The sequence below is a fragment of the Mesorhizobium sp. WSM4898 genome, from assembly GCF_029625845.1.
Lineage (GTDB): Bacteria > Pseudomonadota > Alphaproteobacteria > Rhizobiales > Rhizobiaceae > Mesorhizobium.
Map to the genome: position 1 here is coordinate 172610 of NZ_JARTVQ010000005.1, position 91548 is coordinate 264157.

General features: G+C 59.2%; 79 protein-coding genes and 1 pseudogene (1 of these 80 running past the window's edge). 25 read left to right on the forward strand and 55 right to left on the reverse strand.

Features of this window, described 5'->3' with window-relative positions:
• The 8 genes from P9228_RS22495 to P9228_RS22530 all read left to right on the forward strand — a co-directional run.
• On the forward strand, positions 1–3392 hold the 3' portion of the coding sequence (locus P9228_RS22495; RefSeq protein WP_278055702.1) for a strawberry notch family protein. The gene continues 1105 nt to the left of window position 1, outside the view; only the last 3392 of its 4497 coding nucleotides appear in the window; its start codon lies off the left edge, out of view; the stop codon is at positions 3390–3392.
• A gap of 11 nt (positions 3393–3403) precedes the next feature.
• Positions 3404–4447 carry a toprim domain-containing protein gene (locus P9228_RS22500; protein WP_278055704.1) on the forward strand — a complete coding sequence of 348 codons (1044 nt, stop codon included), beginning with the start codon at positions 3404–3406 and terminating at the stop codon, positions 4445–4447.
• A gap of 246 nt (positions 4448–4693) precedes the next feature.
• Positions 4694–5635: a DUF2493 domain-containing protein gene (locus P9228_RS22505; protein WP_278055706.1), complete on the forward strand. Its 942-nt coding sequence runs from the start codon at positions 4694–4696 to the stop codon at positions 5633–5635.
• A 63-nt stretch (positions 5636–5698) separates the two neighbouring features.
• Positions 5699–5959, forward strand: a complete 261-nt coding sequence (locus tag P9228_RS22510) for a type II toxin-antitoxin system prevent-host-death family antitoxin (protein ID WP_278055708.1) — start codon at positions 5699–5701, stop codon at positions 5957–5959.
• Complete coding sequence (locus P9228_RS22515) at positions 5946–6368, forward strand: hypothetical protein (protein ID WP_278055855.1); 423 nt, start codon at positions 5946–5948, stop codon at positions 6366–6368. The genes P9228_RS22510 and P9228_RS22515 overlap by 14 nt, the downstream gene beginning before the upstream one ends.
• Positions 6369–6641: 273 nt before the next feature.
• Positions 6642–7175 (forward strand): hypothetical protein, encoded by a 534-nt coding sequence (locus P9228_RS22520; protein WP_278055710.1) that lies wholly within the window; start codon positions 6642–6644, stop codon positions 7173–7175.
• 713 nt (positions 7176–7888) lie between these two features.
• Positions 7889–8212, forward strand: a complete 324-nt coding sequence (locus tag P9228_RS22525) for a DUF736 family protein (protein WP_006205585.1) — start codon at positions 7889–7891, stop codon at positions 8210–8212.
• Between the two features lie 56 nt (positions 8213–8268).
• On the forward strand, positions 8269–8607 hold the full coding sequence (locus tag P9228_RS22530) for a hypothetical protein (protein WP_278055711.1): 339 nt from the start codon (positions 8269–8271) through the stop codon (positions 8605–8607).
• 117 nt (positions 8608–8724) lie between these two features.
• Here P9228_RS22530 and P9228_RS22535 read toward each other — a convergent pair whose 3' ends face one another.
• Positions 8725–9132 (reverse strand): hypothetical protein, encoded by a 408-nt coding sequence (locus tag P9228_RS22535; protein ID WP_278055712.1) that lies wholly within the window; start codon positions 9130–9132, stop codon positions 8725–8727.
• Positions 9129–9854: a ParA family protein gene (locus P9228_RS22540; RefSeq protein WP_347404008.1), complete on the reverse strand. Its 726-nt coding sequence runs from the start codon at positions 9852–9854 to the stop codon at positions 9129–9131. Before P9228_RS22540 ends, P9228_RS22535 begins: the two co-directional genes overlap by 4 nt.
• Positions 9855–10306: 452 nt before the next feature.
• Here P9228_RS22540 and P9228_RS22545 point away from each other — a divergent pair, with 452 nt between their 5' ends.
• Both P9228_RS22545 and P9228_RS22550 read left to right on the forward strand, forming a co-directional pair.
• Complete coding sequence (locus tag P9228_RS22545) at positions 10307–10714, forward strand: hypothetical protein (protein ID WP_278055714.1); 408 nt, start codon at positions 10307–10309, stop codon at positions 10712–10714.
• Positions 10711–12948, forward strand: a complete 2238-nt coding sequence (locus P9228_RS22550; protein ID WP_278055715.1) for a relaxase/mobilization nuclease domain-containing protein — start codon at positions 10711–10713, stop codon at positions 12946–12948. Before P9228_RS22545 ends, P9228_RS22550 begins: the two co-directional genes overlap by 4 nt.
• A 161-nt stretch (positions 12949–13109) precedes the next feature.
• On the opposite strand, the gene P9228_RS22555 is transcribed toward P9228_RS22550, so the two are convergent.
• The 13 genes from P9228_RS22555 to P9228_RS22615 form a co-directional block, all read right to left on the reverse strand.
• Positions 13110–17822, reverse strand: coding sequence for a hypothetical protein (locus P9228_RS22555; RefSeq protein ID WP_278055716.1), 4713 nt, complete (start codon positions 17820–17822; stop codon positions 13110–13112).
• Positions 17823–18187: 365 nt separating this feature from the next.
• A complete protein-coding gene (locus tag P9228_RS22560; RefSeq protein WP_278055718.1) occupies positions 18188–20338 on the reverse strand; it encodes a type IV secretory system conjugative DNA transfer family protein in 2151 nt (716 codons plus the stop codon).
• Between the two features lie 12 nt (positions 20339–20350).
• A complete protein-coding gene (gene virB11 / locus P9228_RS22565; RefSeq protein WP_278055720.1) occupies positions 20351–21376 on the reverse strand; it encodes a P-type DNA transfer ATPase VirB11 in 1026 nt (341 codons plus the stop codon).
• Positions 21373–22836, reverse strand: a complete 1464-nt coding sequence (gene virB10 / locus P9228_RS22570; RefSeq protein ID WP_278055721.1) for a type IV secretion system protein VirB10 — start codon at positions 22834–22836, stop codon at positions 21373–21375. The genes virB11 and virB10 overlap by 4 nt, the downstream gene beginning before the upstream one ends.
• A complete protein-coding gene (locus P9228_RS22575) occupies positions 22836–23633 on the reverse strand; it encodes a TrbG/VirB9 family P-type conjugative transfer protein (RefSeq protein WP_278055722.1) in 798 nt (265 codons plus the stop codon). Before P9228_RS22575 ends, virB10 begins: the two co-directional genes overlap by 1 nt.
• Positions 23630–24337, reverse strand: a complete 708-nt coding sequence (locus P9228_RS22580; RefSeq protein ID WP_278055723.1) for a type IV secretion system protein — start codon at positions 24335–24337, stop codon at positions 23630–23632. Before P9228_RS22580 ends, P9228_RS22575 begins: the two co-directional genes overlap by 4 nt.
• A gap of 79 nt (positions 24338–24416) precedes the next feature.
• Positions 24417–25460 carry a type IV secretion system protein gene (locus P9228_RS22585; RefSeq protein ID WP_278055725.1) on the reverse strand — a complete coding sequence of 348 codons (1044 nt, stop codon included), beginning with the start codon at positions 25458–25460 and terminating at the stop codon, positions 24417–24419.
• A gap of 183 nt (positions 25461–25643) precedes the next feature.
• A complete protein-coding gene (locus P9228_RS22590) occupies positions 25644–26369 on the reverse strand; it encodes a type IV secretion system protein (RefSeq protein WP_278055727.1) in 726 nt (241 codons plus the stop codon).
• Positions 26370–26387: 18 nt separating this feature from the next.
• Positions 26388–27545: a lytic transglycosylase domain-containing protein gene (locus P9228_RS22595; protein ID WP_278055728.1), complete on the reverse strand. Its 1158-nt coding sequence runs from the start codon at positions 27543–27545 to the stop codon at positions 26388–26390.
• Positions 27529–29931 carry a VirB4 family type IV secretion system protein gene (locus P9228_RS22600; protein ID WP_278055729.1) on the reverse strand — a complete coding sequence of 801 codons (2403 nt, stop codon included), beginning with the start codon at positions 29929–29931 and terminating at the stop codon, positions 27529–27531. Before P9228_RS22600 ends, P9228_RS22595 begins: the two co-directional genes overlap by 17 nt.
• Positions 29928–30221: a VirB3 family type IV secretion system protein gene (locus P9228_RS22605; protein ID WP_023720449.1), complete on the reverse strand. Its 294-nt coding sequence runs from the start codon at positions 30219–30221 to the stop codon at positions 29928–29930. The genes P9228_RS22600 and P9228_RS22605 overlap by 4 nt, the downstream gene beginning before the upstream one ends.
• 3 nt (positions 30222–30224) lie before the next feature.
• On the reverse strand, positions 30225–30539 hold the full coding sequence (locus P9228_RS22610; protein ID WP_278055733.1) for a TrbC/VirB2 family protein: 315 nt from the start codon (positions 30537–30539) through the stop codon (positions 30225–30227).
• A 12-nt stretch (positions 30540–30551) separates the two neighbouring features.
• Positions 30552–31160 (reverse strand): transglycosylase SLT domain-containing protein, encoded by a 609-nt coding sequence (locus P9228_RS22615; protein WP_278055734.1) that lies wholly within the window; start codon positions 31158–31160, stop codon positions 30552–30554.
• Positions 31161–31292: 132 nt separating this feature from the next.
• Here P9228_RS22615 and P9228_RS22620 point away from each other — a divergent pair, with 132 nt between their 5' ends.
• From P9228_RS22620 to P9228_RS22630, 3 genes are read left to right on the forward strand one after another with little or no spacing between them, the layout of a single operon-like run.
• Positions 31293–31895, forward strand: a complete 603-nt coding sequence (locus tag P9228_RS22620; protein WP_278055735.1) for a hypothetical protein — start codon at positions 31293–31295, stop codon at positions 31893–31895.
• Positions 31892–32440: a thermonuclease family protein gene (locus tag P9228_RS22625; protein ID WP_278055736.1), complete on the forward strand. Its 549-nt coding sequence runs from the start codon at positions 31892–31894 to the stop codon at positions 32438–32440. Before P9228_RS22620 ends, P9228_RS22625 begins: the two co-directional genes overlap by 4 nt.
• Positions 32437–32601 carry a hypothetical protein gene (locus tag P9228_RS22630; RefSeq protein ID WP_278055737.1) on the forward strand — a complete coding sequence of 55 codons (165 nt, stop codon included), beginning with the start codon at positions 32437–32439 and terminating at the stop codon, positions 32599–32601. Before P9228_RS22625 ends, P9228_RS22630 begins: the two co-directional genes overlap by 4 nt.
• On the opposite strand, the gene P9228_RS22635 is transcribed toward P9228_RS22630, so the two are convergent.
• A complete protein-coding gene (locus P9228_RS22635) occupies positions 32598–32942 on the reverse strand; it encodes a hypothetical protein (RefSeq protein WP_278055738.1) in 345 nt (114 codons plus the stop codon). The two genes, P9228_RS22630 and P9228_RS22635, sit on opposite strands and share 4 nt — an antisense overlap.
• A 304-nt stretch (positions 32943–33246) precedes the next feature.
• Between P9228_RS22635 and P9228_RS22640 the strand changes: the two genes are divergently transcribed.
• Positions 33247–34860, forward strand: coding sequence for a hypothetical protein (locus P9228_RS22640; protein WP_278055856.1), 1614 nt, complete (start codon positions 33247–33249; stop codon positions 34858–34860).
• Positions 34850–35875, forward strand: a complete 1026-nt coding sequence (locus tag P9228_RS22645; protein WP_278055739.1) for an alpha/beta hydrolase family protein — start codon at positions 34850–34852, stop codon at positions 35873–35875. The genes P9228_RS22640 and P9228_RS22645 overlap by 11 nt, the downstream gene beginning before the upstream one ends.
• Before the next feature lie 46 nt (positions 35876–35921).
• Here the strand turns inward: P9228_RS22645 and P9228_RS22650 are convergent, their stop codons facing one another.
• Positions 35922–36086 carry a hypothetical protein gene (locus tag P9228_RS22650; protein WP_278055740.1) on the reverse strand — a complete coding sequence of 55 codons (165 nt, stop codon included), beginning with the start codon at positions 36084–36086 and terminating at the stop codon, positions 35922–35924.
• A 185-nt stretch (positions 36087–36271) separates the two neighbouring features.
• On the reverse strand, positions 36272–36799 hold the full coding sequence (locus tag P9228_RS22655) for a helix-turn-helix transcriptional regulator (RefSeq protein ID WP_278055741.1): 528 nt from the start codon (positions 36797–36799) through the stop codon (positions 36272–36274).
• 96 nt (positions 36800–36895) lie between these two features.
• Between P9228_RS22655 and P9228_RS22660 the strand changes: the two genes are divergently transcribed.
• The 3 genes from P9228_RS22660 (at position 36896) to P9228_RS22670 (ending at position 38863) form a co-directional block, all read left to right on the forward strand.
• Entirely contained in the window at positions 36896–37498 is a 603-nt protein-coding gene (locus P9228_RS22660) for a hypothetical protein (protein WP_278055743.1), read from the forward strand.
• A 55-nt stretch (positions 37499–37553) separates the two neighbouring features.
• A complete protein-coding gene (locus P9228_RS22665) occupies positions 37554–38012 on the forward strand; it encodes a hypothetical protein (protein ID WP_278055745.1) in 459 nt (152 codons plus the stop codon).
• Between the two features lie 482 nt (positions 38013–38494).
• The gene (locus P9228_RS22670; protein WP_278055747.1) at positions 38495–38863 is read left to right on the forward strand and encodes a cupin domain-containing protein; all 369 of its coding nucleotides are present in this window, start codon (positions 38495–38497) and stop codon (positions 38861–38863) included.
• Positions 38864–38963: 100 nt separating this feature from the next.
• On the opposite strand, the gene P9228_RS22675 is transcribed toward P9228_RS22670, so the two are convergent.
• The 18 genes from P9228_RS22675 to P9228_RS22760 all read right to left on the reverse strand — a co-directional run bounded on the left by P9228_RS22675 (position 38964) and on the right by P9228_RS22760 (position 60133).
• A complete protein-coding gene (locus P9228_RS22675; protein WP_278055748.1) occupies positions 38964–40025 on the reverse strand; it encodes a GTP-binding protein in 1062 nt (353 codons plus the stop codon).
• A gap of 20 nt (positions 40026–40045) precedes the next feature.
• Entirely contained in the window at positions 40046–41704 is a 1659-nt protein-coding gene (locus P9228_RS22680) for an amidohydrolase (RefSeq protein WP_278055750.1), read from the reverse strand.
• Positions 41705–41786: 82 nt separating this feature from the next.
• Positions 41787–43112, reverse strand: coding sequence for a branched-chain amino acid ABC transporter permease (locus tag P9228_RS22685; protein ID WP_278055751.1), 1326 nt, complete (start codon positions 43110–43112; stop codon positions 41787–41789).
• Positions 43109–44113: a branched-chain amino acid ABC transporter permease gene (locus P9228_RS22690; protein WP_278055753.1), complete on the reverse strand. Its 1005-nt coding sequence runs from the start codon at positions 44111–44113 to the stop codon at positions 43109–43111. Before P9228_RS22690 ends, P9228_RS22685 begins: the two co-directional genes overlap by 4 nt.
• A gap of 2 nt (positions 44114–44115) precedes the next feature.
• A complete protein-coding gene (locus tag P9228_RS22695) occupies positions 44116–44820 on the reverse strand; it encodes an ABC transporter ATP-binding protein (RefSeq protein WP_278055754.1) in 705 nt (234 codons plus the stop codon).
• On the reverse strand, positions 44817–45614 hold the full coding sequence (locus tag P9228_RS22700; protein WP_278055756.1) for an ABC transporter ATP-binding protein: 798 nt from the start codon (positions 45612–45614) through the stop codon (positions 44817–44819). The genes P9228_RS22695 and P9228_RS22700 overlap by 4 nt, the downstream gene beginning before the upstream one ends.
• A gap of 66 nt (positions 45615–45680) precedes the next feature.
• Positions 45681–46874, reverse strand: coding sequence for an ABC transporter substrate-binding protein (locus P9228_RS22705; RefSeq protein WP_278055758.1), 1194 nt, complete (start codon positions 46872–46874; stop codon positions 45681–45683).
• Between the two features lie 302 nt (positions 46875–47176).
• Positions 47177–47902 (reverse strand): SDR family oxidoreductase, encoded by a 726-nt coding sequence (locus P9228_RS22710; protein ID WP_278055858.1) that lies wholly within the window; start codon positions 47900–47902, stop codon positions 47177–47179.
• Between the two features lie 476 nt (positions 47903–48378).
• The gene (locus tag P9228_RS22715) at positions 48379–50352 is read right to left on the reverse strand and encodes an FAD-dependent oxidoreductase (RefSeq protein ID WP_278055760.1); all 1974 of its coding nucleotides are present in this window, start codon (positions 50350–50352) and stop codon (positions 48379–48381) included.
• A gap of 606 nt (positions 50353–50958) precedes the next feature.
• Entirely contained in the window at positions 50959–52077 is a 1119-nt protein-coding gene (locus P9228_RS22720; protein ID WP_278055761.1) for a branched-chain amino acid ABC transporter substrate-binding protein, read from the reverse strand.
• 31 nt (positions 52078–52108) lie between these two features.
• Positions 52109–53287 carry an ArgE/DapE family deacylase gene (locus tag P9228_RS22725; protein WP_278055762.1) on the reverse strand — a complete coding sequence of 393 codons (1179 nt, stop codon included), beginning with the start codon at positions 53285–53287 and terminating at the stop codon, positions 52109–52111.
• A 239-nt stretch (positions 53288–53526) separates the two neighbouring features.
• Positions 53527–55860: a xanthine dehydrogenase family protein molybdopterin-binding subunit gene (locus P9228_RS22730; protein ID WP_347404320.1), complete on the reverse strand. Its 2334-nt coding sequence runs from the start codon at positions 55858–55860 to the stop codon at positions 53527–53529.
• Positions 55776–56267 (reverse strand): (2Fe-2S)-binding protein, encoded by a 492-nt coding sequence (locus tag P9228_RS22735; protein ID WP_278055765.1) that lies wholly within the window; start codon positions 56265–56267, stop codon positions 55776–55778. Before P9228_RS22735 ends, P9228_RS22730 begins: the two co-directional genes overlap by 85 nt.
• Entirely contained in the window at positions 56264–57139 is an 876-nt protein-coding gene (locus tag P9228_RS22740; RefSeq protein WP_278055767.1) for a xanthine dehydrogenase family protein subunit M, read from the reverse strand. Before P9228_RS22740 ends, P9228_RS22735 begins: the two co-directional genes overlap by 4 nt.
• A gap of 143 nt (positions 57140–57282) precedes the next feature.
• Complete coding sequence (locus P9228_RS22745) at positions 57283–57633, reverse strand: RidA family protein (protein ID WP_278055768.1); 351 nt, start codon at positions 57631–57633, stop codon at positions 57283–57285.
• A gap of 225 nt (positions 57634–57858) precedes the next feature.
• A complete protein-coding gene (locus tag P9228_RS22750) occupies positions 57859–59118 on the reverse strand; it encodes an FAD-binding oxidoreductase (protein WP_278055770.1) in 1260 nt (419 codons plus the stop codon).
• Entirely contained in the window at positions 59115–59612 is a 498-nt protein-coding gene (locus P9228_RS22755; protein WP_278055771.1) for a type II 3-dehydroquinate dehydratase, read from the reverse strand. Before P9228_RS22755 ends, P9228_RS22750 begins: the two co-directional genes overlap by 4 nt.
• A 23-nt stretch (positions 59613–59635) precedes the next feature.
• Complete coding sequence (locus P9228_RS22760; protein WP_278055773.1) at positions 59636–60133, reverse strand: type II 3-dehydroquinate dehydratase; 498 nt, start codon at positions 60131–60133, stop codon at positions 59636–59638.
• Positions 60134–60302: 169 nt separating this feature from the next.
• On the opposite strand from P9228_RS22760, the gene P9228_RS22765 reads away from it, so the two are divergent.
• From P9228_RS22765 to P9228_RS22775, 3 genes and pseudogenes are all read left to right on the forward strand, one after another.
• A complete protein-coding gene (locus P9228_RS22765) occupies positions 60303–60713 on the forward strand; it encodes a hypothetical protein (protein ID WP_278055774.1) in 411 nt (136 codons plus the stop codon).
• Between the two features lie 116 nt (positions 60714–60829).
• A pseudogene (locus P9228_RS22770) lies at positions 60830–62194 on the forward strand (NAD-dependent succinate-semialdehyde dehydrogenase); the annotation flags it as partial.
• Between the two features lie 30 nt (positions 62195–62224).
• The gene (locus P9228_RS22775; protein ID WP_278055777.1) at positions 62225–62905 is read left to right on the forward strand and encodes an aspartate/glutamate racemase family protein; all 681 of its coding nucleotides are present in this window, start codon (positions 62225–62227) and stop codon (positions 62903–62905) included.
• Positions 62906–62944: 39 nt separating this feature from the next.
• Here the strand turns inward: P9228_RS22775 and P9228_RS22780 are convergent, their stop codons facing one another.
• Complete coding sequence (locus P9228_RS22780) at positions 62945–63619, reverse strand: GntR family transcriptional regulator (protein ID WP_278055779.1); 675 nt, start codon at positions 63617–63619, stop codon at positions 62945–62947.
• Between the two features lie 98 nt (positions 63620–63717).
• Between P9228_RS22780 and P9228_RS22785 the strand changes: the two genes are divergently transcribed.
• The gene (locus tag P9228_RS22785; protein WP_278055780.1) at positions 63718–64356 is read left to right on the forward strand and encodes an amino acid synthesis family protein; all 639 of its coding nucleotides are present in this window, start codon (positions 63718–63720) and stop codon (positions 64354–64356) included.
• A 7-nt stretch (positions 64357–64363) separates the two neighbouring features.
• Complete coding sequence (locus tag P9228_RS22790; protein WP_278055782.1) at positions 64364–65560, forward strand: amidohydrolase family protein; 1197 nt, start codon at positions 64364–64366, stop codon at positions 65558–65560.
• A 1083-nt stretch (positions 65561–66643) separates the two neighbouring features.
• Here P9228_RS22790 and P9228_RS22795 read toward each other — a convergent pair.
• From P9228_RS22795 to P9228_RS22880, 18 genes are all read right to left on the reverse strand, one after another.
• On the reverse strand, positions 66644–67762 hold the full coding sequence (locus P9228_RS22795) for a branched-chain amino acid ABC transporter substrate-binding protein (protein ID WP_278055783.1): 1119 nt from the start codon (positions 67760–67762) through the stop codon (positions 66644–66646).
• 557 nt (positions 67763–68319) lie between these two features.
• Positions 68320–68664, reverse strand: a complete 345-nt coding sequence (locus tag P9228_RS22800) for a DUF6867 family protein (protein ID WP_278055784.1) — start codon at positions 68662–68664, stop codon at positions 68320–68322.
• Positions 68665–68679: 15 nt separating this feature from the next.
• Positions 68680–69408, reverse strand: a complete 729-nt coding sequence (locus P9228_RS22805) for an ABC transporter ATP-binding protein (protein WP_278055785.1) — start codon at positions 69406–69408, stop codon at positions 68680–68682.
• Positions 69408–70475 carry an ABC transporter ATP-binding protein gene (locus tag P9228_RS22810; RefSeq protein WP_278055788.1) on the reverse strand — a complete coding sequence of 356 codons (1068 nt, stop codon included), beginning with the start codon at positions 70473–70475 and terminating at the stop codon, positions 69408–69410. The genes P9228_RS22805 and P9228_RS22810 overlap by 1 nt, the downstream gene beginning before the upstream one ends.
• 29 nt (positions 70476–70504) lie before the next feature.
• Positions 70505–71893, reverse strand: a complete 1389-nt coding sequence (livM, locus tag P9228_RS22815) for a high-affinity branched-chain amino acid ABC transporter permease LivM (RefSeq protein WP_278055790.1) — start codon at positions 71891–71893, stop codon at positions 70505–70507.
• Positions 71894–71903: 10 nt separating this feature from the next.
• Positions 71904–72809, reverse strand: coding sequence for a branched-chain amino acid ABC transporter permease LivH (locus tag P9228_RS22820; RefSeq protein WP_278055792.1), 906 nt, complete (start codon positions 72807–72809; stop codon positions 71904–71906).
• Between the two features lie 513 nt (positions 72810–73322).
• Positions 73323–74207 (reverse strand): carbohydrate ABC transporter permease, encoded by an 885-nt coding sequence (locus tag P9228_RS22825; RefSeq protein WP_278055794.1) that lies wholly within the window; start codon positions 74205–74207, stop codon positions 73323–73325.
• A gap of 20 nt (positions 74208–74227) precedes the next feature.
• Positions 74228–75160: a sugar ABC transporter permease gene (locus tag P9228_RS22830; protein WP_278055796.1), complete on the reverse strand. Its 933-nt coding sequence runs from the start codon at positions 75158–75160 to the stop codon at positions 74228–74230.
• 39 nt (positions 75161–75199) lie between these two features.
• Complete coding sequence (locus tag P9228_RS22835; protein WP_278055798.1) at positions 75200–76573, reverse strand: extracellular solute-binding protein; 1374 nt, start codon at positions 76571–76573, stop codon at positions 75200–75202.
• Between the two features lie 10 nt (positions 76574–76583).
• Positions 76584–77753 carry an ABC transporter ATP-binding protein gene (locus P9228_RS22840; RefSeq protein WP_278055800.1) on the reverse strand — a complete coding sequence of 390 codons (1170 nt, stop codon included), beginning with the start codon at positions 77751–77753 and terminating at the stop codon, positions 76584–76586.
• Positions 77754–78146: 393 nt separating this feature from the next.
• Positions 78147–80336 (reverse strand): N,N-dimethylformamidase beta subunit family domain-containing protein, encoded by a 2190-nt coding sequence (locus tag P9228_RS22845; RefSeq protein WP_278055802.1) that lies wholly within the window; start codon positions 80334–80336, stop codon positions 78147–78149.
• Positions 80337–80391: 55 nt separating this feature from the next.
• A complete protein-coding gene (locus P9228_RS22850) occupies positions 80392–81573 on the reverse strand; it encodes an extracellular solute-binding protein (protein ID WP_278055803.1) in 1182 nt (393 codons plus the stop codon).
• Positions 81574–81682: 109 nt separating this feature from the next.
• Positions 81683–83068 carry an aminotransferase gene (locus tag P9228_RS22855; RefSeq protein ID WP_278055805.1) on the reverse strand — a complete coding sequence of 462 codons (1386 nt, stop codon included), beginning with the start codon at positions 83066–83068 and terminating at the stop codon, positions 81683–81685.
• A gap of 39 nt (positions 83069–83107) precedes the next feature.
• Positions 83108–84685, reverse strand: coding sequence for an aminomethyl-transferring glycine dehydrogenase subunit GcvPB (gcvPB, locus tag P9228_RS22860; protein ID WP_278055860.1), 1578 nt, complete (start codon positions 84683–84685; stop codon positions 83108–83110).
• Positions 84685–86172 (reverse strand): aminomethyl-transferring glycine dehydrogenase subunit GcvPA, encoded by a 1488-nt coding sequence (gene gcvPA, locus P9228_RS22865; RefSeq protein WP_278055807.1) that lies wholly within the window; start codon positions 86170–86172, stop codon positions 84685–84687. The genes gcvPB and gcvPA overlap by 1 nt, the downstream gene beginning before the upstream one ends.
• Before the next feature lie 29 nt (positions 86173–86201).
• Positions 86202–87341: an ATP-NAD kinase family protein gene (locus P9228_RS22870; protein ID WP_278055809.1), complete on the reverse strand. Its 1140-nt coding sequence runs from the start codon at positions 87339–87341 to the stop codon at positions 86202–86204.
• 24 nt (positions 87342–87365) lie between these two features.
• Complete coding sequence (locus P9228_RS22875; protein WP_278055811.1) at positions 87366–88139, reverse strand: SDR family NAD(P)-dependent oxidoreductase; 774 nt, start codon at positions 88137–88139, stop codon at positions 87366–87368.
• 3 nt (positions 88140–88142) lie between these two features.
• On the reverse strand, positions 88143–89363 hold the full coding sequence (locus tag P9228_RS22880; RefSeq protein WP_278055813.1) for an aminotransferase class I/II-fold pyridoxal phosphate-dependent enzyme: 1221 nt from the start codon (positions 89361–89363) through the stop codon (positions 88143–88145).
• Between the two features lie 235 nt (positions 89364–89598).
• Between P9228_RS22880 and P9228_RS22885 the strand changes: the two genes are divergently transcribed.
• Together P9228_RS22885 and P9228_RS22890 are read left to right on the forward strand one after the other, a co-directional pair.
• Positions 89599–90801: a Xaa-Pro peptidase family protein gene (locus P9228_RS22885; RefSeq protein WP_278055815.1), complete on the forward strand. Its 1203-nt coding sequence runs from the start codon at positions 89599–89601 to the stop codon at positions 90799–90801.
• Positions 90802–90819: 18 nt separating this feature from the next.
• Positions 90820–91548, forward strand: a 729-nt coding sequence (locus P9228_RS22890; protein WP_278055817.1) for an IclR family transcriptional regulator, incomplete at its 3' end; no start/stop codon positions are given.

The following is a 91548-nucleotide window of genomic DNA, read 5'->3' on the forward strand; positions in this document are numbered from 1 at the left end:
CCGCGGCAAGAGCCGCACCGATCGCCGCGGTCGGGACAGCCGCGCGGGTCATTCGACCAGCAGCCCGTCAGGTCGCCCGGGAAAAGCCCACCCGGCCCGGCCTAGCAAGCACGCCTGCCGCTCCGCTTGCCTATGAGCTGCGCGATTGGATGCCGGAGGAGGGCGGCCGGCTCACCGACGCGATCTACGAACCCTATGCGCTCCAGTCGATCGAGATTCCCCGCGCCAAGCCGCATCCGACACCGCTGGTCCAGTCGGCCGCCATGGCCGCGGTCGCGCCGCCGAAGCCGTCTTACCGGCCGCTTCTCCCTGACGCGACGATCGACGATGGCCTGCTGTCGGACGCCCAGCTCGAAAGCGTGATCTATGCCGGCGAGGCGCATAGCGGCCATCTCGCCGGCGCCTGGACGGTCGATGAGACCTTTGACGTCGTCTCAGCCGCGCCCGAAGGTGCAGAGGCCGCGGTCCGCTTCCGGCGTGGATGGTTTTTGGGCGACGGAACCGGTTGCGGCAAGGGGCGCCAGGTCGCCGGCATCATCCTCGACAACTGGCTGCAGGGCCGTCGCCGCGCGATCTGGATTTCCAAGTCGGACAAGCTGCTCGAAGATGCTCAGCGCGACTGGGCAGCGCTTGGCCAGGAAAAACTCCTCGTCCAGCCGCTCTCGCGCTATCGGCAGGGGACGTCAATTCGTCTTGCCGAAGGCATCCTGTTCACGACCTACGCGACCCTGCGCTCCCAGGAACGCGAGGGCAAGAAATCCCGCATCGCCCAGATCCTCGACTGGGTCGGCCAAGAGGCGGGGAGCGCCGAAGGCGCGACGGGGACCAGGAAAGCTTTCGATGGCGTCATCGTTTTTGACGAGGCCCACGCCATGGCCAATGCCGCCGGCGGCAAAAGCGAACGCGGCGACGTCTCACCCTCGCAGCAGGGCAAAGCAGGCCTGCGCCTGCAGCATGCGCTGCCCGACGCTCGCGTCGTCTATGTCTCGGCCACCGGTGCGACGGCCGTCGAGAATCTTGCCTATGCGCAACGGCTCGGCATTTGGGGCAGCGATGATTTTCCGTTCGCCAACCGCGCTGAGTTCGTCGCGGCGATCGAGGACGGCGGCGTCGCGGCCATGGAGGTGCTGGCACGCGATCTCAAATCCCTCGGCCTCTATACGGCGCGCTCGCTCTCCTATGACGGTGTCGAATACAATCTACTCGAGCACGCGCTGACCGAGGAACAGATCCGCATCTACAACGCCTATGCAGATGCGTTCCAGGTGATCCACAACAACCTGACCGCCGCGCTCGAGGCGGCCAACATCACCAGCGATTCCGGTACGCTGAACCGCAACGCCAAGGCCGCGGCGCGCTCGGCCTTCGAGAGCACCAAGCAGCGCTTCTTCAGCCACCTCATCACCTCGATGATGACGCCGACGCTGATCGGTGCGATCGGACAGGACCTTGCCGGTGGCCACTCGGCCGTGGTGCAGATCGTATCGACCGGCGAGGCGCTGATGGAGCGCCGGCTTGCAGAAATCCCAACCGAGGAATGGTCGGACCTCCACGTCGACGTCACGCCACGCGAATATGTCGGCGGGTATTTGATGCACTCTTTCCCGACCCAGTTGTTTGAGGAATATTCGGACGCCGAAGGGAATGTTTATTCGCGGCCGGTGCATGACGCGGACGGCAATCCCGTCCAATGCCGCGAAGCGGTTCGCCGACGCGACGACATGATCGAGAGGGTCGCGTTGTTGCCGCCGGTCGGCAGTGCGCTCGACCAGATCATCCACCATTTCGGCACCGAGGCCGTCGCCGAGGTGACCGGCCGCTCGCGGCGCATCGTCAAAAAGACCGGCGGCGATGGCATGGACCGGCTCGCCGTTGAGAACCGTCCGGGCTCGGCCAACCTCGCCGAGACCCAGAGTTTTATGGACGACGACAAGCGCGTGCTGATCTTTTCGGATGCCGGCGGCACCGGCCGTTCTTACCATGCCGATCTCGGCGCGAAGAACCAGAGGCTGCGCAAGCATTATTTGCTCGAGGCCGGCTGGCGCGCCGACAATGCCATCCAGGGGCTCGGCCGGACGCATCGCACAAATCAGAAGCAACCGCCGCTGTTCCGGCCGATGGCCGCTAATGTGAAGGCGGGAAAACGCTTTCTGTCGACCATCGCGCGACGGCTCGACACGCTCGGCGCGATCACACGCGGCCAGCGCCAGACCGGCGGGGCAGGGCTCTTCCGTGCAGAAGACAATCTCGAAAGCCCCTACGCGCGGGCCGCACTTCGCCAATTCTATATGCTGCTCCACCAGGGCAGGATCGAAGGTTGTTCTCTTTCTACATTCGAGACCGTCACCGGCCTTTCGCTGACCACCGACGAAGGCGGCCTGCGTGACGAGCTGCCGCCGATCACGACCTGGCTCAACCGGCTGCTGGCACTGCGCATCGAGACCCAGAATTTCTTGTTCGAAGTGTTCGAGCAGCTGATGGCGGGAAAAATAGAAGGCGCGATCGCCGCCGGCAATTACGACAAGGGGCTGGAGACGATCACGGCGGAGAGCATCATCGTCACCGACAGGCGCACAGTCTACACGCATCCGGTCTCGGGCGCGCAGTCGCATGTGCTGACCGTTGCTCGTAAGGACCGTGTCAGGCCGCTCGGGCTTATCGATGCGCTGGCCATTGCCCGGGCGGAGCCGCAAGGGGTCCTGCTCGTCAACACGCGGTCGAACCGCGCCGCAATCCAGCTTCCGACGGCGAGCCTTATGCTCGACGACGGCACCGTCGAGCATCGGATGCGTCTGCTTCGTCCGACCGACGAGCTGCGCTTCGGCCTGAACGCCCTTGCCGAAACCCATTGGCAGCCCACCGACCGAAAGCTGTTTTGCGAGTTCTGGCAGGCCGAAGTCGCCGCCGTCTCGGAGTTCACTACCAGCACCTTTCACATCGTGACGGGTCTGCTGTTGCCGATCTGGCGGCGCCTGCCGGACCATGATTGCCAGGTCTACCGCATCCAGACCGATGCCGGCGAGCGCATCATCGGCCGTCACATAGCGCCGACGCTGGTCGCGACCATGTTCCGAAATCTGGGCCTCGACGACGTGCCGAGGCTCGCGCCGGAAGATGCCTGGACCGGGCTTGTTGAAGGCCGAGTCGGACTGCAACTTGCCGACGGCCTGATCCTGCGCCGCAGCCGGGTCATGAACGACTACCGTGTCGAGTTGGTCGGCTTCAACGAAGCCATCGTCCCCCGGCTGAAGACGCTGGGGCTGATCTCCGAAATCATCTCCTGGAAGCTGAGGCTGTTCATTCCGACAGCCGCGCAAGGCTCGGTCATCCTCGCCTCGCTGCTCGACCGCCATGCGATCGTAGGGGTCACCGCTCGTACCGCAGCGGCTTGAAGGAGGCGGTCATGGCCGGCTCAGCTTCCGAGCTGGCACGCCGCCTTGGTGAACATGCCGAGGCGGTGTGCCGCGAGTATCTTTCCAATGGCCATCGCTCCGGCAATCACTGGATGGTCGGCGATGTCCGCAACACGCGCGGCCGCTCAATGCATGTGCGGCTGAAGGCCAACGCGAAGGGCCCGGCCGGTCGATGGGTCGACGAGGCGACGTCCGAATTTGGCGATCTGCTCGATGTCATCCGAGAAAGCTGCGGCCTCGTCGACTTCCGCAAAGTCGCGGACGAAGCACGTCGCTTCCTCGCCATGCCGCTGCCACCGCCGCAAAGCCATGGCGCCGAGCGTCAACCCGCCGCGGCCCGCGGCTCGCCCGATGCCGCGCGTCGCCTTTTCGCCATGTCGCGGCCGATCGCCGGCACGCTCGCGGAACGCTATCTCGTTGGCCGTGGCATTCTGCTCTCCGCCCATGAGCGCGCCCTGCGTTTCCATCCCGGCTGCTACTATCGAGATCTCACTACCGGCGAGACGCAGACGCTGCCTGCGCTGATCGCCGCTGTCACCAGCCTCGACGGGCGCATCACCGGCCTGCAGCGCACCTGGCTCGACCCGGCGGGCAACGGCAAGGCGCAGCTCGCCGATCCCCGCCGCTCGCTCGGGGATCTCCTGGGCAACGCCATTTGGCTTGGCCACCAGCCCGAGGAGCCTGTTCCCGTCATGGCCGCCGGCGAGGGGTTTGAGACGATGGCCTCGCTCAGGACGGTGATGCCGGCCTTGCCGGTGGCCGCCGCCACCTCCGCCAATCACCTCGCCGGCCTGACGTTCCCGCCAGGCTGCCGCCGCCTCTACATCGCGGCCGACGCGGACGCCGCCGGGCGCCAAGGCATCTACCGTCTCAGCCAGCGCGCCGGCGAGGCCGGGATTCTCGCTCTGGCGCTGCGGCCGCAGCTTGGCGATTTCAACGACGATCTGCGCCATCTCGGCCCGGCCCACCTCGCGGCATGGCTCAGCGGTCAGCTCGACCCCGAGGATGCGCGTCTGTTCCTGCCATCAAGATGAGCGGTACGGGTAGTTAGGCGTGGAGGGCAGCGTCACCGGAAGACCCGCCGGCCTGGCAGCTGTTCGCCGGAGAGGCCGCGCCCGCGGCCTGCCCGAGAGGCGACCCCTGCCACGTCCCCGTCACGGCCGCAACGGCTGCGCCGTCCTCCGCTCGCGCTTCGGCCTTCGGTGCGGCCGCGCCCGGGGCGCGGCCGGGATGCGCTGTCAGGCCGCGATGGGCGCGGCCACAGCCGACGGAGACACGCCATGACCTACGAACTTCCTTTCGACGCCGCCTACGAGCCCTACCACGCCTCCTCGCCGACCGACCGCGTCATCCTCGAACTGCAGATGTACGGCCACCGTCCGCATCAGGACGAGCCCGATCCTCGCCCGCTGCCGGACGGCGAGGTGATCCGGGGTGGCCTCGCCGGGATCGTCGAGATCTTCGCCGGCATGCTCGGCGACACCAGGCTCGAACCCGACCTCGACGATCTGCTCTGGTCCTTCGCAAATGTCTTCCACCGCGCGGCTGAGCGCGTCGCCCGCAGCCTCGACCGCAACGAGGAGGCGCAGCGCACCAGCCAGCAGGAGCAGGACGGCTCGGAAGTGAAGTCCGTCGAACTCGAACGGCTCACCGCCGAGGGCATCACCTACATCGAGCGCCGCAACGTGCTCGAAATCATGCGCGACGAGGCAGCCGACCTTTACGAGGCGCAAACCGGATCGGCATGGCGGCCGCGCACGGGTTCCAAGGTATCCCACCAGGCGATGACGGCGGCGGTGATCGACTCTAGAGACTTCCTCGCCGCGCGGCGCCACGCCGAAACCGAGGTACTGGTCCCTGCCGGCACCAAGATCGCCTTCGCCGGCGGCCTCGACTGCAACGAACAGGACCGGATCTGGGACGCGCTCGACAAGGCCCGTGAGAAGCATCCCGACATGGTGCTGCTCCATGGCGGCAGCCCGCGCGGCGCCGAGCGCATCGCCGCCTGCTGGGCCGAGAACCGCAAGGTCACGCAGATCGCCTTCAAACCGGACTGGAACCGACACGCCAAGGCGGCCCCGTTCCGCCGCAACGATCTGCTGCTGTCGGTGGTGCCCTACGGCCTGATCGTTTTTCCCGGCTCCGGCATCACCGAGAACCTTGCAGACAAGGCGCGTCGGCTCGGCATCCCGGTCTGGCGGTTCGCGGAGGGCGGCGCGTGAGCGCCGTTTTCTTGCAAATCCAGAAAATCTGGATATTATGGAGACCGATCAAGGAGTCCAGCCATGCGTCAGTTCACGACGGGGGATCTCAACAAGCAGGTTGGCGACGTCACCGACGTTGCCAGCCGCGAACCGGTTATTCTCACCAAGCACCGAAAGCCCCGGTTCGTTTTGATGAGTTACGAGCACTACGAACGGATGCGTGCCGGCGCCGACCCCCGCCGCGCATACCGCGTCTCCGAGATGCCGGATGAACACGCGGGACTCTTCGCCGCCGAGATCGACCGACTGGCGCGCGGGGAGGGATACGATGACGAGCGGTAGATTCCTGCCCGGTCAAGTAATCTCCTACCCGTATCTTTGGGCATGGCAACAAGAGCGCGGCGAAACGGAAGGCCGCAAGAGCCGGCCGACCTGCGTGGTCATCGCTGTCCGCGGCGCTAGCGACGGTCTGACCCATCTGGCGCTCCTGGCGATAACCACCCAACCACCGCCCGCCGATCGGGTCGCATTGGAGGTCTCCGCCATCGAATGTCGCCGCGCCGGTTTGACCGATCTCAAACGCTGCTGGATCGTGGTTGACGAATATAACTACGATATTGCCGAACGCTCCTGGTACATCGGACCCGACGGGAATACGCTCGGTCGGTTCAGCAAGGCATTCATGATGAAGATCGCGGCCGCCTTCATTGAAGCGCGCAGCGAGGGGCGCCGCGTCAGCCGTCTGGACTAACGTTCTCTTTTCGCGGCCATGTGCCCGATCTAGGACGTGAGCTCTGGCTGGCCGACAAAGGCCACTAGCACTCGCTCCAGGCGCGTAGCGCCTCTGGCAGCTGCAGCGTCCGGGCGCGCCGGCCTGCGGCCGGCCGGGCTCTCGTCGCGGCGTCCCGCCGCTTCCCGAGCCGGCTTTGCCGTCTCGGCCTTCGGTGACGATCCCTCGCGCAAGGCCAGGGGGAGAGGGCGGCCGGCGCGGAGCGGGGGCCGCGGGAGAGAAGGGAAAGTCACGATGTCGATGATATTCATAGGTGGATCACGCGAGATATTCGAGCTGCCGGAACCTGCCATCGCTCGCATCGGCGCAATCGTTGCTGCCGAACACGGCGTGCTGGTTGGCGACGCGTCGGGAGCCGATGCCGAGGCGCAGGGCCTGCTTGCGGGCTACAAGTACGAGCATGTCGGGGTCTTCCATGCCGGCAAGGAACCCCGCAACAATCTGGGCGACTGGTCCGCCTACCATGTTCCTTCTCCTGAAGGAGTTCACGAGCACTTGTTCCACGCCGCCAAGGACCGGGAGATGGCGCGGCGCGCCGACTTTGGCATGATGGTCTGGGACGGCGCATCACCCGGCACGGCCGTCAACATGCTTCGGCTCGCCATCGCGAACAAGCCGTGCGTCATTTACGATCTGGCCAGAGGGAGCATGGCGATCACGTACAATGTGGAAGACTGGTGCGCGATGCTCCGCCATGCTGGTCCGGATATTCGCCGCCAAGCCGAAGCCCGCATGACGCCGGAGGAGCGTCTAGCGTTGCCAGGATGATGGATGCGGTTCCTGCCGACAGCCTGGCGGGTTCAATCCGATACGTTGATCCGGCCCCGCGCGGCCCACTCCACTTTATGAACGGCCGGAGCCGGCCCCTTTCGAAACCGGTCCACGCGCAGAGCCGCGGGGCGTTGCGCGGATGATCATCTTGATCCGTCTCGCCTCTGAAGCGGGTGCAAGCGTGCCGAACAACATCCTGGCTTGCCGGGTCATCCAACCTGACTGCGCGGTATCGTCCCCCGAGGGGCGTAAAGGCCGCTGCCAGCCGGCCCCGATCTCGAAACCGCTATGCCGCCATACCGAACACGCAAGGCGGTCACGCGCTGGGCTAACTGTTCGATGTGTTGGCAATGCCGACGATATGACCCGAGAGGCTGCAGCATGTTCCTGCGATCCGGCAGCATTGCGTCGGCGGTCTAGCAATGGCGGCCTGAGTTCTTTTCCTTCGGTCGCATCCGGGGCCATTCCCGTTTCATGTCGCCTTTGTAGACGACCGCCTGCTTTGTGCGGTCAACCCCCGTTGGGGGTACACTCGGCGAATATTCAGGAAAATTCGATTTCTGTTTTTAACCGCGGGCAGGCGAAGGGCCTGCTCGCTATTTTTCGGCAAATAGAATTTTCCAGAATTTTCGCCGAGATGACCGCAGCAGGACGGCCCTCTCCTTTGGCGCCATCGGGAATGGTCCCGATGCAACCGAAGGAGAACTACCATGGCCACCACGATCGCAAACCTCACCACCAAGGCCGACGGCTCGATGGAAGGCGTCTTCGCCACGCTCCGGGTCAACGCCCCGATCACCCTGATCCCGAACACCAACAAGTCGCGCGAGGACGCGCCCGACTACCGGATCGTCAACAAGCGCACGGGCTTCGAGATCGGAGCCGGCTGGCACCGCATCTCCCAGCGTTCGGGCGAGGAATACCTCTCGGTCAAGCTGGAAGCCCCCGAGATCGGCGTCATCTTCGGCAATCTCGCTCCCGCCCCGGGTGGCGAGGAAAACAAGAAGGTCATCCTCTGGAACAACCCCCAGTGAGCATCGGTGGCCGGCCTCGCAAGGGGCCGGCTCCCCACCGGCAAAAGGAGGTTGCAATGAGCCGCTACACCATCACTGTCACTGGCACCGTCACCGGACAGAGCCGCTCGGATCCAGACGCTGTCATCGGCTACGATCCACCGCTTCGGACCTACTTCCTGCAAGCATTCCTGCACGAAGAAACCGACGAGCCCGGTCTTTGGTTCGGCACCCACGATCGCGCCTTCGATACGCTTGAGGATCTTCGCCGCGCAGCCATCTCACACGGCTACGACTTCACGCCGTCGCCCAAACTGGCCGCAAAGCTGGTCGACGACAAAGCGGTAGCCAGCCGGCGTCCGGCGCGGGACACAATTCTCGGCCAGGTGCTGAAACACCTCAATCAACCCAAGTAGGCAAAACGTCTCAGAGCCCGCGACGGAGTGTTCCGTCGCGGGCCCTTTTTTTGTGGGTCGCAAAAGAGCCACGAACATCACCGGCTACAGCAAGAGACAGCGACTCCAAACCGCCGATTATTCCTTCGGCAGTTTGTGCTTATGAATGCGGATATAGTCCTGCACGGCCTTGCGCAGCAGTTCGGTCATGCTGTGCCCATTGCTGATCGCCAGCAGCTTGAACTGCCGCTGCTCCACGGCCGTCAAATAGTAGCCGCAGCGGATCATCTCCTCCTCGCGAATCTTCTTTCCGGCGATGGGATCCTTTTTCTGGCCCTGCCGCAGCAGCTTGCGGAAATCGGGCCCGACTGCCGGGGACGGCTTTGTCGTTTTCTGGATCTGTGGCGCAGCCTGCTCCCTGGTCCCTGATGTCTCGGCCTTCGGCGGGATGAACATGCTCGGCAGCGCGGGCGGTTGCGTGGAGATCGCCTTCATCATACGGGCTTTCTTGTCGTCACCGGGTTTCGGCGTGGTTTCTTCACTCATGCCGCGTTCCTTGTGGCTTCGATGAAGGTTTGCAGAAGGTCGTCGAAGACCCCTTCGCTCTCGGCAATCGCCTTCGCGTCAGGCACCTCGGGGCTGTAAAGGGTCTGCCCGGTCTGAAGGTCGCGGTAGGCAACGCGATTGTGCAGGACGTGTTCTGCAATGGGCGTGCCGTTGGCCTGGATGATGGCGCGCAGTTCGGTCAGGGCTCGCGCCCTGCCATCGATGATTGTCTGCTTCGTCAGCACGAATATCGCTGGCAGCGGTCTACCCCGGCTCTCGACCGCCAGCGGGATGTAGTGGTCGGTGATCTGGATGGCGGCGGTCACATCGTCGAGGGCAAAATAGACCGGCACGACGACAATGTCGGCAGCGAAGAGCCCGGCCATGAGGTTGTCATTTGTCGTGCCTTCCGTATCGATCAAGACGACAGAGCGTTCCCCGTTGTGGATGGCTGCTGCGTCGAGGATTTCCTGCGGCGTCATCGCGCTCACCATCTGCAGCTTGTCAGGACGATTGCCAGCTTCGCCCAGCATCTGGAACCAGCGGTTCATGTTCTGCCGCCGGTCGCCGTCGATAAGAGTGACCGAATACCCCCGATGCAGCGCGACGGATGCAAGGGTGCGCAGCATCGTCGATTTGCCAGTGCCGCCCTTTGGGATCGCAGCGGAGATGATCATAGGAGGCTTCCTTCCGGCGTTGTCTCCTTGTTCCCATGTTAACATGGGAACAAGTCATCATGGACATATGGACCAATGTCACGGTCGAAACATGGTGACATTGTCGACGGGGAATACTGGTTTGGCAACCCACGCGCGCATCGATAAGGGCTCGCCTAAAGGTGCAGTTTCTGCGCAGCTGCTGTTTTCAGCGAAGAAGGCGTCCAGCCGGGCTAATCCGACTGCGGATTTTCGACTACGCTTTCGGGCTGCGCATCAGGGCACTTGTTTCCTTGTTAACATGGAAACAAGTCTTCAACGCATCATAGGCACATCGCATCAATACACGATGGGAACATTTCGTCGCCCGCGCCTCTCACCAACTGCGCTGGTGAGAAAACGCGCCCCGTAATTTCATGCCTCTTGCGTTCTCTTGGCAGGATAGCCTATTTTGTGACACACACAAAATAGGCGGCGCGGCCCTGGCGGACCTTAGCGCCCGCAAGCGGGCTTGAGAGATGGATGCAGACGTCCAGAAAGCGGCGGTCAAGAGCGCGTCACGACGCTACGGCGAGGTGACGCACATCCGGTTTTCGGCTGCCGAGCTGGCCCGCCTCAAAGCCATTGCGGGGCGGGAGGGCGTCACCGTCAGTGAGGTCGTCCGGCGTCTGGTGCGGGCAGAGGTCGGGCATCTGCCTATCGCGTCAGAGGCGTTGCGGCCGGCGATCGTGGACATGACCGATCAGCTGCGGCGTGTCGGCCTCAATTTCAATCAGGCCGTGCGCGCCATGAACGACGGCCGTGTCGCCCATGATGAGGATCTTGAGCAGGCGCTGATCGCGGTGGGCGAGCTCGTGAGGCAGTTTCGCGAGGAACTGAAAACGATGACCGTCGAGTCTCGCAAGGCGAGGGAGGCCAGGCCATGAGCGGTCGTCTTGCTGGCTACGCGGCCGAAATCGAACGCTATCTTCTAGGCGAGTCCGCCGTGAAGCGCGAGGACCTGGACGACGACAAGCCCGGGACGAGCGCCCGACGCGAGGCTGGTGAATTCCAGGCGATGAAGAGTCGTGAGCGGGCCGGTGGCGCTGGCCGCCTCGGGCAAGGACAAGCCGGCTCGACGGTAGGTGGGCGCAGGAGCGCCCCTCGTTCTTCGCCGGGATTAACAGGAGTGGCGGGGAGCTCCGTCTCCAGCGCTGCACCGAAGTCCACTGCTGCTGCGAGCTCGCCCAAGGCCGCTAGCGCGCCGATCATGATCTATGGCGCCACGCTCGCCGGTTTCCGGCCGGAAGAGGAGGAGGAAGACTGGAAGCGGCGCGGCGGCGGCGGCGGCCGTGGCGCTGGCCGCTCTGGCGGTACAGGACGAGCGGCGCGGGCGGGCTATCAGGCGCTCGCCGTGGCGGCACGGGCAGGCTATGCGGCGGGCGCGCAGCCCGCTGTGTTTAAGGTCATGCCCAATCCTCCGTCTACCAAGGAAGCCGCCGCGCGGCTGCTCAATTACATCGGGAAGCGCGAGGACGAAAAAGGCGAGAAACACGACATTGAGATTTTCGATGAGGATGGGCAGGTTCTCGCGACAGGTGCCGCACGAAAGGCGTTCCTGGAAACGTTTTGCGAGACGTTCGAACCGCCGCTGGAAAATACCAATTTTCTGGAGGTTCGTTTCGAGCTCGCCAGCGAGGTTGCCGATGGCGCCCTGAGCGAGGCGCTGAACAAGGCCTTCGGTGCAAAACCGTTCATCTATGCGCATGATGGACAGACGGTGCAGGTTTATGCACACACCGATGAGCGGGCAGGACCTATTGCGAGGGTGCTTGCCGGTGGTCGGGATAATTCGCGCAGCAAGGCCCTCGACAAGATCGAGGCGCGTTTGTCTGAAGCCATGGGCGCGGCGGGGGTGGCAGCCAAGGCAGCGGTGACGGCGGCGGTCAGCCGTGAAGCCAAGGCGAAATATTTCCTGCAGAAGTTTATCCGTACCCACAGCCATGTCCGCTATGCAAATGGCGAACCCGTGCCTGGGGTGAAGAATTCCACGACGGCGGCGGCTTCGGTCTATGAACAATGGCGCCCGCAGTTTTCGGGGCGCGAGCGCCGCAATGCCTATCACCTGCTTTTCTCGGCAAGAGCCGGTACCGATGCCAACGCCGTCATGGCCGCGGCGCGCGCCGTACTCGAGGAGCGCGCGCCAGGATACAAGTTCGTCCTGGCGCATCACAAGGACACCAAGCACGTCCATATCCACGCGATGGTGCAGGCACGATCAGCCGACGGCGAACGCCTGAAATTCTACAAGCCGGATCTCGCATCCTGGCGCGAGACCTTTGCGGAAAAAGCGCGCGAGAACGGCATTGCGATGGTGGCGACGCGGCGGATGGATCATGCGATGACGCGGCCGTTCACGAAGGAGCATGCTGGAGCCTATAGCCGCGCACAGAGCGATCCGCGTTACCAGGTGAGCGCCAGGACGATCGAGCGAGTGGAGGCCAAGCGGCAACGCCGTTTGGACGGGCAATCCCTTGTCGTAAACGGCGATGCAATCGTTGCCGCATGGCAAAAGACTGTGACGACGATGCGGACCGCGGGGATAGTCGGTCAGGCTCTCATGGCAGCGGAGTCGATCGGCAGCAGTTTTCTGCGATTGCGTCGCGATCGAACAGTGGAGGGGCAGACAGGTCCTATGGGTCGCGGAGCTGATCAATCGGGGCAGAAGTCTTTCCTGTCCCATCCCGGTATGAGAGAATTGAATGCACTGATAGGAGATTTGAACATGGCGCAAACCCCCTTGGAAATGCGGCGTCAGATGGCCCGTGTCAATCAGGCTCTGGACAACATGCGCCAGACGCTGCCGCCGGCGCATCAGCAACAGTTCGAACAGTATCGTGAAGAGGTGAACGACAAGATGCACGACCGTCTCGCGCGGCTGCAATTCGAGCGGCAGCAGCAGCGTCGTGGTGGTGCCGGCGAGCCGATCCCCGAGCGTGAGGCGCGAGGGCGCGACCTTCCAACGCGGGCCGATCCCCGCGAGCCGGAGGAGCCGCGCACAGGCACCGACCAGGAGAAGGTGAGAGCCAAGCGAAAAGACGCCAACAAACAGAAGGCGCGGCAGCCGGAAGACCAGGACCGTAAGACCCAGCGCTCGAATGATAACGATTACGAGCGTTGAGTAAGGGCCGACCCAGCGTCCTCCCGCGGAGGTAGGTCTGCGACGCATTCGCCATACAATGATCAGGAATGACAGCAATGCGCCGCATGTCGGGCGTTGAGGCGCGCTCTCTCGATGCATGTAAACGAACATCGTTAAAGATCGAACGGAACTTCCCGCGCCTACCGTTCGTGCGGCTTAGTAATTTCATCCATGCCATGTAGCTCAAGCATCAGCATCTGATCGATCACGTCGAGCAAACGCCTGCGCAATGCAGGGTCGTTTTCCGAAGCTGCGTATTCCGCTTTGATTAGGTCTTTTAGCTGGTGGATATCCATATCTCTTCGCTTCGCCTCTTCGCCGCCAGCCTTTAGGTCGACTATGACTCTCTCCGCAGCGGCAACTACCAAGCCAGCGACATTGCATTGTGCATCTTCCAGCGCGTGCAAGAAGGCAAATGAGTCGTTCTCGAATGCGTTGCTCGTTACATATGCTTGAGCAAGTCCCATAAACGTCGCGAACCTCCCGGGAGGGATGGAGCGAAACACCTCGGACGCCTCGTTCCGCACCTTCGGATCGTCATCATCGAAGTAGCGCAGAAGGTTTCCGACAGCCCGATCCCGATAGGTGGCTTCCACTACAGAGTGAGAGGCAATGTCGGACGCTAGCCGCCTCGCATCCAGCGATGACTGTTCGAGCGAATCCGCCAGAGCGACGTAGCTGGCATCATTGTAGCTGGCGCGTGCAATGTGCCATGTCGCAACCAGCCGCATGTCCGCATTTCCAAATGTGAGCAACGTGGAAAGCAGCCGCCTGCCGATCGCGGGAACTTGATGGACGATGTAAGGTAGCAGATTGGTTGCCGGGTGCGTCATCAAGGGAGACAGCCACACGGGGTCGGGCGACGAGCGTCTGGCAACAGCGTTGGTTGCGACCTGAGTGGCGGCGGCAAGCATCCTAGCGGCAGCGGGTGGCAACCATGATGGCGGGAATTGCAGCTTCGCTATGGCGCTCGCGGCGAAGCTGGGCCGCTGTGCATCAGGCGTAACCAGCTTTTCCAGAAGGGCCGCACATCGGCTCTTATCCTCGTTGAACATCGGGGTGAGCGGGCGCGGCATGCAACAACGCACGCTGATCTGCGCTTCGTTGGCAATGCGGTCTTCAAGCAGCGACCATGCATCCCGACGCCGCTCCGGAACATTCCAAAGAACCGCTGACAGCGCCTCCAAGGCCCAACCGCGAGCCCCGTTGAGGCCGCGCATATGCAACTTGCCGCCTCGGTTAAGAAGATCTTCGATCGACACCATTTCCCGGTCGGCATGGTTGGTATCGACATCGACATTGTCCGCGGCCTCCCCATGGAGGATGTACCAGACCAAGACTTCCCAGCATGATTGCGATCTGCCCAGTTCGGGATGGCGCTCGAACAGCCGGGCGATACCGTCACCATAAGGCTTGCCTTCGCGAGCATGAGCATCGAGCACCGCCGCTTGCAACGGCTCCAATGCAACGGATTCCGCTTCGGCTAGTCCCCAAAGAAGCTGTTGCACATAAGCAGGATTCGCGTCGGCGGGGATGCGCAGTTGCAGGCGGGCGAATCGTTCCGGGTTTTCTTTCGCGAGTTGCTGCAACACGTATGCGAGCTGCCGCGCGCCGCCGGTGGCCGAGCCGTTTCCGTAGTGCCGCTCTTCGTCACTGTGATGGCCACGCATAGCCGACAGCCATTGCTCATCGGTCATATAGACGGCATTGTCTTTGGCAATCGGCGACTCAATCGCGTAGGCCTCGACATGCGAAGGCTCTACAACCTTCTCGCCACGGAATTTTCGCCGCAGTTCATCCAACCGAACCGCCGCTATGGGGCTAAGCAAATCCCGCCCGACGGTTTCGAGTATACAGAACTGCTTGTAGCCTGACCATCTCAACTGACCGACGATATTCTTGGGCTGTGTCCATATCGTCTCCCGCTCTCCGGCTTTGTGCTCCTGTGCGGCTTTGACGGCGAAATCCAACTCCGGCTGGTATGCGAGGATCGTCTGTTCTACTGCGGTGCGTTCCGGATCCGCTAAATAGGGAAGCGCCGCCTTCGCCGCGTCGGCAAATGAGCGCCAATCCGCGCCCGTCCATCCCGCCTCGAAAACTATAGGAAACGCGAGCAAAGGCAGCAGCTCGTTCGCCAGGACCCGCGGATTCGCGGCGATGGTCTCAAGATACAGATGGGCCGCAGCCTCGTGGCTTTGCGGATCGATACGGCGGAGTATCAGTCGGGCCTGCTCGGGATTGTCACCGGCCACCTTTTGCAGGGCGGCACGCACCAACTGCAAATACTGGTCGCTTCCGAAATTGTGGCCGGAGTAGGCGCGATGGCGAAAACTGGAATCGTATTCGCCCGCGCCCACCTTTAGGGCAATCCGCTGAAATGTTTTCGCTAGCGCGTCTATCGACCCATCGAGCAGCGCCAGAGGCGACTTCTTTGCCAATTCGCCGAGTGAGTGCAGGTCGATATCCTGTATTTCGTCCCGGTCGAACGGTGCGCCATCTGGGTGTTCGTCAAACCATGCGTCGAAGTAGGCCTTTAGTATCGCTGCTGCGCCGTCGCTGCTTCTTCCGGCGGTCCACGTGGCGATCAGAAGCTCGCGACGAAAATTTCCCTTCCGCTCGAACAAACCGGGCGGACGGGAATGAACGACGCGCGTACATAGATCGATCAGCGCCTGATCCGATCCCTGACGGCGCACATAGCCGAACCAGTCCAGAAGTTGAGCACCTTTGTTTCGATCACCGTTCCACCATGCGTCCAGCAACTGCGCGATAGGCTGTGGCCGAGCACCGGCTATATTTGAGAGCCACCAGAGAATGGCCTTTTTGCGGGTTTCAACTGTGCTGCTGAGCTGCGCAGCCAGCCAGCCATTTTGATTGAGCACGTCGAACCAACCTGCCGTTCCCTGAATGGCGGTGCGGACCAGCAAAGGAATCGGTTGGGATGATACGTCGAGTTTAAGTATGAGGTCGCGTTCCTGCTCGGTGGGCGAAGCAAGAGCTGCCAGCCATTGGGCGACGGCGATCTTGATATGGAAGCGCACATCGCCCGAGGCAATGACTTGAGCGAGTTCGCGGACGTAGCGCACATAATCGCTTTGGCGCATGTGTTCGAGAATCTGGCGCACCTGTGTTCTCCGGAACAAATGCTGTTCGGTCGAGGCCAGCAGATCCAGCAGGCTTTGCTGCCGCGCAGAAAATGCACGCGCGAAGACATAGTCGAAGAAGCTTTCATGGAAAAAATTCAATGTGCCGCGCGAGCGGATCACGAGATGTTCTGACGTCAGAATCTCGACTGCTCGGGAGAATCCGTCGAGTACGGTGTGAGGAGCATCTAACCGTTGCCGTGCGCTCATCCAATCGGCGAGTGTCGTGAGCGGGGCCATCAGTGCCCAACTGACTTGATCGCGGTTCTGAGTGATCAATCGCTCCTTCCGCTGCAGGAGTTTCGCGAAAAGGTCGTTGCGATTGCCGAACTGGGTATCGCCATCGATTGCTATTTCGGCGAAGACCGCCAAGTTAAGAGGAAGCCTCAAGAGCTCCTTCTGGCTGGCATCGAGGGTATCCGGACCTACGCCAAGGCTGGCGACCACCGGCGCAACGTCAGTGCTCCAGTCGAGGAGCGGTACATCGACCTGCGCCACATCGTTGGACTGCTTTAGCTGTTTGATCCGCTCGTCGCTCTCAATGTCGAAAGAGCGGCACACCAGGACGATCCGCACCGACGCGTAGCGCCGGGCCTCTTCGACCATCCCCAAGACGGCGTTTTTTGCCGCGCCGTTTCGACCTGATACCTCGCTGACGGCGTCGATCTGGTCGATGAGCAGAACCGTCCGATCGTCGGGAGACAGACCTTTTAGCACCGTAACCGGACTATCTTCACGATCGAGAAGTGTGCGGCCGAAATCCCGCGGTGATCGGCAGTCGAGATTCTGATCGATGCGAAGGGCCAGATGAAGAATGCCGGCATCGGTCAGCTTTTCGAGAATGTCACGTGCAACACCGGATTTGCCGGATCCCGCGACGCCGCTCAGCAAGATTACACTTGGGCCAGCCTGGCTACCCAGCAGGGACATGACCTCGTCTCCATAGGTCCGGGCGACGACATGCCCGTGCGCGCCAAACGGCGCATAGCTGTCCAAATAGGCCTTGGTCTCGTCAGCCAGCGTTTGGCGCAAGGTCGGATCGAGCGACCATTCCTTGATCCGCAACTTGGCGACAGCGGCCATGTCCGCGCGAATGGTCTCCGTCGTCAGAACTCTATTAAGCCTCGCTTCGAGGTATCCTCTGAGAGCCGGATACACCTCTGTCGGCGCGCAATCGAACAAGAGGGCACCGAACGTTTCGATGGAAGAGGTAATCTCGGCCTCTGGCACAACCCGGAAATCACAGCGGCGAAGCCAACCGAAAGCCACATCGGGTGTGACCCCGACAGTCGTGTGAAAGCTCTTGAAATTGTCTTGCGATCCTTTCGGCAACGCGCCGTCGAACTCGACGAAATCGCTGGCGTAGGAGGCTTTGCTGGCAAGGTCGAGTAGCTCCGCTGGCGGGCTTTGCGAAACGAAAACGCAGCGGTCACGATCATTTGCTCCGAGCCTGTCCGCAAAGGCAGAAAGCACGCCCTCCCGCTCAAGCGCGCGGATGGTCCAATTCTGACCTGGGGCGTTGATCTTGGTCTGGTGCCAGGCGATATGGGGCCCATAGTCGACGGCGAACTCGAAGCCTTTGAATGCGTCGCTGATGCCTTCGAGACGGATGGAACGCGCCTTGGCATTGAGAACGTCAAGTAATTGACGAACAGCCCATCGCGCTTCGTAGGCATTGCCAAATTTATCTGCGATCCCGCCCCCGAACACCTAACCCCCCACAAGCTATGCCATCACGGAATCGGCTGTATTCCTGAATAGGGCATGCGGCCTCGTTCCTGTCGTGTTCTATTTCTGGAATTCTTGAACTGCAATGTTGAAGAGGCAGCCTGCCTGATCAAGCAGACCAAAACGACAACTTACCGCCCATCGCTTTCCAAAACCGGACCGTCCGGACACGGCCCCAAAGCCGCCAGGCGGAAACGCACTTGAGATGAACTCTGTCGCTTCCTAGAACTTCTGGCGAACTATGCTTGGTGCCCGGCGCGAAGCGCGTGGCAATGTGCGCCGTCGCCATGGCTTGTGCGACAAGGTCACGATAGACAGCGACCTCTCCGCCGCATCGGAATCCTGGCCTACCCATCGACTACATCAGGCAAAGTATCTTCCACGACGCCCAGATTTCGATCGAAAGTCTCGGTATCGGATGCGTTGGCGCGCAGGGACCGCACCTTGTTCAGGATCGCCGCAACCGCTGCTTCCTTGTCGGGCGCGATGCGTGTCGTCACCGCTTTGGCCGCCAAAGCGGAAAAATCTATGGCGGCATTAGCCGGTGCGGCTGCAGCGTCGGTTGCTTTCAGCCGCCCTTTTACGATTGCGCGTCGGCCCTGTGGCGGAGCCATACGGCCGGCCTTGGCGGCGAATGTCGCGCCGTGCCGAAGGCGCATTTGCAAGAGGCCCGATCGGTACGCTGGTGCTGTCGGCACAATCGGCGGGAGCGCAGGAGGTGGAACCGCCGCAGTGGAATTCAACGCAGGGCTTTTCGTGCGCGAAACGTCGCTAGAGGCGGGCAGGGGCATGAACGCGCGTCTGGCGAGCTGGCCGTCGGCGAAATAGAAATTTCGCGTGCCAAGGATCGGTAACTCGCCACGTGGCAATATGATGACCTTGTGCTTGTCGAGCGTGCGGATTTCATCCGGCCGCATCAGGGGCCGCCGCACCTCCTTGCGGTGCTCCGAGCGCGTGTAATAAGTGTCGAACAACGTTGCCTTGGTGCGTGTCACGTCCTTTTGCACGTCTGACGTTTCGCCGAGCTGCTCGGAAACGTATCGCAGATCGTCCGCATCCTGCGCACCGAAAAAGATCTGCACGCGAGCGGCGTTGATGAGGGTCTTGCGCCCTTCCTGGCGATAGATCTCGTCTACAGCCTTCAGCGACTGCACAAAAAACCACATCGAAACGCCGTTGCCGCCGAGCACGCTCGCCATTTCGGTTACATTCTCGAGCTTGCCGAGGTTCTGGAACTCGTCGAGCAGCACGAGCACCGGATGCTCGTCCGGACGGGGCAGGGTTTCCGACATGAAGTTCATCAGCTGCGTGATCAGGACATTGAACAGCGGTCCAAGCGACGTGATCTGCTCACGGCGCACGTCGAGATAAAGAGAAATTCGATCACGCTTGAGCCTGCGAATATCGAACGTGCTGCGGGACGTAGCTCGCATCAAGCGCTCGTTGAGAAAAGGGGCCATGCCGGTGCGTACGCCGGCGTAAATTCCGGAAAACTGCCGCTCGGACATCTCGAAATACGGCAGCAGGGTTTGCAGCGTAAAATGCGAGCATTCGCGGCGGCGTTCCTCGCGCAGCGAGCCGATGAATTCCAGGAGCGGCTGCTCGGCACCGTTCATGATCTCAAGGATTTTGGCGAAGGTCTTCTTCTCGTTCAGGATTGCAGGCGATTCCATGACGAACGATGCTATGCCGGTAAAAAGCAGGCGGGCGTCGTTCACCCAATATGGATCTGCGTTGGACGGCGGGCGCGGAAATAGCGCCGCAGCGATATTGCGAAGGTCGATGTCGCGCTGGGCGGAATCCAGCGAAATGAAGTCCATCGGATTGTAGCATGCGGTATTGCCGTCTGGATCAGCCGGCGCAAAACGCACCACGCGGCTAATGGTGGAACGGTAGCCGGCGGTCGCCGCATAGGTCTCGCCCCGCAGGTCGAGAACGACGAGCGAATGCGGCCAGGTCAAGGCGTTCGGGATGATAAGGGAGCTCCCTTTGCCGGAGCGCGGCGGCCCTATGACGAAGCCGCCGACATCATCGCCATCAATCCACAATTTCTTGCCGCCGATCAGCCGGCGCTGGGTCAAACGGATCTTGCCGGATCGCTGATCGCGGCCGGGCGACAAGATTTCGGCAAGCCTGCCGCCGGCCCGCCCGACGAAGACGCCGCCAGCTTTCGTCAGGCCGCGTTTTGATACGTCGTTCATAGACATAAAGCGAGAGTCGTTGCGCTTTCTCGGGCGCATGAGAAACAGGCCGACCAGTGGTAAGAAAAACCCTGCTGCTCCCGCGGCAACGGCATATTGGACCCGGCTAAAATTCCTGGCCATCGTATCCGCCCAGGCCTGGCGAACGACCGGCAGGGGATTGGCGTTCAGCTGGTCGAACAGGACGTGGGAGCCAGTCCGGTACCAATCCGTCGCGGCATAGGCGACCGTGAAGACCAGGACGCCCAGGGCCATCGCCATGAGCACCATGAAAATTGCTGTTGCGATTTTCTGCATGGATGGGCCCCGCTAGATCGTCTCCGCCTTGGTGAACTTGATCTCGCTGATGCCGCGCCGTCCGCCTTCGGTGCGGACCATCTGGACGACCACTGGAATGACTTCGCGCAGATAGTCGAGAATTTCGCTTCGTGAGAGGCCCGAACTGCCCTGCATGACCATCAGAGCCAGCCGCTCATAGGCGGACCGGGCGGAATTGGCATGAACGGTGGTGAGCGAACCCGGATGGCCGGTGTTGATCGCCTGGAGGAACGCGAAGGTTTCAGCGCCGCGCAACTCGCCCAATAGCAGACGGTCGGGCCTCATGCGAAGGGAGGCTTCGAGCAGCTGTTGGGCGGAGACTTTGGCAAGGCCCTGGTCGCCCTTCGAGGCTATCAGGGTGACGTTGTTGGGAGCCGGCAGCCTCAGTTCGCGGGTATCTTCAATCGTGATGATCCGTTCGTGAGCCGGGATCTCTTTCAGGAGCGCATTTAGAAACGTCGTCTTGCCCGTGGATGTCCCGCCTGAAACGACAATCGAGACACGATTGCGCACCGCATATTGCAGGAAGTCTATCGGCGACGTGTCGTGCAACATGTCGACCAGCCGCTTTTCTTCGGCCGACAGCGCCAGTCCGCTGCCCATTGCCGTGTTCTCGAAGGCGCCAAGATCGTTGTAGGCATCAAGGCTCATATCCATGATGACCTGCTTGCGGATCGAGATCGCCCCGCCTTCGGGAGCCGCCGGAGGCAAGATGCATTGGATGCGCTCGCCCGAGGGTAGAGCGGCCGACAGGACCGGTTTTTCTTCGTTGATGACCTGATTTGTCGCCGAGGCGACGCCCGTCGAGATGTTGCGAATCCAGCCCGGCGTTACCTCCCGCTTGACGACGTGCTCCATTTCCTTCGCGCCGAGGCGTTCGATGAACAATTCACCCGGCCTGTTGATCGCAATCTCGGACACCGAATCTTCGTTCAAATAGGGCCATATCGGTTCCAGATGAGCGCGCAGGACCGGGGCTCTGGCCCAAGGGTCGGGGAGGGGATGCAGTGCATTCATTTCACCGGGCTCCCATAGCCGGGATAGAAATTATCCTTTGGCGTCGCGTAGAGAGGCGTCGGATCGATCGCCGTCTTCGGTTGCCCACCTGCCTTCAGACGCACCGCTTCTTCCTGGACGGGATCGGCGTACAAGTCCGAGAAATCGAGATCTCGACGCACCAGCACGACGACCGAGGTGCCCTGGTCGACATAGACTGTCGGGCCAATGTTCTGCGTGTCGCGAAACGCCTCTTGCGCGAGTTGCTGCAGGGCGGTCGATGACTTGTCGAACGCGATGCCGCGGGCGTCGCGCTGCGAGCCGTTGCCACCATAGGTCACGGTCGTCGTCTCACCGGTTACGGGATCGATCGTCGACACCTGGCGCTGTTGGCCATTTTGTCCGCTATCGCCAAGCGAGGACAGATATTCAGAGACGCCGCCAACCACGGAAAGCATGATGGCGTTACCGTACCGTTCAACCCAGTGCGTATCGACACGGCCGCCCATGCCGCCGCGGCCGAGCGCGTCTGCGCCAGGCGACTTGATGTCGACGGAAATGCCGTCCGAGCGGATGACCCTGCTCCAGACGATGAAAACACGCTTCTGACCACGTGCAAGCCCTGAGCGGTATTCTCCGGTCAGGCGCGAGCCCTTCGGGATGAGGATCCGCCGGCCGTCGAGAGAGAAGACATCCTCACGCACGACAGCGCGCACGGCGCCGGGAAGGTCGGTGTTGATCGCGGTTTCCAAATAGCCGCGAATGATCGTTCCTTCAGGGATCAACGCATCGGTGCGTCGGAAGACCCTGGCTTTGACGATGCCGGAAGAGCTTGCCTCAGACTGCGCCAGGAAGGCCTTGTTGGGATCGCTGTCCGCGCCGGGCACCGGTACGATCTGACCGTCCCGCGCGATTTCGACCTGCGCCGCCTGGGCGCCGGCATCTGTCGAGCCGGTCTGATCATTCGTCACCATCTGGTTCGACCGCAGGCGTTCCCACACCGCTTTTTCATGCTCCGCCGCCTCCGCTTTACGACGAGCCTCGTCCTCAGCCGCCGCCTTGAGTCGGGCTTCTTCCGCCTCCGCCTTGCGGCGTGCCTCCTCGGCCGCCATTTGCGCCTCCAGCGCGCGTCGCTGCGCATCGAGATCCGCGCCTTGCTGCACGGTCTGATCGACATTATCGGCTTGTTGCGCGCCATTCTTGTCGTCAGCCGGTGGCGGCACCACGATCTGGTCGATCGTGCCGTCGGCAGGTTGCGGCGGTTCGTTCAACGCCGGCGGGCGGAACTCTGGCGGGTTGAAGTTTTCCTCGGCATCGCCGCGCAGATCGCGCGATACAGGCTCCCGGGGCCAGTTAAGCCATATCAGCGCGCCTACCAGCACCACGCCGAGGCTGACCAGGGCGATCCTGGTACCCACGCCAGCACCACGGCGCGCGACCGTCGGGCTGCCGTCCAGCTGGTTATAATCGATCTGGGACATCAGCGCCCTCCGCTGGATCCGAACAGGGTGGAACCGCCTGTCAGTTTCGTTGGACCGTAGACTTGCTCGACGGGATCGATGGCGTTGGGTCGCGCCCGGTTGTAGAGGCAGAGCGTCTCGCCATCGGCCCGCAAGGTGAATTGCCGTGCGACCTTGTCGATGACGGTGTATTTGCCCTGCGTGCGAACGTTGACCAGCGACTCCTGACGCTTGTCGTCGACAACGAAGATCGCTGGAATGTCGCCCTTGAACTCCAGAAACACCTTGGTGCCGTCGTCGAACACGGTGCGCGGCTTCAGACTGTCGTCGCCCTTGTAGGCGTAGTCGTAATTGAGATCGGCATAATTCAGGTCCTTCAAATCCGGAACGGCGGCGCTCTCTTTGGCCTGTGAGAGGAGGCGCGCGTCTATATCTTCGTCCGGGTATTTGAACCGGACCTGGAAGGATGCTCGGTCACGGCTGTTGTCAGTGGCCTGCAGCAGCAGGGAATAGACGCGCCGGTTGGTGACGACGTTGACGTTGGTCCACGCATCGCGCTCCAGCGGCTTGATGAAAAGAAACCGCGATCCGCGTTTGGGGATTATGGACCAGCCTTTCGTGTCGCCAGCCGACACGGTTTCGATGACTTCGGTCGGGCTGAGCTCGATCATCGTCGAAATGCCAAGGGCTGCGCGCACTGACGTCACGTCGTCATTGTTGAAGGTGACATATCGGATGCGGCCGTCGCGTGCGGCCGCGCTGTGCATCGTCCCGAGCAGAAGGGCGGCCGATAGGACGAAGCCCACGCGCCATCTCATTGCAGGCTCCCCGCCGCCGGCGCCGATTCCTGGTCGCGGCGGTAATCCCTAACCTGAAATCCCAGTGGATTGTCGAAACGCCATTCGTTCTTGAGCGGCGTTGAGGTGTAGCGGAATTTTATCACCGCCACCCAATTGTCGGCGGTGGACGAATTGTCCCGCCGCGTCGTCGTGGCAAAGCGCACCGAAGCTGTGTTGCGATTGAGCAGCGAGACCGACTTCACCTCGACCGAGACAGTGACATTGCGGCCAAAAATCTTGTCAAGCGATTGTGGATTTGCAGGCGTATAAAGCCACGTCAAATCCTTGGATGCGGCATCGGTGGAGTAGAGCTGTGCCAGGTCGTAATTCTGTTTCAGTTCACGCGAATCATAGGTTTCGCGGGCCCTGATGTAGCGGACCAAATTGGCGGCCGTGACGGCTTCGTTCTGGGACAGATCTCCGGGCTTCAGCGCGCGCATGATCTCGAGGTAGCCCGTCGATTTGTCGACCTCGACAACATACGGTTCGAACTGCCGGAGCGGCAGGATCAGCACGAGCGCCAGCAGCGACAACACCGCCACCATTCCGGAAACACCGCTGACGATCCAGGCCAATGTACGCGATCGACGCATTGACCTGTGCGTGTCGTCCTCCCAGGTCGCGCCCGCCCTGTAATAGCCCTTGTCGACGAGCTCGCCGCCGCTGTTAGCAGCTGTTTCCATTGAGATTGACACTGTACTATTGCCTCGTTTTCGAAACGATCCCGATCCAAGGGCCGCTATCGGTGATTATCCTTGTGTTCTAGGCCAGAGGCCTGGAGTTATCGCGCGCACCTTGCTGGATGGCGGACCGGGTTGCGTCGTCGGCCCTCGCTGCTCGCGAGGATCGAAAACTGTTTGCCGCGAGCTGCCGGGCGCCGCGAGCGGCGCGGCCCGCGGCCCATCGCGCGCCGGAATAGCGCACGGCATTCCTGCCGAACGTCCCATATGAGTAACGGGCGCCCGTGGTGCTGAGATACCCGCCGCCATTCAGGATCGAAGCAATCGAGGGTATCTGCATGAGAACGTAGATGCCGATGATCGTCACCAGCACCAAGGGCAGCACCAGCGACATTTTGCTGTCCATGGTCGCTCCGCCGGACGTGGCGGTGTTCAGCGCCGCGTTGACGAGCGAGAAGTAGAAGCCGAGAAAGCCGTAGATCAGGATTTGCTGGATCATCAGGAAGGTGGTCAGCGAAAGAAAGCCTTCGCTCATCCGCGAGGACCATCGGTAAAGCCAAAGAATGATCCATATCGGCGCCAACGCGAGTGTGATGAACAACATCACCTTGGCGGCGATGATCGCGGCAATGGCAAGCGCTGCGAAGATGATGGCCGACAGCAGAACGAGCAGCGACAACAGCGCACCAAAAATGTCATAGAAGGATCCGCTGTAGACCTGATTGGCGACGTCCTGGGCCCCTTGGTAGAGGTTGTCGATCAGCGTGGGAATTGCCGCCTGGTCGCTAAGCTGATTGCCGGTGGCCCGCGACACGGCGCCGACGATCACTTTACCGATCTCGTCTGGAATGCTTTGCACGAGCTGATAGATCGTGGCGGAAAATGTGCCCCATCCGGTCAGCAGTAGATAGATGATGACGGCGCGGCCGAGCCGATAGGCCGCTTCGATTGGCGAAATCGACTCCCGCCCGCTCAGGATCGAATAGCCCCACCATGCGATATAGAGGGTCAGCATCAGGGTAAAGACGTTGCCCATCGCATTGCCCAACTGCATATAGACATTGCGAACGAAGTCCTCACCGATGTTGTCAATGCCACCGAGGATGCTTGCGGCGAGACCGTTCATGGATCCTCGTCAATAATGCTGGCGAACGGAGTTGAATTGACCGGCTTCAGCGCGCCGCAGTTGTCGGCATGGGCATACGCCAAAGGCCCGCACGGCGCTTTCAGGTCGCGATTTGCGCATCCAAAAAGCCCTGTGCCGAGCCCGATCACAACGCATATGCGCAGGACTCGCCTCGACAAGCGCTCAGCCCCCGCTCTTGCCGAATTCCGCGAACGGATTGACGGTGCGCGGTGTCATCATCTTCTGCACCTGGCTTTGGCGAAGGAGATCTCCCTTGAGCTTCTCATTCAGCGCCGCGACCGCACCATTCTGGACGCCGATCAGTTCGTTGACCGCACGCGCGTTTTCCAGCTGCATTCGTGTGTTCTGGTCCACGGAGCCCTTGACGTCCTGCGACTGCCCGATCTGCCCGCTCGCGGACTGCAATGACTGTTGGCGCTGGGTAACGCCTTGCGAGGCCTGCGAGGTCAACGCGCTTAGCAGCGAGGCCACGTTCACGCTGCCGCCATAGGCCGTGTTGACGGCGCTGGTCTCCTTGCCGGCAATCTGCTGGAGCTGCTTCACCAGCTGGAGCCCGTTGATGACGGCGCCGGCGATTTTCTGGATTTCGGGCGAAAGGCCGCCAAACGAAAGCGCGCCGCCGTTCAGGATCGATCCGAACGACGGAGCCTGGGCGATCGACATGTTGCCGCCAAGGCCCATTTGTCCGATGCCGAGCGAACCGTCACGACTGCCGCTGAGCGCCTGAAGGATCTCCTCGCTCTTTTTCAGAATATCCTTGTTGGAGTCCATGATGGAGTTGGTGTTGTCCGCATTCTTGCGGGCGACATCGAGATTGGCGCCATCAATGACCGCAATTTGTGCGTGGGCAGTGCCTGCCCAAAGCGCCAGACTGGCGGCAATCGCCAATTTCTTCATGTCAGCCTCCTATTGCTGTAGAGAATTGATCACGCTGGCAGCGCCGGCAGGATCAGTGGTTATGATCATCGAGCGACTGTCGGCCGAGCTTGCCCCCGCGTTCTCGAGTGCGCATGGTAGCCACCGGCCGCGATCTATCTCCAACCGTTCCAGTTCCGCCGGATCACAAGAGAACGGGTTCGGAGAGCCGCTCTTCGGCTGTTGCACCAGCTTGGCCGACTGCGATGCCTGGACGTTCTGCATCGACAGAAGTTGGGCAAGCAGCGTCGTAAAATCCCCCGCCTGGGCGAGGTACTGGTTAGTGACATCGGCGTTGACCCCGCGAGCCGACGAGTTCAGCTCCCAGGCGTCCTTGTATTCGGTCACCTGGCCAACGTTGCCTGCAAGCGCCTCGATTGCAGCATTGTTGGCGCCGAGCTGCGATGAGCTTGCGTCAAGGCCGCCAGCCGCCTTCCTGACCGCGCCCATGGCCGCGTCCTGGGCCGTGCCGCCTGCGCCGTCGGCCGTTACGATCGAGAATGGTGGCGGCGCGGCGGCCGGAGCCTTTCCGCTTGACACATAGTCGTTGAAGTAGCTGTTCCAACGGCCGACGCCGCCGGCCCACTGACTTTGTTCGCCTGCGTTCGATCCGTTGTAGAAGGAGGCGAGACAGCTGTAATTCGTCGCCCCGCATTGCTTCACGCCCATTCCGAGATATTTGACGCCGCCTTCGACATTCTGCTCGTTCACGTCGCGGTCCAGTCCCATGGACTTGCCGGTGCCCTTGGTCAGCTGCATGACGCCTTTGACGCCGGTGTGGCTCCCGGCGCATGTGTCGAAGCGCGATTCCTGATAGGCAACGGACAGCGCCAGGCCTTCGGGAACGCCGTATTCTTGCGCATAGTAGCGGATCATCTTCACGTTGCCGGCGTCGCGCTGCAACGCTTCGGCCGGCGATCGGCGAAACATCTGTGAGCGGTATTTGTTAGAATAGGTGCAGACGACGCTTTTCTTCCTGTCGGTTTCATCCTTCTTGGCCTCATCCGACTTCGTGCTGTGCTGCTCGTCCTCTTGCTGCTTGTCGAGGTTCTGCCCGTCGATGACCGCGATCTGAGCGGCAGCCACGCTCATGCTTTCCGCCGTCGCGAGAGCCACGACCAGACAAGCGCTGCTAAGCCGCTTCGTCATGCTCGTTCTCCCATCCGCAGAAGTATGGCAGCCACATTTCCGGCTCGTCGCCGAAGGTCTCCCGGAGCCGTGCGCATTCCTTGCTGTTGGCTTCGTTCGAGGACAGGACCTTGATGAGATCGGGCATTGCCGACAAATCGAGCTTGGCGACGATCGAGTCGCTGTCGTGCTTGACGAGGAAGGTGCGCGTTTCCTTGGCGGTGCGGCGCACGAACTCGAATTCCTTCGCCGTCAGCGAGAAGCGCTCCATGTAGGATTCCTTGCTCGCCTTCGGGTTGGGGAAGAAAATGTTGGTCTTCGTCTGCTCGATCAGTGACGACGAGATGGAGGAATTGACGACGTCCTCCGCCGTCTGCGTGCCAAAGCCGACCACGCCGTTGCGGCGACGAATGGTCTTCAGCGTCTCATTGATGAAAGCGGCGAAAACCTCGTCGTCCAACAGCTTCCAGCCTTCATCGAGGAAGAGCATGATCGGCGAGCCGTCGATGACGTCTTCAAGACGGTGGAAGATGTAGAGCAACGCCGCCGAACGCAGCTTTCGGTCGCCGAGGATCTTGGTCATGTCGAAGCCGACGACGGGTTTCGAGAAATCGACCAGATCGACCGGATTGTTGAAAAGCCAGCCCTTGTCCTTCGGGTCGAGCCAGGGTTGGATCCGCGCGGCCAGATCGTTCATGCCGGGCATGAGCGAGCCCCGCAGCACTTCCGGCAGCAGGTCGAAGGTCCGCTGTTCGCGCGGGATCTTGTAGATCATGTCGACGGCGGCGTTGATGACACGCATCTCCGCCACGTCCAGCGCGCCGCCTTCCGGCGTCAGGATGTAGATAAGAAGATCTTCCAGGAAAGAACGGTTCTCTGCCGTGTCGTCAAGCTGCAATGGCGCGAAGCCGGTCGGCTGGGAGGGCTCCATCACCTCGTAACGACCGCCAAGCGCTCGAACGAAAATTTCTGCTCCGCGCATGTAGTCGAAATAGACACATCGCGGCCGCGGCATGATGCGCATGGCCTGCGCCATCAGGAACGACAGCACGACGGTCTTGCCCGAGCCGGTCGGGCCGAACACCGTGAAGTGGCCGACATCGTGAACATGGAAATTGAAATAATAGGCCGTCTGGCTGGTCGTTTCGAGCAAAGCGATGGGCCGTTTCCAATGCAGCCTCTCGCGTTGGCCGGACGGAAAATTGTGTCCTGAGAAAAGACCGGCGAAGTTCAGCGACGAGATCAACGCGCGTCGCGCGATGTAGCTGAAATTTCCCGGCAACTGCGCCCAGAATGCCAGTTCCGTGTTCAGCGTTTCGCGAACCGGCACGATCGACATGCGCGAAAGCTCGGCCGTGATGTCGGATATCGCACGGTTGAGCCCGGTCATGTCCGGTGCCAGGGCCATGACGCTCATGTGATGTTGGCCGAAGACGACTTCGCCGCCGGCCAGCTTGTCGGCGCCGTCGTGGACGGACTCCTCGACCGTCGTGCCCGCCTCGTCGGAACCCTCAACCTGGTTGGCGATTGTGTTGATCCGGCGCATCGCCGTCACGCGGTCTTCAATCGCGAAACTCTGCGTCAGGACAAACTCATGTGGGAGGCGCAAGAGACCGTCCAATGACCCCGGAGCAGTGAATGGTGGGTATTCCTTGATCGACACCATGGCGCCGAGCTTGCCTTCGTCCGGCCCGCGGAGTTCCAGCGCGGATCTGCCGAAAAACAGCTGTCGTGTCGCCAGTACATCGCCAAGGCTCATGCGCGGCAAAGGCATTTCCACGTCGACGCCGCCGGCGAGGATCTTCGCCAAAAATTCCGACGGCTCGGAAAAGAAGCTGTCGCGGCGATTCACGACGCCGAGAAGACGCGCACCATAAGCTGTGAAATCCTTGACGACGCCGTCGAGAACTTCACGCAGTTCAGCCATCGCGTCTTCGCGGGTTTCCTCGCTGGCGGTGCTGATGCGGAAGGCATTGAGCGCCTTGTCCACCCAGCCGACCCGGCCGACCATCGGGCGGCGTATGACCGTCAGATAGGCCTCGTTGACGAAAAGGTTTTTCGCGCCAAGCTCGTCCATGTAGCGGGCGTCGAGCTCGGCCACGAAAGGATTGTCAAAGTCGCCTTCGATCTCCGGCGTCACGTGGCGGCGGATGATCGTTGTGTAGACCGCAAAGCGAGAGGTCGAGAGATTGCGGAACGTCGTGTTGCGGTTGAACATGCGGCTGTTCAGCTCGGCCTGGTCCATCGTCTGGAAGGGCAGGCCACTGAGCTGGATGACGCCGACCAGAAAGCCGCTCTTCGTCACGATCAGATTGTCATCGACATGGCGAAGGTAGGGGATGTGCATCGCCGCGGGCTTTTCGCGGCGGCGCTCACGGCCAAATTTCAGGTCGGCATCGAGGCTCATGGCGAATAGCTCCTCGCGCCCCAGAAAGTAAGGTTCGCCACCGCTCCGCGTTTTGAGACGCGCCGCTCGAAAATATGAAACATGTAAGGGTCGCGCTGGCACAGATATGCGCTGACCAGATGCACCACGCCGAACACACCAAGGCCAAGCATGAAGCTGCTCGTGGCGATAAAACCGATCACCGCCAGGATGCCGTTCAGTGCAAAAACCTCATAGCGCACACCCCACTTCATAGGCGGGCGTGTCAGTGGCAGGCTGACCGGCTCGACATAGACCTCCTCGTCGTCCATGTCTCAGCCGCCTCCCGCGGTCGCGCGAACCGCATCCACCAGCTGCGCGGCGCCGAAGATCAGAGCGATGCCGATGATGATGGAGAAAGCCATCATCCACGCCAGCCGGCCCGTCATGGCGAGGAAGCCGAGAAAACAGACCGCGATGATGGCGAATGAGCGCGCTATGTTGCCCTGCAGAACGCCGACGAACCACTCCAGCACGTTTTCGACTGGTGCCGCCGATTGGGCGTACGCAGTGGCTGGCGCGAGAGCCATTCCGACCGCCGAGGCCAAGGCGAGTTTCAGGGCAAATATACCCGCTTTTCTGTATTCCACCCTTGGCTCCTTTCAGTTGCCGAAATCCATGACATGACCATCCTGCCAAGCGTCCTCGCTTGCTGGCGGCGCGGCCGCGAGCGTCTCGGATTTGGTCAGGGCGGACTTCTTGACGACACCGCCGAACTTCCAGCGGTTCAGGATTTTCACGATGTATTCCGCCGTCTCCGGATTCACCGGAATGCCCTGCGCCTTGTAGACGCTGTTGGGCCCGGCGTTGTAAGCCGCCAGCATCAGTAGCGGATCCTGGAACTCGTCATAGAGTGACTTCAGATAGCGTAGGCCAGCCCGGACATTTGCCTCAGTATCGCAACGGTCATTCACGCCGAGATCGGCCGCCGTGCCCGGCATCAGCTGCATGATCCCCAAGGCTCCGGCCTTCGACGGACCCTGACTGGTGCCGAGATCGCTTTCGGCCCACGCAATTGCCTCGGCCAGATCAGCGTCGAAACCTTCCTTTTGCGCGATTGAACGCACAAGTTGGGAGACCTCAGCCCGATTTACGGTCCTGCACGCTCGCGGCCTTTGCCCCCCGACTGCGGCAAGGGCTTGCGCCGGCGTTGCAAAGGCGATTGCGACGCGGTCTGATGCCAGGTCCCGGCCGTGCGCCTTGAACGGCATCGTGGCGCCACAGAGGGTGAGCAGAAGAGCGAATCGAGTGTTCATACTGTCGCCAAAATTTGACACTTTACTATGGCTACACGCAGCCCTAGTAAAGTGTCAACACGATATACACCGCGAGGACGGATTTCGATGAAACAGACGGCCCTGTACACGATCTTGCTGCTCCAAGGCACCGTGGCCTATGCTGCTGGCGCCGACGTCCCGAGCCCCTTCGCGCAACCTTCGGAGCACTACCTGCTTCAGTTTGCGAAGCCGGGCGAAAAGGTGTTCGTCTACGAGCGCTACGATGCGAAAGGCGCGCTCTTTCAGCGCGATGCGGCCGCTCTCGTCGGGCGAGTTAAGGTGCCGTCTGCGACCGAGCGCGTCGTCAACGGCGTGACGTACCGGCTGCGCGGCCTTGCGGCCTGCCCCAAACCGAAGATCACGTACAAGACCCAGCAATGGGACTGCGCAAAGGCGGCCCAGGACTATGAAGAGACAATCTACAACGATCGTGCGTCTGTCGTGCTTTGCAAGACACTTGTTCTGCAAAGCAAGAAGGGCGAACCCGACGCTGTGTCGTGTTTCTCTCTCGTGGGTGCGGGCAACGCAAACGACCCGTACAACGTCGCCTACGACGATGACGAAATGGTTTTCTTCGACATGGCGGCAATCGGACGCAACAAGGATGGCAAGTCGCTGCGCCCCGATCTGGAGCACTCCGCCGACCTCGGTGGACAGTTCCAGGAATGAAGCGGGCGAGGCTCGCAGTGCTGGCCGCATTTGGTTTGTGCGCATCGGCACAGGCCCAGGATGCATCGGAGTCTGCCGTTCCAACGCCCCTCGCAGTATCGAAATCGGCTCAACTGCTGACCGGAGATACCTGGCGAGACGGAGATCACCTTTTTCGCCTCTATGGCGTCCAGTCATGTCTTCGAGGCACATCAGCCGAAGAGCCAAATGGGAACAAAATCGATTGCGGGAACACATCGCTGGCGCATCTGGCGGCGCTGTTTGATAGCGCGGCGGTTACGTGCCAGCCAATCGGCTACGCCCTGGACAAGGCGGTGTTTGTCGTATGCGGTGCGCAGCTGAATGGCGCAACAATTGATGTTGGCACCGCCCTCATAGCGACCGGATACGCGTTTGCCGCAACGACAGCGAAGGGCAAAGCCGTCAATGAGAACTACCTCGTCGCGGAAATTAACGCTAAGATGAAACGTGCAGGTCTGTGGAGCACGACGTTTCAGCATCCTGTTCAGCTGCTGCTAGAGAAGCAGTCGGAGAGACAACAATGAAGCACGACGATGAGGCGCACAAATATTACTATCCCGTGGAAGGACGCACTGACGGCGCCATCGGCGATGCTATCGCTCTCATCGCGATCATCTTGGTGCCGGCAGGAATCTATGCGGCCTGGAATACCGTGGCCTCATGGATTTCAGCGCTCTTCTCCTAGGATTGCAGTTTCGCGAAAGAACCGAGCAACGCGCGAAAATCGTCGACATCAAGCTCGCACCAGTCGTTCCCCAACAACCGCCGGAAATAAGCTGCCTTCATTTTCATCTCAACGACATCGGCCACCGGCGCAGCGGCCGCGCGCCGACGCGCGAAAGCCTCCTCCGCCATCACCGAATCCAGTCGCCGACCGATCAGGGTCGCGTCCGGCCCGTCGGCCCTCATCCGTCGTCTGCCGAGACGTTCAACCATGGCGACTGCATGGCGATGCGCCGCGAGCAGATTCGCGACCCCATCGGCCTCTTCCATCACTCCGTTATTACAGACCACTTGAATGGGCATCGACCGGCTCCATGCGCATGACAATTCGGTACCCTGGGCAGGCGAGATCATCCCTCCGCTTCTCTGGCTTCCCCTGTTCGCTAATGAGGTCACACTACCCTGCCACCAGACAAACGTTTCGGTTGGCCGGCGGTTTGCAAAACATCCCACGAAACAAACGTTTCCAGCCTCTCCAGCGGGTCACCCGTCATTCTATCTCTGCCGTGCCGGCCAAAATCGAGTTGATAAAAACGTTGATTGAGGACGAAGGCACGATAGGGTACGAAGCCTAGCGAAACGGAACGAAATTAGAGCCTATAAGTTGTTGTTTAAGAACGGAAAGTTATTTCTCCCTCCGCCGAGAGACGGGAGTGATTTCAAAGAATTATTCAAACGACTGGCGGCGGCCGGTGCGGGTCGACCGTTGGACAAAGACGGGTTTCCTGCTGGCCCATGGACGCCCGAACTCCTTGCAGAGGCGATTTCACTGATTGATTCCAACCGGGTTGGGGTCGATCTGCGAACGGTGCAGCTTTGGTTTCAAGAGAACGAGAAGGGAATTAGCGCTGCCAACATTCGTTGGCTGGCGCGGGTTTTTGGATGCGATGATCCGGTCGCAACTAGCGAATGGCAGATGGAGCTTAGTGAGGCGCAATCGCGGTTATCGGCCAAGAGACGAGAATGGAAGAGAGCCGGAAGCAGCGTTGCTCAGGAGATCCCAGATACGGCAGTGACTGCGACCATCGATAACGAGACAGACTCCCCGGTAGAGCTGATACTGGATACTGACCCCAAGGCGCCGAGCCGGCGCTTTAGTTTGGCGAGGAAATCGGAGGCGTTTTTTAGTCGCGGATCTCCCCTGAATTTACCGGCGTCGGTGTTTGCGGGTGTCACCGCGCTTGGGTTTTTGTCGTATCTTACGGGGATTCACAGCGTGACGTATGGCCGGGCGGATGGCATCGTCAAGCAGGTCGGGTTTCTTTGGACAGCGAATTGGACATTTGTCTTCATGGTATTTTTACCACTGTTTTTTGCCTTCGTGACCGAGCTGGTGACCTTTTGGAAAGATGAAGGTCGCCCAAAGCTTGTGGCGCAGGGCGACAAGATGGAAAGCGACGATGCCTGGGCGCGCACCGTACAAGCTTCTTCATATTCATATTGGGCGGTTTTTTTGATTTGCGTGGTGTTCGCCGGTCTTTTTCAGTGGATCGGCGTGTCTTTGATCCCGTTGCTCAAAGGGGGTGGCAACTATGCGACGGATTGGGGCTCGTTAGCGATTGTGCGCCCTGAGGTTATATCGGTGCCGGAAGCGGTCGTGTTCACGGGACTCGCTTACCTGTATATGTGCCTCTGTTTTTATCTGTTCTTCGTAGGTCTCATTTTGCTTTATACCGTGATCCATGATCTTTGGAAGACTGGAGAAGCAGCGAATAATCGACCCGAGGTTGACTATCAACACGAGCTCCATGAAACCAACCTAAGGGTTATGCGTGCGATTTTTCGTTGTACTGTTTTGGGGTTTCTGATCGCCATAGCCATGAAGCTCCAGAGTGCTTACCTGACATCGCGTGGAGAGAATATTGTGTCTTGGTTGGTCGGCGATATGTCTAACGCCTTTTATGGGCACAATGATGTGAGCGCCGGGATCATCTACCGTAGGCCGACCCATTACAGTAGCCTTCTTATCGCTATTTCGACCTGTGTGGTATTTGTGTTCGGCTCTATCCGTTTAGGTGTCGAACGTCGGTTTTCTATGTCTTTGTGGAGGATGTCAGCGATCGTAGCGTTACTCGTGGCTAGTTACTTGCTGATCGATGCATTTTCTGGCTTTTCGATCCTTCTGGGCGTTGGAATGCTGTTCGCAGTATACGGCCTGTTTGATCCAGGGTTGGGGCGAGGGCAAGCGAGTAAGTTAGGAAACAATCAGAGTGTATCATAGTTGGCTTGATCGTTGGGATGAGCGGCGGGCACGACGCGGTGAAGAAGGGAAGAAACCATCGGATTTCGCCCTTGACGCCGAACTCGCCTTTCCAGGTGCGGAGAAGATAACAAGTATCGAGGAATTCTGTGCCCTTGCGGACCAGGCCGTGGCTGATCCAGCCTTTTTCGATGGCCCGAATGTGAGTGATCAGGGGTTTGAAAGGCTAGATTGGTGGCTCAAATTTCCATCGGACATTTCTACTGATATCAAACAGAACAATGTCGTCTCGGCGAAAATCACAGAAAGCGGATCGTTCGATCAGGCGATGGTGATTTTTCACCATTGGAATGCAAGCTCCCGGAATCGCCAGATCGCCAGTTTTTTCTCGAAGCGTGGCATCACGGTTGTCGAGATCGCCATGCCCTATCATTTCGAGCGCAGCCGTCCCGGATCCCTGCACGCCGATTATATGCTTAGTGCCAATCTTGGTCGAACGATCCAATCCGTAAGGCAGGCAGTATTGGACGGTCGAAAACTCATACGTTGGTTGAAGAACGAAGGCTATCGCGAGATTTCGGTTCTCGGAATGAGCTTGGGTTCCTGGGTTGCGGCCATAGTCGCAACACACGACTTGGCTGTTTCAAAAGCCTCTTTGTTTCTGACGGCGGGGAGTCTAGCGGATATGGTTTGGACGGGCCGTGCGACACGATCGATACGCGATAGCCTTGAGCCTGAGATTGAGCTGACCGATCTCAGAAGGGCCTGGGGTCCACTTAACTTGGAGAACTACGCGCATAGTCTGGCACGACCTGATCTCGATCTTCACGTTGTGTTGGCCAAGAGAGACAAAGTGGTGTTGCCAGAGCTATCGGAAAGCTTCATGCAGAGGCTGAAGGACGTCGGTGCTAGGCCAACTATTTTGAAAATGAATTGTGGTCATTATTCGCTTGCTATCCCACCTTACATTGTGTTGGCCGGTCTGAGCTTGAAGCGGTTTCTGTCGCGCGCTGACAAGTCGGCCCGGCGAGCATGAGTTTGGCTTTGGCCGGTCAGTTCACCAGCAAGTTCTCTGGCGGGCATCACGACACAAAAGTGATGAATGTGGGGTCGCCACCTACCGGAACCGACCCCGACAAAGGCGCAGGCATGACCCCGGCAATTGTCACCACGACACCCTTCTTCTCTAAACGCGCCGGCAGGTTTGACGGCTTGTTCTCATAGGGTTTCTTTTCATCAGCAAGCATTCCTCGCGCCGGCACAGTCGCCCATGTCAAAGTCCCGTTATCATCCCCGCCGCTAACGACGATGACGCCAGCGGCCGCACAGCCGCGGCGGGGGCGCTAGTCGGTCGCGGGCCCGACCGCCAGGGGCAGAGGAGCGATGCCCGCTGGGCCGAATTATAGGGCCCTTAGGAACAGTCGTGGGGCGGCTAGGTGTCGGCTCTGCCAGGCGGGATCGTTTCGGAAAAGAGGAAGGTCGCTGGATCAAGTTTTAACGCCTTGGCAATCGCGGCAATCGTGTCCACGCTGATGTTGCCGCTCGCGCGTTCCAGTTTCGTGAATGTCGCCTCCGCCACGCCGATGAGTTCGGCCATCTCATAGCGGTGCAAAGTACGTCGTTGTCGCTCAAAATCGATGATATGCGCCAGCCGCTTGCGGATCGCATTGTCGTCCAACCGATGCGCCCATTCCGGAACTTTCTTACCGCCGGCGAGGAGTCCTGCAAAAGACATTTGCAAGCCGTTTGCCATGATCTGCAGCGTCGTCAATGTGACATTATTTTTCTGACGCACAGTCTGAATGTACGTTCGGTAGGCGAGTTTCTCACCGTCGGCGGTCCGAAACAGCTCGGCCATATGCATATGGGATAGGCCACGTTTGGCTCTCTCCCTCTCAAGCGTCAGAGCAATGTTGGCGCGCAACGGGTTATTGACCAGGCCTTCGTCGTCTCGTTTCATAAATCGATGTAGTCGCACAAACCTGCCTTTTCGATCTGTCCTTTTTCGCGCGGATCATCCATAGTAAACTATCAAATCTGCAGCGAGGAAAAGGCTATGACCATACTCAAATTGATACTGGGGGGTGCCGTCGCCATCGCGAGCGCCGCAGCTCTTCCATCTCAATCAAAAGCGTCGGAATGGGGCTGTCAGGTCCTTCTATGTCTTTCCGGCGATTGGCAAGGCACCCCCTCGTGCCACCCGCCAATTTACAAGTTGATTGCGGCGATGGAAGCCCCGGGTTTTAATTGGCCGACCTGTCCGCAAGCCAACTCCAGCGCGGCGAGATTTGAGAAGTATGAGGATTGTCCGTCTGGCTGGCAAGCAGTTGGCAGCTCCGAATCCGATCGGCCGAGCTTAGGTCAAGAACGAAACATCTGCCGCATCGCGGCCGATCGGCTCTCTTTGCCCGTCGTTTTCAAAAACAACGCCCTCGGCGGGCATCATGGAGACGGATCACGTCAGGTCCAAATCGAAATCGACGGTAAGGTGGTTGCGGCAACAATCCAGACCGCGGGGAACGATGGAGGGCATTCCCTTGGTAATGGTCCGACCTACTACACCATCCCTCGGCCGATGCGCGGAAAGCCCTGGTTCCTCGAGTATGATGACGCGAACGGCGTGCGCCAGAAAAGTTGGTTCAATCTCAACATGCCTTGAGCCAGGCGATCACGCAGGACGAGGTACTATTGGGTCGCAATTAGGGAGGTTTGTAGTGTTCAAGGCGCTTCTCCTGTCTGCTGTGATTATGAACACAGGCGCAGTGTTGGCGGCGGCTGGTCAGAGCGACAAGCCGCGATCAAGTGTGGACAATCCTATGTGGCCCGCTTCACTGAAATGGGACTGCAAGACCGCTGCCAAAATCGTGTGTGAGCGTGATGGCAGTTGCTCAGTGGCTGGGGACCACACTGGATTTGTGCTGAACTACGGGAGCAACGAAGCTGAGTTCCCGGCCAGCAATGTCAGGATCAAACGCCACTATCAGCAAACAGTGCAGGCAAGCCCTTTGCAGCAGGAAGTCAAGGTCGAACTGGCCGACAATCGCGTTCTCTGGCTGACGGCCGTGGATGCCAGCCGCACTTATTCGGAAGCGTGGGTCGGCGCAATGAGCGAGCTGAAGGGTGGCGCTGTACTAATGGAATCTGAGGGAGTCTATTGCATGCCGCACAAGTGAGTGCCGGGCGGGCGAGCGAAGGCCGACACAGTCTGGTCTGAGGCGCCAACCTCGGTGTTTCAGAAAACGGCGAGTCGTCCCATTCAGATTCGTCATACGATGAGGCAGCTTAAGTATTCTCTATATGTCAGCCCAAGACAATAACGAAACGGGACTGGAAAAAGCTAATCATTTCTTTTGGGTTGTCTCAATAGGACTTCGCGTCGACCAATACCTACTTTGGTAGATTAACGTTTATTGGTGAAAGTCGCGTAATATAGCTTATGGAACTTCGAAATTGCGCAATGCCTGGAAGAAGAATAAGTAGCATCGCCCGCATCCATCAGCTTTTGTTTGATTGACAGATTGTCTGACGAATTATACCCTGCAGCCCTCTGGCTACCTCGGTTGGACCCGCATCGGGGCCGGCGCGTAAAACCATATGCCTAGCCGCTCCTGCGCAACCAGCGGGAGGCTATTTCGACCGACTGGAACGAATGACTATGACCGGGAAAATCAATGTATCTGAGGCGTTCTCGCAGTTCGAGGAGAACTGGCGCCCAAAAGTCATCGCGACGCTTAATGGCCAGGAAGTTAAGGTGGTGAAGATCAAGGGCGAGTTTCCCTGGCACTTCCACGAGAACGACGATGAGTTCTTCATGGTGTGGAGCGGCCGCCTGCGCGTGGAGTTCCGCGACCGCGTTGTGGAGATGGGCCCCGGCGAATGCGTCGTCATCCCCCGTGGGATCGAGCATCGCAGTTGCGCGGATGTCGAGACGGAATTCGTGATCTTTGAGCCGGCCAACGTGCTAAACACGGGCAATCTTGGTATCATCGACACCTATACAGCCCCCAACGGCGTTGCCGTCTAGCGCACGCCGGGAAAGCGCCGGCGCGCTGGCAGGGTGCGGCGCATGCTTTTGATGGGCTTATCGGCTGCTCGCGCCATCTAACAAGTGAAGCTTCCCCAACTTACTCCTTCTGACAGCTCAGAAATGCGGCATGCAACGCGTCGACGTCGACCTCCCCTTTTTTACCGATCACGACAAGACTTGAGCAATTCGGGGCGTCTGAAGCGCGCTCGCAAAGATCGAGCGACCACCTCGGACCTACGACTTGCAGCAGGAACCATCGACCCGGTTGGGGGTCCAGGCGGATAAAGCCTTTGACGCGCAGCACACCGACGGGAAAAGCTGCCGCCAACGCGCAGATCCTTTTGCGGTCAAGCAGTCTATCGGCCGTCAGCACATGGCTCTCGAAAGTATCGGAGGCCGGTAAGCTCGCTTCGACAGCGGCGAAGCGGGATTTGGTAGAAATGCCTAAAATAACCTCGGCGGGGATTGCACAACGGACCGCTGGCAGGAGCCTCGCCGCCGGTGCGACGGTCGACAGCAGGTGTGAGATCGCCGCCAGGTCCTCCGCGCCTGCAATGTCGATTTTGTTTAGAACAACGAGATCAGCAGCGCGGATCTGCCCTTCGGCCACGGGCCCCGCTGCAGCATCAGCAACCGTCCGCGTGGCAGCATCGGCGTCCACTACGCAAACCACGCCATTGAGCCGCAATGCCGAATTGGTGAGCGCGACCTGAAGAACACCATGTGGCTCAGCGATGCCACTCGCCTCCAGTATTATTTGCGTGGGAGGCTCGTCGCGCATCGCGAGTTCTCCCAAGGTGGCAACAAGCCCGTTGGCGAGCGTGCAGCACACACAGCCATTGGCAAGATCGATGCTGTTGACGTCCTCGCGGCTGACAAGCTCGGCATCGATATTTACCGAGCCGAAATCATTGACGATGACTGCCAGCCGAATGCCATGATCCTGTGAGAGGAGAGAATTCAAAAGCGTCGTTTTTCCGGCGCCAAGAAAGCCGGTGACGAGCGTAAACCCGATCGATGCCTTACGCGCCGGTGGTAACTTTGCCGCCGACACTGAGGCATGTCCGATGCCGAGCAACATCTGCCAGGTGTCCGCCAGTTGGTCGCGGCGTCTGCTTTCGAGCTCCGCAAGGTTGCCTTCGTCTCTCATTTTGCTCATCGGGGCCCTTCCATACCTAGTCAGGCTGGCTGCTTTAAGCCGCCGAGCACTGTCCCCCAGATAGGGATGTGGCGGATACGATCGACCTCTACTTCGAGCGGATCTTCCTCCAGAATGGCGAAATCCGCCAGTTTACCGACCTCGATACTGCCCACCTCGTTTTCCATCCGTAGAATATACGCGGCGTCAATGGTGATCGCCCGCAAGGCCGCATCTCGCTCGATACGCTCGTGCGGCGCAAATACCGTCTTTCCGTCCTGAACAATGCGGGTCATGGCGATCCAAGCGGCCGTCAACGGATGCAGCGGCGCAACGGCAAAGGCATGATCGGAATGGAACGCGAAGGGCACGCCTTCGCGCTCGAGCGTGCCCACGCGCGCAGTGGCTTCCGCGCGATCAGGGCCCAGCCCTTGCGCGGACTGAAGTTGGCTGCGCGTGTGCAGGTAATAGATCAGAACGCTCGCAGCGCCGCCTAGTGCCTTGAGACGACGCGCCTGCTGTGTAGTGCTGATAAGGTAGTGTTCGATCGTGAAACGATGGTCGAAACGGGGAAGCCGACGCTGCAACTCGGCAAGTGCGTCAAGCGTGGCGTCCACCGCTTCATCGCCATTAGCGTGCACGTGGAGTTGGATACCGCGTTCCCAGTAGGGCATCATCCGGTCTGCCAACTCCTCCCAGGCGTCCTGGCCCCGCAAGCCGTTGCCGCCGTCCAAATAGCCGGGAAATTTGAGCCTAAGCGACATTGCCTGATAAGAGCCGTCGGTCCAGAACTTCACGCCGTGAAACCTGAGCTTCTCGTGGAAGTGGGCCGGGGCGAGGCCGGCGATGAAGTCAGGTGTTGCTTCGCCGTGAATGGCGCGCAGGCCGAACTCGCTGGGGGTGAGAACCATTCGCAGCGGAAAATCGTCGTCGAGCACGACCTGCCTGTGATCGCGCAATTCATCGTCGAAATTGGTGACACCGGTCCCCATGTCTGCCGTGAGCGTGATACCGGCGCGCTTGGCGGTGGCGGCGAGCTTGCGCATTCCCTCCCGAGCGCGCTGCGGATTAAGCATCTCGCGCCGAAACGGCTCCATCGCGAACCGGGTCGCCTCAAACTCGATGAACTGGCCATTGAGGCGCCCGTCCTCAAAGCGTCCGAGGCCGTGCATCTGCATCTCGTCGGTGGCGCCAAGCTGGTCAAGCATGGCGCTGTTTACGTAGAGGTAGTGGATAGCATAGGAGAGAACCCAAATCGGTCTCGTTTTCGAGATTCCGTCCAGGATATCCCTGTCGATTTGACCGCCATGGAACGCGGGATCGAAACCCCATGCAAACAGCGTCTGATTGGGATCCTCCATCGAACGATCGATCTCGCGCAGGCGCTCGAACACCGCTTCGCGCCCTTTGACCGCCGGCTCAAGCCACGTCGGGGAATCGATCGGACCGATATAGTTGAGGTTCACGACGCAGGCCGACCAGTGAAGGTGCGTGTGGGGATCGATCAGTCCGGGCATGATGATCTTGTCAGCGAACGTGTCGTCGACGACGTGGGGATAGCGCTCCAGCCAGGGCTTGATCGTCTCCATCGTGCCGACGGAGACGATCCGACCGTCGCGTACGGCCACCGCGCTCGCCTCCGGGCGGCCGGGATCCATGGTGATGATCTTCTTGGCCTGATAGACGCGGATTTCTGACATTTTGGAATCCTCCCGGACGACCATTCAGGGCCGCATTAAGCTGCTGTTTCAGACCAATTTCTCAAGCCGGACCTCAGCCCGGCTACGCCCGAGGCAAATCGGCTCGACCTCCCGCGGTTTCCGGTATCAAGCCGCGCGGACCGAAGCGCAGCACGAGGAGCATGATCAGCCCCATGAGAAGGAAGCGCATGTGCGGAGCGCTTTCCATGAGGCGCTGATGAATCAGACTACCTTCCGGCAGCGGCGAACTGATAAGGCGCATGAGCCAAGCACCAGCGGGCTCAGCCTCCACCCAAACGAACCAGATCAGGAACGCTCCGAGCACCGCGCCCCAGTTGTTCCCCGAACCGCCAACGATGACCATGACCCAAATTAAAAACGTGAAGCGGAGCGGATTGTATGCGGCAGGCGCATACACGCCATCAAGCGACACCAACATCGCGCCGGCCATACCAATGACAGCTGAACCCAACACGAAGACTTGGAGATGCCGCCTGGTGACATCCTTTCCCATCGCAGCAGCTGAAATGTAGTTGTCGCGGATGGCGCGCATCATTCGTCCCCATGGAGAGTGGAGCGCGCGCTCACTCAGCCACAATAGCACGCCGAGAACCAAGAGAAATAATAAAGTATATCCGAGTTTTACGGCAATTCCAGCAAGATCTGATGGGTCCGCACCAATTTTATCCGCAAGTCGTATAAACCATTCCATCTGACGCAGCGACATCTCGTCCGCGAAAGGGCGTGGAATGCCGCTGACATTCTTTACGCCGCGGGTGAGCCAGCTCTCGTTCTTCATCACCGCCAGAATGATTTCGGAAATTCCCAGTGTGGCGATCGCCAGATAGTCAGAACGCAAGCCGAGCGCTACTTTGCCAGTCAGCCAAGCTGTGGCAGCGGCAAAAGCTCCACCGACAAACCACGAAACCACGATGGGCAGACCAATGCCGCCAAGGTAGCCGTTGCGCGCGGCATCGAAATTCTCAATCGCGTCCGTGGCCGGCAAGAAAAACGAGCTGGCGAGAACAATTCCCCCGGCAATAATGAGAAGGATGGCGGGAAGCCGCCACTGGGCCGGCAGCCACCTCCTTGCGCCGAGGGTTGCGAGGATCGTTGCGACCACACATACCAGAGACAGCGCCAATCCACCCGCGCCGACGTGCCATGCTCCCACCACGGGCGGCAGCGAGAGGACGGCTGCGAAGCCGCCTAGTGCGGCGAAGCCCATTCCCCCGACGTTGAAGAGCCCGGCATAGCCCCACTGAATGTTAACGCCGAGAGCCATAATGGCTGAAACGAGGCACAGGTTGAGGATAGTGACACTCACGTTCCAACCTTGCAGGAAGCCAATGGCCAAAAGCGCGGCCGTCATGATGGCGTAGAGGAAAGCTGGGCGGAAACGTTTCACAGTACCCTCCCTTTGAAGATTCCTGTCGGACGGAGCAAGAGAACAAGGACGAGGATGACGAAGGAGACGGCATATTTGTAGTCGACCGATATGAGTTGCACCAACCCTTCGGGTCGGAACCCCAAATATTCGAGCACCCGCTTGTACGGATAGGTTATTGCAACCTCGGAGAACGCGACCAGATAACCGCCGACAACTGCGCCCAGCGGATTACCGATACCCCCGACCATAGCGGCTGCGAAGAACGGCAGTAGTAACTGAACATAGTTAAACGGCTTAAAGCTTTTATCGAGGCCATACAGTGTGCCGGCCAGGGTCGCCAGACCTGCCGCGAGCAACCAGCAAACCAGGACGACCCTTTCGGGATTGATGCCTGAGAGCAACGCCAGATCCTCGTTATCGGAGAAAGCGCGCATCGCCTTGCCGGTGCGAGTGCGAGCGAGAAACCAGAATAGCCATCCCATGGCGAGCACGGTGGCCACGACGGTGACTAGTACCGTAACTTTGACGGCCACACCTTCAGCAAGACCTGTCAGTTCGCGGAAGCCAGCGGCGCTGATTAGAAACCGTTCCCCATCGGCAAAGCGCTGGTCGTCCGATCCAATGAGGATACGGACGAGACCGCCATAGATGAAGGTCACGCCGACCGAGGCCATGGTCATTATGACGGGGGCAACGCGCTTGTTCCGATAGAAGCGATAAACAATCCGGTCCGTTGCCAATGCAAGTCCCGCCGCAGCGGCAATCCCGACGGGTAATGCGAGCAGCGCAGTCGGCAAAACTCCGAATCCGATGCCAAGCGACTGCAGCCACCACGTAAGAAGAATGGTGACTGCGGTGCCAAACGCCATGAGGTCGCCATGAGCGAAATTTGCGAAGCGAAGAATACCGAAAATCAAAGTAACGCCGAGCGCGCCTAGCGCGACCTGCGAACCATAGGCAATTGCAGGTAAGATGACGAAATTGGTGAACAGTGCCATCGCATTGAAGATGTCGATCACACTCAGCCTCCCAGAAATGACGCACGAACCTGCGGATCGGCTAGCAGTTCATTTCCAGTACCGGTATGGGCGTTGCGCCCCTGCACCAGAACGTAGCCGCAGTCGGCTATTTGCAGTGCCTGCCGCGCGTTCTGTTCCACCATGAGGATCGCGATCCCAGTGGCGGCGACGTCGAGAATGCGGTCGAACAGTTCATCCATGACGATCGGCGAAACGCCGGCGGTCGGTTCATCGAGCATTAGAAGAGCGGGTCTCGTCATTAGCGCGCGACCCACGGCAACCTGTTGTCGCTGCCCGCCCGACAGTTCACCGGCTGGCTGCCGCCGCTTCTCCTTGAGAATGGGGAACAGCGCGAAGACCTGATCGAGAGTCTCGGAGAAATCGTCCTCGCGGATGTATGCGCCCATTTCGAGGTTCTCCTCGACGCTCATCGTCACAAACACGTTGTGTGTCTGTGGCACAAAGCCCATGCCGGCCCGTACACGTTCCTGTGGTGAAAGGGCGGTGATGTCGCGCCCAGCGAGCAACACGCGGCCTTCGCGAAGCGCGAGCATTCCGAAGATGGCCTTCATCGCCGTAGACTTCCCGGCGCCGTTTGGGCCGACGATGACCGCGATTTCGCCCCTGTCGACCGATATGGTGCATCCATGAAGGATATCTGCACCGCCATAACCTCCGGTCATGGTCTCGCCTATCAGCATGCTCACTGGGCCGAACTCCTCGGTTCACGCGCCGGGCGCTGCCTGAGACCTCGTCCGAGATAGGCCTCAATCACCTGTTCATTCGCCTTTACGGTCGCAGCGGAACCCTGGGCTAGCACTTTCCCTTCAGCCATCACGATCACCGGGTCGCAGAGACGCGCGATGAAATCCATGTCGTGCTCGATCATGCAGAAGGTGTAGGCCCGCTCACGGTTTAGCCGGAGAATCGCGTCGCCTACGGTGTTCAGCAAAGTGCGGTTCACGCCCGCACCCACTTCGTCCAGGAAGACGATCTTGGCGTCAGTCATCATCGTCCTCCCGATCTCGAGCAGTTTCTTTTGTCCGCCGGACAGGTTGCCCGCACGTTCGTCCGCCACGTGCGAAAGCTGTAGAAAAGCAATTACGTCGTCGGCCCTGGCACGAACCTCTTGTTCACGGGCCGCAACTTTCGATGGTCGACACCAGACATCGACGAGCGATTCACCGGGCTGCCCTCCAGGCACCATCATCAAATTGTCCCTGACGCTGAGGGTGGCGAATTCATGGGCAATCTGGAACGTCCGCAGCAAGCCCCTCGCAAACAACTGGTGCGGAGGCAGGCCGGTAATTTCGTTTCCGTCCAGCATAACCCGACCCGACACTGGTCGATGATGGCCGGCTATCGCATTGAAAAGAGTTGTCTTGCCGGCACCATTCGGCCCAATCAAGCCAGTAATCGATCCTTTCTCGATCGTAAGGCTGACACCATCGACCGCGCGGAGTCCCCCGAAATGGACATGCAGGTCTTCTACTTGGATCAACACGACCTCCCACGTAAAAAGGCAGCCGCCAGTTCTACACTGGCGACTGCCCGGTTAGCGCCGCGCTCAATGGAAGCCGACGGTTTCGAACTTTCCTCCCTTGATTACATATTCGCGGTAGGAGCCCCCGACGTCGCCGTTTTTGTCGAACTCGACGTTTGTCGCACCGACATAATCGATATCGCCACCATCCTTCAGGATCTGCAGCCCCTTGGCGAGTTCACCCGGGTAGATCTTTTCTCCAGGCGCATTGGCAACGGACTCGAGCGCATCGCGAATTTTTTTGCGATCCGTGGAGCCGGCCTTCTGAATCGCCAGACCGATCAGAGCCATGGCGTCATAATACTCGCGCCTGTAAACGCCATTAGGATTGAAACCGGCCGCCTTTGCCACGGCGTCAAAGGCTTCGCCGCCCTTGCCCTCCGAACCTGCGACGGCACCGATCGAACCTTCAAGATCCTTGCCCACTGCGTCGAGAAGAGATTGGTAGTACATGCCGTCGCCAAAAGCGAAGCGACTGAAAGCACCGGACTCGAGTGACTGGCGCACGATGCCGAGTCCGCCTTGGTCGGCGTACCCAAACACGACGAGAAGATCACCTCCAGCAGCAGCCAGGGCCGCCACTTCGGCCGAGTAGTCGGCCTTGCCGTCATCGTGCGGAGCAGCCAGGGTAATCGTGCCGCCGGCTGCCTTGTATGAGGCTGAGAAGGAGTCAGTCATGGCCTTGCCGTAGTCGCTGTTCGAATAGGAGACTGCCACTTCCTTGAGGTTCTTCTTCATCAGCATGTCGGTAATGACTTGCCCAAGCCGAGCGTCCGAGGGCGCGGTACGGTAGAAGTAGCCAGGGGCAATGCCAGTGAGTGCGGGCGACGTGGCCGAGGGCGAGATCGTCAAGACGCCATTCGGTTTCGTCACGTTGTTCACAATCGCCGCGGTCACTCCCGAGCAATCGGCGCCGACGAGTGCCACGATCTTGTCGCTAGATACTAGGCGCTCCGCCGCCGGGACGGCGGCCGAGGAATCGATGCAGGTGGAATCGGCATGGGGCGTTACGATTTTGCTGCCGCCAAGAAGTAGCCCGCTGCGATTGATCTCGTCCGCCGCGATCTCAGCGGCGCGGGCGTAGTTCGGGGCTTCTGACTCCGTCGGTCCCGTAAATCCAACGATGATCCCGACCTTAATATCCGCTGCACTGGCACTTGCGCATGCGATGCCAGTTGCCGCAAGTGCGGCCGTAAACATGCGTCTCAATTGGTACATTTACATTCCTCCCAATCTCGTTCGGCAATCACCAGGGCGCCTTCAGGACGCTCCCGCTGCAAAACGATCATACATTCACTTTGTCTGACAATCTGTCAATAGCTGCATTCTCGTCGCCCCAGATTTTCTGACCAACATAGTGTTGGAGTGACGCCCACTGATCCTTGAGATGCTCATCGGGCCGATTGGCGTGCGCGCTCTAGTTTTCGCGGAAATCACCGCATCTGCGAGGTCGTCCCGTATCGGTGCAACCTTGATCAAAATCATCTCTTTTGAGGCTTGGGCCGCGACCTGTACTGCCGCTAGCGCTTTTTCAACCAGGGTATACCACCAGCATAGGTCACGAACGCATCCTTGGCGATTATGCCACTATCGATTGGAAGGAAGGCCCCGGTTATCGCACGGGCGCGATCGGAGACAAGAAAGGCGATGGTTTCAGCCACGTCTTCCGGCTCGGGCAGGTAGTTCAGCGCGTGGGGCTCCATAATCCTTGATTCGTCACGTTCTCCGGCGGCTATCGCGGCGACAAGAGGCGGCGTCATAACGTGGGTCGGCCCGATGCAATTGACGCGAATGTTGAAGCGGCCCAATTCAGCAGCAAGCAGCGTCATACGCTCAATTGCCACTTTACCGGGGTTATAGGCTGGCAGCGGCAACGGCATTCGAGAATGAATTGATCCCAAGGTTACGATGGCGCCTTTTTCATTGGGGATCATTTGCCGGGCAAAGGATTGGCAGGCGTGAATGGCGCCGAAGTAATTGACCTTCCACATCCGCTCATGCGCGACCATGTCCATGTCGAGCACACATTCCGGGTTTGGCTGCATCGCAGCGGAAGTCACAAGTACCTCGACAGCACCGAGTTCAGATCCGACTGTGGCAGCAGCCGCTTCAACGGCAGCGGCGTTTGACACGTCGCAACGGATAAACCTTGCGTTATGCCCAGCTTCGGTAAGTTCCCGCTCCACCCGCCATCCTTCGGCTTCATCGATATCGATGAGTGCCAAGGTGTATGGTCTTTTGCCAATCGTTTCGCCGTAGCCTCACCTAGCCCGCTGCCTCCGCCGGTAATCACTGCGACACGTGAACTCATGGCGAAACCTCCTTGCATGCAACCCACGTAAGGTAGCTATGGAATGTCTTACATTCTGTCAATATTACTTTCTACGCTCAGATTGACCAACACCTCGGGGCGCCGGAATCCCGGAGATGTGGCTCTTGCCCGACAGGCTCGAACTGGTCTTGGCCTGTGAGACGCCACAAAGAAAACCAGCATCGCAACCGCCGCACTGTCATCTCAGTGCCGGTTTCCGCTCTTGCGAGCTAAACGCACCATCGAATTGGCAGTGTCGCTATGCATGCGAGTCGGGTGAAGTAGGCTCACCCGGCTCGATCACCTGAACACCGCTGATAAACAGGCTCCTGGAGCTCAGCTCGGGTCTCCAAGACGACTTGCGCATATCCAAGGACGGGACTGTCGATCTAAATTCCGAACGCACGACATCTAGATTTCACGTCCGGCCCGATGTCCGTCAATGATCGCAAGTTCGATATCTCTTGGCTGGAAACAGTCTCCGATCAGACGCACGGCGACTTGTTTGTCCCGAAGCGGCTGGGCCAGCGCATCATCGGCGGCACCGCCGGCGCCAATAATAACGGAATCCACGTTCTTGATGGAATCCGGCTGCCACGTGACCACATTGTATACCTCTACGCCGTCGTCCGTTATCTCCCAAGGGGCGGTATGCGTCAGAAGGCGTACGTTCGGGAAGTTCATCAGCCTTTCCAGTTGATGGTGGCGCGTCGGGGACGGCATGTGTGGCGCAATGGTCTCGAGGCCAGTGATGAATGTGATCTCGTGCCCCCGCTCAGCCAGAAAATCGGCAACACTGACGGCCTCGCCGCGACCAACCAGATCGAATATGGCCAGACGCTTTCCAAGAACCGCCTGATTTGCCATGGCGTCGCGTGTCGTAAAGACATGAGGCAATCCGGCGCCTTCGATCTCGGGTAAATAGGGCTTCGAGCCTGTTGCGACGACAACTTCGTCCGGCTCCTCGCCAAGAATTGTATCTAGGGTAACCTCTGTTCTAAGACGAATGTCCACGCCGAGCTTTGGCAGTTGGCGCTCGAACCACAAGATGATTTCTTCGAAGCTGTCGCGCTTCGGGGCTTTCATCACCAAATTGACTTGGCCGCCGAGTCGAGAACCCCTGTCGAACAAAACCACCCGGTGGCCGCGAGTGGCCGCGATGCGGGCTGCTTCCATTCCAGCGGGCCCACCACCGACGATGACCACCTTTCGTGGAGTTGCGGCGGGCGGGAGTTCGCTCCAAATGCCCTCCCGGCCGGTTACGGGGTTATAAATGCACCCAACCCCCAGTCCAATATCGACGTGACCGACGCAAGCCTGCGTGCAGCCTATGCAGGTGCGGATGTCGTCTACCCTGCCCGCCTTCGCTTTGTTCGGGAAATGAGGATCCGCGATAAGGGTTTTCGCCATGCCGATGATATCGGCCTTGCCATCGGCAAGGGTTCGCTCGGCAATGCCAGGAGAATCCATACGCCCGGCACCAACAACCGGCAGCGCGACGGCGGCTTTGATTGCCGCAGGCAGGTGCACGAATGCACCGGGCTCGTAGTAGTGGCTTGGCCAATGCATGCGGCCCTGACGCGGTATGGAGGTCACCGCGTGCCACATGTTGAAATAGTCGACGAGACCTTCCGCTTCGAGGAGTTTCGCCAACTCAACGTAGTCCGCGAGTTGCAGACTGAACTCGGCCAGATCGTCATACATCCTGATTCCGACGATCCGGTCAGGGCCCATCTCTGCACGCAGGACGTTCAGAACTTCGCGCAGGAACGTCATACGCTCGAGGAGCGTATGACCACCATATTTGTCTGAACGGCGATTACCGTTGGGATGAAGGAAATTGGCGGCAAGGTAGTCCATTCCAACAGCGAGTTCGATGCCGTCGTACCCGACCTTACGGAGGCGACCCGCGGCGGCACCAAAGGACGCAACGATCTCCTCCACCTCCCCGGTGTCTAGAACGTGTGGCATGATCATTGGCACGGAATAGTCGGGTGTTGGCACAGCAGACGGCGCAACGATCGCGCGGCCGTGATACGCACCACCGTCCATGAGGCGGCGGCCCCGGTGGCCAAGCTGTGCCAGGATCGGAACGTCGTAGTCGTGGGATGCATCCGCCATCCGTTTGAATGCATCTGAACTTGAGTCGGAATAGTTGGTAAGAGAGAGTGAGAGTTGGCCATCGTAAACCGGTACAGTATGACCGGCGACGATGATCCCGGCGCCCCCCTTCGCGCGCTCGCGAACATAGTCCGCATAGGCTTGGCTCGGCGTGCCGTCGCCCTGCTGATAGTGTGCAGCATGGCCCGTATTCATGATACGGTTTTTGACCGTATAGCTGCCGATGCGAATTGGGGCGAAAAGGTTCGGGAAGAAATCGTTCACTGCTGGTCTCTTCGAGTTTTCGGGACTGCGAGCCGGACTGGCTGTCGGATGGGAGGGTGCCGCCCAACGGGCACGATTGTAAGACAATCTTAATCTAAGTCAATCGCACTCCTCGTGCTTGTTGCGTCCTGTTTGAAGCCATGATCCTTCAATTTTCTCACGGCGATGTCAGTGACAAACGGTGTGTTCGCAACGCAAGGAGACCGTTTGCCGGGAGTACTTTGCAGTCGTTTGAAACATTAGCTCGGAGCGCTCGGCTGTTGTGGACTGCGGCTTCCTGAAGAAAAACTCGGGCTAGAACATCGGGATCATCAAATGACCATGAACAGCGCAGTCTCTGTAGTTTCCTATCGAACTTCTCGTAGCGATGTTCATCATATTGATCCTATAAATTATTACTATATTTAACATAAATAAAACAAATATGGTCAAATTCACTGTGCAATTCGTGCTGATATTCTTATCGCTAACATTACTAGAGACCGGCTTTGCGAAATCACACGGCATTAAAGGAAACTCTGGTAAATTTCTCCTGAGCGACGGCTGTGCATCCGTGGAGTTGGCCGCCTTGAATAGGCGGCCATAGCTCCGTGGGTCTCGACCCTACTACTCGGTTGGGAAATATGTGTACTTCCCATCGTCACCCTTCTTCCACTTGTAGACGATATAGTCGGCTCTCGTTATGTCGCCCTTTGAATCGTAGCTGAGATCGCCAATTACAGTCTTGAAGGCACCCTTGGCTTTGATTGCCTCCGCCACTTTTGCTGGATCGTTCGTGCCGGCCGCGTTGGCAGCTGCCGCAATCACCTGAACAGCCGCATATGAGTAAAGGGTGTAGGATTCCGGCTCGAACCCTGATTCACGAAATTTCTTGACGATTCCGGATGCAGCTGGATTTTGGCGCGGATCCGGCGGAAAAGTCATTAGCGTGCCGTCGGCGGCGTCGCCGACAATGGCGGCGAACTCGTCGGTGGCGATAGCGTCTCCCGCCATCAGGTTCGCCTTCATACCTTGATCAGCCATTTGTCGAGTTATCAAAGCGGCTTCGGTATGATCGCCGCCATAGTAGACAAGCGAAACGCCATCCTGCTTGAGCTTGGAAACAAGTGCCGAGAAATCCTTGTCCCCGACGTTGATTCCTTCGTAGGCGACGTCTTGCAATCCACCGGCATTTATCTGTTTTCTCACTGCATCGACCATCCCTTGTCCGACAGGCGTCTTATTGTGGACAAAGGCAATCTTTGCATCCTTGAAGTGTTTCAACAGATAGGAGCTGGCAACCGCTCCCTGCTGATCCGCACGGCCGCACGTACGAAATACATTCCAGAGGCCCCGGTCAGTAAGATCCGGGTTGATTGAGGACGGACTGACCTGGAGAATCCCGTTTTCCGCATAGACATCCGAAGCGGGAATTGAAACGCCGGAATTGTAATGGCCGACTACGAACTTAATGCCGTCGGCAACAAACTTGTTCGCCACAGAGATGCCCTGCTTGGGGTCAGCTACGTCATCACCAATTTCGAGGGTGATTTTCTCGCCGTTCATTCCGCCCGACGCATTGATGTCATCGACGGCTTGCTTGGCGCCTCTTTGCAATTGCGCGCCGAAAGCCGCTCCCGGACCAGTAATGGGACCGGCAACCCCCATAAGCACATCTGCCCAGGCACTACTGCCAAATCCGAAAACCGTAGCCATGGCTACCGCCACCAATAGAGATTTTTTCATTTTCGTTCCCCTTTTCGTTAGTGTAGTTTCGTTATTCGCAGAACTCGACGGCAGTATCTGTAAGAATATCGCAAAGACGTTCGACAGACTTGATATCAACCCATTCGGTCGGCGCATGCGCACCGCCTCCAGCCGCTCCAAACATCACGCTGGGGATGCCGGCAGCTTGTAGAATGGCGCAATCTGTCCAGAAGGGCTCACCTCGACGGATTGGCTTTTCGCCCATCACGCGTGTTGCGGCACGATCGAGCGTAACCACGACTGGTTCCGCCTCAGCTACCGCGAAGGGAGGACGGTCGAGGCCAACGGTCAATGCGGCGCGAAAATCGGGATCGATCGATGCAAGATTGTCCAGTATCTGCTGGAGCTCGGTCGTCACCGAAGCCGCGGTCTCGCCAGGAATCGTGCGACGCTCCAGGGACATGCGGCACTCAGCCGGGTAGCTGGAGATTTCTTTTCCACCCTCGATCAACGAGGCGTGCACGGATCCGGATTTCAGAGTTGGGTGCGTGGGTGCTGCTCGAAGGCGCTTATCGTAGTCCTCTAGTGCGGATAGGAATTTTCCGGCCTTGGCGATTGCGTCGATGCCCAAATCCGGGCGTGAGCCGTGGGCCGCGCGACCGTAGACTGTCACGTAGCACCACGTGAAACCACGATGCGCAACGGTGAGCTCCAAATGGCTGGGCTCGGTGACAATGGCCGCGTCTGCCGTAAACTTGGCAACGACTTGTTCCGTGCCGAAAGAGGCAAATTCCTCATCGGCGACACAGGCCACGAGGATATCCCCCCGCAGGCCGCTCGCCTTCGCGCGCACCGCCGCAACCATCATTGCGGCAACTCCGCCTTTCATATCAAAGGAGCCACGACCGAAGAGCCGGTCATCGCGAACAACCGGGGTTAGCGCATCTCCATCATAGCCTGAGATCGAGACCGTATCGATATGTCCGTTGAACATAAGCGACCGGCCGCCGCCTGACCCGCGCGCGATACCGACAATCGAAGGCCGTCCTGGACGCTCCTCAACCCGGTGAACCTCAAACCCGCGCGCCGATAGCCAATCGGCACAGAAGGCCGCGATCTTTGCCTCACCCTCTCCTTCAACGACCAGGTCAGGATTGACGGAGTTGATGGCGATCAGCTGTTTCAACAGCTCGACCGGATCGTCAAGAACGGGCTCGTCTACCGGAACTGTCTGGCAGCCGATCGCCATCAGCGGCTCTCCTCCCGCAACGGCCTAGGGTGTTAATCCAAGCTCTGCATCGAAACTGTTTTGATGACATTATGAGTGTCAGACATTTTGTCAATAGTCAGAGCCCTCAATCCCAACGAACATCGATCAGGCCAGGCGGCTGGATTGGGCGGCCGGGCTGGCAAGAGGCGAACTGTGCTCGATAAGGTTCTTGCTGCTGTTGACCATGCGCCGGAAAAAGCCGCCGCATACGGACCCAGCTAGGGATGATCAAGGAACTCCGCGATATATCCCGCATCGAAGGGAAGGCGCATAGGCTGTCGTCCCAGAATATCACGCAGTGCCGACCCGATGGCTGCGGCGGGTATGATCACGGGAGGCTCACCGATTCCCTTTGCCCCGAAAGGCCCAGTGGCGCTCTCGTTTGTCTCGATGAATATGGTTTCGATTGACTTCGGAACGTCAGCGATGGTCGGCATGCGGTAATCGTGGAAATTGTCGTTGCGGACTGCGCCGTCCTTGTCGATTTCCAGGTTCTCATAAAGCGCATAGCCTATACCCTGGACGACACCGCCCTCGACCTGTCCACGGGCAGCGAGCGGATTGAGGATGCGCCCGACGTCATGGACGGCAACATAGCGGAGCACCTCTATTCGTCCGGTCTCGTCGTCCAAGGCTATTTCAACGGCATGACAATGGAACGTCGCCTCCCCCAGTCGAGCGAAGCGCGCGTTCTCCAACTGCGAACCCTCGATCTCGGAAGGCCTTTCCCGATAACGCGCGGATGCTACGACCGGGCCAGACCGCATCCTGGCCGACGACACCACGTCGGCCAACGGCAGCGATGCGTTTGACTGGCCGACACCCTCAACCCTGCCTTCGCGCAGAACCAGGTTCTCGGGCGGGACGCCCAGCATCTCTGATGCCTCATCCTTGATCTGGCCAACGACTTCTTCCAGGGCACGCAGCGTCGCATTGCCGGTAGAAAAAAGCGTCCGACTTCCTCTGGAGCCGGATTCGAACGGGGCGTCGCGGGTACTGCCATTGTTCAGTGCCACTCGCTCAGGGTCGATTCCCAGCACCTCGGAAACCATCGCCGGCAACGTCGTAGAGATCACACTTGTACCAATCTCGGTACCGCCTGATGACACAGTTGCGCTTCCATCGTCATGCACTTGCACGACCGCCGATGACGGCGTTCCCAGTGACGACCACCATGTACAGGCAAAGCCGTAGCCGCGTCGCCGGATGTCTCCGGCAGGCCGCTCCTCTGAACGGAATGCTCGTAGGCGTTCCAGCGCCAGGTCCATGCATTGTTCGATACTCACGTCCGACATCAGTTCGCCACCTGGACCTCGCTGCCCCTTCCTAATGAAGTTGCGGCGGCGGACCTCGACGGGATCAAGGCCTAGTATTTGGGCAATCTCATCGAGATGTGCCTCGCCGGCATAGACGAGCTGCGGTCCGGTGGGTCCACGAAATGAGCCGGTTGGACAAGTATTGGTGTAGACGGCTCGCGACGATAGATCGATATTTTCGATGTGGTAGGGCCCGGTAGCGTAGAAGGCAGCCATAGAATTCAATGCCTGGATATCAAGCGCATAGGCGCCCGAATCCAGGAGAATGCTACATTTCCTTCCAAGCAGATGGCCATCGGGATCGACCGCGCTCGAGATTTCCACGATCGAATTCTCGCGAGGGCTGCCGTTGCGCATATCTTCGCCCCGCTCGCAAATCAGTTGCACTGGGCGACCTGTTGCAAGGGCCAGCGCCGACGCGTGCGGCGCGTAGCCGACATGCAGCTTACCTCCAAATCCTCCGCCTACTGCGGGAACCCGGATTTCGATTTTGCCGATCGGTATATCAAACAACTCGCTAAGCACCATACGCACGCCAAACGGCTGCTGGGTGCTCATGATGAGTGACAGTCCGTCTGCGCAGGGCATGGCAGTCACTCCCCGCGGCTCGAGATAGCCCTGATGCACGCGATGGGTTTCGACCCGCGTCGTGACAATTTTGTGCGCCAGTTGAAATGTGGCGTCCACATCGCCCCTTACGATGCGGGCGGTGTCGAGTACGTTCTTAGCAATTCCATGGACGAGAGGTGCTTGTGGCTCCACAGCCGCGGCAAGATCCACAACGAACGGCAGCGGATCAATCTGTACCTCGACAAGCCTTGATGCCCGGCGAGCTGCGCTCAAACTCGTGGCGGCGATCATTGCTAGTGGTTCGCCCACAAAACGTACGACATGCCTGGCAAGCACCGGCTGATCGTGCAAGTAGTTACCGTACGTCCGATCGGGCAGATCTTCAGCGGTCAGGACGCAAACCACGCCATCCATTCCTCGCGCGGCATCGACGCTGATTTGCCTTATGGTTCCGGCCGCCACTGGCGACCGCACCAGAACAGCGTAGAGCATGTCCGGCACGGAAATATCTTCAGTGTACTTTATGGCACCAGTGATCCGTTCCCTGGCGTCCCGGCGAAGGAATTTGGTCCCGAGAAGGTTCACAGCTGTTCCCCTCCGTTCGCCAGTTTCGCCAGGGCGGCTTGCAGCGCCTGTCGTATGGGCAGATAGCCCGTGCAACGGCACAGATTGCCGGCCAGCGCAGTTGCGATCTGAGATTCAGTCACGTCCCGACCACATGATTGCTTCGCAAGAGCGCAAGCCGTGACGACAATGCCTGGCGTACAGAAACCGCACTGCGCTGCATCGGTATCGATCATTTCCTCGACGATAAGTCGACCGGCAGGTGTAGCGACCACGCCCTCAATCGTTTCGATGCGGGCGCCCTCGCATTCAAGGGCGTAGACCAGACAAGAATTCACCGGCCGTCCATCCAGAAGAACGGTGCAGGCACCGCAGTCGCCGGTGCCGCAGCCAAGCTTGGTTCCGGTTAATCCAAAGGCGTAACGGATCACGTCGATCAAGAGGGTATCCGCGTCGGCTTGCAAGCACCGCTGTTCGCCGTTGATGTCGACATTTATTGCCGCTGTCATGAGGAGCTGTCCTTGTTCCATTGGCGAGCCCTGCTTAGAGCTTCTGCCGCGACGGAAACGACCAGGGGACGCAAAACGTGCAGCCGGTGCTTGCGGCTGCCACGCACATCATCGATAGGTCTGGCGGCGGCAACGACAGCAGCGGCCGCGGCCGCGACGGCGCCACTGTCTACTGTCGAGCCTATCAGTTCGCTGGCCGCCTCCGGCACGAGCAAGGGCGTCGGACCACATGCCCCGACGGCAACCCGTGCATGCGTGCATCGGTCTCCGTTCAATTGCAGGAAGATCGCCACCCCTGCAACTGACAGGTCCATCGAATTGCGATAGGTGAAGCGACGGTAGGCCGACCCACCGCCGTCGAATGGAATCACAATGCGGGTAAGCAGTTCGCCTGGACGCATTGCGGTTCTGCCCGGCCCCTTGAAGAAGGCGTCTGCTGAAATCGACCGCTCGCCACCCAAGGAGGCAACCTCAAGTTCGCACCCGAGGACCAACAAGCCGCACAGCGTATCCGCTGCCGGAGAGGCTCGACAAATATTGCCGCCTATCGTCGCGCGACAACGGGTTTGCCAACCACCAACAACACTCGCGCCGTCACTGATTGCGTTCAGGCCAAGGCCCTTGTGGTAGGAAAGCGTATCAAGGCTTGTGCACGCGCCGATGCTGATCCCACGCCCCCCGACGTTGACATCGGTAAGGGCTTCAATCCCCTTGATATCAACCAGGCTATCGGCACTGACGACAGACTGAGCGCGCATCACGACGAGGTCTGTACCTCCTGCGAGGACGCATGCTTTCTCGTTGGCGATCAAGGCTAGCGCCTCAGAAACGAGTTTCGGTTTCGCATATGGCACTGACGTCAAATTCGACATTGAGCAAACTCATCCAGTACGCGCGTCACTTTGGTAGCTACCTGCTCGATCCCCGGGAGAAATGCTCTCACGTGGCAACGCAAACCTTAAAGAGCCACTTCCCGGCGGCACTCCACGATAGCGACGCGTTTCGAGCACCGTAACTACTGGGGCAGCGCAGCAACGACGGTGATCTCGACCTTCTGTCCGGGAACGAGCAAATCGACCTGCGCGGTCGAACGTACGGGCGGATTGGATTTATCGACCCATTCGTCCCACACGGTGTTCATGCCGGGGAAATCATTGCGATCCGCCAACCAGATCGTGGCTTGGATCACGTTTGATTTGTCGGTCCCGGCAAGCGCAAGCAACCGGTCGATCGAGGCCAGCACGGAGCGCGTCTGTTCCCCAAGGGTGTCCGCCTCCGAGCCCACTTGACCCGTCAGATAGACGGTGTTGCCGAACACGGCCGCCTGGGAAAGTCTGTGATTGGCCTCGAGACGCTTTACGTTCATGTCTTACCCTCTAAGAAATCCGCATGCCGGACTGCATGCGCGCATTTGTTCTGTTTTGAACTACTGGCAAAATGAGCGCTGCCTGCGACATGCATTTGCGCCCCTCGCACCCCGCAGATCAGCCTTCCGGACAAAACCAGGATTGCACGAGACTACTGGTGTTTCCGCAGACCTAGCTTGTTGGTCTCAAACCCCCGACAGCCGTTAAATTCGACGTGAATCCGATTATCCAGCGTGCGTGCCGCTCGCTGGGGCACCGTAGCCCCTGACATACCCCGCAGTTTCAGCGTCGCGATATATGCTCTCGTATTCCGCCAGGGCCTTCTGCCGGATTTCATCCGACGACAAGTCCTGATCCGCGAATCGTCTGATCGAGAAGCCTTCCAAGACCTCTGGTCTCTGCCCGGTAGCCAGCCATGAGGCCAGTTCCTCGCCCAGAGCTGGAGCGCAGGACAGACCCATCACGTTGCAGCCGGTAGCGAAATAGAGACCGCTCGCGTCTGCGACCTCGTCGATCAGGTAACTACCATCTGGCGTCATGGTCGTGACACCTCCGCGCAGTTCGACGACGCTGGCGTCTGCGAGCCCGCGAAACACTGCGCTGACCTTTTGCAGTGCGGTCTCTATCGCCGCACCATCGAGCGGGACATCTTCCGCGCTTTTGGGAACGGCTTTGAATTCGAGCGGATGCGGCTCATACGTCCCAAACATCAAATTGACGCCTTCGGGTCGCGCATAAACCGCGTGGTCCACTATGCGAACAGACGGCAAACCGGGATGAATGCCGGGAACGCCGGAGCGAATTGAATACTGGTGGCGTACGTACAGTGCCGGCAAGATCGCGCCGGTTCGCGCCAGAAGCTCCTTCGTCCAAGGCCCTGCTGTTATCACCACGGCGCCGGCGTCGACCTTGCCAGTTCGCGTCACAACGCCAACGACCTTGCCAGCGTCGATTACGATGTCAGCGACGTCCTCGCCGAACTGGAATTCCACGCCTGCCTTTTTGGCCGCCAAATAGAACGCCGCCAGCATATCGGGTGGGCGGAAATAGAGGTCATTCGGGGCGTGCCAGGCAGCCAAGGCGGCATCGGCATTGGTATGCGGAGCGATCCGTTGCGCATCGTCGAGCGCAATCATCGAAACATCAGCGCCAAGCAGGCTTGCCCGCTCGACTTCACGCTTCAGTTGCGCCGCCGACCAATCGGCAAGCGCATACCGAATGCTGCCAACCTGATGGTATTTGAAAGCAACTCCAGCGCTCTTTTCAAAACCTGTAATGATGTCGATGCTACGGTGCATGAGCTCGCCCATCGCCGGGTCGGTCTGAGCGATGACCGACTGACCCGCCGCTCTCGCCGACGTCTGGGCACCAGGTCCCACGCGATCGACGGCAAGCACCCGCATTCCTCTTATCGCGAGATTGTACGCGACGCTCAATCCAACTGCGCCGCAACCGACAACGAGGACGTCAGGCTTGGGCATCATGACGCCTCGTCTTTCGCCAGCCGACCGGCCTTCAACTCCTCGACCAGAGCGACCAGTGCGCCAAGGTAGCCAAAATGCCTGAACCCCATCACCGTGCCAGTGGCTACCGATGTAAAGACCGAGTCGTGACCGGTTGCGTAGATATTGGCGAAGTGAACTTCCACAAAGGGTTTGCGGGACTGATGTAGCGCCAGCTTCGTGGGCTCGCCAAACGCCCACAACCCGCCCGGGTTGATCAGGAAGGCATCAATGTCGGTCTGCGCCTCGATGAAGTCCACGAGGTCGCCCTCGTGATTCGAGTGATAGGGGACAACCTCGACACCGAGTTTCAGACCGAGATCACGCACGACATCTTCAAGTTCTTGCAGCGAGCCGATCGTTCCGTAGATGTTTTTGTCGCGTCGGCCCAGGCTCGTCATGTTGAGCCCGTTCAGCAAGCCAACCCGGATTGGGTGCGTCAATTGCGGCGAATGCGAAATTTCTTGTGCAGTCATGACTTTGGCCCTCCAATCGGCAATCAAGTATAAAGCGACCGCGGCGCGCCGTGGGAGCGATTGAGAGGACCAGTCCCTTCCGGATGCAGGAAGTCGACATCGTCGAGCGCGAGCACCAGTGCCGTCATAGCGCCGACATAGCTGGAACGCCCAAGCCCAGAAAAGATCGTCAACACGCTCGGAGCGAAAATCGACTGCTGGCGTAGCTCCCCATTGTCGAGATGGACTTCGACGCAGGGCTTCTTCGCATCCTTCAACGTATGGCGAAGCGATTCGCCGACTCTGACGAGCCCGCCCGGATTCACCAGATAGGCGCTTGCCCGATCTCGACTGGAATGGACAAACTCCAGCAATCTGCCTTCGTGATTTGACTGGAAATGCTCAATCTCAATTCCAAGCTGCGACGCCCACTCTTCAAGCGCTTTCTCGAATTCACCCATATCGCCCAGGGTGGCTCGGACGCCAGGGCCGCCGAGTACGACGATATGCCACTTGGTATTGCCCTTTCTGAGATCAGACAATCGCACCTTCATCTCCTTCCGTTAGCTCATCAAGCGCGGTAGCCTTTTTTCCCAGGCGCAGCGTCCGCAAATCGTCTCGATATTAGGCGACACCACCAAAATTGACAAGCCATCTGACATACATTAAGAGTGTCAGACAATATTTTTCGACCTTACTCCTCTGAATGGCATGACAAATGGTGCTCGCGATTTCGACGCAGTGGGAGCCGAATTGAAGGATTTTTTTGCGATAGCCGCTACCTTGGCGCGACGCGCCGCGCAGACTCCGATCGATTGTCAACGGGTTCCGTTCGAGCATCGACCGGTGCGTCGCTTCAAGAATATTCCAGTGCGGCAACGGGGTACCGACGGTCTCAACTGTTTCTATTGGGGCGTAGAGGGAACCTCTCTCGTACTCGTCTATGATGACGAGATCGTCGAATATGAATTCGACGACGCGTCAATGCTGCGCACGCAAGCCCGGCAACTGGAAGCCCTGAAAATTCGCCGCGTTGATTTCGCCGAAGGCCTGGCGAAAATCATCGCAACCCTGGCTGTGCTTGTCGTGTTTCTTCAGTTCATCGTCTGGCTTACCAGCTGACGACACCGACAGCATTCGAGACATTTCCGCCCATGATTTCTCTAAAAGATCCTTCCCTGTTGGGTCCGCACGCTGCCGAGCCCGGTCGACAGGACACGCTCGGAGCATGTTTCGCCGTCAGAGATCCCGCGACCGGAACGGCCATAATGTGTGTCTCCGATTTCAATGTCGCCCGTTCTCGCGAAGCCATCGATATTGCGTATGCCGCTCGCTCGGAATGGGCTGCGAGAACCGCTGACGAACGATGTTCGATCATGCTTCGCTGGTCGCGGCTGATGCTCGAGAACATCGAAGATCTCAGCGTCATCTTGACGTCGGAGATGGGCAAGCCATTGACAGAGGCGCGCGCGGAAATCACCTACGCCGCAAGCTATATCGAGTGGTTTGCCGAAGAGGGACGGCGCGTTTATGGAGACGTCATCCCCGCGCATGGGCAAAGCAAGCGGATTTTCGTTCTCAAGCAACCTGTCGGCGTAGCCGCGCTGATTACGCCTTGGAATTTTCCCTCCGCCATGATCGCTCGCAAGGCGGCGCCTGCGCTGGCCGCGGGTTGCAGCATTGTCGCGCGGCCGTCAGAGCTAACGCCATTGTCAGCGCTTGCAATGGGCGTGCTGGCGGAGCGAGCCGGTATCCCCTCGGAGATCTTTCATATCCTCCCAAGCACCGATGCGGCAGGCATAGGCCTGGAGTTGTGCAGCAATACGAAAGTGCGGAAGCTGTCCTTTACCGGCTCGACCCGCGTTGGCTCCCTGCTGATGCGGCAAGCGGCGGGCGATATCAAAAGGCTGAGTCTCGAATTGGGCGGGAATGCGCCATTCGTCGTCTTTGACGACGCCGATCTCGATAAGGCGGTGGCAGGCGCAATTATCGCCAAGTTTCGCAATGCCGGCCAAACGTGCGTGTGCGCGAATAGAATTTACGTACAGAAAAATGTGCTCGACGCCTTTGCGGACAAGTTGTGCCAGGCGGTTGCCGAATTGAATGTCGGCAATGGCTTGTCCGGAGACACTCAAATCGGCCCCTTGATCAGCCCGCAGGCCCTGGCGAAGGTTGAGGAGCATATCCAAGACGCCATGCAGCACGGTGCGAAGGTCCGGTTGGGAGGCCGCCGCCATGCACGTGGAGGTCAGTTCTTCGAGCCGACCGTGCTGACGGACGTTTCACACGATATGAAGGTCGCCCGAGAGGAAACGTTTGGCCCTGTCGCACCGCTTTTCGCGTTTGACACCGTCGAGGAGGTCATCGACCGGGCCAACGATTCTGAATATGGGCTCGCTGCCTACTTCTATACGCGCGACCTAAGCCGCGCCTGGAAGTTTGCCGAGGCTCTCGAATTCGGAATGGTCGGAATCAATACCGCTGCCATTTCGACCGCCCAAGCCCCATTCGGGGGCGTAAAGCAATCAGGAGTTGGCCGCGAGGGTTCCAGATACGGCATCAACGAGTACCTCGAATTGAAATATCTCTGTTTGGAAACCTAGAAGAGGCCTTTGCCTGGATCGGACTGAAGAATGAAAGACCGCATGCCTCGTGTCGGGTTAATGGTGCCCTCATCGAATACTGTGATGGAGGTCGACTTCAACCGCGAATTGGGCGGCCGATGCAGCGTGCACACGGCTCGCATGTATATGGTCGAGACCACAAGGTCCGCCGAAATTGCCATGGTGGAGACATACGCTCCGGAGGCAGCTCGAGACCTTGGCACCCTCAACCCGGATCTCGTGGTGTTTGGATGCACATCGGCCGGGTCGCTGTTCGGAGCAGCCTATGACGCAGAAGTCTGCGACAAGCTTGGCGGGATCGCCAATGCGCCGGCGCTTGGCGTTCTCACGGCGGTCGGCCAAGAGCTGGATGCAACACCGGGACAACGCCTAGCCGTCATCACGCCCTATGTGGAGGACCTTACAACTTCGGTGGCTCGCGCCGCAGAGTCGGCCAATCGCCGCGTAGTAGCCGCCGCGGGCATGGGGATCAGCGACAATGTCAAGCTTTGTGAGCCGACACCAAAAGAGATCGTCGAATTCACCCGTAAGAATTTGACGGGAGTTGACTTCGATTTGTTGTTGGTATCGTGCACGAATTTTCGCGCCCTGGAGGCCAAACCACTGTTGGAACGCGAATTCAAAGTGCCTGTGGTGACCAGCAACAGTGCAGTGATTGCCTCTATTCGACGGCTGCTCACGATCCATTGAGCCGCCAGATGGCCTCGGTTCCGAGTGGTCTTTGTTGAATCACTCCAATTGTTCGCGCTTGTAGGCCTCATGTGCGGAGGCATAGGCCTGTTCAACGTGATGGATAGCTGCACGCCGAGCAGCCTCGCTGTCGCGGGCTTCAATGCTGTCAAGGATGGATTTCATTTCCTTGAGGCTTACTTTTGCCCTTCCCGGCATGGACATCGACCGGGCGCGCAGGAAATTGACGCGGGCCAGCAAGCCGCCCAGTACTTCCTCTATAATGCTGTTGTTGCAGGACCGGAGGATCTCCGCATAGAAATCGGCCGTCGAATTCACCTCGGCTGCCGCGTCTGCCCCACGTGCCGCCTTCTCGAACACGCTCAGCGCAACGCGCATTTTTTTGATCGACTCGTCCGTTGCATTCTGCGCTGCCAAGGATGCAGCTTCGCCTTCCAGCAACGCACGCACCTTGTAGATTTCCGTAGCCTGATCCCAGGTCAGACGCGGAATGTGCGGGCCTTTGTTGGGGACGATCGCTACAAGACGCTCGGCCTCCAGGCTCCTCAATGCTTCGCGGACGGAAGGTCGACTCACTCCAAGAAGCTCGCAAAGCTCCGCCTCGAGAAGACGGTCACCAGGCTTGAACACTCCGGTTATGATTGCCTGACGCAGCTTTTCGACCGTCACCTGCTGCACCGTTTTGGGCGAGACGCGAAAATCGATGAGAGTCATCCTAAACAGCCTCCGTTGCACGCTGAGCCTTAGCTGATTTGTGTCAGCCTTGCATCAACTAAGATTGACAGAATGTCTGACGATTTGATACTAGGGAAATGACGAATGAAGTTTTTTTGGAGGCATATACCGTGCACAATTTGCGTATCCGCCGGACCTATACGGTTATTGAAGACAAGTTCGAGGAAGCAGGTCAGCCGGCTCCGGCGCCCGTCCGCAAAGTCGCTGTAGTCACGGTGCTGCAGAACCCATACGCTTCGGCGGGATATGTGAAAGATCTTTCGCCCTTGACTGAAGAGAGCGTTGCGCTTGGGCGACGCATGGGGGAAATGGCCTTGGATGCACTCGGCGACTACACCGCTCAGGGATATGGCAAAGGCGGGCTGGTAGGTCTTAATGGCGAACAGGAGCATGCCAACGCGTTGCTCACTACAGTCTTTGCGAACCCGATCCGAGATGCGATCGGCGGGGGAGTTGCGTGGATTTCCTCAATGCAAAAGGTGGTGCCACCAGGAACCACGATCGACATTCCGATGAATCACAAGGACGATGTTTACGTTAGGTCACATTATGACGGGATGACGATTACGCTGCAAGGAACCCCGATGCCTGATGAGATCGCGATCATATTCTGTCTGGTGAGTCATGGGCGTATCAACGCACGCGTCGGCGGTCTTACGCACGAGGAAGTTTCAGCAAGGCGGCAACCCGCCGGCAGCGAGGTCGCCGGAGCGTAGGTGAGTGATGAAAGTCGCGATCGTTAACATCGGGTCGATTTTGACCGGGGACCTGTCGACCCCTTTTGTCGACGGAGACACGATTATCACGGCAGACGGCCTGATAGAAGCAGTAGGCAACATTGGTGCCGCCAATGTCGAACAGTGCGATGTCATAATCGATGCCAATGGGACCATGGCAATACCCGGACTGATCGACTCGCACGTCCACATTACGTTCGGTGACTACACACCCCGCCAAAAGACCGTCGGTTTTCTTGAAAGCTACGTTCACGGCGGGGTAACGACGTCCATCAGCGCGTCCGAAGTTCATGTTCCCGGGCGCCCGAAGGATGTGACCGGTGTGAAAGCGCTCGCGATCGCCGCGGCCAAGTGCTTTCAGCAATACCGGCCGGGCGGTATGAGAGTTCATGCAGGGTCGCTTATCCTCGAGCCCGGGCTCACCGACGCGGACTTTGCCGAGCTCAAAGCGGCCGGAATCTGGATGGTGAAAGCGGGGTTTGGAGCATTCGCAACGCCATATGAGTATGCCCCGCTCGTTGCATTGGCACGACGTCACGGTATGATTTCGATGGTTCATACGGGGGGAGCGTCGATCCCCGGCTCATCTGGGATTTGGGCCGACCATCTGCTTCGCATGCAGCCGGATGTCTCCTACCATGTAAATGGCGGGCCAATCGCAATGCCTGATGAAGATTTTCCCAGGCTGGTCAACGAGTCCGACATGGCGCTGCAGATCTGCACCGCCGGCAATCTTCGCACGACGCTGCTGGTCTCCGAGCTTCTCACTCGCGCAAATCGGCTCGAACGATTGCTGATTGCAACTGATACGCCCACCGGCAGCGGCATCATGCCGCTCGGAATGCTCTACACGATCAGCCATCTCGCTTCCTTAGGAAAGATGGCTCCGGAAATTGCCATCGCCGCGGCATGTGGCAACAACGCCAGGGTGTACCGTCTCAACAGCGGTACGATCGCACACCGCCGTGACGCCGATATCGTACTGATCGATTCTTGCATGGGAGGCTCCAAGTCCGACGCTCTGTCTGCGCTGAGGAACGGGGACATCCCTGCTGTCGGTGCAGTGGTTACCGGTGGAATTCCACGCTTTGTGGGTCGCAGCCGGAACACTCCCGAAACGATGCGGCGCGTTCGTGTGGCTAAGAGCAATGTTATGCAGGATTTTTCCGGCACAGCTCACTGAATGCCAATAGGTCGGTATGTGCCGGTGAAGGCATTTGGATTTTTGCGTACCGCCTCAATCCCAGCGCCCGCAATCTCCGCAGAACTGATCGGATCAGCCAGAGGACAGAATGCTCGTCGGGATCGCCAGGCCAAAAGGCGCTACCGTGCCGGGAGGGTGCAAAAAGACCTTGCACCTTGCCAGTGTTCAAACTCACCTGCTCCAGTTTGGTTCAGATAGGCTTTCATTGCCTCAGCGAGGGCGAAGGCCCCTCGCCAGCCCAGTTTCACGAATTCGGTGACGGCGTCGCGAAAGCCAAGGCGAACGCAATGGATGGACAGATTCGTTGTCGAGCGCAAAATCCTAGGCCGCCGTCCAGCCGGACGTCTTGAGCTATCTCGTCCGTCCACGTCTTTGCCCACTCGCTGAATGAGCTCAACCATCTTCGGCGCGTTCAACGCCGGCGCCTTCCATGTTGGAGGTCCACCTTGACGTAGCGCCATCGATGTAACGGCGCCCTCGAGGGCAGCGTCGCCAGGTCTATGCTGTGTTTCCTTGCCATCGAGCAGGCGACTGCAACCGCGCGCCTATCCTGCCCGGGGGCTTTGCCGCATGGGACCGAGTTGCTTGTCCGACAGCATCGGATACTTCGCAGGTAAAATGCCGATTGCGTCGATATCGTCGAGAAGGCCTTCCCGCGAAGTCGCGCCGGCCGCCAAGTGGGCCTGCCTCCTCGGCGGGCTGAAAGACTAAGACGAAGTGCCGAAGAAGACCTGCTCCCACCAATTCAGGGGAACTGCGGCGGCAAAGCCCATCAAGGCACGAGTATCGTGGCCGCCGGCATGCAGGAATGCCTAGCCGCGCTGATGCGAACGGCACGACTGAGGTATCTGCGATGTCGATTGAAAGCCCAAGCTGACGCCGGTCCGATGCCTCAAGCCCGCCCTCTTTAGCATGTGTTCAAGTCCGCGTTTCGAGTTTGTCGTTCGACAGCTCGGGATTGCGACGCAGGCGGCCTGTCAAGCGCAAGCGCCGAGCAACGTATATGTTGCTCGGCGCGGGCCCTGTCCGATGGGAGGTTTCGAAGGTTAGGGCCGGAAGGGATCAGTTGACTTCTACGTAGCTGTAGTTCCCGTCGCTACCTTTTCCCCAGCGGTAGACGACATAGTCGGCGCGCGTGATGTCACCCTTGGAGTCATAACCAATGTCACCGATTACGGTTTGGAATGGCCCTTTCGAATGGATGGCTTCGGCGACAGCTTGGGGATCCAAGCTATTTGCCGCCTTTGCAGCCTGGGCAATGATTTGGACAGCTGCATAAGTGTAGAGCGTGTATGCCTCAGGTTCAAAGCCGTCGTCCCGGAACTTTTTCACGATGTCCGCGGCCTTGGGGTTCTTGCGAGGATCCGGCGCAAACGTGAACAAGGCTCCTTCCGCCGCATCGCTCGCAACCGCCGCGAACTCAGCTGTGGCGAGATCGTCGCTACCCATCAAGGTTGCCTTGAGGCCCTGGTCAGCCAACTGGCGCGAGATAAGGCCAGCTTCAGCATAATAGCCGGCGTAGTAAATCACTGTGACACCGCGCGCTTTCATCTTGGAAATCAGTGCCGAAAAGTCCTTTTCACCGACGTTGACGGCATCGTACATCACCTCTGTGACGCCACCAGCATTGATTGCCTTCTTGACCTGAGCAGCCATGCCTTGGCCAAAAGCCGACTTGTCATTGATGATCGCGATTTTCCCATCTTTGAAATGGGAGGCGAGATAGTCGCCGGCTACCTTGCCCTGCTGATCGTCACGCCCGCAGGTGCGGAACACATTCCAGAGTCCCCGCTCGGTAAATTCAGGGATCGTGGATGACGGGCTGATCTCCAGAATGCCGTTCTCCGAGTAAACCTCAGAGGCTGGCATCGAAACTCCAGAGTTATAGTGTCCCACGACAAACTTGATGTTGTCGGCGACAAACTTGTTGGCAACTGAGATGCCTTGTTTTGGATCGGAGGCGTCATCGCCGATCTCGAGCGAGATCTTTTCGCCATTTATGCCGCCCGCCGCATTGATGTCGGCAACGGCCCTTTCGGCTCCACGCTTGAGCTGCGCTCCGAAGGCAGCACCTGCCCCAGTAATGGGACCTGCAACACCCATCAAAACGTCTGCGAACGCTTGGCCAGTTAGTGCGACAAGCGCACCGGCTGCGACCGCGGAAAGTAGCATTTTCCTCATTGCATAGTTCCCTCTATTTAAGCCTACCTGCAGGTCGTTGCACCTGCAACGGACCATCCGACCGTTGCCCTCAGCGGGCATACCGTTGACAGATTGAGTTACATTAATAATGTCTGACACTTTGTCAATCAGTGAAATCGACTGCCCGCTCTCAACGAGCTCACTCAAGCGAGTCGGCGTTGCGACGCACAGACGCCTTGCTGAACCTATGGAACTTGCGAAGGCTGGAACTCACATTTGGCGGATACCGCGGTGACTAAATGAATCGGGCGCAGCCGAGCTGAAGGATCGACACGCCAGGGCGTGCGCGGTGTGGATTTGGTGTCAATAATTCCGGAGGCCAAATTGAGTTGAGCGAGTCATCACGGTAAACGCTAAACGAGATTGCCGGCCTTCACTCAAACATCCGAACACATCGACCCTACGCGTCGTTCGTTCTTCTGTTCCCAGGCCAGAAATCTCTATGGGTCAGAACCCGCTCTCTAGAGGTTTCAGACTTCGAAGCGTGAGTCACTTGTCACGCCGATTCGTCCCCGAGCCGGCGTTAATCATGAACGTCAGGTCTTTGGCTTCCAGCTCAATAAGGAAGCTCTTTCATAGAGCCAGTTATACTGTGTGACCATCTGGTTGGTGCGCGTGTATTGATAGCCGAGGAAGCCCAGGATCATCAGCACGATGGTGTCGACGATATAGTAATGCAGCGAGAACATCGTGCCGTCGAACAGGGCATGATGGATGAACCTGATGCCGATGCCGAGGCCCAGCATGTAGAAGAACAGCTGCACATACGTGCTCCAGGTCTGTGCCGCCGCCTTGCCGGTCATCCATGCCGCCCAGCCGCCGAGCAGGCAGGTGACGAACAGGAACTGCCAGACCGAGGCTTCTTCGTAGATGATGCCCATTGGTGAAGACCCCTCTTAGTGATGTCCGCCTTCGAGATAGGCGGCGCGCACTTCCGGATTGGCGAGCAGTTCCTTGCCGGTGCCGCTCATCGTCACATTGCCATTGACCATGACATAGCCGCGCGTGGCGAGCTTGAGCGCGCCGAAGGCATTCTGCTCGACCAGGAACACGGTCAGCCCTTGCGTCTTGTTGAGCTCACGGATGGCGTCGAAGATCTGCTTGACGATCAGCGGCGCAAGACCAAGTGACGGCTCGTCGAGCAGGAGCAGCTTGGGCCGCGCCATCAGCGCGCGTCCGATCGACAGCATCTGCTGCTCGCCGCCCGACAGCGTGCCGCCGCGCTGGCCGATGCGTTCCTTTAGCCGCGGGAACAGCGTGAACACCTTCTCGACGTCCTCGTCATAGTGCTTCAGGTTGTCGAGGCTGGCGCCCATCTGCAGGTTTTCCATCACCGTCATGCGCGGGAAGATGCGGCGTCCCTCCGGCGACTGGGCGATGCGCAGGCGGGCGATCTCATGCGTCGGCAACTGGGTGATGTCGGTTCCGGCGAAGGTGATGGTGCCGGCGCGGGCGCGCGGCGCGCCGAAGATGGTCATCATCAGCGTCGACTTGCCGGCGCCATTGGCGCCGATCAGCGCCACGATCTCACCCTGGTTGACCTGGACGTTGACGCCGTTGAGCGCCCGGATGTTGCCGTAATAGGTCTCGACGCCCTTGATATCGAGCAGCGTTGTGCCGGCCATTATTTGCGCCCTCCGCGTAGCTTGGCCGTCGAGGACGCTGGGGCCGGCTTGCTCTTCGTCGAACTCGTGCGCGCATCGATCTGCGCCGCCTTCGACGCCCCCTTCGACACGGTGACCCGCTCGCCCTCGTCGGCGTGTTCGACGCTGTCGGAAACCGGTCCCGCCATCATCGAAGCGGAATTGCCGGGCCCGTGCGCTGCGTCCGGCCCGGTATCGAGTTGCTCGATGACATCCTCGTCGCCGACTTCGGTCAGCACCTCCTGCACCTCTTCGTCGTCGACGCCGAGATAGGCGGCGATGACGCGCGGATCGGTGCGCACCGATTGCGGATTGCCGTCGGAAATCTTGCGGCCGTATTCGAGCACGACGACATGGTCGGAGATCTGCATCACCACCGACATGTCGTGTTCGATGAGCAGGATCGACGTGCCGGTGTTGTTCTTGATGTCGATCAAGAGTTCGTTGAGCGCCGACGATTCCTTCGGATTGAGGCCGGCGGCAGGCTCGTCCAGGCACAGGAGTTCCGGCCCGGTGCACATGGCGCGCGCGATCTCAAGACGGCGTTGCGCGCCATAGGGCAGGTCCCCGGCCGGATCGTCGGCGCGATGGACGAGGTCCGCCTTCTCCAGCCAATGCCTGGCGAGCTCGATTGATTCCGCTGAAGCCTGGCGATAGCCGGAGAAGCCAAACAGCCCAAGCATCGTATAGCCCGACGCCTTCATAAGCTTGTTGTGCTGCGCGACCAGAAGGTTCTCGAGCAACGTCATGCCCGAGAACAGGCGGATGTTCTGGAAGGTGCGCGCCACCTTGGCGCGTCCCGGTATCTCATGGTTGGGCAGACGCTCAAGCATGAGGCTCGAACCGTCGGCCCGGCTGAGCGTGATCATGCCCACCGACGGTTTGTAAAAGCCGGTGATGCAGTTGAACACGGTGGTCTTGCCTGCGCCGTTGGGGCCGATCAGCGCTGTAATCTCGCGGCGCCTTGCCTGGAAGGACAGATCGCTGATGGCGAGCAGCCCGCCGAACCTCATCGACAGGTGCTCGACGTTGAGTATGATGTCGCTCATGGAAGTGTGTGCACTCGTGTTCATGCTCGTTAGCCGTGACCTTCCTTAGTGAAAGAACCCGACACTGATTTGCGCTCTTTCAGGAACGCGGTGGGCTCCCGGCTGCCGACGAAACCGCGCGGCTTCCAAAGCATGACGACGACCATGGCGATGCCGAACAGCAGCATTCGGTAAAGCTCTGGCGTAAAGTCTGAACCAAAGATCACTTTCAGGAAGCTGAGTTCACGTAAGATTTCGGTGCCGCCAATCATTACGAATGCAGCAACTGCGATACCCCCAAGCGATCCCATGCCCCCAAGGACGACGATCGCGAGCACGATTGCCGACTCCAGATATACGAAGGATTCGGGAGACACGAAGCCCTGGCGAGCTGCGAAGAACGAACCCGCAAAACCTGCGAACATGGCGCCGGTGGCAAAGGCCGTTAGTTTCGTAGTCGTGGTGTTGATGCCAAGAGAACGGCAGGCGATCTCGTCCTCGCGCAGTGCCTCCCACGCGCGGCCGACCGGCAAGCGACGCAGGCGGATGGTGACAAAGGCCGTGAGCAAGCACAGAAGCAGGATCAGATAATAAAGAAAGATTTTATAGTACGCCCCCGATGGAGCCAGGTGCAGCAGCTTACCGATGTAGTTCGCGTCACCAACGTTGAACGTGGCCAAACCGAAGAAGGATACTTTCGGGATGCCGGAGAGTCCGGCGGCTCCGTTGGTGACCTCCCGCCAATTGATTAGCACCAGCCGGATGATCTCTCCAAACGCCAGCGTAACGATGGCAAGATAGTCGCCACGCAGACGCAGCACCGGAAAGCCTAGCATCACGCCCCATGTAGCCGCCATGATTCCAGCACACGGGAGCAGGATCCAGAATGACAGGCCATAATGTGTGCCAAGCAAGGCGTAGGCATAGGCTCCGACAGCGTAGAAAGCGACGTAACCGAGGTCAAGCAAGCCCGCGAGTCCGATGACAATGTTTAAACCCCAACCCAGCATCACATAGATCAATATCTGAATGCCGAAATTGTCGACCCACTTCAAAGAGCCTTGGAAGCCGAAGGCCATTACTGAGACGATCGGAAACAGAAACAGCATGGTGATACCGATCGAACTAGAATTCCGAGCGATGAATCCTGGTACGACGGCTCCGTGCTGCGCACTGCTTGCGACGGCCTTTCGGCGCTCGAGGGCTGGATGAATGAAACCGACATAGACAAAACGGCCAGTCATCACCAGCAATACGATTGCCGCAAGCGCGCCCCATCGCTGGATAAGAACGAGCTCGTTGCGGATGTTCTGGTCAGTTTTTAGTCCAATCAGCAGTACGAACAAGCCGAACGAAATCACGCCGGCATAAAGCGCCTCTCGAAAAGCGCGCTTTAGTGGATGGACGACGATGACGCCGCCTGCGGTGGTAGCAGCCATTGTCATCAATTCAGACCTTCTCGACTTCAGGATGGCCAAGCATCCCGGTTGGCAAGAAGATCAGCACGATCGCCAGGATCGAGAAGGCGGCGACGTCCTTGTAGTCGATTGAAAAATACGCCGACCACATGCTCTCGATAAGACCAATCGCTAAGCCGCCAAGGACCGCGCCCGGCAGCGAGCCGATGCCGCCCAGAACGGCGGCGGTGAACGCCTTCACACCCGGCACGAAGCCATCAGAAAAGGAAACAACGCCGTAGTACATTAGGAACAGGGTGCCGGCGACGGCTGCGAGCGCGGCACCCATAACGAAGGTAATGGAGATTGTCCGATCGACATCGACCCCGAGCAATGCCGCCATCTTGCGGTCCTGTTCGCATGACCTTTGCGCACGCCCCAGGGATGTGTGGTTAACCAGGTACCAGAAGATAACCAGCAGCACGGCAGTTACGACGACAACGATGATCTGTTTAAGCGATATCGCAATGCCGCCTAGGTCGTATACTTCGGTAAACAACCGAGGAATTGGCTTGTTGCGCGGACCCTGTGCGACCTGCACGAAATTGGAGAGGGAGATTGACATACCGATAGCCGTGATCAGTGGCGCCAGGCGGAACGAGCCCCGCAGCGGCCGATAGGCCACCTTTTCGATCGTCCAATTGTAGAGGCTCGTCAGCAGCATCGCGAGGATCATCATGATCAGCAGCGCGAGCACGATTGGCACCGAAGAGAACAGCGCGCCAAGGATGAGGAATACGATCAAAGCCGCAAACGCGCCGACCATGAATATGTCGCCATGGGCGAAATTGATCATGCCGATGATGCCATAGACCATCGTGTAGCCGATTGCGATCAGCCCATAGATCGATCCCAGTGTCAGCCCATTGATAAGCTGCTGGATGAAATATCCCGCCAACTGCCGGTCCTCCTCCACCAAAAAGTCGATTCCGCAGCAGACCCATGGGCCTCTTGCAGCGGATAAGATTGTCTTACATTAAGGACGTAAGACTAAATGTCAATGTGCGAAATCCGGACGCCATTCCGGGTACGAGGCGCCCAGAGCGACTCTCTCGGCTTAAGAGGGCGAGGCGAGAATATCAAAGACACCATGGGCCTCCCCTGAGAACGACCTCTCTGGGATGAGGGCGTATAGTTCCAACAAGGCGTAATGACCGCCTCGCTGACACTAACGAAATCCGGCGCCGCGCGGTGGGCTTGTCGGCGTGAAACTCCAACCTTCGCTTGCCCACCAGTTGCTTTAATGCGGATTAATCGCAACGCCCGCCGCATATTGTGCGCTCAAGAACCCCGTAGATAGTGATCGTTCCCACATCGTGAGCGTCAGGAAGATTTCGCCAGCGAAGAAAAATGAGCCGCCCAACGAGGTAGTTGGACGGCTCCAGTTGCTGGGAGGTGAACGGTAATTTGCTTAGCCTCGAACTGCGCCGCCTAAGACAAAGCCCTTACGGAACACGCGGTTCAGCAGCAAATAGAGGATCACAACTGGCGCCGAGTAGACGATTGAGTAGGCCGCTATCCCCCCATACCGCGTGACGTTGGCAGCCAGGAACGAGAAGATCTTGACTGGACTCGGCTGCATGTCTGACGATGTGATGAGAACCAGTGGAGCCAGGAAGTTCCCCCAGGTATTCACGAACGCGAAGATCGCACCGGCGGCGATGCCGGGCATAGCCAGCGGCACGACGACACGCCACAAGATCTGCGCGGTGTTCGCGCCCTCGATGCGGGCGGACTCTTCCAGGTCGAGCGGAATGGCATCGATGGCGTTCTTGACGATGAAGAGAACAAACGGAAGCGATGTCACGCCCAGGAACACCGCGGTCGGTATCATCGACAGCCAGTTGAGCGATGCAAATATCTGGTAGACCGGCACGATAACGATATTGATCGGCACGCCTGATAGGAACAGAACAATCAAGAGCGTCGCGCTTTTGAACGGAATGTAGCGTCGCGAGAAGGCATAGCCCGCAAAAATGGACGGAACCGTCGCGACGATCGTGGCAATCAGCGAGATAATGATGCTATTCAAGATTCCCTGCAGCCGCCCGGGCTCGGCGACAGAATAGAAATTGTCCATCGTCAGCGTCGGGAGATGGACCTGGCGGCTCGCCGTGGCATCCACCGACGCAACGACCAGCCAGGTGAGCGGCAGGACGAAAAGCATGCCGCAGAAAAGCAGAGCCACGTTGACGGCCGCGCGATCTGCCGTGAAACGGCGTTCCTTTACCTTGGGCGCGCCGTCCAAAACCGCACCGCCGGGCCTGAAGCGACGTTCATCAGCAGTGATGCTCATTTGATGGTTTCCTCAAATGTCTAGGCGGCTTTTTGAGCCCGGTTCAACCAGCGGTCGATGCCGACGAAAGCAAGCCCGAGCAACGCGGCCATGAGGACAATGACGTTCCCGAGCAGGGCGCCATAGGCCAGATTGCTGAAGCTGAAGCCTTGCAGGTAGGAGTAGACGGGCAAGATGTTGGTTTTCCCGCCTGGGCCGCCGCCTGTCATCATGAAGACGAGCGTAAAGTTCCCGAAGGACAGCAGCGTCATCATCAGCACCGAAGTCATGATCGTCGGGCGCAACATGGGCAGGGTGATACGCCACAATCGCTGTGCGCCCGAGGCATTCTCGAGCATGGCGGCCTCGATCATGTCCCGGGGTATGTTCTTTAGTGCCGCGGCGAACATGAGCATGGATAGGCCGCACAGGGACCAAGCGTTGGCAGCGGACACGATTGTCATCGGAAACTTGAACAGTAGGTCGGAGCCGGGCACGCCCAGAACCGTAGGAAGGACACCGCCCGCGGTTGATACCGCAAACCAGACAACGGCAACTGTCGCCGGCGGGAGAATGCAGGCGAGCATCGCTAGAGCGCCGACTATTGTTCCGAAAGCCGGGAGAGCCTTTTCCATCAACAATGCGAGGATCAAGCCCACAACGGTCGAGGCTATCGCGCCAGCCCCGACCACAAAGTAGATAGTCAGGAGGACGGAGTGATAGAACTCCTTGTCGCGCAGCATGTACTGAATGTTGTACGCGCCTGTGAACCGATAGTGGAGAGCATTGGCTCCGATGAGCTGCAGATTGGTTAGCCCCAAATAGAACGCATAGGCTATTGGAACCAAAAACAGACCCGCCAGAAGCAGCGCCGCCGGCGAAAGCAGGAGGGCGCTGCTCCATTCATAACGTTGCCGATCAAACCGAGGCGTCACCATAACAACTACCTTCTTGGGTTTGGGACTTGTTCCCACGGCTTGATCCTTGCAACTGTCACCCGACCGGCAGGTGGGTTACTTCTTGACCATTACCTGGTCCGGCCCCAACTGGTTGGCGACGTAGTCGCTCATTTTCTGCACGGCGTCGTCGACCGTTACGGTCGGGTCCAGGACCACAGCCTCGGTAGCGGTGATGAAGCCCATGGCCCAGACCGGATAGCCCGCTTTGAGGGGTATGCCGACCGACAGCGGCAGGATCTTCTGGAAGCCTTCCTGGAAAGGATCGGTGGCCAGCCAGTCCTTGTCGTTGGAGGCTTCAGGCGTGGGCGGAGTCCATCCGTTGAAGGCCGCCATCAGAAGATTGTCCTTGGTCATCTGGAGCTCGATGAACTTCCAGGCGATGTCCTTGTTCTTGGAATTGGCGTAGATTGAGCTGCCCCAGCCGCTGAGCGCGGATCCAACGCCGGGTGCCTGGCCATTGACGGTGGGCAAGGGAGCATACCCCACCTCGTCCTTGGCGTTCGGAGAGTAGGGCGCAGAAACCTTTTTGACCCATTGCAGGCTGAACCAGTTACCGGCCAGCGTGATGCCGATATGATGGTTGGGAATCTCTGTGGGCGGTGTCGCGATGGCGGTGGCGTTCAGGAGTTGGGACGCCGGCGCCAGCAGTCCTTCGGCCGACGCGGTCCGGTACGCATCGATCACCTCACGGATTCCCTTGCTGTCTACCACCCACTTCTGGCTGGAGGCATCGTAGATGGTCGGATCGGATGACCCAAGCAACAGGCTGTTCGGACCGTAGGATGCCGCACTTGCACCCTGCGCAGTGCCAGTAGACAGCCAGAGAGGCCAGGCGTCAGGGCTCGACGACTTGATCTTGCGGGCGGCGTCGAGAACATCCTTCCAGGTCTTCGGCTCCCAGGGCATTGCAATGCCGGCCTTCTTGAAGAGGGTCTTGTCATAAAGCAGACCCATCTCGTTCTCGCCGTGACTGATCCCATATGTTTTGCCGTCGAGCGTGTACTCGGCCTTCACGGAATCCGGGATCGTCTTGTACCAGTCGGCCTTGGCCGCATATTCGCTCAGGTCAGCCAGATAGCCGCTTTCGATCCACTGGACGATGTTCTGGTTCGACAGTTCCGCCAAGTCAGGAGCCGTATCGGGCGAGCGATAGAGCAAACCCATCTTGTTTTCGAAGTCCTTGTAGCTGCCGGGGACCGGGATGGCTTCGATGGTGACGTTAGGATTTGCCTTCTGGAACTGGTCAATTATGCTTGCCCAATAGGCTTTCCCCAGCTCGGGAGTAAGCGGAACGAAGTCCTGGGAATAGGCGACCCTGAGGGTGATCTTTTCCTGTGCGGTGGCCGGCGCCAGAAAAGCAATCATTGTTGCCGTGATCGCAAGAGACCCAAGAATAACCGACTTCGACATTTTATTTCGATTGCGCATGCTTTTCCCCTTATTTGTGCTGCACGGTTAGAGATGGATCGGAGGGCGACAGGTTGCGCGATTTGGTGGCACTGACGTCGGTCGTCAGCAGCGCGTCGCCAGTTTCTGGGTCGAATAGGTGCAGGTCGTGGACGTCGAACGCCAAATCGACGGTGTCGTCCACTTTCACGGGAGCAAAGCTTGGGAACTTTGCATTCACCAGATCCTCGTCGATCTTGACCATGACGAAGGATTCGGCGCCCGTGGTCTCGATGCTGACGACCCGGCCCGAAATGCGCTGATCGCAGCGCGACGGGGCGTCCTGCATCCAATGCAGGTCTTGGGGTCTGATGCCGCCCTGCACTTTGGGTTTCGCCTTCGACGAGAGGGCCGCGACCTGGACGTCCGACAGCTTGAAAGAACCGCCGAGCAGCCGAACGGAAGCGCGCGATTCGATCCCGAAGAGATCGCCATCCACGATATTCATCTTCGGAGAACCGATGAAACTGGCGACTTCGCGGTTCATCGGGTTGCGGAATAGCTCTTGCGGCGTGCCGATCTGCATGAGGTGACCGCGAGCAAACACGGCAATGCGATGACCCATGGTCATTGCCTCGACCTGATCGTGCGTCACATAGACGGTCGGGACCCCTAACCTCTTCTGTAGGTCGGAGATTTCAAACCGCATCTGGGTGCGAAGCGCGGCATCCAGGTTGGAGAGCGGCTCATCCAAGAGAAAGAGCTTCGGCTCATGGATCATGGCGCGGCCGAGAGCCACACGCTGCCTCTGTCCGCCGGAGAGCGCGGCAGGCTTTCGATCCAGCATGGAAGTGAGGCCAAGCATCTCGGCAACGCGCCGCACTCGCACGGCGCGTTCAGCCTTCGGCTCATGCCTGACTTCCATGCCGAATGACAGGTTCTTCGCGACCGTCATATGCGGATAGAGGGCATAACTCTGGAAGACCATTGAGATGCCCCGCTCGCCAGGAGGAAGCAGTGTCACGTCCTTGTCGTCTATCCAGATACGCCCATAGGACGGCGTCTCCAGCCCCGCGAGCATTCTCAAGGTGGTTGTCTTGCCGCAACCCGAAGGGCCAACGAGCACAAGAAACTCGCCGTCGTTGATCTCGAAATTGAGTTCTTGTACCGCGGTGTAGTCTCCAAACATCTTGGAGACACGCTCAAAGCGAACTTTCGTCATCGGCTTCGCAGTTCCCCTTTCGCTCTCAGGGAGCAGTTACCCAAGCCATGCATTATGCATGCCAGATTTTTGGAGAACCATTAAGCAATTGAAATATATAAATTTTATCGACAACGTCTCAGCATCTGAGACGCTCGGTGAGACGGCTTTCGAGATTAGGCCGTCGTCTCACTTGCGAGACTAGCCCGCCTGAAGACAGGTCCACGCAACCCCAAGATGGGATCAGCTGGCAGGAAAATCTCTAACGACTTCGGCTGACTTAGCGCCGTCTTGCCCATCAGCCACGCGCAACGCAGTTTGATACATTTGCTATCTTATCGGCATCCCTCATGGCGAATCACGGCGAAAGCGCCGGACCAACCACCAAAACCCAAAACCACCACAGCGCGCGTCCTAGCCGCGGGTCGGCGGTGCGCCCCCCAGCATCTTCCTGAACACGTTCTCGGTGATCTGCGAAACTGAGTTTTTATAGTCATCGTGATAGAGCGCGCTGAACCACTGCATGGTTCCGACCGAAAAGACGAAACCACCTGTGCGCGTCTCGAACGCCACGATGTCCGACCGAACGCTCCGATAGGGTGGCGGTAGCGCGAGTTGATTGGATTCGCGCAGGTCCTCGATCACCGGCTGGTACATGGGCGCAAACCCCTCGGCGCGGGCCAACAAGGTTGCGTGTGATGGGCTACCAAGGGCGTAGTCGAGACGGTCTATCTCATCCCCTGCCGCGCCAATGCCAATGCCGAGCGTTCGGAAGTCGCCAATTCGAATGCCTTCGGGCACGCCTTCGAAAAGCTCGCGTGCGATGGGAACCGCACGATCCGCGACTTGATTGTGGGGCCGGGGAGGTCCGGCATGATCGTTCGCATCATATCCTTGTGCCGTGAAGCCGACGCCGACCAGTTGTTGCGGCGGCCTGCCTCTCAAACGCCAAAGCCCCGCGATTTCTCCAGTAAGTGCGTTGTGGCCCTCGCCCGGCCGTGACGTCCAGTTACGCGAACCGTTCGGCCGGCGCACTTCGATGAAGGAGCCGCCCGGGGCGACGGAGGTGACCCAGTAAAAGCCATTGCCGCCCATGTAGGCCAGGCTGCCACCTGTGTCGCGATAACGCTCCAATGCATTGAGCATCTGTTCTGACACGTATTCGGGGTGCGATCCGGTGAACACGCCTTTGTACGGCTTCAGCAGGTCTAGCCCGAACTCATGCAGATCGTGATCGGTAATGACGTCGATCGCCAGATCGCGTTCGTTCGCCCAATCGAGGAAATAGAGATCGGCGCTTAGATGGCGCGCAAAGGGGATGCCCTCCGTCGTAAGGACGAATCCTCTATGGGGCCGGATCGTCGGAATCGGGTGCAAACCGGATGCGTGAGGAACCCCGGTGCTATCCTCGTAGAGATCATAAAGGCACTTGATGCCATCGATGCCGCGGCTGGGATAGTTTCCATAGGCGAGGTAAGTGAAGGTCGGCACCAACAATGCGACGTCCGCTTGCCTTTGCCCTAGAGGCGGCGAAACAACGAACGGAATATCATCGTATTCGTCGCCCGCGGTAATGCGCACGATGTAGATACCGCTCGTCAGGTTTTCAGGCACGGTGAAGGAAAAGCTTTCGTTCCAATTCGCATCGGTGAGGCCATCCCGATGAAAATGGATCGCCGAGTATCCGTTTCGGTCAAACCGGAAATCGTCGATCGCGCCGGTCCAGTGCGGCCCCGTGATCGCGCGCATCGGCCTTTGCCTGGTTGTCCCGTGAAGCGCGTTCGCGGAGGCGTCGTGAATCAGGGTGCCTTCATGGCCGATGTTGAAATCCCAAGCCGCGAGGCAATCGGCGATGGACACAAACTCGGAGTGATCGCCAATCAGCGCGAGAGCGTCGATTTCATGGTTCGGAAGGCAGCGACCGTAGACAACCGGACTGGCGATCCTGCCGTTGAAGCTATCTTGCGCATAGCCTGCCTGTCCCCTACCTGCAAGGAACAGCGCCACGTCCATGGACGGCGATTGAACGACCAGTTGCAAGGTCGTCGGCGCGACCGTTTCCAGGGTCGGATCTTTAAAATGGCGTCCAGAGTGGATGGTCAAACCATACGTGCTTGCCAAGTAGGAAACGCCGATCCACTGCCATCGGCCGGTCTCCAACTGATGGCATGCAGTGACGCGCCGCTCACCCGACTGAAAGAAGGTTCGGCCACTGCTGTCCAGTCCCAGGCGATAGCCCCGACCAGCGTCATCCTCCCGCGATAGCAGCACCTGTTCCCTGCCGTTCTGGAGGGTCGGAAACACCCAGAGGAACACCGTGAAATCGCCGTGGAGCGCCAGATGGTTGCTGGCCGCGATTTCGATGTATGAGCCTGGCCTGATTTGCTGCTCGCCGCCCTCGTAGGAACCGTTTAGCGAAACATCGATTGGCAGGAGTTTTTCGCCCGGCCCTGCCGGATCCCTGTCGCCCTGGAAAATGCGATAGAGTTGGGCATGATATGCGCCCGAAGGGGAACTCACCATGAAGGACAGGGCCTCGCCCGGCCTCGCAGTCAAACGGTTTGTATAGCCTGTGAGCATGCTGGTCTTTGTCTCGCCGTCCATGACCGGAACCAGGGTGTGGGGTGCGGCCAGTCTGCAGCCGCACCCCTTATGATGGTTAGAAACCCGACTTGAAGCTCGACCAGGCCTGCAGCCAGTCGTCATAAGTGGCGAACTTGTCAGATTTGCGGGGTGGCTGGCCGTAGATCTTGGCGGAGCCGAACTTCGCATCGAAGTTATCGTAGTCGAAGAGCTTGCGCGTGTTTGCGTCCATCAGCGGCGGCGCCTTTTTTGATACCGAGCAAACCGCGTTGTTCTTGGCACAAGCGGCCTGCACCTCGGGAGTAAGCAACTGGTTGATGTAGGCGTGGGCGGTGTCGACGTTTTCCGCGGTCTTGGTGATGAACCATGCGTCCACCCACACCGCCGGACCCTCTACCGGGAAGATCGCGACCGTGTTCACGTTCTGCTTTGCCAGCTCGATCGGAAGCGCGGTCCACACGTTGAAGCATGCGGCGATCTCGCCATTGGCGAAAAGAGAGACCATGTCGCCGGCTGATGTCGCGAACACCTTCGATTGCTCACGGTATGGCTGCAACTTCGCGAAGACATCCGCGACCTCTTCCTTGGTGAGGTTCGGGAACTTGTCGCGGTATCCGGCGATCTTGGCCATCTGGGGCCACGCGGTGAGCGGGCTGTCCATGAACGCGATCTTGCCCTTCAATTCCGGCCGCAAAAGGTCCTTGTAGCTGGTCACCTCGAACCCGACGGCGCTCGGATTGAGGACGATCGTATCGACGCCCCAGGTCCACGGGATACCCCACTGCTTGTTGTCCCATTTCCACATTTCGCCGTTGAAGAACGGGGGATACACGTCGTTGGCGTTGAAGTTCGGGATCTTGGACAGATCGATTTCCTTCAGGATACCCATGCCACTGAAGAGGTCGTTATAGCCGTTGGAATACTCGGCCAGATCCAGCCTGACCGGGTCGCCCACGAACTTAGCGGTGACATCATCCTGGCTCGCGATAACAGTCGAGCGCATGTTGACATTGTGCGCCTTGCGCCAGGCTTCAGTCTCCTTTTCCATTGCATAGCCTTCATAGGCCATGATTTCGAGCTGGCCCCCGACTTCGGCATGTGCGGGTGGCGCCCAGGACGCCAGAGTAGCTCCGGCTGCGAGAGCGCCGGACGCGAAAAGGAACTGTCTTCGGTCGAGCCCGGCCGACCGAAAAATGTAGTCCCTGCGCTCCTCAGCGATATTGTCGCTGTTATCGAATAGTTTGTTCTTGTCAGACATTTCATTCCCCTTTCATTTTGAGTTGGATTGTCTACGGCCTCCTAGCCAAGCCCGCGTCGCTCTGCGCTTTCTGAAGCGAACGATTGGGCTTGGCGTTCCTTTGCCCGGCTCACGCCGGAAAACTGAACTCTTCAATCGCGTCGCGGGTCGCACCCACGATGATGTCCGCCTCGGATTTGGTCAGGCATAGTGGCGGTGCGTAGCCGATCACGTCCGCTTGCGGCATCGGCCTGGCAATCACACCCTTTCGGCCGATCTCGGCGACGATGCGCGGAACGACAGTGTCGCTTGGGTTGAATGCCGACTTGCCATCTTTAAGGGAAGCGAGTTCGACAGCGCACATCAACCCTTCACCCCGTACCTCCACCACCGCGGGGTGGTTGACGAGAGCGGAGGTGAGTTCGGCCTTCAGGTAGCCACCGACCTCGCGGGCATTGGCTACCAGCCCCATTTCATCGATAAGCTTGAGGTTCGCGACGCCCGCGGCCGCGCAAAGCGGGTGGGCGGAGTATGTCCATCCGTGCCCAAAGGGCCCATGTGTGTTGGTGCCGTCGCGGATAACGCTCCAGACATCTTCAGATACGATAGACCCGGACAGGGGCGCGTAGGCCGACGTCAACCCCTTGGCGATGGTTATGATATCGGGCCGGATGTTATAGTGCTCGCTTCCGAACATCGAACCCAGTCGACCGAAACCTGTCACCACTTCGTCGGCAATGAGAAGGATGTCGTACTTCTTCAGAATGGGCTGAATACGATCCCAATAGCCTGCCGGTGGCGGCACGATCCCTCCGGTTCCAAGCACTGGTTCGCCGATGAAAGCCGCGATGGTGTCGGCGCCTTCCTTAGCGATCAGTTCCTCGAGCCGTTGCGCGAGGTAGTCCACGAAGGCCTCGTCGCTCATCTCTGGGTCGGGCCGACGCAGACCGTAAGGCGCCTCGGTGTGTTTGACATATTCCAACGGCAGGCCGAACTGCTTGTGGAAGAGCGGTAGTCCAGTCAGCGAACCACTGATCAGCCCAGAGCCGTGATATGCCCGCCAGCGGCTGATGATCTTCTTCTTCTCAGGGCGTCCCTTCACCTCGTTGTAGTACCAAACGAGTTTGATGTTGGTTTCGTTGGCATCCGATCCGCTGAGGCCGAAATACACTTTGGACATGTGTTTGGGAGCACGGTCCAGTATCATCTTGGCCAGTGTGATGGATGCTTCGGTGCCGTGGCCGCCATAGGCATGAAAGTATGCCAGTTTGCGGGCCTGTTCGGCGATGGCATCCGCGATCTCTGTCCGGCCGTAACCGACGTTGACGCAGTAAAGCCCGGCAAAGGCATCCAACTTCTTGCGGCCGTCGCGGTCCTCGACGAACACACCCTCGCCTCTCGACATGACAGTGCTAGTAACTTCTTGCCGTTCGAACGCGCCGTAGGCCGTAATCGGGTGCATGAAGTTTTGCCGATCCCATTCGGCAAGCTGATCGTTTGAAATTCGAGCGTCCAATTTCGTGTCCTCTTCCTTAGTCGGGGGCAGCCAGCGTCCTCAGGCCGCCGTGTTTCCTTCGAGCTCAGCGCCCCGGTGCTTCCGCACATAAGCGCGCCAAGTCATCGCCCATCTGTCCGGATCGCCCGGCCAGGTTCCCTTCGCCTTCGAAATCGGCTGGTTGTAGGGAGCATTCAGAATGATTGCCGGGTCGGAATAGGCTTCGTCCGATATTCGCTGTACCGCCGCGATCCACTGATCAATGTCGTCCTTCGACCAGAGTTCTCCCGCCTCTGGCGTAAACGGTTCGTCGAGAATCCAAGGCTCGTGGCTCATCCACCAGGGATCGATTCCGAAATCAGCCAGTCTGTTTGCCGCCGCGGCGGTACCGACACCAGTGTCCAGCTTCATCGGGCCAAGTCCCCAGCGCGTCATTTCCATGCGCCATTTCTTGATCTCGGGATGGGACTTCTGGAGACCGCGAATGGAGGAAAGCTTGTGATCGATGTAGTTGTTGGCGACGACCGAGATATCGGACGCAAGGTCAATGCCTTCGGCACCCAGGGACCTTGTCCAGGCATATGCTCGCACCATCAGCGGCACGTTGCCCCAAAATTCCCGGATCTTCCCGCATGATTGCGGACGATCCATATCGGCATGATACTTGTCGCCTACCTTGACGACGACCGGAGCCGGAAGGAACGGCGCAAGCTCCGGGGAGCATCCGAAGGCCCCCACGGCCGGTCCGCCGCCGCCCTTTGCGCCGCCGAAGGTCTTGTGCAGCATGAACATGCATGCGTCGAAGCCAAGCTCCCGCGCAGCGAGTTTGCCCATGACGCCGTTGAAGTTGGCGTGGTCATAGAAGCTCAAACCTCCGGCCTCTTTGACGATGCGCACCCACTCTTTGATCTGCGGATTGTAGATGCCCATGTCGTCGGGATTGCCGATCATCAACATGGCGGTGCGCTCGCTGACTGCAGCCTTGAGCGCCTCAAGGGACGGGTAGCCGGTCTCGGTGAGAGGAAGATTGATGACCTTGAACCCTGCGGCGGCGGCCGTTGCGGGATTGCACGGATGGGCCTGCACCGATGTTATGACCTCATCACGTACATCCAGCTCTCCCTTCGCCTGGAAATAGGCGCGCGCCACGGCGCACATCGTATAAGCAGCGTCCGCTCCACCGCCGGCCTGGAAGACGAACTGGTCCATGCCGGACAGGACGCGCAGGGTCCTGTCGAGGTCGTGAATGACTTCCAGGGTTCCCTGAAGTGTATCCCCATGCTGGTAGGGATGGGTTTCGGAGACCTGAGCACGCACTGTCTCGGCCTCAGCCATCTTGCTGGAGTACTTCATCGTGCAGGTGCCGAACAGGCTGATGCCCATCATGCCGAGCGTCTGCTGGCTTAAGTGGAGGAAATGCCGCTGCACCTCGAACTCGGTGAGCTCGGGCATGTCGGGGGAACGCTTGCGCACCAATTCCGGGGGGATCAGATCGCGTGTGTCACCCACCGTCTTGCTGACAACCGCCTCCGGCTGCCCATAGACCTGACCTCGCGCACCCGGCCGCCCAAGCTCCATGACGATGGGTTCGTTCCACCTGGCCGCATGAAACTGCCGAAGTTCGTTCTGTTTGCGCATCAAAGGATTCTTTCCAGGCTGGTCACGAGACGCTCGATGTCGGCCGCGCCGTGAATTTCCGTCACGCAGAAAAGCGAGGACTGGCCGAATTGGGGCAATTCGTTTGAGATGTCCTTGCCGCCGAAAATGCCATCGGCTCTCAGCGCGTCGTTGATCTCTCGCACCGATTTGCCCGTGCCGTCGAAGTTGACGACGAATTCCTTGAAATGGTTTTCGGGCCAAAGGATTCGCACACCGCGAACCGCGCCAAGCCGCCTGGCAGCAAAGCGTGCGCGAGCCAGGATCAGGGCGCCGAGTTCCTCGAACCCTTTGGGACCGAGCAGGCTCATATAGGCGGCGTTCGCTACCGCCCACAAATAGACCGAGGTACCGGTCCAATCATTTCCCGACTCTCGTGAGCCATAGGACGTTTGATGAAAATGAGAGAGGCCGAATGCATATTCTCCGGCAGTAATGGTCTCGTCGATCGACACGAGGAAGCCGTTGTACTGGCGTACATAGCGTTCATTGTCGTGCGTTGCGATGAAGCCGCCTGTGCCACCGCCGCCGTTCATGTGGACGCCGAGCGGTTGAGTAGGGCCGACCACGATGTCGGCGCCGTAGTCGGCAGGTGGCGCGAAGATCCCCAATGAGAGCGGATCAACGCCGACGATGGTCTCTGCCTCAACCTTGCGGGCGGCGGCTGCAATCGCGGCCGCCCGCGTCTCGAGAGTGCCAAGATAAGCGGGGTTCTCGAAATAGACCGCCGCGACCGACCGGTCGAGCTTCGCGTTGAGATCCTTGATGTCCAGACGACCGTCTTTCGGATCGCACGCCACCGTTACCAGTTCGATGTTGCGTTCCATGTCGCGCGGGCCGCAATATGTGCGGATCACGGCCAGCCGCTCAGGATCGGACAGGGCGCTCACCAGGATTTTGTTGCGTCCCGTCATCCTGGCGGCCATGCGTATAGCGTGGCCGGCGGCGCACCCCCACGAATAGACAGGCAACTGAACCACATCCATGTTCAGGAGCGCGCCAAGTTGGCTGCTGAATTCGAACCAGGCCTGGTTGCGGCCGACATCCGACTGTGCCGAACCCCAGATGTTGGTGGAGAACTCAGTGCGAGAGACGATTTCGTCGACGACGCCCGGGACGAAATGTTGCCACACGCCGGCGCCCAGAAAGCTAAGGTTCTGCTCGCAGTCCCGGTTCTTGGAAAGTTTGGACCGAAGCACGCGACGCAGCTCCACTTCCGAAGTGATAGGCGCCGGCAGCTCAAGGGGTGCTTTGCGGAAGTGGTCTGCCGGAATCTGTTCAAAAAGCTCGCGTGGGCTGGCCGCCCCGATCTCGCGCAGCATCGCTTCCAACTGACCCGGCGCAGAGCTTGCCATCCAAGGATGCGACGTTCTGGAGGACGTGCCCGCAAATCTGTTCGGATACGGGAGCGCGTCGGAGCGCATTTCGCTCGTGCGATCGTTTTGGCCTTTGTTATCTTCCTGGATCATTTCCATGTTCAGCCGTTTTGCAGTTTCGGTTAGACGAGTTGCATGATCATCGATCGCTTCGGACCGGTGCGAACGCGGGCGTAGCCGCGCATCCCGGCGTCCAATTCCGCGCAGCCGGTATCCAGGATGAGCTCAGGTCTACGCAGTTTTTGGAGTTTCTCTGCACCTGCGAGCATGGTGAAGCGATGCGGCCAAACCTTCCTGATAAGGTCCGGTCCAATCTGCTGGTTGCCGCGTCCGCAAACGAAACCCTGACCGCCGGTGATACCGACGATGACGCCGACGGGCCCTTGCCTTGCGAGACTGATCGCTTGATCTGAGGTGAGATCGGTGCCAACGAGCTGCCGGTCCCTTACAGCATCCACTCCAAGCAGGGTTCCACCGAGACCCATCGCATCAAGCGGACGTTTGGCGGTCGTGCCTGGCCCGATGAGATAGGTAACCGCTGGTTCCATTTCGCCAGCGATTTCGCGCCCCAGCAATCTCAGCTGTAGGTCGTCGGTTGAGAATCCTGATGACTTCGCCGTTTGGACGAGCCCGCGTACACGGGGCACGTTCATGTACCCGAACAATCGCGCGTTCAGGTGTCCAGCGCGAAGCAGATCCTCGTCGATATCCATGACCTCAGCTTCGTCGAAGTCCCGTCGAGCACTGTCCTGGATCGCCAAGTCGACAAGCAGTCTGCCAGCCGCTTCGGGGGTCAGGGCAAAAACGCCGGAATGCATCTTGACGCCGGCCGGAATACCTATGACGGGCAGTTCCCTGCCGATTACTTCCAGGATGTCGCGGGCCGTGCCGTCGCCGCCGGCGAAGACCAACAAGTCCACATGTGCTTCGAGAAGCTTCTGCGCCGCTGCCTTGGTGGAACCAGGAGAGAAACCCGACCCCAACTCGAAGAGGTCCGAGATCAATCCGCTCGCCGCCAGGGTGTCTCCTCCCATTTCACCGCCTGGTGCGAGGAAACGGACAGGCAGGTTTGCATCGGCCAGTATCCGAAGAGCACGAAGAGCACGTTTGGCGGCGATGCGCGCCGCGCCCAGTTCTTGTGCACGCTTGAGCATCGCGTCTCCGTCAGTGCCCTTAAGGCCGACGGAGCCGCCCATCCCTGCAACCGGATTGATGATCAGGCCAATCCTCATCGTGCTTATTCGGCCCAGGTGATCAAACAAGATCGACCTGGCCTTTCCTCCCTCTTATTCCTTGACCGGAACCGTGTAGTTGAGCGCCAACCGGCCGCCATCGGCATAGATGACCTCGCCCGTCACGTAGGAAGAGTCATCCGAGGCAAGAAAGAGCGCGACACGCGCGATCTCCTCGGCCTCTCCCATCCGGCCCAGAGGCGTGCGAGAGAGTTGCATGCGCTTGCTTTCCGGCGTCGCCCTTGCCGTGACCATTTCGGTGCTGATGGTGCCAGGGCCGATGGCGTTGACCCGGATACCCTGGCTGGCGAGGGCGAGAGACATGGCCTTGGTCAGTTGGTTCACGCCGCCCTTGCTGGCGCAGTAAGGAGCGATCCCCTCGATGGCCACGACCGCGTTAATCGAAGACATATTGATGATTGAGCCAGCACGGTTGGCCGCCACCATCGTTCTGGCGGCTGCCTGACCTAGCAGGAAGGCTCCGCCCAAGTTGATTTTGAGGGTAAGGTCCCATTCCTCCGGGGTGAGTTCGAGAAATGGTTTCGGCCGACTGACTCCAGCATTGCATACACAGATGTCGATGCCGCCGAAGTGTTCGTTCGCCAAGCCAACGAAGCGCTGAACCGAGACTGGATCGCTTACGTCGAGATGAGCTCCAACGGCACTGCCGTCACCCTGATTTATCGATGCCGCGATGCGTTCGATCAAATCACCTTGGATGTCGCCCAGGACCACATGCGCGCCCTCTTTTGCAAAGACACGCGCGCAAGCCTCGCCGATGCCTTGGGCGGCGCCGGAGATGATCGCAACTTTTCCTGCCAACCGCATGACCTACTCCCGATTTGACGCGATCAATGTTCTTGAGGACGCATGATGTTTAAGGACATGATCCAGCATCTGCTCCAGGTCGGCCCAAAGATCGCTTGCCGCTTCCAGGCCGACGCTTACCCGCAGATAGGTCGCGGCACCTTCGCGCTGCTTCAGGTGCCGATCAGCGCCGATCTCCATCGGAGCAATGATGCTTCTGGTGCCACCCCATGAGGCTCCAATGGCAAAGGTTTTCACACGGTCGATTGCTTCATCGATTCGATCGGCGGCCACATCGGGCAGCTGGATGCTGAAAACACCGGCACTTCCTCTGAAATCGCGCTTCCAGACGTAATGTCCCGCGCATTCGGGAAGAGCTGGATGCAAGACTTTGAAGGGATAGCGGTTGGCTATGCGCGCAGCGAACTGGAGTGCCTTGTCACCAGCATGCTGCAGGCGGACGGCCATGGTCTGTATGCCTCTGATTGCGAGGGAGCATTCATCGGGTGAAACCCCGACACCCAAGATGCTCAACGAGCGCCGTATGCGCTCGTGGAGGCCGGGCTCGTTGGTTACAATTGCGCCCAGCAAAAGGTCGGAATGACCGCCGCAATACTTTGTCAGGGCTTCAGACACCAAGTCGGCGCCAAGCTCGAGCGGCCTGCACAGAAGGCCTGTCGCCCAGGTGTTGTCGCAACCAACGAACGCGCCCGAAGCCTTCGCAAGCCGGGAGAGCTCGGGAATGTCGGCGACTTCCATCGTGGTCGAGCCAGGAGACTCCAGCCAGACAAGCTTCGTGCGGCCAGGTTGGATGCGTGCCTGCATATCCTGCGGATCTGCCGGATCAAACAGCTCGGCTTCGATGCCGAGTGTCGACAAGATCTCACGGCAAAACTGCTTGACTGGCGGATAGACGTTGTCAGCAACAAGAAGGTGGTCACCCGTCGAAAGGATGGCCAGCATCGCAAACGTGATTGCCGCCTGACCAGAGGGAACAACGATAGACCGGCGAGCGCCGTGGAGCGAGGCGATTTGTTCTTCCAGGGCCCTGGTGGTCGGCGTTCCGGACAGGCCGTACGTGTACCCGTCGGGGGCACGGTCTGCACGGTGACGATAGTCGGAGGCGGTTGGGAAAAGGATCGTCGAGGCGCGATAGACAGGTGTTGACAGGCTGGCGAAGCCATCGAGATGGGCTGCGGGCGAGATCACGCACAGCGTCTCACGGTGAGCCTGACTTGGCGACATGTTGCGCTCCGCAGCTGGCTCGTAACCCCGATTGGAACCACTGAGCCCGTTTTGAAAAGGCGCCTTAGGTGGCAGCTACTGTTCCTTTTATCGGAACGGTGATATTAAAAACGGAACGATTTGGCATGTCAAGCCTCTTTCACCCAAACGAATCGGCGTTTTTCGCATTTGACACAGAGGGCGCACTGCATCAAAAATACATGGTATTGTTGCAAATATAGGAACATTTTCACTAATGACCCCCTTGCTGCGCGAACAAAGCGTATTGGGACGGCAATGCCGGGATAGATTTTTCACGTTGAATCCGGACCTCGATGCCGTCGTCACTGATGACCCGGTCCACATCGGCTATCTTTCAGGATACCGGTCCGTCTTGCAGGACATGCCGCCATACACGCAGATGCTCGTTGCTACCCGCGACAGCATCTTTCTCGTCACCGGGGCGAGTGACGCACCAGCGGCATTGGAGGTGTTGTCCGACCCCAACTCAATATGGAGGTATGGAGCCTTCTTCGTCTTCGAGTCGGAAGGCGATGCGACCTTCGCAAGCTTGCCGCCACCTAGCGCGTCCCCGGCCCTTGCATTGGCGACTGTGCTGTCAAATCTAAACAGTGTGAAGCGTATCGGACATGACCTCGGCAGATTGGAGCTGAACGCGGTTGTCGAGACGGCACTGCCGGATGCGGGCCAATGCCCGATAGCCGAGCGCCTGCGGCGTTGCAGGGCCGTCAAGCTGCCGGGCGAGCTTGAGGTCATGCGCTATGTGTCCAAACTGACGGACACGGCGATAACGTCCATCATCGATTTGGTGCGACCAGGAACAACCGAGGTCGAAATCGCCGCTGAGATATCGAGGCATGTCACGCTCGGCGCCGGCGTGCCCAGGTTCCTTGTTGTCACGTCGGGCGAACGCGGGTCGCGAGTCGATGCCTACGCCAGCGATCGCGTCCTGCAGCTGGGCGACATTGTTCGGTTGGACATTGGTGTGTCAGTCAATGGCTATTACTCGGACATGGCTCGCACATACGCTGTGGGAGATCCCGGCTTCCTAGCCGTCGAAAGATATGAAGCGTTGTTGCGTGGTGAACTGGCGGAATTGGACATTGTGCGCGCCGGCATCCCTGCCAAGACGGTCTTCGAGGTAGCAATGCGAGAGGTTAGGGCCGGTGCCTTGCCCAACTATCAACGCAACCACTGCGGTCACGGGCTAGGGCTTCGTCCACATGAATTCCCGCTCATTGGACCGGCCAGCGAAACCATTCTCGAGGAGGGCATGGTTCTCTGTCTGGAGACACCTTATTACGAGATCGGATGGGGAGGGATGATGGTCGAGGACACGGTGATCGTTACTGCTACCGGCAGCGAACTGCTTACAAACTCGCCTCGCACCCTTTGTCTTACCCCCGAGCCAAGTCGCCAGCGCAAAATACGTCGATAAAACCAGTGGCACCATCGAATGTCTAAAAGCCAGTCGCTTGAACGTGGTTTGGAACTCCTGGAAGCCGTTAATCAGGCAGAACGCCCGATCGGCACAAGGGAACTTGCCCGGTTACTGGATTTGAGCCCTGCAATCGTCCAGCGGCTCGTGAACACGCTCGCGGAACGGCACTATTTGAGGCGGGACCCCGAAACCAGACGTTATACGATCGGCTATCAAACGCTTGCTTTCGGCGCGTCGTTGAGCAGACGCGATCAACTGCTGATAGAGGCACGTAAAGAGCTCAACGAGGTTTCGCGCAAACTTCGTGTCGATTCGTTTATGGCCTCCTTGCAGGGGCGCCGCGCCATTTACCTGATGTGCCTGACAGGATTGGCACCTATCACCGTACCGGTCGAGCCCGGCGACATGATCCCCCTGCACTCGACGGCAATCGGAAAGTGTCTTCTTTCATCTTTGCCCGAGTCCGAAGCCCTTGAAATCCTTGGTACCGGTCCCCTGCCCGCCATAACGAAGAAAACGATCACCGACCCATCAGTGCTGCTGCGGGATCTGCAACTGACCCGGGAACGCGGATACGCGATCGTTCAAGACGAAAACATCGAAGGCATGACGTCGGTGGGTGCCTTGATCAAGCAATCCGAGCACGCGCCTCTGACGGCAATTAGCCTGTCGTTTTCACCGTATTTTTCCAAAGATATCGACGTCGAAGAAGCGGCGGCTATCATCACTGCCGCCGCGCCGCGC

What these genes read in the sequence shown, in the direction of transcription:
- gcvPA (WP_278055807.1), bottom strand. Translation starts at nt 86,172, where the DNA reads ATGATCCAGGAAGATAACAAAGGCCAAAACGATCGCACGAGCGAAATG.
- P9228_RS22810 (WP_278055788.1), bottom strand. Translation starts at nt 70,475, where the DNA reads ATGAGCGACATCATACTCAACGTCGAGCACCTGTCGATGAGGTTCGGC.
- P9228_RS22785 (WP_278055780.1), top strand. Translation starts at nt 63,718, where the DNA reads ATGACGAATGAAGTTTTTTTGGAGGCATATACCGTGCACAATTTGCGT.
- P9228_RS22655 (WP_278055741.1), bottom strand. Translation starts at nt 36,799, where the DNA reads ATGAAACGAGACGACGAAGGCCTGGTCAATAACCCGTTGCGCGCCAAC.
- P9228_RS22825 (WP_278055794.1), bottom strand. Translation starts at nt 74,207, where the DNA reads ATGAGCATCACTGCTGATGAACGTCGCTTCAGGCCCGGCGGTGCGGTT.
- P9228_RS22880 (WP_278055813.1), bottom strand. Translation starts at nt 89,363, where the DNA reads ATGTCGCCAAGTCAGGCTCACCGTGAGACGCTGTGCGTGATCTCGCCC.
- P9228_RS22680 (WP_278055750.1), bottom strand. Translation starts at nt 41,704, where the DNA reads ATGTCAGAAATCCGCGTCTATCAGGCCAAGAAGATCATCACCATGGAT.
- P9228_RS22505 (WP_278055706.1), top strand. Translation starts at nt 4,694, where the DNA reads ATGACCTACGAACTTCCTTTCGACGCCGCCTACGAGCCCTACCACGCC.
- P9228_RS22560 (WP_278055718.1), bottom strand. Translation starts at nt 20,338, where the DNA reads ATGCAGAAAATCGCAACAGCAATTTTCATGGTGCTCATGGCGATGGCC.
- livM (WP_278055790.1), bottom strand. Translation starts at nt 71,893, where the DNA reads ATGGCTGCTACCACCGCAGGCGGCGTCATCGTCGTCCATCCACTAAAG.
- P9228_RS22675 (WP_278055748.1), bottom strand. Translation starts at nt 40,025, where the DNA reads ATGAGCAAAATGAGAGACGAAGGCAACCTTGCGGAGCTCGAAAGCAGA.
- P9228_RS22660 (WP_278055743.1), top strand. Translation starts at nt 36,896, where the DNA reads ATGACCATACTCAAATTGATACTGGGGGGTGCCGTCGCCATCGCGAGC.
- P9228_RS22735 (WP_278055765.1), bottom strand. Translation starts at nt 56,267, where the DNA reads ATGACAGCGGCAATAAATGTCGACATCAACGGCGAACAGCGGTGCTTG.
- P9228_RS22705 (WP_278055758.1), bottom strand. Translation starts at nt 46,874, where the DNA reads ATGTACCAATTGAGACGCATGTTTACGGCCGCACTTGCGGCAACTGGC.
- P9228_RS22845 (WP_278055802.1), bottom strand. Translation starts at nt 80,336, where the DNA reads ATGGACGGCGAGACAAAGACCAGCATGCTCACAGGCTATACAAACCGT.
- P9228_RS22725 (WP_278055762.1), bottom strand. Translation starts at nt 53,287, where the DNA reads ATGGCGATCGGCTGCCAGACAGTTCCGGTAGACGAGCCCGTTCTTGAC.
- P9228_RS22580 (WP_278055723.1), bottom strand. Translation starts at nt 24,337, where the DNA reads ATGGAAACAGCTGCTAACAGCGGCGGCGAGCTCGTCGACAAGGGCTAT.
- P9228_RS22850 (WP_278055803.1), bottom strand. Translation starts at nt 81,573, where the DNA reads ATGTCTGACAAGAACAAACTATTCGATAACAGCGACAATATCGCTGAG.
- P9228_RS22510 (WP_278055708.1), top strand. Translation starts at nt 5,699, where the DNA reads ATGCGTCAGTTCACGACGGGGGATCTCAACAAGCAGGTTGGCGACGTC.
- P9228_RS22530 (WP_278055711.1), top strand. Translation starts at nt 8,269, where the DNA reads ATGAGCCGCTACACCATCACTGTCACTGGCACCGTCACCGGACAGAGC.
- P9228_RS22755 (WP_278055771.1), bottom strand. Translation starts at nt 59,612, where the DNA reads ATGACTGCACAAGAAATTTCGCATTCGCCGCAATTGACGCACCCAATC.
- P9228_RS22525 (WP_006205585.1), top strand. Translation starts at nt 7,889, where the DNA reads ATGGCCACCACGATCGCAAACCTCACCACCAAGGCCGACGGCTCGATG.
- P9228_RS22575 (WP_278055722.1), bottom strand. Translation starts at nt 23,633, where the DNA reads ATGAGATGGCGCGTGGGCTTCGTCCTATCGGCCGCCCTTCTGCTCGGG.
- virB11 (WP_278055720.1), bottom strand. Translation starts at nt 21,376, where the DNA reads ATGAATGCACTGCATCCCCTCCCCGACCCTTGGGCCAGAGCCCCGGTC.
- P9228_RS22635 (WP_278055738.1), bottom strand. Translation starts at nt 32,942, where the DNA reads ATGCCCATTCAAGTGGTCTGTAATAACGGAGTGATGGAAGAGGCCGAT.
- P9228_RS22750 (WP_278055770.1), bottom strand. Translation starts at nt 59,118, where the DNA reads ATGATGCCCAAGCCTGACGTCCTCGTTGTCGGTTGCGGCGCAGTTGGA.
- P9228_RS22595 (WP_278055728.1), bottom strand. Translation starts at nt 27,545, where the DNA reads ATGACGAAGCGGCTTAGCAGCGCTTGTCTGGTCGTGGCTCTCGCGACG.
- P9228_RS22585 (WP_278055725.1), bottom strand. Translation starts at nt 25,460, where the DNA reads ATGAACGGTCTCGCCGCAAGCATCCTCGGTGGCATTGACAACATCGGT.
- P9228_RS22790 (WP_278055782.1), top strand. Translation starts at nt 64,364, where the DNA reads ATGAAAGTCGCGATCGTTAACATCGGGTCGATTTTGACCGGGGACCTG.
- gcvPB (WP_278055860.1), bottom strand. Translation starts at nt 84,685, where the DNA reads ATGCGCAAACAGAACGAACTTCGGCAGTTTCATGCGGCCAGGTGGAAC.
- P9228_RS22550 (WP_278055715.1), top strand. Translation starts at nt 10,711, where the DNA reads ATGAGCGGTCGTCTTGCTGGCTACGCGGCCGAAATCGAACGCTATCTT.
- P9228_RS22745 (WP_278055768.1), bottom strand. Translation starts at nt 57,633, where the DNA reads ATGAACGTAAAGCGTCTCGAGGCCAATCACAGACTTTCCCAGGCGGCC.
- P9228_RS22765 (WP_278055774.1), top strand. Translation starts at nt 60,303, where the DNA reads ATGACAAATGGTGCTCGCGATTTCGACGCAGTGGGAGCCGAATTGAAG.
- P9228_RS22620 (WP_278055735.1), top strand. Translation starts at nt 31,293, where the DNA reads ATGAAACAGACGGCCCTGTACACGATCTTGCTGCTCCAAGGCACCGTG.
- P9228_RS22615 (WP_278055734.1), bottom strand. Translation starts at nt 31,160, where the DNA reads ATGCCGTTCAAGGCGCACGGCCGGGACCTGGCATCAGACCGCGTCGCA.
- P9228_RS22650 (WP_278055740.1), bottom strand. Translation starts at nt 36,086, where the DNA reads ATGCTTGCTGATGAAAAGAAACCCTATGAGAACAAGCCGTCAAACCTG.
- P9228_RS22780 (WP_278055779.1), bottom strand. Translation starts at nt 63,619, where the DNA reads ATGACTCTCATCGATTTTCGCGTCTCGCCCAAAACGGTGCAGCAGGTG.
- P9228_RS22840 (WP_278055800.1), bottom strand. Translation starts at nt 77,753, where the DNA reads ATGACGAAAGTTCGCTTTGAGCGTGTCTCCAAGATGTTTGGAGACTAC.
- P9228_RS22625 (WP_278055736.1), top strand. Translation starts at nt 31,892, where the DNA reads ATGAAGCGGGCGAGGCTCGCAGTGCTGGCCGCATTTGGTTTGTGCGCA.
- P9228_RS22775 (WP_278055777.1), top strand. Translation starts at nt 62,225, where the DNA reads ATGAAAGACCGCATGCCTCGTGTCGGGTTAATGGTGCCCTCATCGAAT.
- P9228_RS22520 (WP_278055710.1), top strand. Translation starts at nt 6,642, where the DNA reads ATGTCGATGATATTCATAGGTGGATCACGCGAGATATTCGAGCTGCCG.
- P9228_RS22875 (WP_278055811.1), bottom strand. Translation starts at nt 88,139, where the DNA reads ATGCGGTTGGCAGGAAAAGTTGCGATCATCTCCGGCGCCGCCCAAGGC.
- P9228_RS22545 (WP_278055714.1), top strand. Translation starts at nt 10,307, where the DNA reads ATGGATGCAGACGTCCAGAAAGCGGCGGTCAAGAGCGCGTCACGACGC.
- virB10 (WP_278055721.1), bottom strand. Translation starts at nt 22,836, where the DNA reads ATGTCCCAGATCGATTATAACCAGCTGGACGGCAGCCCGACGGTCGCG.
- P9228_RS22885 (WP_278055815.1), top strand. Translation starts at nt 89,599, where the DNA reads ATGACCCCCTTGCTGCGCGAACAAAGCGTATTGGGACGGCAATGCCGG.
- P9228_RS22630 (WP_278055737.1), top strand. Translation starts at nt 32,437, where the DNA reads ATGAAGCACGACGATGAGGCGCACAAATATTACTATCCCGTGGAAGGA.
- P9228_RS22535 (WP_278055712.1), bottom strand. Translation starts at nt 9,132, where the DNA reads ATGAGTGAAGAAACCACGCCGAAACCCGGTGACGACAAGAAAGCCCGT.
- P9228_RS22500 (WP_278055704.1), top strand. Translation starts at nt 3,404, where the DNA reads ATGGCCGGCTCAGCTTCCGAGCTGGCACGCCGCCTTGGTGAACATGCC.
- P9228_RS22540 (WP_347404008.1), bottom strand. Translation starts at nt 9,854, where the DNA reads ATGTTAACATGGGAACAAGGAGACAACGCCGGAAGGAAGCCTCCTATG.
- P9228_RS22600 (WP_278055729.1), bottom strand. Translation starts at nt 29,931, where the DNA reads ATGAGCCTCGATGCCGACCTGAAATTTGGCCGTGAGCGCCGCCGCGAA.
- P9228_RS22795 (WP_278055783.1), bottom strand. Translation starts at nt 67,762, where the DNA reads ATGAGGAAAATGCTACTTTCCGCGGTCGCAGCCGGTGCGCTTGTCGCA.
- P9228_RS22605 (WP_023720449.1), bottom strand. Translation starts at nt 30,221, where the DNA reads ATGGACGACGAGGAGGTCTATGTCGAGCCGGTCAGCCTGCCACTGACA.
- P9228_RS22835 (WP_278055798.1), bottom strand. Translation starts at nt 76,573, where the DNA reads ATGCGCAATCGAAATAAAATGTCGAAGTCGGTTATTCTTGGGTCTCTT.
- P9228_RS22670 (WP_278055747.1), top strand. Translation starts at nt 38,495, where the DNA reads ATGACCGGGAAAATCAATGTATCTGAGGCGTTCTCGCAGTTCGAGGAG.
- P9228_RS22740 (WP_278055767.1), bottom strand. Translation starts at nt 57,139, where the DNA reads ATGTCGAATTTGACGTCAGTGCCATATGCGAAACCGAAACTCGTTTCT.
- P9228_RS22800 (WP_278055784.1), bottom strand. Translation starts at nt 68,664, where the DNA reads ATGGGCATCATCTACGAAGAAGCCTCGGTCTGGCAGTTCCTGTTCGTC.
- P9228_RS22805 (WP_278055785.1), bottom strand. Translation starts at nt 69,408, where the DNA reads ATGGCCGGCACAACGCTGCTCGATATCAAGGGCGTCGAGACCTATTAC.
- P9228_RS22720 (WP_278055761.1), bottom strand. Translation starts at nt 52,077, where the DNA reads ATGAAAAAATCTCTATTGGTGGCGGTAGCCATGGCTACGGTTTTCGGA.
- P9228_RS22515 (WP_278055855.1), top strand. Translation starts at nt 5,946, where the DNA reads ATGACGAGCGGTAGATTCCTGCCCGGTCAAGTAATCTCCTACCCGTAT.